Genomic DNA, 93,962 nt, shown 5'->3' on the forward strand with positions numbered 1-93,962 from the left:
TATATTTAATGTTAGGTGATTTAGGATCAGCAGCAAAAGAATTAAATAAAGCCGAAAGCCTTGGTGCCCCAGCGGAAAAATGGTTGCTGTCTTTAATGCAAGTAGACTATCTTCAAAATGAGCATGATAGCGTTTCACGTTTATGGAAAAAATATAACAAAGACCTAAACCCCAAAAGTCGCTATAACGCTAACCTTTTCTATGCCTTATCAATATTATCTCAAAAAGAAAGAGCTGAAGGCTTAATAGAATTAGAAAAACTTACCACTGATACAAACAATAATAATCCCAATCAAATATTAGCATTAAACTTATTAAAATTAATGTCGCCAAATATAAAAACTAATGATATTGCTAAGAGTATTGCAGAACTAAAAATATTTGCTAATGAAAATAAAAAAAATTGGTTAGCCTGGTTACTACTATCAAAAGCTCAATTTTCATTTAAAGATTTCGAAGAGGCCGCTGCAAGCTATCAGCACTTAGCTAAATTATTGCCAAAATATAGCGTTGCCAAAATTTATGAAGCAGAAAGCAATATTGAAGCTAGAAATAATGAAGCAGCAAAGGGGGTATTACAAGAGCTCCTAAAACAATACCCTACACAACCTTATATTAACTTTCTATCCGCTAAAAATAGCATAATGATGAAAGATTATACCAATACTAAAGTAGCGATAGAAAAAACCCTTGCATCTAATTACTCAAACGATACCATAAAGCTTATCGCTGGTATTACCTATTACCAATTAGCAGAATACGAAAATGCTCACTCTTATTTAACCTCTATCGCGAAAAACCTTCCTTCCGATCACCCGGCAAGAAAAATTTTAATAGCCACTCAAATTAGACTAGGCTATATCGATAATGCTTACACAGAACTAAGCGATGGAACAATTGATAATGATGAAACAGTATTAGTAGCTGCTGTAGCACATTCTTTACTAGCAACAAATAAACCCCAACAAGCATCGCAACTATTAAATCAAGTAAATATATCACAAGCCCCTACGCCAGCACTGGCTTTAGAAATAGGTAAATTGAAGTATAGGGTTAATGATCAGGAATCACTTGTTGGTTTAGAAGAAATAATTAAAAATATTACAAATGATATCGCTATATCAGCTACGGATGTCCAGCAAGCCAGAACAATGGAATTAGCTTCTCTAGTTCAAAAAAATCAGCTAGATAGAGCAAAGGAAATGACTCAAGATTGGATAGCACAAGAACCTAACAACATAGGGAATTACCTTCTATTAGTCGAAATAACAAAGAGAATGAAAAATACAAGTGAAATAGCTGGCTTGTATCAACAAATGCTAAAAATTGACCCTAACTTCATTACAGCAAAACTATATTTTGCTGCAAAAAGTTTAAGTGAAAATAAAAATACACAAGCAATAAAGGCCTATAATGACATCCTCAATACAGAGCCAAAAAACGTCAAAGCAATAATTGGAAAGTATCATGCCTTAGTGGGACTGAAAAAAGATATAGAAGCTAATACCTTTATACAAGAATCGTTAAGTAAAGAAGAAGACCCTACACTTAGCTTAGCTTTAGCAAAAAGTTACTATCAAATGGGAAATATAGATCAAGCATTAAACGTGCTATCTAATAGAACTTACCTATCCAACAGGAACAACATTGAAAAATACAATATTCTTGCTCTTTCTTACTTGAAACAAGAAAACAAACCTAAAGCCATTGCAGCTTATAATTCAATTTTAGAAATAGCCCCTAACAATATCCTCGCTTTTACTAAAAAAATATTAACGATGGAAAGTATCGGGCTATATAAAGAAATATTGATTGATATTGAAAATTTTAAAAGTAATCTACCGACTGAGGATCCCCGTATTAATTTGATGCATGCAGAGTATTTAGTTAATGCAGGTAAAGCCAAGGAAAGTATGGATATTTTAAATAGTTATAAACAAACGAATATTGCTGAAAGCCCAATATACAAAGGTATTTTGGGCAAAACTTTATTTTTGTTAGAAGACTATACTACAGCAAAGCCACTACTTGAAAAAGAATACAAACGGCTAAATAGCTCACGCACAGCAACAATGTTATATAACACGTACATGCTTACTAATGAGCCTGAGCGAGCAATTACACTTGTTCAAAATCATTTACATAAAGACCCTGATAATTTGTTATTTCTTAACCTCTATGCAGAATATTTATTTAAAACCGATAGAAATAAGTCTATCAACGAATATATCAAGTTACTTGCTCTTGATAAGACAAATGGTATTGCTTTAAATAATTTAGCTTGGATTTATTATGAGAAACAAGAGTACAACAAGGCTAAATCTTATATTGATAAAGCGCTAGAATATTATCCAAATAATAAGAGCATACTAGACACTGCAGCTAAAATTTCAGCCGCAACCAACTAAGAAATAACGAGATAAGAAGATCACACTCCCCTATAATTTCTGGTAATATCATTTAAAATTATAGGGGATATAATGCAATTTTTACTAATACAAAAAGCACTATACAGTTATCATCATGCCATTGTAATAATAAGTGCAAGTGTTGATACTATTAATCTACAGTAGGAGGTTTTTTCTTATCGTGTATTTCTCCATATATGCTTTAACCATCTGTTTAACAGCATATTTTTCATAAACTAATGTATATGCTTCATTCGCTTTTAATCGTCGCTTTTCACTGCTATTTTTTACTTCATTTAACTTATTTGTCAAAGCCTCGCAATTGCTAGGCTCTACAAACCAAGCTTGTTCTTCTGTAATAAATTGAGAGATACCGCCAACGTTTGTGCATATAACAGGAGTTTTATTGGCCATAGCCTCTAAAATAGTCATAGGCATAGCTTCATACAGCGACGACAACACAAATATGTCAGACTCATCAAGAATGGTTGTTATATCATCTCTAAAGCCCAATAAATGTATATGGTTTTGCATATTTAATGATTCTATTTGTAATTGTAATTCCGTAAACAAAGGGCCATCACCAACAATGTTTAAAGTACATTGTTCAAAGCTCGGAATAGATTTAACAGATTGAGCAAAGGCGTCAATTAAAAGCTTCTGATTTTTAACTTTATCTAAACGCCCTATCGTTACAAATGTTTTTGGATCATCAATACTACATTTCTTTTCTTGCGGAACTACCACACCATTAAATAATAATGTTAGTTTAGATGGTTTAACCTTAATATCATTTAAGATCCATTGAAACAAATCATATGAAACAACAACATACTCAGTAATAAATCGAGCAATAAACTTTCTAAATGTATTATGAAGTTTATTCTTACCTAGTGGGTCATCACCACCTCTTCCGTGGTCACTATGAACACGTACAGGAACACCTGCAACTGCCGCTACAAAATGGTACTCTATTGTGCCAAAATTATAAGTATTGATTGCTCGAGGCTTTAGCTTTTTCAATAACGAAAATAATTTAATATGTGTTCTGATATCATTGCCAGACTTTTTATCCAGTACGAATACTTTGATTTTTTTATCAACTTGATCCAACATACTTACATCATCTGTTAATGACACAAGTACATGTTCAACATCATACTCTTCAGAGTTATTTATTAAATTAGCGATTACTTTTTCAAGACCTCCACAGCCAAAACTGTAAACGAGATGCACAACTTTATTTGTCATTTTCAAATATCAGCCCTTTACTTTCCATTGAACTAACAACACAATAAAAAGATAAGATTCATAAGTGTCGTTATATTATCGTAATAGGTATCTAAATTGAATTTAAAAAAAGCACAATTTGAGTTAGATAACATTCATATTACTATCCTACCGCTTATTCCCGAAAAAATTGAGCAACTTAAAAAGAGCTGGCTTCGATTAGAAAGTATTGCTTCACCTTCATTTTTTTTAACATGGCGCTGGATAGGCTCTTGGTTAGAACAAATAAAAAACACATCAAAGTTGATATTAGTAGAAGCTACACAAAATGATCGAACAGTTGCCTTGGGTATTTTTATTGAAAAAGACACAACCAAATATGGTTTATTTAAAAGAAAACAGTGGTATCTGCATAGAACGGGGAACGATTGTAAAGACCAAATTTGGATTGAAAATAATACATTTCTAACAACGAATGAAAATAAAGATGTTATTATTCAAACGATATGGAAGACACTACTTTCTCACTACAACCACGTTGATGAATTTATAATTGCAATCAATAATGATCAACCGTCAAAAGAGCAATTATCCTGTACAAACAAATACTCAATAATTAAAAATAATACGGAAAATGGCTACTTCATCACGCTAGATAAAATAAATACTATTGATGATTATTTTTCTTCATTATCTAAAAGTACCCGAAAACAACTCAAACGAAGCCACACGTTACTAACGCAACAAAACGAATTTAAATTTTCAGTCACTATCGCCCCAGAACAACAGACTCAAATCTTGAGCAAATGCCAACAATGGCACATTGATAAATGGAAAGACACCGAGACCCCTAGTGGCTTCACTAATCCTCAATTCACAGGTTTTCATAAAAACTTAATCCATTCTGACCATACTACTTCTAATACCGTTGTCGCCAGCTTAATGATAAACAATGAACTGTACGGTTGTTTATACTGCTTTTTAAACCATAATTGCGCTTATTTCTATCTAAGTGCTTTAAAACCAATAGCAGACAACCGTATAAAATTAGGATTGAGTTTACATGCATTATTTATTCAATGGTTAATTGAAAACAAACCTAATATAAAAAAATATGACTTTTTAGCAGGAGAAGCAAGATATAAACAATCACTATCAAATCAAAAAAATGAACACTGTTATTTAGTAATACAAAAAGAATCAATCAAATTCAAATTGGAAAATTTATTAATTAACCTAAAAAACAAATTGCAAAACGGTGATGATGTTAAGGTAAATTTTTAACTAATAATGGACCTATTGTATTAGCAATAGGCAGTGGCAATTTTTTCCACACTTTAATCGCCAAATCAAATTTAGCATTACTAGGAGATAGGTTCGGTAATTCACCACCTTCAGGAACCCAATGATACCAATAACATTGCTGTGGTTCAGACTTCCATTGCTTTTTAAATCGATACGTTCCCTCGTCGACAGTAGAACGACCAAAATCGAACTCAGAAAGGCCTTGTTCAATGGCATATGATAGTATTTGCCAATATAAATACATATTCACTGAAATTCGGTTTGCATAACTTAAAGTGCTCGCCCAAGGTATTTCCATACGATCTTTATAACTAATCAAGAAACCAGCTGATACAGGTTTTCCTTGCCAATACACAATACAAATAGAGCAATGCTCTTTAAATGTCTCTAAAATGTTTATAAAAAAAGATTTTCCATAAACAGGTGTACCTAAATCTCTCATATTCTCACAAAACACCTGATAAAAATCATCAAGTAATTCGACCTTACCTATTTTGTGACTAACCCCTTCTTTGATTGGCCGCTTAATTTGTGATCTTCTTTTAGAGCCAATTAACTTACCTAACGCTTCAGCTGTTTCAGGTAACTGTAAAACCATATTTACTTTGCCGGTAGAAACAGGTAATACATTATCAATACGTTCAACTGATTCACGGTATTGAATATGGCTTACTTTGTTTATTTCTGCTTGGTTTTGTAAGTGTTGATTTAATTGGCTAGCAATCTCACTTGTATCAGCAATAACGCCACCGTAATTAAAAAAAGGCATGCTTACAATAAAATTACCAAACAACTTACTTTTCAAGTTAACACTTGGTAATACACCACAAATATTACCGTTTTCATTTAGCGCATAATAATATAAACATTCATGTCCAAACGTTTTTTCAATAAGTAACTTCCACGCAGATAAATGATATACCGATGCAGATTCATGCTGATTAACATAATCATCCCAACGTGATAAATCATTTGCTGAAATGGAATGAATGGTAATAGTCAATTTTACAACCCTCTAAATTTATTAATACTTTTAAAACACATCATAGTAAACCACCATGCGACATAACTTAAATTATTTTCTATTTCCAACAACGCTTATAGAGTTAATAAGTTGCTTTAACTCTGAAATTTCTGGTAGATAGGGATATGCCTTAAGCCTTGCATCTTCACGACTAATATACCAAGGATTTTTCTTACTAAATTCATTAGGATATAAAAAGTCACCGACAATAGTATTATCATATATTTCAACAGTGTTTGCTTGTTTATGCATAATAATCACATTGGCTTTTTCTCTATCTAATAATAGAAGATTATTTCTAATTACTATTCTATTAACCTCAAAATTATTTTTTACTTTTTCTAACCCATAAGAAATCAATTGGCTATTCGAGCTATTATTCCCTTGTTGTAAAATACTATCTTGTATGATTAATTCCCCGTAATTTGCAACATCAATTAATCTACTATCTTTAGCATCGAGTGATGCTAGAATACTATTTTTTACAACTGTTTTTCTAGAACGCGACTTTAAGCCACTTCCTTCTTTACCTGTTGACAATACTTGAGAATAACTAAAATAAAACTCTCCTACATTGGCATAAATAGCATGAGCATACCCTCTACCGGTTGCTTTTCCACCTAATCGCTCGAATTTAGAAAATTCAACATGTAAAAAACCTTCGTAATTATGAGAGGTCATAATGCCTGATTGGCTATCATGAGCATACAAGTTACGAACGGTTAAATTTTTCCCTTCAAAACGAATACAAGCTCCATTATGATCACGCACACTTATATTTTGGCACTCAATACTCTCAACAAGAACATTATCACCAGAAAGAACTAGCGCTGCTTTACCATCAACAGCAGCATCATCAAAAATGACATTATCCTCACCTATTATACTGATATTATCCTCTTTTATATAAACCCCTTGAGTATAGATACCTGCTTTTAAGTAAATTTGGCTACCATCAACAATTGCTGATTTAGCTTCCTCTAAAGAAAAAAATTCTTTGCCATCAACAAATACATGCTCTGCATTACAATAATGAACAGTCATAAATAAAAGCATTGCAAAAATATTCTTCATAATTACCTACAATATTTACACTCAAAGAATGGATATTAACTTAATTTTATTTAACCAAGTTAATAAAATTAGCTACTCCTTTAATCGCTTGTTCAATTTCATCTTTCGTATTATACAGCCAAAAGGATAACCTTATAGAAGCACCTACATTGTAAAAATCATGCAGAGGCTGAGCACAATGAAAGCCTGAACGTAAACAAATACCATATCTATCACTCAAACCTCGCGCAACAATATGAGGAGAAATACCAGGTAATGTTAAGCTAAATGGACCTTGCAGCTTGTCTATTCCTCCAATAACATTCACTAATGGTAAATTCTCGCGTAGGCATATGCTTGTATATTCAGATAAAGACTTAAAATGAGATTCGACATTATCCATGCCTAAGTCTAACAGAAATAAAATAGCTGCCTGTAAACCCACAACACTTTCTATTGCTGGCGTACCTGCCTCAAACTTCCACGGCGAATTCTTAGCTTCAATACTATGTTGAGTGACACTTTCAACAGTAGAGCCACCATGCAGCCAATAGTCCATTTCTTCTAATAGCTCGGCTTTCCCAAAGAGTACTCCAACTCCCGAAGGAGCACCCAATTTATGACCACTAAACACTAAAAAATCACATTGTATTTTAGCAACATCGATTTGGGTATGAGGAATAGATTGAGCACCATCGATCATTACTTTTGCGCCTGACGAATGACACATATTAACGAGTTTTTCTAAATCAAGCATATAGCCTGTTACATTTGAACTATGCGCTAAACTAACTAGAGCTACATCTCCTTGTGACAATTCTTGCTCTAATTCAAACCAGTTAATATCGCCATTGTCATCAAGACTTAACCGATGCACATCATGCTCCTGCCAAGGTAAATAATTTGAATGATGCTCACCAACGCTAGAAATGATCCGTCCTTTACCCGAAAAAGCTTTAGCAACTAGGTTTAGTCCTTCCGTCGTGTTCCTTAAAAACACAATTTCATTTGCTTCTGATCCAATAAAAGCGGCAACTATATCTCTTGTACTTTCATATAGTTCAGTGGCCTCATCACCTAAAAAATGCACAGAACGGTGTATATTAGCTGTTCTATTGGTTAACACATCTGTAACTGCATCAATGACACATTGTGGTTTTAAAGCAGTGGCTGCGCTATCTAAGTAGATAAGTGGCTTTCCGGTAGGCGTTACTCTTTCCAAAATAGGAAATTGTGCTCTTATTCCTTTAATATTTTTCAAAATCATCCTTAATTATCTTTTATTTCTAGTTTTAACCGATAAGAATTTGCCACTTTGCTCTGGCAGAATAAATTCACTAATTTTTATAACAGGAGGCTTAGGTAATTCAAGTAAAACTTGAAGTTGTTCTGATAGCTTTTTTGTATCGAAATCATTTAAACATACAATAACAACTTTAAAAATTTTAGGGGTAATGATTTCTAACTGAAAGTTAATAATATCGGAAAATTGAAAAAAAACATTCTGAATCTCAATAGTCGTTAGATATTTTCCTGATGGTAAATTAAAGCACTCCTGTTTTCGTCCTAAAATTTCTATTTTTCGAGGCAAGCTATTTTTATTGTCATATTCAATAACCTTAGCGATATCACCAATTTCATATCGAATAATTGGCATAGCATAATTATTAAGATCGGTAACAACAACTCTACCAGGTGTATTTAATTCAGCATATTCACCTGTGCTATCGAGCACTTCCAAGCATACCATAGCAGAATAAATATCAATTACATGAGAATCAGACATTGTACAGCCAATAGATCCTACTTCACCCGTGCCATATACATTAATATATTTAGCTTGAAAAACACGCGTAATACTTTCAACTAGCGCTTCTCCTGCCAAGCCACCATAAGGTAGAAGAGTTTTAACATCAGGAAATATAAGTTGTCGTTGTTCTGCACGTTTAGCTAGCCACAAAAGAAAATGAGGTAGCGCTCTAATAATTCGTACTTTATTTGCAATTATACTATCTAAATACGGATCTAATTGTTGGCACATTTTCTCCCAAGGAGCGGAATCTATAGGCATTAACACTTGACGATTTAACATAATTTGCCGTTCAAACCGACCGCGTAAATCTGACAAGGTAGAAGGTGTAAATAATTTATTATTTTTGAAAGCCCACCAAAAAAAACCACCTATAGGCTCTGGTCCTTGATCAGAGAAACCACAGACAACATTACAAGCACTAGGGGGAATATCAACAGATTTATAACCCAGCGCAGACCCTGTTGCGAGTTTAAGGTTCAAATGCTCTGCTGCCCTTAGATAATCCCTTTTTACAAAGTCGACAACTACAGTCATTCTACCGGTAGTACCTGCTGAAGATAAGTATTGCCAATCCTCAGTACGATTTTTTGCAGTAACTTGATCTGGAAACCCTTGAGCATAAGTACTTTTTTGTGTGATAGGAATAATTCTGAGTAATTGGTAAGTCGTTAAACCTGGTTTTGCTTTGATTTTGTTAGCCCAAAATTCAGTATTATCAACGGCATGGTTTAAGATGTTTTCTAACTTTAACTCTTCTGCAGTATATGTGGATTTTGAACGAGTAAGGAAATTAAGCATCTCTTTATAAAGAGACCAAAAATGAGTTTTTGAGCACTTTTCAAAAAGAGGTATGAAAATATTAGAGAGAAAAAAAGTCATCATGAAACCTATATCCCTTTATTTATATAATATTTACATCTAGCCAATTGTAAATATTACTCGATAGATTAAACTGAATACTATTAAAAACAAAAAACTGTTATTAAAAGGATATAACTTCCTTCATGTTAAACCTACTATTATCGATAATTTATTGCCGCTCACGAACAAAGCTAAAAGAAAATCCCTTAGCAATTTTATATTATCATCATGTTTTTGAAACAAAAAACCAATATCATCCAGATGATATTATTGCAGTTGAATTTGATAAGAAAATAAAGTTTCTTAGTAAGTATTTTACTATATTATCATTACCAGATGCCATGAGGTTGCTAAAAACCAAGCGCCTTCCCCCTAAAGCTTTAGTTATTACCTTTGATGATGGTTATCAAGATAACTTTACCATAGCGGCCCCCATATTAAAAAACCATGCATGCCCCGCCACATTTTTTATATCAACCCGTGGTGTAGAAGAAGGTTACTTATGGAACGATGAAGTTGAACAGTTAATAAAAAACACGACAAAAAAAGTAATATCAAAAGATATTATTGGTGAAAAAATAACAATTAACAACAATGATGAAAAAAAACAGGCATTTGAGCTATTACTTAGCAAATTAAAATTCTTAAGCGATAATAAAAGAACATTACAATTAAAAAAACTTGCGGATGAACTAGGAAACATTGAATTTAAGCGTACTATGATGACAGAGCAACAAATTAACACATTGCATAATGACGGATTCACGATAGGTGCTCATACCCATAGCCATACCATTGTATCAACTGAAACAAACGAAAATTGCCGAGCTGAATTATTAACCAATAAACAAAAACTTGAAAGCATAATAAAAAGCCCTGTGGACTATTTGGCTTTTCCCAATGGTCTGTATGGTCGAGACTTTCAAAAAAGTCATTGTGACACAGCAAAAGAATTAGGCTTTAAAGCTGCTTTTTCAACCAATGATGGTGGCGCTATAAGCACCAATACAATATGGGAAATCCCTCGATTTATGCCTTATAGAAAACAACATTCTTTATTTTCTCTTTCCATAGCCAAAATAGCAGGCGAACATGTCTAAAACAATATTAATGATTGCATTTGAATTCCCACCAAGTAATGGCGCATCTGTACCGAGAATAGAAAGCTTTTATCGATACTTAAAAGCATGGGGATGGAAAGTTATCGTACTAACTGCTAAACCTCATGCCTATGTAAATAAAGATAATACTTATACAGACAGCACTGATGATTTGATTTTCAGAACTACTGCTTTAGATGTTCAACGTCAATTGTCGTTCAAAGGTAAGTACCTTGAAGTAATGGCAACACCTGATCGTTGGGGGTTAACATGGATCCCTTCAGCAATAGCAAAAGGACGTACATTAATAAAAAAATATCAACCTGATGTTATTTGGTCGTCCTCACCAATACCTAGTACTCACTTCATTGCTAATAAGCTATCAAAAGGATCACACATTCCTTGGGTAGCCGATTACAGAGACCCTTTTCATTACATGAATGGTACCGCTGGCAAGTGGTTAGACAAATTCCATAAACGAATAGACCAAACAACCTTAAACAACGCCTCTCATATAACGTTTGCGACATCAGCGGTTAGAGATCTATACGAACAAAAGTACCAAGAAATAATTACAAAGAAAAATACGGTAATTGAAAATGGTTACGATGAAGCGAATTTTGAAAAACTAGCGACATTAAAAAATAAAGCGACACCTTTTGCAGAGCAAAAGTTCACTTTATATTATAGTGGTGTTTTATACGCCAATGGCCGAGACCCTGTACCTGTTTTCAACGCAATATCAAGATTAAAAGCATTAGGTCACATTTCAAATAATGATTTTGAACTGATTTTTCAAGGTGCAGGCAACGGTGAGGACTTTAACGACCTCATATCAGAACTTAACATACAAAATATGGTTAAGTTTATTAGTCCGGTGCCCTTTTTAAACGCCTTAAATAATATGATTAACGCAGATGCATTATTACTTATTCAAGATAAGCGCTTTAACAAGCAAATACCTGGTAAAATATATGAATACTTAAGAACCAACAAACCGCTACTAGTAAAAGCAGACACTAATGGAGAAACCTATAAGCTAGCTACTCAGTTTAAAAATGTTCATATAGGGAATACTACTGAAGAAATACAATCATCAGTATTAACCTTAATACTAAAAGACAAAATTATAAGCGAAAGAAGCCTTGATAATTATAATAGAAAGGGAAAAGCTAAAATTTTAGAAAGTCTTTTGATCAAACAGATTACTTAGTAGGTTATCGTAAATAATAATCAATAATTTTTATGTTATCGGTAGGGGCGTCATGACCGTCCCCTTTATTATATGGCCAACGAGTGCCTATGTGTTTACCTAATTTTGATACATCCTTAACAGCAAAAAATACTTTTTTATAATTATTTTCAACTTCATCTGGTAACTCAAACCGAGTCCAAACATTAGATGTCCAACCATTAGATCGTCTTAATAAATACTCACTATTCTCTCCCGCAACCTCTATGCCACTATAGAACATAGGTTTAATAAGTGTTGCTGCATAGAAATTATCATTGGTAATAGGCGCTGTAGACCAACGAACTTCAAAAGTAGAATTCATGTCATCATTATATTGTTGATAAGACTCATCATGAAAACCTATTTCCCATACGTCTTTACTTTTCCAGTAACCTATCCACAATGAAGTGATAGATTCATCATTTTGCTCGGTTTCAACCATATCATTAGAGCTAAAGTAATTTAACTCATCAATATTAAAACTAGTTTTAACGCTTTGCTGCTCTCTGATCTCAAAATAAAAACGGCTAATCTGCTCAAAATAATTTTTTTGATATGACTCCTGAGGAGGATTATTCTGAAGTGTACCTTTACCTCCTCTTATATGTTGAGGATGTTGGTCTAATAAAACATGTATCCAAGCACCAGGATTTATAGCTAAATAATGGTAGTAATGCTGATTACCTTTACCTTCATACGGACAACCATCACCAGTGCCATAAGCAGGCTCATTTGTTTCCCAACACAAGTAAGTGCCTATATGGAAATTATTACCAATACTTTCTTTACCGCCATCATCATTTAACTCCTTCATACCTTCGGTTTTCAGATAAAAACTCATTCGATCTGTTTTAGCATTGGTTATACCACGATCCGATAAAGGCTTTCCATCATACCAAACCCACCAAGTACTACGATGATCGGTGCTATTAGCTGTTTCTGTTACTTGTAAGCTACCACCTATACTAGTTGACGGACTAATATCTATAGTATCAATTAAAGCAGTATTATCTTTACCGTAATCCCCTTTATTAAAAGAACGCCCCCCCCAACCCCATTGATATTGTTCTCCGCCACCAATAGGTCCATCATCGTTTAGTAACCACCCTGGGTTGCCGTAAGCAATATCATTATGCCAAGTCCAGCCATCGAATAATTTCTGTGAGCCCTCATTCCAATTAAGCAAAGTATTATACTGACTTACAATAGGTATATCATTTTCATAATTAGGAAGAACATCCACTACAAATTTTTTACTGCTTGCTGTGCCATCGGTACTATTCGCTTCTATTTCAATTTCATGGGCTAATGCCTGCTGTGCATTAATTATACTGCCGTTTGCAACCGTTACTACACCTGAACCATTATCAACCTTAAATCTTCCAGCGCCATCTTCCAATAGCTTATAAGCCACACTATCTTTAACGTCTATTGCATTCGCTGTTATTCCTACCTCTACTCCATTTTCAACACGTTCTGCAATCTCATTTGGTAGAAGGTTTATATCAATTATCCCGCTGATAGATAATTTCTCAGTGCTTACATCGATAGTAAATTCTTGTGTATTCTTTTGACCATCTTGATCAGTTGCCTGTACATTGATAGTGTGATTAGCTAACAGAGACCCATTAAACAAAAGATAATCAGCTACATACACTACACCACTATTTTCATCAATTGAAAATCGTCCTTCTGCAGAATCAAGCATTTGATACGTAACTGTCCCAGTACCTTCAGCATATACAGTAATTCCAACATTAACATTATTCACTAATATGGAGTCATTTACTTGATTAGGAGACAAATCTTGATCAACAAGTTGGCTTAGCGAATTATTATCGTAACTTACTTTATTGGCCAGCTGAGGTGTATCTTCACTGCCGCATGCCTGTAAAAACAAGCAGAGCATTGTGAATAATGCAGTTAAGATAATTTTCAAATTTAGCATCAGGTAATATTTCGTGTGAGTTAAATAGCTTTGCTTTGTTTAGTTTAGTACATCCATAACTTCTTTCGCACACCAATCCCAAGTATACTTTTTAAATACTAATGCCTGTTTATTACGATCATGCTCACTAGATAATAAATCAATAAGGCGATTAGTTATTTCATTTTGATTTTCATTCTCTACATAATACCCCAGATTATCTTCACTTGTCATAATTTCAGGCACACTACCTACATTCGTTGCCACAGCTGGCGTACCACAAGCTAATGCTTCGGTTAATACATTAGGACTTCCCTCTCCTCTACTTGACAAACAAAACACATCCGCAGCATTGTACCAAGTAATCAATTCGCTATTAGCAACAGCACCAACAAAGACCACCTGTTCTTGTAAGTTATGTTGTTCAATAAACTGATTAAGCTCTGTACGGTAATCACCTTCTGGCCCTTGAGACCCTAAAATATAAAACTTAGTGTTTTCTAAACCTTTCGTGGCAATTATTTTCTCTAAGCCTTTAATAACCAAGTCAAAACCTTTACGATAAATAAGTGCACCAACACCTAGAATAATTTTTTCATTTAATGGCAAATTTAATTTTTCACGACATTCTTTTTTATCTAAATAATAAAACTTATTGGTATCAACACCGTTTCTTATGACCGTGGTTTTATTAGCCGTTTCAGCCAACTCATTAGCCGTTTGTGCCATTTCCTCGCTAAGAGAGATAACTTTATCTACTTTTTTAAGATAATAACTAACAATGTGCTTACGTAAGCCGGAATCTTGAAGATGAAATGCCTCCATACCACGTAAAGTAACATTAAAAGGAATATCAAATTTTTTCGATAGCCATGCCCCGGTAGGTAAATCAGGAAAGGTCCAATGTAAATCAATTAAATCAAAATCGGCCGGTAACGTTTTAACTATTGACCATACTGCCCGTCGATAACTAATAACCTCTAATGATTTTAAATGTCCTGGAATTGAAAAAAAACGCGGGTGATAAACATGTACTCCAAGAAGCTCTTCTTGCAACGGAATTTTTTGCAAACCTTTGAATTTATCAATATGCTTATGGACAGGAGAATCAGCAATCGGGTTAATTACCGTAATATCAGCATATTTACTCATCGCTTTTAAACGGTTTAATACAAAAATACCGTGATTCGGTTGTTCACTATTAGGAAATAAATAGCTAATCGCTAATATTTTTTTTCTTTTTATATTAGCCATTAGTCCGTATTCTTCCTTAGCCACTCTTCTAACACCACTAATTGCCATAATGTTTTATGGTGGTCAAACTTATCATTATTATGCTCTTGAATAAGTTGTTCAATACGCGATTTTTTAAAAAACTGATGTAACTTAGTTTCAGCTGATAACAATAAATTTTCAGCGTAATCTCTCAATTCATTTTGAAACATTAATTTAAGTGGTGTAGGGAAACCCATTTTTTTACGATAAATAATGTCGTTGGGTAAAATACCTTCCATCATTTTCTTTAATGGATATTTGCCTTCGCCTTTTTTAATTTTATGCTTACTTGGAATAGTCGCCGCAAATTCAACTAAACGATAATCTAAAAATGGAACTCGTAATTCAAGCGATGCGGCCATACTCATGCGATCAGCTTTAATTAATAAATCGTCTACCAACCAAGTTTTCGTATCAAAATAAAGCATTTTACTTAATGCATCGGCTTTTTTTGTTTTTTCAAAAAGGCTTTTGGTGTAATCACGGCTTGATACTTGTGAGTCTTGTTCAATTTCAGCTTTAAATTCGGGTTTATAAAGCGCTTCTTTTTCATGGTCAGGGTAAGTAGACATACCTTTATAACGTTGTTCTATGGGTAACGTAGCCATGGTTAAGTACTTAGATATTTTATGGCTCTTACCTAACACCTTATTCGACACACCAGCAAAAAAATTACTGCCAGTTTGCCCGACTACGGCACGATATTTATCTAAGACATTCATGTATTGATATAAGTCATAACCTGCAAATATTTCATCTGAACCTTCACCTGACAAGGCAACGGTTACTTTTTCTTTTGCTAACTTAGCAACAAAGAATAATGAAATAGCTGCCGCTTCAGTAACAGGCTCATCCATTAAAGAAATGTATTCAGGAATAAATTCTTTAAATTGTGCCGGTGTTATTTTTATCTCGTGATGATCTGTGTTAAATTTATCGGCAATAATTTGTGCATACGGTGTTTCATCAAAACCTTTACCAAAGTCATAACCTATAGAAAAAGTTTTTAATGGCTCTGTAACTCTATCAGCAAGTAAACCAACAACTGCACTAGAGTCGATACCACCACTGAGGAAAATACCTAAGGGCACGTCACTGCGTAAACGTAAATCTATAGCGCTGTCTAATAATTTTTTACTACCATCAACATAATAATCAAAACCTTTATCATCACTATTATTAGCAAACGATAAGTCCCAGTATTGTTTGATAGAAAAACTACCGTCTTTAAAAATACCATAATGTCCTGGCATTAAACGCTTAATACCTTGGTGTAAGGTGTTTTCACCTGGGATATAACCAAAGCTCATGTAACTATCGATTAATTGCACATTGAGTGCAGGCTTTTTATCTAGACCTTTTAAAATAGCTTTGGTTTCAGACGCAAAAATAAATTCTTCATCACTTTGAAAATAATAAACAGGTTTTATTCCTAAACGATCACGCGCTAGAAATAGCTCTTTTTTATTACCATCCCAAATAGCAATGGCAAACATGCCATTAAAATGTTTTAAGCAATCAACCCCATATTCTAAATACGCTTTAAGAACAACTTCAGTGTCGGCACCGGTTTCAAAGGTGTAACCTTTAGTTTCTAGTTCCGCACGTATTTCAAGGTAGTTATAAACTTCACCATTGTAAGAAATAACACAGTTATGTGCCGCTTCAACGCGTGGTTGATGACCAGCGGGTGTAGGATCAAGAATACTTAAGCGTAAATGTGCTAAACCTATTTTTTCTTCATCATCAAACCAAAGACCGTTACTGTCAGGACCACGATATGGCATAGTATCGCGCATAGCCTTGAAACGATCTTTGTCGATTGTTCCATTAAAATTAATTTTTCCTAAAATACCGCACATTTTAATAAATTACCTTTATCACTTATGATTTTTCATTACTTAAATGAAAATGAAAACCTTAATGCTGTTAAAATATAAGGTTTAATATAAACACTTTTATTAAAGTCGATTGTGTTTAAAAATCAACTACATCTTATTTTATTGAGATTTAAAGGTTTCAGCTAATAACTTCAGATCAAATTCTTTTGCTTTTTTTTCCAATAATAACAGCTGAGTATTATAATTATGAGCATTCATTATAGATTTTTTAATCATAAAATCATTTAAAAATATTGAATTAAACTCCGCACTATAATGGGTTAGATCTTTGTAATTCGAAATATCTTCAACAAAATCATGATCGTTAAACCAATATAAATCTATATTCTCATAATTATCCGAATTTAAAGCCACTTTTTTCACAAACGCTTTATAGTCATCAAATTCATCTCTATTTGTCTGGTAATCAATAGCGTATTTAGCGAGAGAATACGCAGGAAAAAATAATATAAACTTTGTATTCGGATGGTTCCTGACTAATGGAAGAATATACCGACTAAATTGCTCATAGTCATATAAACCATCTACATTAGTCATTCTATTTAATTTTTTATCTAAAATTAATTCTGCTTCAATAATACTATCGATAGAGACTTTAACTTGAGCATTATTTTTATATCTTTCCCATTTATCTATACCTCCAAACCGGCTATTATGGCTTTTAAGAGATTGCCACTCGGTTAACTCACCTATGCTTTTACGTGTTTTTTCTTCAGGGCATTCTCCTAAAACAACTGCTGACACTTTATTATTAAAGAAAGAATGACAGCTAACATAAGGCAGGTATTTCGAATTTGTATAGAGTGTTAAATCATCAAGATAGCTATCATTATATAAATATGACCACGCATCGAGAGGCACTCCCTTATTTCTTTGTAAATCGGTTGCACCATCTAAACTTATAATTATGGTTTTCATGTCATGTTCAGCTAAGAGGTATTTTAAAATAATTTCTCGTTCTTTTAATAGCCCTCCAGGAAGAGACAAATTTACAAAACCACCACCAAGAAGCTCGCTAGCTTCACCCACATTAAAGTTTTCAGCCATGCTGGTACCAACAATTGCAGAATCAAATGATGTATTATTTATAATACCTGCGGCTTGAAACCGCATTTCCTTGATATAAAACTCTTTATCAACAAGCTCAACTTTACTAATTGATATTGGATCTATAATAATCAAGATCAACATATGTGAAATGACTAAAAGAAAAAAAGTGGTTACTGAACTCAAGAATAGTTTCTTATACATAGTCAACATCAAAAATTAAAGTAAAGAAATTCCGCATCGGAACTTAATTGGGTAAAAATATAATAAAGACAAAAACCTGTCATCACTCCCGCCATCTTCATTTGTAAACTTGAGAATATAATTTTTTGTTTATTATGATAATCAATAAATTGCTGGCAGTTAGGAAAATATAAAGCAAAAATAAATAATAATAATATCCATTTAATACCTTCACCTAAATCGGCTTGTGACCCTTCAAACATTCCAGTAAACCGTACATTAAAATAATCAAAAGAATTGCCCAACATTGGTCCGAGACTTTCAGGTAGTGAAATACCGTGTCCGCCAAACATTGCATACATCATATGATTAGCGCTATTTACGCTATCTGCTCTAAAATACACCCAACCAACAATTACCGCTAATAATGTTAATACTTTAGCGAAAGATGCTTCTAAACGGCCTACCTTATTAGGTAAATTAAACATACCAAAACGAAGCTTTCTCCATGCATGATTTATTATCAAATATGTACCATGTAACATACCCCAAATAACAAATGTCCATCCTGCTCCGTGCCATATACCACCCAATAACATTGTCAAAAATAGATTAACGTAACGTCGGATATTTCCTTTCCTACTGCCACCTAAAGTAATATATAAATAGTCACGTAAAAAGCGAGAAAGTGTAATATGCCAACGCCGCCAAAATTCAATAATATTTTGTGATTTATACGGCGAGTTGAAATTGATCGGTAATTGAATACCAAACATCAGCGCAACACCAATAGCCATATCTGAATATCCAGAAAAGTCAAAATAAAGTTGTAATGTGTATGCTAATGCCCCACCCCATGCTGAAAATAAAGTTAATGCAACTCCTGCCTCTGCTTCTGAAAAAACTGGCGATGCATATACCGCAATACCATCAGCTAAGATGACTTTTTTAAACAAGCCTACGGTAAAAATAATTAAACCAAATGCTAGCGATTGATAATTAATTGTATATATTTTACTGTTGGCAAATTGAGGCATCATTTCTTTATGATGAACAATTGGGCCAGCTATAAGTTGAGGAAAAAAGGTAACGAATAAACAATACTGTAAGAAATTAAATTCTTTAGTTTCATGACGATAAGAGTCAACTAAAAATGCTATTTGTTGAAATGTAAAAAATGAAATGGCAAGTGGTAACAATATTTTTTCTAAATGATAAGTTGAACCTATTGACCAATTTAACTGTTCAACAAAGAAGTTAGCATACTTAAAATACCCTAAAAAGGCTAAATTAGTTATTACGCCAACCCACAATAATAGCTTCCTATAGGCTGGTTTTTCTCCGTTACTTAACATAGTCCCAAACGCATAGTTAAACAGCATTGAAAATAAAATTAAACCTAGGTATGCGGGGTTCCACCAACCATAAAAAAATAGAGACGTTAACACCAACCAAGACATCGCCACTTGATGTTGGTTACGTTTACCTATATAAAAAAATACAAATAGTGTAATAGGTAGAAAAAGGAAGATAAATTCAAAAGAATTAAAAAGCATGTAATTCCTTGCCAGAGTAATGGTTTTATAGTAGGAGTGGTGCAGATTATTTACCGCTACTTTTCCAGAAAATAAGCCACTAGGTATTCATTAATTAAATGATAATATTAAACTCATTTTATTAATTTTCATTTATCTAGTTATAAAGTGCAAATTGAAACAAGCCTGCTATTTCTCTTTGCTTAGATTTAATAATAGAATAACCTTTAATATCAAAGCTTTTTCAGCCTCATCAAACCAAAGGCCGTTACTGTCAGGACCACGATATGGCATAGTATCGCGCATAGCCTTGAAACGATCTTTGTCGATTGTCCCATTAAAATTAATCTTTCCTAAAATGCCGCACATAATACTTTCAATTTCCTTTAAAAGAAGCTAACTTCATTAATTGTTCTTTACAAATTTTATTCGTCGTTTCGATAGACTAATCAATATACAGGCTACACTTCTTGAAAAAGTTTTATATAAGAAGATGATACTGTCTTACTACTATAACGATTATCTATTGTGGTCGAGAAGTTTTCAACTAATGAATTAGTATCATATTTATTTGTTAAAAATTTTATTAGTTCTTGATACCAAACCTGAGCAGTATTCTCGGTTATTAATATACCATCGTTAACAGAGGACAGAATTTCCTTCACTCCTCCTACTGCATGAGCCATTATTGGAATATTTAACCAACCTGCTTCAAGTAAGACTAGACCAAAGGGTTCATCCCTAGATGGTAATAAAAACAACTCGGCCTTACTTAAAATTTGCATTACATACTTATGATTAAGATTGGTATAAAAAACGATTTTATCAGATAGCCCTAGCTGATTGACTAGACTCTGAAGTTCAATTAAATAGTTGGTTTTCCTACCAATAAGTATAAGCTGATGATTATGATCTGGATAATTTTCATTTAATAATTGAAAAGCATGAATCAATAGATCCTGTCCTTTTTTAGGCTCAAATGTCGCTATATTAACAAAATAAGGATTCATTAATGATTTATTTTCATTAATAGGGAATGAATAGTTTTTTATTTTCTCGCTATCAATCCCATTAGGTATCACTACTATTTTTTCACTATATAAATTAGATTTTTTAATTAATCTTTCTTTCATTGATAAAGAACAAACAACTATTCGGTAAACAAGTCTAGAAAAAGATTTTAGTACCTTTTCTGTTGTCATTATATGTAATTGGTCGATATCAGCCCCATGAAAACTAAAAACCAACCTAATTTTAAATAACTTACAAATGTTTAATAAACTCAATACATTCGCAGTGGGAAAGTGAACATTAATTACCTGAACATTATGCTTCTTAATTACCCTATACCATTGAAAATACATTCTAGGCTTTTGAATTAAGATATACTTTATTTTTTTTATATATGAATTACAGCAACTTATATCTATCGTGGGTATTCTGATAACTTTATATTCTTTGTTATCATCATCGTTAGTCTTCTTTTGCCAATTATTAATATGTAATATAACATTATAAGGAGAGTCTAATAATACAAATTCGCTAATGAGACCTTTAACAACAGTATTTACACCACCTTTGATATAAAGCTCCCAAGGAATAGATATAATCACTGTTGGCTTGGTGTATTTTGTCATGTAATTAACTCCTTAACCCCTATTATTCGAATAGTCTGTAGCGAAAAAAGTCATTAATTGCAAAAATATTACCTAAACTGTACCTAATTTATATTAATGTCTTTACCTTATTAACTAAAAAGTGCCTAGTAGACAATACATAACGTTTAAAACCATAGAAACGTGATAGTGATAAAAGGTGATAACGCCAAGCTTTTGACCATTTTCCTTCTTCCATACACAAAACAGCCAATTGATGCTCCATATCAATTTTTTTAGCTTCTATAATATTATGAATTTTGCTTGGTAAATTCATCTCTAATAATTTAAACAAATAATGATACTGACCTTCATAATACTCAAAACTATGCGACAACGACCCACCAGTTTCATTGATAATGAAACAAGGTGAATTTACTAATCTTAGATTCTTATCACAAGCAATTTTAACTGCTAAATAGCTCCATTCGGCATATTTTGCGTAATCATCAAAATATTCTTGCCCTATAGAAGATGAACGGAAAACTCCAGAACAACTAGCAAGCCAATTTCCCCTTTTTTCAAAAAGTGAGATTAATGGATCCTTATTAAACATTTTTACTTGAACATCATTTAACATTAAACTTTTTTCATTACTTGTATTTTTTCTATACCCATTTCCAATAACTACATCTATAGCTTTAGACTCTTTTATAGCGCCTATTCTTTTTTTAATAGAGTCATCGATGAGTTCATCATCATCATCTAAAAAAGAAAAATAATCCGTATCTACAATTTTCCTTGCATACCTAAGCGCTTCAGGAAAATTACCTAGTGATAAATAGTGACACTCGATATTAGGGTGGCTTTCAAGTTCAGTTCTTAAAGAAGCATCAAACTTATTTCCATTAATAATAATGACTAGTTTCACACCTACTTGGGAGAGCACACTTTTAATTGCATCTCTTATAGAGTTTTTGCGTTTTTTTTCTGCAGTGGTCGCAATAAATACGGTTAATTCAATATTATCTTCTGAAATCATAAAAGTTTCTTATTTTAGAGGGACACCATTCATATACAAAAAAAAGCTTCTTATACGCCAGCTATTTTTGATGAATGCAGGTAAAATTGCATCTAGCATTCCTTTTTTCGCCAAAGAGATTGCTTCATTAGGCTCTAACCATTGAACTCCCATATTGTCTAAAACTTCTTTGTGTATACTCTTGTTTTTATGATATCTACCTTCAAATAAGTACGTTTTCTTCTTCAATATTGCACCTATAATACTAGAGTGTGTTCTATTAGTAATAATTTTATTTGCATACAAATGAACTCTCATCCAATGTTCAAAGCTTTGACATCTCTTTGCAGGATCAAACATCACATTATTATAATTAACCTCATGAGATTGAGCACAACCTTCATTATCCTCCCTAAAAGCATAAAAATCGTATGCTCTTTTCCCCCTTCCAACCCTGGCTTCGATTATTTCTTTAGTCAAATGAAATGCAGTATCAATATCTTGATTAATATTTATAAATTCATGTTTAAGTGAAGGTAGTGAAATAAGAGTATTATAAGTGTACTCTTCTCTTGCAAAAATAATGACAGATTCTGATTTATTATTATTAATACACTTTTTAAATTTATGATTTAAAAAGTCTGGGTTCTCACCTACAGAACAAGGTCCATAAATAACAGGGCAGTTAAAACTACAAGCTTTTTCTAAAGCACTCCACCCACCTTCAGAGCACCATTCATTGAATGCTCCACCACCATGAATATAAATAACCTTATTTTTTAATTCTGTTACATCTTTGAATTCTGAAATAGAATATGTTTTGAATATTAATCCAAGTTCTTTGGCAAGCGACTCAGCACCAAAATAAATCAGATCATCACCAAAATTACCCCCTGGTTTAACAAATACGAACTCTTTTCTTGCATAATTTCTAAATATATCTTTTAATTTACTTTTCATTTATACCTACTTTAAAAACTTATTTAATTAAATCTTAATTATCTCGACATTTAGCATATAATAATTAACGCAGTGTTAATATTATTTAAGACAACTTTAATTTGCTGAGTATTTGCATTTCTATCCCTTTCGGTTTCCCTACAGCCCACCAAAAGAATAATATACAGCTAACGTAAGTGATAACACCAATAGCAATCAATAACATCAAATTTAAAAAATCTACATCAATGATATAGAATGATTTCATTACCCATATCATAATACTCATTATTAATGATGAGAGGGCAGGCCTATATAAAATCGCTATCATACTTCTGAAAGAAATATGTATTTCAAATTTTAACCAAGAAAATGAAATAAAGAAGTTAATAATTGCACTGCAAAGCAATGCCAGCGCCGGACTTGATATGTTATCAAAGGATATGATGCCAAATAACATAATTAATAAAATAATGATCCTAATACCTGAAATCATAGTGGTTATTTTAGGCTTACCTATAGCCATATATATATAACCATTATTTGATGACAGTGAAGTAACAAAAGCAGCTAACGATAATAACTGAATAACTTCGATAGCCCCTATCCACTTTTCACCTAAAACTACTGGAACAAAGAAATCGGAGACACTAAACAGACCTAAAGCAGCAGGAAGCGCTAATATTGTGATCATCGAACACGTACTATAAAATAATAAAGTTAATTCTTTTAAGTTATCTTTTGCTTTAGAATATGCTGGATATGACGCCTTATTAATTGGTGCGCCTATCTCTGAAACAGGTAAAGTCGCCATTTCCTGGCTTATAGAATAGAGCCCTGCAGCTTTTGTAGAGATCATTTTCCCTACAATTAAATCAATACTTTTATTGTTTATATAATAGAAAATATTATTTAGCATTAACCATTTAGAGAATCTAAATAGTTCCTTTCCCCCTTTCATAGATAATGATGGAGAATAAGGTTTCATGATATAACTTTGGATTACGTTAAAAAGTGAAAGCGCCAACATTCCATAAACTAATGCCAAGTAATTTCGCAAATGCCACGCTAAAAATAAAGTAACGAAAAAACTAAATAATTTAGGGACCAACTGTAAGATCAGCTCTTTCTTAAAGTTCATATCTCTCTGAAAGTCTACAACCTTGATATTGATTAATGCATTAAATAAGAACATTAGCGCTACCCACCTAAACACTTCGATGAGTCGTTGATCATCGAAGAAAGAAGCTAAGTGTGATGCCATAAAAAACATTAAACTTGATGCTATTATGCCAAAGCATAAATTAATCGTAAAAGTAGTATCATAATCAGATTTTTGAGGGGCAGTTTTTTGAATAATCGCGGCATTGAAGCCGAATAAACCAAATAGCTCTATAAATGAATATATTGACATTACAATTGCAATAACTCCAAAATCCTCAGGAGTTAAAAGCCTCACTAAAATAAGAGAACTAATTATCCCTAAACTTTTTACTAGCAATCTAGTAATAAGCATCCAGATAGCACTAGAGCCTAACTTTCCCGCTAAAGTAGACATTTAGGTTTAACCTTATTTATTTTCCTAAAATGAAAGATTATATAAGTTAATATTGGTGTTTTTTTTATGAATTTAAGTATTATCTGCATTTTATTTCTGATTGTTTTCTACTAGGGGTCTATTCAAAATATTACTAGTAATTATTATAAGCGCAATCATCCAAACAGTTATTTCTAAAACTTTACTATTAGAAAACTGACTGGCTGCCATAACCCCAATCATTCCGCCAGTTAAACCCAACATTATAAGCCTGAGATCACGATCGTATTCTTTATTCTTTGACATTGATAAACCTCTTTTAACCACACCAAAAATAACCAGAAAAAAGAGTCCCGCTCCTATAATTCCATGATCAGCTAACATTGTCATTGTTAAGTTATGCGAGCCACGTAATGCTCCTGCGGTAGTATTTGTTAAGTATTTTTGATCAATATATATCGGACTTAGTAGTAGTGTTGTACGGTGACCATTTCCTATTAAAATATCCTCTTTAAACATTTCTATTTGCGCATTAATAATAATCATTCTTGATTGAGCGCTAACATCTATTTCTTCAGAGCTTTCTGCTGATATAATAGATTCTATTCTATTAACAATTAAATCGATCGACACAAACGATAAGGCAATTAATGCAACAGCTCCCCACTTTATTAATGTACCTTTAAATTCTTTTGCCGAGAATAAAACTAAAAACAAGCCGGTTGCAACTAAAGCCCCTATTGCTCCACGACTACCCGACATAATAATGAGATTACCTGCAAAAGCTAACGGGATAAGTAACCAGTATTTCTTTTTTACTGCATTACTCAGAAATAAGAAAGCTGCTGTTACTACTATAGGAATAACATGTATTGCGAGTAGATTGGAGTCATCTATACTTGGTAAGCCCGCTCGTTCAAACCTACCTCCACTGTGCGTTTGCAAAGCAGTAAAGCCAATATAAGCACAACCGATTAAGTTCGCTAAAATTACAACAATGAGCTTTTGTTTTGTATTAACTATTGTTATTAATAAAAAGTATAGAATGAGCAACTTCACTAATAAAACAAAATATATTTGATGCCATTCAGTACTTAAAACAAAAGGAAATTGAAGGCCAACAAATACTACAAACGCAATCAATAATTTTGTTTCTTTAAACTTAAGCCAGTCGCTTTTGTTTTTTTCATGTATAAATACGCTAATTAACGTTAATACAGCAACAATCAACGTCCATCTCATTTCCGGCAAAAAAGCCCCCCAATATTTACCAGGAGGATGCATATAAAAACAAAAGAAATATAGCAAAATACCTGCCATAGGTTTTTTTAATGTATATAAAGCTCCGACCATAAAAACAAGAACAAAACCAATTGCTGTAATAGGCATAACTTATCTCTTTTGGGTACTATGTTCAGTTTCAAATAGCTTAACAATACGCTTAGCATTTTCTTGCCAAATAAATTGTTTTTCTATCACACTCGATTTAACTGCAGTTCGAAGAACTTCTAGCTCATTAATATGCTCAATAGCATACTCCAATTTTTCAATAAATGATGTTTGATTACCTTTTTCAAAAAATAACGCTGTTTCGTCACTTAGTATCTCTCGAATATTTGGGTACTCTGGCGCAATAATTACACTACCTACAGCCATGTATTCAAACATTTTAAGGGGCGATGCATAAGCGGTAACGTCTGGCTGTAAAGCAATGTCGAATTGCTCAACATAATCAAGTACTTTATCGCGAGTGACCAAACCTGCGAATTCAATTTTATCACTAATACCAAGCGCTTCTGCTTGGGCTTTTAATTCAGGTAAAATATTACCATCACCCACACAAATTAGTTTTAGCGGTAATGCTTTGTATTTTGCTATGGCGTCAATAGCTTTGTCCATACCATGCCAAGGGTGAATAAAACCCGTAAAACCAATAACAATGTCTTTTTTATCTTGTTGTATTGGTTTAGCAAGCATTTCATCAATAAATGGCTGATTTACACCATTATGTATAACCGTGATATTGCTTTCTTTCACCCCTACATTACGTAAGTGGTCGGCCAGTACGTCAGTAACAGGTAGAGTATGCGTTGCATTTTTCCAAGTATAATTTTCTATCCATTTGGCAAATTTAACTAATGATAAACCACTATAGCGACTACGCTCCTCAACCAAAGGAGCATTAACCTCTAAAATTAAAGGTATCTTAAATAACTTACTCGCCCATATTCCTGCTGGTTGATAAAGATTATATCGCTCATAAATAAATTTAGGTTTGAATTGTTTTATGGCTATCACTAACTTAACGAATATCCAAAAACTGTATGAGAGCTCTAATAACTCGTATAACGCTCTAGGTAATTGTTTTTTTAGTTTTGTTACAAAGCCACCATCATGACCAAAATCACTGTTATCATTAAGCGAAGGCGCTATAAACTTAAGTTCATGCCCCTGTTCAAGAAACGCATTAGTTAGTTCTTCCACATGCACAAACTGACCATCTTTTGAAGCAATACGGTGATGATATAAAATTTTCATAATTTATTATTATTTTTCCTAAAAAAAGCTTCCAAAATAAGAATTGCCCAAATTAACACGCCATTGTTGGATTTTCGTTTGTGGTGATCGTTTAGTAATTGCCTAAGGTGTAGCGCATTAAAAATATTTTCTGATAGTAAGTGCTCTGACAAAATACGTTTTTCCAATGTATCTAAAGGGATTTGTCTTATCCATTCATCAAGCGGGGCTGTAAATCCCATTTTCTCACGATTAAGAACAAATTTTGGAACAATACATTTGAGCGACTCAGCCAAGGCAGCTTTAACTTTTCTTCCCTTTAAGTTTACGCTAGGTGCTAAACTTAAACCATATTCTACTAGATTATGATCTAAAAATGGCACTCGAGCTTCTAATGAACCGGCCATACTTGCCCTGTCAACCTTAGTTAATATATCGCTTGGTAAGTAGGTTTTAAAATCAATATACTGAACTTGCTTTAAAATACCTAGCCCTTTCACTTCACTCGCTAATTTTTGAAAAAATGATAACGAAGTATAACCATTTAACTTGGATATAAAGTCTAATGAATACAAAGATGTAATTGTTTTATTATCCGCTAATGACATTGAATTATGGTGACTAGTTATCCCATCACTACTTAAGGAGTTGAACGTTGATTTTGCTCTCATGAATCTAGGTAGACTATTGAAGTGTGGGTATATTTTACCTAAAAGTGAAAATATTGGTTTATTGATACCACCAGGGAAGAACCTTCTAATCTTTTCTTCCATATTAAGCATTTTATAGTTTCTATAACCAAAAAACAGTTCATCGCTACCGTCTCCTGACAGAACGACTTTAACATTTTCTTTAGCTACTTTACTTAGTATTAAGGTCGGTATAGCTGAGTTGTCAGCAAAAGGTTCATCAAATATATCGACAAGTAAATCAACTAGTGATAAATCGTTTACGGACACATTAGTTGTTGAATGTTGAGTTTTAAATTCTTGTGCTACTCTTTCTGCAAAACTTGATTCATCATATTGAGAAAGATCAAAACCTATTGAGCATGTATTAAGGTTTGTCGTTATTTGTTCGCTCATTAATGCAACAATAGCAGTTGAATCTAGCCCTCCGGATAAGAATGCCCCCAAGGGCACATCAGCTATCAGACGTTTTTTCACCGACTCATTAAGTAGTTTTTGCAAATGTTCATTGTTACATTCTTTATTATCTTCAGAAATGAAGGTCTTAACATCCCAATAACATGTAGTTTCTACATTCTTATCTTGTTCATTAATTAATATATAATGGCCTGCAGGAATTTTGTGAATACTTTTATAAATCGACTTGGGTTCAATAACATAACCCAGTGTTAGAAAGTCCTCTAAAGCTGCCTCATTAATACTTGAATCTATATCGCAATGTCGTTTTATTGCTTTTAATTCTGATGAAATAACTAGCTGATTTTTGTTTGTTATCGCCCAATGCAGAGGTTTAATGCCTAGCCGATCTCTAACTGCGAATAAAACTCGAGTTGCTTTATCCCACAACACAAATGCAAACATTCCATTAAATTTATCAACACATTTTGTATTCCAAGCCAGCCATGCATTAACAATAACTTCAGTATCACTATTAGTATTAAATACAAAACCAAGTGCTATTAACTCACACTTTAGTTCTTTGAAATTATATATTTCACCATTAAAGGTAACCGCTATAGTATTAGTTGCATCAACAAGAGGCTGTTGTCCTGTTGCTAGATCAATAATGGACAGCCGATTATGCCCTAGCCCGACATATTCATTAATATATATGCCATTACCATCGGGACCACGATGATGTTGACTGGAATTCATGCGCTCTAAAGTATCTTTACCTTTAAAACTATCCCTGTCTAACTCATAAATTGCTGCAACACCACACATAAAAACTAACCAAACCTATTTAGTCGTTTATATAGTTTATTTAATCCCCAAAAATAATGGTGCTTATTCATTAAATAAAATAATCCTTTTAAATGAGAGAAATGAAATTTAGAAAGCTTAAAACCACGAGATAACTCTTGTGCATCATGAATAACTTCTGCGTGCGGAAGATAGGTGATTTTATATCCTTGCTCCCATACTCGTAAGCAGTAATCTACATCTTCTGGTGAATAAAATATTTTTTCATCAAATAAACCTGTCTTTTTAAACGCTTCGCTCGAAAGCATCCAACAGGCTGAAATAGCATAATCAACAGTCATTGGCTCAGTAGCTAATTGAAGTGCATGTGGCTTTGCTTCAATATTTTTTAGAAATAAAAAGCGCTTTAACTTATGAATAAGTGTAGGGAAAACATCGCAAGACAATTGAAAATTACCACTATTGTATGAGAGCCTCGGTACAGCCATGCCTACATCTTCATTATTTTCCAGATATGATAGTAAACCTTGAATGGCACTATGATTAATATAGGCATCTGAATCAAGCACTAAAATAAACTTACCCTTCGCTTTTTTTAACGCTGCATTTCTAGAATAAGTTGTACCTGTGTTTTCAGTAAAGAAAATAGGCTTTATTAATTCTGGGTGTGAGCTTTGGTATTTATTTTCATATTCTTTAATTAATTCCACGCTTCCGTCTTTGGAACCGTTATCAACAATGAATATTTCACTTTGTTCGTCAAATTCTAACAACGAACTTATTAAGTCATCTAAACAACGCTTTATTGGATCAACAGAGTTGTAAGAAAGAATAACGGTAGAAACTAACATAAATTACTGCATTCCTATTCTATCAAAATGGTATGTTGTTTAACTTTAAAAAAACCTTCATACATAAATTTGTCTAAATCATTATCAGCGTTAGATGGATCTAACGAGGACAACACAATAACCTCTCCACCAAAATCAGTCATCATTATTTTATTAGTTAGTTGCAATAACTTAAACTCAATTTTATTAGCTGACAGCATGTTATTAACTTTATACGTAACCCTAATTGTGCGCTCTTTACCTTGTATATTAACTATAGAAAGTGATGTGTATGGTATATTGTTATCGCTGATATCAGTTATTTCATGAGAAGAAATACTTTTAAGTGACCAAAGATCTTCGTCAAAAAATCTGTTTTGATAACTGATTATTTCTTTATCATCTGTTTCAGCATAATACTTAGCTATAAAAATCTCTACGTTGTCAGAAGTTGATTTCGATATGTATATTTCATCTGCTCGAGGGAAACTTGGTATCCAATTATTATCAAACTTAGGAATGTCTTTAAAGTCAGTGTCTGTCAATGAGCTTTTGTCTATTTGTTCTGTTAACAAATTTACATTTTTTTCATATTGGTATTTTAACAGCGGACCTAAAAATAAAACTAATAACGTAAAAGTAGTAAATATTAAAGATGGAAATTTTTGTGCTACCGATTTGTCCTTCTTCACTTGAGTTTTTTCTAATTCAGCAATGGGGTCACTCATATAATGGCCAATAACAAATATTAAGCCCATTATAAAAGCAAAAAATACCCAACCATAAACTAAGTGATCAAATCCTACAGCAGCCTTCATATCAGATAAGTGACCAATAAGAATGATTAAAAATGCCCTCAAACCATTACCAATAATAGCAACAGCACAACAAATCAAAACAAAAAGAATTTGCTTATAAAGCTTAGTGAAATTCAAATACGAATATAGAACACCAATAGTAATAGTTGAAATTAAAAATCTTATACCACTACATGCTTCAGCAACAACAAAATTACCGTTTGGTATTTGTATATACATTCCATCCCTATAAACAGGAATACCTAAAATTTTAATCATATATACAGAGATATCAGCTGTAACAAACTGTAGATAAGGAATTAAAAAATCACCGATGGGAATTGAAAGATACAAAAAGGCTAAGGGAAATCTTAAGAAAAAAACCACTTTCCAACCAAAAAAAGCCCAAGTTAAGACTATAAATAAACTAAATAATGCAAACTGCTCTAAGACATTGATATAGGAAACAACACTAACAAACCAGAATAGCGAGGTTAGACCCACCAAAACCAAGCCTAAAAAAGATGGTTGTGCCTCAATTAATGCAAGTTCATTCTTTTTACGATGTATTAACCATAACGTAGTAGGTAAGATTAAAAAACCATGTCCGTATGTATTTGAGTATTCCCAAATTAGTGCGAGCTTATTAAAAGAACCATTAAAAGCTAAAAGTAATGAAAAGATTAAGCTACTAATTAATATTATATTTTTTGTATACGTGCTCTGTATGATGGTCATATAACTCCCTTTTTATTTACATCATCTTCATTCAAATAAACATTCTTCATTGTTGACCATTTAAAATCCATTAATAAATGTTCTATTTTATTCTCCATTCTAGACAAATTAATATAGTGTCTAAATTTCGATTTAAGTGAAGCTTCTTTAACCCTAGGTTGTTTAGGATCAATTTCCCATGGATGAAAATAAAAATTATAAGGCTGCTGCTCTTGCTGATGGAACTTATCAATACGATTTTTAGAGAGCCAATAAGGATATAAGCGGAAATAACCTCCACCACCTATCCCTGTATTTTCATCATTTTTTCTAAGTGTAGGAATAGGAATTTCAATTATCCCTTCCTTACGCAGATGTTTGAATCGAGGCCACTTAGGTGTACCATATAGGTCGTGCTCTATTGGGTATGTACTGGAGCTATATAAAATACCTAATTCATGTAACAACTCAAATACCCATTCATTATTTTCACCTATAGAAAAGCTAGGAGCTCTATACCCTAAAACTTTTTGCCCTGACAACTGCTCTAATAAATCAATACTTTTAACAATATCGATTTTGAGTTCTTCCCTTGATTGCGTTGAGGCTCTTCGGTGATTATAACCATGACTAGCAATTTCATGACCTGCATCTGCAATATCCTGCATTAGTTTAGGAAAAGCATTAGCAACCCACCCTAAAATAAAGAAGGTACCTTTTATTTCATGCTTTGCAAATATATCGAGTATTCTTCTCGTATTATAATCAACCGTAGGTTTACAGTTTGACCAGTCTTGTGGCTGAATAACTTTTTCAAAAGCAGAAACATGAAAATAATCTTCTACATCAACTGTCATCGCATTTATAATGTTGCTCATGAATAAAAACCTTTATGGACTATAAACCAAGTAGCACTGATAAAAAATAAGCAAGATAGCATTAGCGCCCCTTACCAAACAACACAATCTCAACTGTTCTGATCAAAATTAACAGGTCCAACAAAAAACTGCGATGCTTAATGTAATACAAATCATATTTAAGCTTTTCTAATGAATCCGCTTCCGTAGCACCATAAGGATACTTCAGTTGCGCCCAACCTGTTAATCCAGGTTTAACATTATGACGTTCATTATAATAAGGAATATTTTTAATCAAACTTTGCACAAATTCTGGTCTTTCAGGTCTAGGGCCAACAAACCCCATATCACCACGAATAACGTTATAAATTTGTGGTAACTCATCAATTCGATATTTACGTAAAATATTACCTATTTTGGTGATACGAGGGTCATCTTCCGAAGCCATTTGAGCACCAAATTTTTCGGCGTCTAAACGCATACTTCTAAATTTAATAATATTAAAAGGTTCACCGTCTAAACCGACACGTTCTTGGAAGTAAAAAACAGGCGCTTTTAACCCTTCATCTAATTTAATTAACACAGCAGTTAACAGCATTATTGGCCAAGTAACAAATAATAGTATAGAAGCCATTGCCGCATTAAATATCCAATCTAACGTATTACGCAAATGATTTGCTGAAGCAAAACCGTTCGAATAAATAACCCAACTCGGATAAATAAGATTTACTGCTATTTGTCCTGTTTCTCGTTCAATAAAGTCTAAAATTTCAGTAATTTCAATACCACGAATTTTACAAGCAAAAAGCTCATCAATAGGAATATTATTGCGGCGTTCATCACTCGCCACAACGATTTCATCAATTTGATGGTTTAACGCATAATTCACTAATGAACCCTTAAGTTCGATTCTTGTTTCTTGTTTTATGCCTTCTTCGGCGTCGCCATTCATAACAACATAACCATGCACTGAAAAACTTTGTCTATCGACATCTCTGCGCATTCGTCTTTCTATTATCGATGCCCTTTCACCGGCACCAAGTACTAAAACAATACGTTTATTAAAACCAAAAAAGTCTATTTGAACCGTTAAGTATCTAAAGAAGCTAATCAATATAAAGCTAACTAATGACGCTATCGCTAATACTTCTATTGGCAGCGCATAAGTACCATAAAGAGGATTAATGATAGTAAGAATAAAAAAGGCAACTGCAACACACATTAATACTCGGCGAATAACGCCTCGAAAGTTAACTCGTAATTTAGAGTTATATAAACCTAACGCGAGTGAAGTTAATTGATTAAGAAGAGCAAAAACTACCGAATAAATCAGTAAGTAATTATCAGGAATAGCAGAAAAATGACTTTCCATAACAAAGCTACTACCATATATAACAAAAGGCAATGCACTTAAAAACAATAAGAACTCTATTGATATCAATGACTTGCTTGCAATTGATAAATCTCGAAATTTGGGGCTAGACATAATAGACTAGATTCCTTGATGAATTATATATTTGTCGGAATGAATTCCACCCAAAAATAGGGGGCGTAAATAGATGTAATTTAGAATTTATTTTAGCTATTAGGATAAGGTTAATTTTTGATAGATATATTAAATTTCTATGAAAGACATCACCCAAATAACACAAAAAACTCACACTACAAATCTAAAAGAAATGATTCTATCAAAAATGTAGCTAAAGTTAAGGTTTTATTTACCGTTGTTAAAATGTGGCATCTATGAAAAAAATACCATACAATCAATAATCGAATTACAAATAATTTTTGATGTTGAAGGTATATACCATGGATAAAAAATTTACCAAGTCACTTAAAGTAATCGTTGTTTTACTTTTAGCTCAAATCATTTCAGCCTGTTCTACTAATCAATTACCAACAGCTACACTCCACTCTTCAAATACCGACGATATTAACTCTTATAAATACCTTATTGGTGCTGGAGATGTGCTTAATATATTTGTTTGGCGTAATCCTGAGGTTTCAGGATCATTCGTTGTTCGTCCTGACGGCATGATTACCACTTCACTGGTAGAAGATATAAAAGTATCGGGTAAAACGCCTACTGAGCTAGCCCGTTCAATTGAAGAGATATTAGGAACTTATTTAAGAGACCCTATCGTAACTGTTACGGTGAATAGTTTTGTTGGCCCATTTAGCGAGCAAATTCGTGTTATTGGTGAGGCAGCGCAACCACAAGCGATCAATTATACTCAACACATGACATTATTAGATGTAATGATACAAGTAGGTGGTTTAACGGAATTTGCTAATGGTAATGGTGCTGTATTAGTTAGAATTGAAGATGGTAAGCAACAACAATACGACATCATGATTGACGAATTATTAAAAGATGGGGATATTAGCGCCAACGTTGATATGTTACCTGGTGATATTATCATTATTCCTGAAGCTTGGTTTTAATCAAGTAGCCTTTTAGTCTGATTAGAGAATACTAACTTATCTTCTAAGCATGATTAAACTTAATGTAGGTTGGACTTCTGTCTGACAGCGGAAAAAATATAATTAATGAAGGTTAGTAATTAGAATGCAAGAAATATTTAATGATCTACTCGATTATTTAAAAGGTATTTGGATTAAACGTCGGTATATTATTATATCGACTTGGCTTATCTGCCCGATCGGATGGGGTGTTGTTTCAATGATGCCCAATGTATATGAATCTGAAGCACGTGTATTTGCTGATACTCAATCAATATTAGCACCATTACTGAAAGGGTTAACGGTACAAACCAATCCAGACATTCAAATCAATTTAATGATTAAAACATTACTTAGTCGCCCTAATTTAGAACGTATTTCACGAATGACTGATTTAGACATTCAAGCTGAAACACCGCAACAATATGAAGCTATTATAAATCGCTTACGAGAAAATATAAAAATAGTAAAAACCCGAGGAAGAGATAATATATTTACTATTTCCTTTGAAGATAAAAGCCCAGAAATGGCTAAAAATGTTGTACAATCAGCATTAACCGTCTTTATAGAAAATACTCTTGGCCAAAATCGAACAGATTCAGATTCTGCACAGAAATTCTTAAAAAGCCAGATAGCCGATTATGAGAATAGGTTGACAAGTGCAGAGGGTCGCTTAACAGACTTCAAACAAAAATATAGCACCATGCTACCCGACCAAAATGGTGGTTATTATACTAGGCTTAATCTTGCCAAAGAAAACTTAGAAAAAATTGAACTTGAATTAAAAGAGGCTGAAACACAATTAGCATCTGCTAGAGCTCAATTAGGCACTGTACCTAGTGAGTCAAGCTCAAGCCAAAATAAAATACAAACAGCCAACTCTATTAAAACTAATTTTGATGATCGTATTACTGAATTAGAATTATCATTAGACGCTTTGCTCTTAAGATATACTGATAATCATCCTGATGTAGTCGAAGCCAAAAGACGTCTAGAGCACTTAGAGAAAGAACGCAGCAACGAAATTGAAGAATACTTAAATGAAGCAAGTAATAATGATAGCAACTCATTAATCACGAGCCAAAACCCTGTTATTCAAGAATTACAAATTCAAGTTAATCAATTTGAAAATCAAGTAGCCTCAATGAAAGTTAGAGCTAATGATTATCGAAATAAAGTGAGTGAGCTTGAAAGTAAAATTCATGTATTACCTGAAATTGAAGCTGAATTGGTTGCACTAAACCGTGGTTATGAAATTACTAAAAATAAATATGAACAATTATTGAATCGACAAGAAACTGCTCAACTAGCACAACAAGCAGATGAAACAACCAATAAAATACAATTTAAAGTGATAGATCCCCCTAGAGCTGCAGATAAACCTTCAGGGCCTAAGCGAATACTATTCTTTATATTCGTAACTTTTTTGGGTTTTGGTGCAGGGATTGGTTTATCATTATTATTCAGTCAATTATCACCTGTAGCAACGTCTACTGCTCAGTTATCAAAAGCGACTGGCGTACCTATATTTGGTGTGGTATCCGCTAATGAAAATTTGGGCCTACAAAAATGGCATAAAAAGAAGACAATTCTTTTTATTATATCCAATCTTTGCCTACTAATTATTCTGATGATGTTTATAAGTTATTTTTTATTTCCTGATGCCATTCAAGCCCCATTGAAAAGGATATTATAAGCCATGAGCACTATAGAAAAGGCATTGGCCAAACAAAAAAAAGCGGCGCAAGACAATAAGAGTAATATTGAAGCGCAAGATATAAGCTTGAAAGAAAGTAATGATGCAACAAGTGCTGAAATACCGCACCAAATAAAAGATACCCAAACTGCTTTGAAAAGCTCTACGTCTACTAAAACATCAAGAGCAAATAAAGAAGCAATCATTTTAAATGGTGAGCACCTAACTGAGCGTGGATTTATTTTTAGTGCTAACAGTGCTCATCATATACAAGAAGAATTCCGCCATATTAAACGTAAGTTAATCAACAATGCTTTTGGGGCTGCCGCGAAAACATTAAAGCACAGTAACTTAATTATGGTGAGCAGCTCTAACCCTAATGAAGGTAAAACTTTTATCTCAATTAACCTTGCTTTAAGTATTGCACTTGAACAAGATAAAACTGTTTTATTAGTTGATGCTGATGTATTAAGACCAAGCATACACAGAGAGTTAGAATTTGAAAGTAAGCAGGGTTTACTTGAATATCTACTTGACGAAGTACCATCATTATCTGATGTTATTTATAATACCAGCATTGATAATTTAAAATTAATCCCTGCCGGTAAGCCACATCATTTAACCAATGAGTTACTAGCTAGTGCTAAAATGGCTTCATTAGCAGAAGAGCTTGCTCAACGCTATCCAGACCGTATTGTTATATTTGATTGTCCACCTATACTAGGTGTTACTGAGACCCCTGTATTATCAAGCTTAGTGGGACAAGCAGTTGTTGTGGTTGAAGAGTCCAAAACAAAATTAGATAGTGTAAAAAAAGCGGTTGCTCAACTTAACGAAGATATCGCTGTCGGCTTCGTAATGAATAAAACAATCAGATCTAAAAAGGATGAGTATGGCTATTATGGCTATGGCTACGGTAAGAAAAGCTAATAATTTTCACTTAGCCAATGTTTTAACATTATTAACATGCTCAATTTTCGTAACTCCGACCATGGCCGGAGAGTGGCAGTTTGTGCCCACTTTTGGGATAGAAGAAACCTATACCGATAATGTAGAATTAACGATTACTGACCCCACTTCTAGCCTAGTATCTCAAGCGATTTTAGGAGTGGGGGTAGATTACCAATCTCGCTTTGCTAACTTTTCTTTTACTGGCGAGAACAATAACCTCTTCTTTAGTCATGATAGTAGTATTGATGACAATTATTTAACGCTGAATAGTCAGGGAAGTTTATACCTCTGGTCTGATGGACCAGAGATTTTTGCGACAGCTGTCGTCGATAATACCAGTAGAAACTCAGCTAGCAATAGCCTTGCTGATTTAGTCTCTGGCGATACAGTCCAGTCTGAAAGTTATGCTACAGGTCTACGTTATAACGTCAATAACAGCAGTTTCGCTCTACAATCTGCAGTTACATATAGTACCAGTAGGTTTGAAGATGATATTGGTGATTATGATAGTGAATCTATTTATATAAATACCAACAATAATAACAATGCACGTCTCGTTTTTTGGCAGCTAAATAGTAGTTATTCAAAAAGAGAACAGAACTCTTTAGGTATTACTAGAGATGGAAAGCAATATAGTGTCGATGCAAAATTAGGCTTAATAACTCCGATAGATCTCAATCCTTTTATTCGTTTCTATGATGAGGATTTCTCAGGTACTTTTGGCAATCAAAGCCAACCGACGACGTCTTCATGGGGCCCTGGTTTCCGCTGGTTAGTTTCACAACACTTACAATTAGATTTGTCTTATAACTATGTTACCGATGATGAAGTTAGTGATGATTATGTCGCCGCATCAATTCAATGGGATCCTTCAGCAAGAACTTCATTAACAGCAGGCTACAGCCAACGCTTTTTTGGCGATTCATATGACCTCAGTTTTCAACATAGAACAAAACGTTTAACCAACACTATTTCTTATGATGAAACTCTAGAAGTGTTTGATCGAAATAGTTTCCAACAAATAGATCTAGGTGCATTCTGGTGTCCAACAGGCTCTACCATCGCAAATATTGCTAACTGTTTTGCCCAATCAGAGCAACCAGACGATAGTCAATTTCAATTAACAAACTTTTTTTACTTAGAGCCAGTTGAGAGTAACGAATTTTCGTTAAATAAACGCTTTTCTTGGAATTCAACATTACAACTTGCTAGAACCTCTTTTACTTTTAGCGCCTCAGGTACTAGACGTGAGAGTATTGAATCTGAAATAGTAGACGATACCTTGTCAGCCTCGTTCACAATAAATCGTAGAATTAGTGGTAAAAGTAAGTTAACGCTATTAGCTAAGTACGACAACAATATTTATGACAAAAATAATCCCGCAGGGAGTAGACAAGAAGATGATTACAGAACATTATCTGCCACTTACACTAAAAATTTAGCATCATCTTTATCAACTCATTTTACGCTTCAACAAGTCAATAGAGACTCAACGGTTGAGCAGTATACCTACGATGAATTACGCGCAATAATTAACGTAACCAAAGAATTTTAATATGTATGAAAGTTACTATGGTTTTAAAGAAAAACCTTTCCAGTTAAGTCCTGATCCTCGTTTCTTCTTTGCAACCAGCCATCATCAACGTGCATTATCTTATTTACAGTATGGCTTAGACCAAGGTGAAGGCTTTATTGTTATTACAGGTCCTATTGGCACAGGAAAAACGACCATTGCTCGAAATTTATTGGCTTCTATAGGCGATGAAAATATTGTTGCTGCACAACTTGTGACAACAAAGCTATCACCGGATGAATTACTTGAACTAGTCGCTGCCGAGTTTAAAATTCCTTTAAAAAGCAACAGTAGCAAGGCAGAAGTATTGCGCAATATAGAAGCTTTTTTAATTCAACTTAATAAGCAAGGAAAGCGCGCCTTACTGTTAGTGGATGAAGCACAAAACCTACCTTCTGAAACGGTTGAAGAATTGAGAATGCTTTCAAATTTTCAACTTGATGATAAACCGCTTATTCAAAGTTTTTTACTCGGTCAAGAAGAGCTTAAAGATATTATTCAAGCGCCTAATATGGAGCAATTTAGACAGCGTATTATTGCCTCTGCACACTTAAAACCATTAAGCATTGAAGAAGTAAAAAGTTATATTAATCACCGATTACAACAAGCGGGTTGTAAAAAAGAAGCACTTTTTTCTGATGATGCGTTTGAATTAATTCACCAAAAAACATTAGGTGTACCACGTAAAATTAATATTTTTGTCGACCGTTTGTTATTGTTTGGTTTTTTAGAAGAAGCATCTCATTTTACAGTTGATAATATTAATGAAGTTGCGCAGGAAATGTCGGTTGAACTAACCGGTTCATTAAGCTCAAAGACTCTTGAGAATACTCAATCACCAAACCAATCCGCCACTCAACAATTTGTCGTTAACTCGAGTGAAAATGTTGAAAATATAAAAGAAGTTTTAAGAGAAGTAGAAGAGATCTTAGAAGCTAACATTAAACAAAAGATAAAAATGGCGCGTTATGTTGATAAACTACTTAAGCAGAAAAATCGCCAATACGCTCAAGAGCAAATAGAAAAAGATATATAGCCAGTACTTACAATGCTTTTATGTTGTGACTGTAAAAGCTATTGCGGGTTAAAGTGTTATTGATAACCCGCAATTATTAGTAAATTAACTGTTAATGCTCAGCTCATATTTTTCAATTAATGAATACAGTGTAGGCCTAGTAACCCCCAAAAGTTCTGATGTTTTAGACATATTCCCCTCCGACAGCGCATATGCCTTTTGAATAGCCAAAGATTCTGCTTGCTCTCTTACCGTACGTAAATTCAATGAAAGCTCATAATTGGTATCACTGTGGTCGAAGAAGCCTAAATCAAAAGCAGTGACCTGCACGCCGGTACTCATGACCACGGCGGATTTAACTTTATTTTGTAATTCTCGAATATTTCCCGGCCATTTATGTGTGTTAATAGCACCGATAGCGTCTTCAGAGAAAGATTTGGCATTACGTTTATACTCAGTAGCATAAAGCTGTAGAAAATATTTAGCGAGAATTAAAACGTCTTCATCGCGATCACGTAATGGCGGAATATTTAACGTTATTTCACTCACTCGATAAAATAAATCTTCTCTAAATTCTTTATTGGCAACCATCTCTTCTAAGTTTTGGTTCGTTGCACAAACCACCCTAACATTAACCGGAATCTCTTCTCTACCGCCTAAACGTTCAATAATTTTTTCTTGTAAAAAACGCAATAATTTAGCTTGTAAATTAAATGGCATATCGCCAATTTCATCTAGAAATAAGGTGCCGCCTTCTGCACATTCTATTTTACCTTTCGTGGTTTTATGGGCGCCAGTAAATGCCCCTTTCTCAAAACCAAATAATTCACTTTCTAATAATGTTTCAGGAATAGAAGCACAGTTAATAGCAATAAAAGGCTTATCTGCACGATCACTAGCCAAGTGTACTGCTTTTGCCGTGACTTCTTTACCAGTACCGCTTTCACCTAATAATAAGGCGGTGATATTCGTTGGTGCAATCCGTTTGACCATAGTACATAAGCGATCAATCGCCTCACTATTACCAATAATACCAATATTACTATCGGTAACCGCCCGCATAGAGCGGTTTTCACTTTCAATATTAGCTAACGTGAAAGCTCGAGAAATAATGACATTAATAACTTCAGCATCAATGGGTTTTTGATAAAAATCATAAGCGCCTGCAGCAATCGCTTCTAGGGCATTGACTCTATCTTCATTGCCTGTAATAACAATAACTTTGGTATGAGGAGCAATAGCAAGAATTTCTTCTAACGCCTTCAAGCCTTCGCTTGCATTGGTTTCATCTGGTGGTAAGCCTAAATCTAAAGTAACTACTTTAGGCTCATGGCGTCTTACGGCAGCAATTGCAGATTCTCTATCTCCGGCTAAAATAGGGCTATAATCAGACAAACTCCATTTCAGCTGTTTTTGAATGCCTTTATCGTCATCAACAATTAATACTTTTTCCATTAGTTCCTTTCCCAATTATTTTTACTAATATACTAATCAAATCACATATTTGTGTTTCATCATAGAATGCAATTACCCTAACGCATACAGCACTAAAGTAAAGCCTGTAGTGTAAATATGCTTTATTTATATAGGTAAAGAAATCATCATTTTGGTTCCTTGCCCTTCAATACTTTCAACCGTTAAGCTACCTGCTACACTTTCAAAAAATTGTTTTGCATCAAAAACACCTATCCCCATACCAGCATTCCCTTTGGTGGTATCGAAAGGTTTAAACAATCGAGTTTTAATGAAAGTTGCAGACATACCACAGCCATTATCGCTCACGGCTATATTTATTCTCTCTCCCTGCTTCTCTAGAGTAACGTCTACCCTGCCATCTGCAGCACTTGCTTCTTGTGCATTTTGAATTAAATGATTCATCACTGAAAAGAACCGCTCGTCATCAAGTGTTGCTAAACAGTTGTCATTTTTTTGCAAGTAAACTCGCGGTTGTATTACATTTCGCTGCTCTATAACACGCTCGATAATATCACCCAGATCAACTTTTCTACTTGTTGATTGTGCGACTTGCTTATTTCTCAGTTGTGTTAATACCTTCGCTAACCTCTCTGTTGCTGACTCTACTGTTTCAAAGACATCATCCACAAATTCAGGGTTATCCCGATGCTGTATCGCATTAGAGGTAATTAACGCTAATTGGGCTTGAATGTTTTTGAGATCATGCACGAGAAAAGCTGACATTTGATTAAATGCATCAAATTGTTTAGCTTCGGCTAGTTTATCATTGGCCTCATTTAAAGAAATAAAATTACCTAATTGTTTCGAAATAGCAAAAAGTAAATCTCGGTCTTCCCAATTAAGTTTATTTTCTTCATTGCTATTTGATAACACAAAAAAACCATAAAAAGTTTTTCCGATAAGGATAGGTACTAGGATATTTACCCCCACAGCATGCCAAATTTTAGGCTGAATAAATAACCCAGGATATGACAATGGATTTTCGCTGTATTCATTAATATCGATAATCCATCCTTGACGTTTAGTAAAATTTTCAAGTAGCTCTAGATCTTTATCGAACGATTCATCTAATTCAATCCCATCACTATGAGGGACAACAAAACGATTATTCTCCATCGCTTTTAAGATAACCCCACCCGTCGCATCTACTTTAGACATCATAATTTGTAATGACATTTGATAGTAGTTTTCAGCCGTAGCCGTTTCAATTTTCCCAATTAACTCTAACCATTCTTCTCGATATTCATATTTATTCGCAAAAAAATGTTTTGAAATAAAAACCTTCACTCGACGACGTACACTTTCTGTAATAAGTAATACTGCAAGCACAATACTGCCGAGGATGAAGAAACCGAAACTAACCAATTCCCCCCACTTTCCACCAAAATAGTTTATCAAATAACCTGCGACAGCCATTGCTAATAAGTACAATCCGGCAATCATTAACATTGAGCTATAAAAAACAACATTACGTGATACAAATACTCGTACAGTACCCGCTTTAAAATGCCTAACACTGATTAATAATAATGGTACGGCTAAGGCTGATAAATACCCTCTTATATACCAAAATTGGAACTCAATGCCACCAACCATGGTTGCTTGAGCAAAAAGTACAAAATCAAATACGGCAATACACCCTATCGCAATAACTAGCGGTGTAACAGATTCTTTGGCTTCATCATTCGCCCCTCGATAGATTTGTTCAAGTAATACCAAACTCAATAAATTTAGAATGACAAACAACAAAAATAAGTATTCATAAGAATAATCTAAGGTGTAACTCAAGCCCCAACAAACGATAGATGAGCCAAACCAAAACAGCAAATATTTACGTACAGTTTCATTATGTAAAACGTCTTTAACATTTCCTTTTTCAATATTAAAGCTAAGGATAAAAACAGAAAAAGCGGCAATCTTAATAGCATCAGCTAGCATTGCCCATTGTAATGAAAAACCCAAACTAACCTGCAATGCACCAATAACATTAGCTGTTGCGGCCATTAAGGCGCTGAATAATAACCACTTAGCAATGCTTGATTTATTATGTGCTGCGAGAATAAGCAAAGAAAAAAGCACATAAGCAATACTCGCAAAGCTATACCCCCATATACCTACCGTATACATTTCCATAAGTTAGTGTTTTATTTCCTGATCGATAAATGATGATTTTGAGCGAGTAAATAGCTCTGTTAATACGGGTACTAATATAAAACTGGAAATAGCAGAGACACAAAGACCAGAAATAAGGACAACACCCAATGGTTGCCATAAGCCACCGCCATATAACGTTAATGGAATTAACCCTCCAATAGTTGTTAATGTGGTGAGTAAAATGGGGGTAAAACGGGTAGCACTCGCCTTTAACACGGCTTGTTGCTTGTTTAACCCTTCTGCTAGGTTTCTATTCGCACTATCAATTAAGATAATGGCATTATTGACCACAATACCAAATAAACTAATAAGACCAATAAAAGCCATCATAGAAAAAGATAACCCGGTTAGGTACAAGCCAATAACAGAGCCTGCCATCGCAAACGGAATTGAACTAAAAATAATTAATGGTTGTAAAAAAGATTTAAATTGCAGCACTAACACTGCAAAAATACCAATAGCAGTGATTAACATGATTTGTGTTAATCCCGAAAAAGATTCTTGTCTAGACTCTTCTTCTCCGCCTAAGATGTAATACATACCTAAGGGTAAATCATATTGCTCGATGTATTGCACAAACTCTTCGGTAAGGGCGTTAACTGAGTAACCAGGCGCAGCATCAGCAGATACTTTTGCCATACGTAATTTTTGATAATGAAAATAATCTGTTTGCCCCTTTTGTAACTTGGCATCAACCACCTGCATTAATGGTATCTGTTGTCCTGTTAAGCTAGTGACATAGACATCTGACAAAGTGTTGATATCAGGGTTTTTATTACGCACTAAAATAGGGTAATTTTCACCATTATCATCATTAAAACGACCAACATAAGTACCTGACAATACAGATTGCAGGGTATTATCTAGCGTATTAACATCGATATTTGATAATCCAGCTTTTTCATAATCAATTTGTAAATTAAGCTCGGTATTTGCTACACCAATTGGATTATCAATATTAATAGTACCTTCGGTTTTCGCCATTTTACTTTCTAAATCTTTGGCGACACGCTCTAAGTCGGCTAGAGATTCAGAAATCAAACGAATAGCAATAGGTTGATCTGTCACCGGCCCTTGAGTAAATTCTTTTATGGTGATTTTTGCCTGTTGCCAGCGATCAAACTCAGTACGTAATGTGCTAACAAGGTCTTCAACTGCATCAGGATCAAATTCAGTTAATACAACCAATATTTGCCCATATTTAACCACACCTCGTTTAGGAATTTCATTATAATAAATACGTGGATTCGAGCTACCGACATTCAATGCTACTTTTTCAACTAACTCTTGATCTTCAATAAAGTGCGTCATTTTTTGCATCACGTTATTGGTATGTTCTAATGATGAGTTAGGCGGTGTTTCCACATCGATTAAAATCATCGGCTTTTCTGCTTTTGGAAATAAACTTAAACCGACCTCAGAAAAAAGTGACAACATAGCGATTAAGCTTGCGATAGCAACTGCAATAACGACTACCTTCAAGCGGAAAAGTTTTTGCAACCAAGTCACATAAAAGTTTTCAGCAAAATTATTTATATAATGTTGTAGTGTTTTAATTTTTCTTTTTGTATTTTCACTAGCAGCTTCATCCTCATGAGGTAATAAAAACTTACTTGCTAGGAGCGGGGTAAACGTGAGTGCAATTAACAATGAAGCCAATAAAACTAGCACAACTGTTACAGGCATAGAACGAATAAAATCACCGGTATCACTTGCGAGCATTAACATAGGTAAAAACGCTAACATAGTAGTAATAGTACCGCTTGAAACTGCCCATCCTACCTTACTTGCGCCCGCGGCGGCCGCTTCGATAAGTGATGTATGTTTTTTTCTTTCTCGATGAATACTCTCGGTCACAACAATAGCGTTATCAACCAAAAGTCCTAACGCAATAATAAGCCCAACAATCGACATTTGCTGCAATCCAAAACCAGCAAAATCCAACCAGCCAATAGCAATAACAAACGAAAGCGGGATAGCAATCATCACCACGAGTGCCTCTCTTAATCCCAGAAACAACAATGATAAAATACCGACCAGCACAAGCCCTTGCCACAAATTTTCAAAAAAGCCGTTAACTCTATTTTCAACACTATGGGCTTGCTCAAATAACACTTCCATTTTCAATTCTGGCGGAACTGTTTCTTTAAATAATGCAATTTCTTGTTGTATGGCTTGTGTTAACGAAAAAATATTCGTGTTCATACGTTGTTCAACGGTAACAAAAATTACCGGTTTATTATCATAATACGCTAAGTAACTTGGATCTTGACTACCAAAGCTAATCTTAGCAATATCTTTAAGACGTAACACAAAATCATCATTAGAAAGAATAATAGTGTCTTCTAGTTGAGATATTTTTTCAAAATTACCACTGGTTTTCACATTAAATCGACGCGTATTAGCATCAACAAAGCCAGGGGTAATATTAATTGCTCGCCCTTGCAATACTTGCATGACTTGCGTGGTAGAGATTTTATGATGTAAAAGAAGATCTAAATTAAGATCAACAGCCATAATTTGCTGGGGATATCCCCATATATCGGCTTTTTTCACACTACTTATTGTTTCTAAGCGCTTTTCTAATAATTTTGCATAAAACTCCATTTGCTTATAATCAGCTGGCTCTGTCCACAAAGCAAGCTGCACAACAGCAACTGCAGTGGGCGTTGCTTTTAATACCAGTAAATCTTGTACTCCCGCAGGCAACGACGGTTTAACCGAAGAAACCGCAAGTTGTATTTTATTGAAGGCCAATTCAGGATCGGCTCCATACTGAAATTTAACTTCAATACGAGCCCCATCATTTTTTATTTGTGCTTCAACTTGTTTGATATTCTCAATATCGGCAAATTCTTCTTCGAGTGGATCTACCACTAAAGTTTCAATATCCGTTGGCGATGCACCGGGATAAATCACTTCAATTAGGGTAATCGGAATATCAAATTGTGGATCTTCACTGCGAGGCATATTCAAATATGACACAATGCCAACAAGTACCAGTAATACCACTATAGTTAAGGTAAACTGTGCATTTTTAATTGCTAGATTAGGTAACTTCATTATGCTTACTTTTTAGTAGAAATCAGGGGGAAATTATTCCACCCTTGAGTAATAACATCTAATGCTGGTGAATTTTCTTGCGCTGTTAAGTAAATAAAATCATTGTCTAATTTATAAATAACAAAAGCCTGCTGCACAGGAGCGTTATCCTTTTCAATAGTAATCAACGCTTGTCCTTGCTCATTAACTGAATTTAGAGCTTCTATAGGTAAACGATAAATATAATTTTCACTTTGTGCATAAATAAGTATTTTAGCTATTTGCCCTACAATCAAAGGCTTCGTTAGATTTGTCTCTTCTAAAGATACTTCGATAGTAAATAAATGATTTCGACTATCGGCTATGGCAGGGATTTTACTTATCCTACCATTCACTAACCCTGCATAAGCTAAATTAACTTTGACCTCTTGATTTAAATGTACTAAAGATATTTCCTCACCCGTTAAAGATACACTCGCAATAAGATTTTTAGATAAGGTTGCCACTTGTAATGCGCCTGCGCCAGGAGCTTGTAACTCACCTAAATCGGTACTACGTTGAATTACAACCCCATCGAAGGGGGCTAATATTTGTGCTTTATTTAAGTTATAAGAAGCGACTTTGTAGGCTGCTCTGGTGGTTTCCACGGCAGTTAAAGCATCATCTAAATCGCGTTGGGAACTAAGGTTTTTTTCTAGTAAAACTTTTACACGATCGATATTACGTTTAGCTTGCAACAAACGTGAATACGTTGCGTTTTTTTCTGCTAATAATTCTGAGGTATCTAAGGCAGCAAGCAATTGATTTTTTTTAAAAACTTCGCCTTCATCAACATTTAATTCAGTTAAAAAACCCGCTGTTTTAAAAGAAAGATTCACCACTCGGGCAAAATCAACCTTACCTGTTCGTTGTATTACTTGGGTGTAAGGCTCCGCTTCAATTGTTGCTACTTGATAACCTTCTGAGGGTGAAGCATACGCAGCAGTAATACAGCAAGAAAATAAAAAAAGACCAAAGACCTTGTTATTCAACGCTTTTAATAACCTACGTTGGAAGAAATAAGATATGTACATTTTCATCATCATAAAATAGTAACTATTCAATAGTGTATTGTAAATATAGTGACTACTTTAGGCATTTTTACCATTAAAGTACATCAATATCGTTGCCTTATACTCGCTAGATAAAACAGTATTGCGTGTAATACAGAAATATTCATGTTCATCTCTAGACAAACTCCCTTATTAGCTATAGTATTTCCGCGCTTATCGTATGCTATCAAAAGCCTAGCGCGATAACCTTTCCTTTAGTGTTTGCAACTATATTAAGATGTGAAACTTAGAAGAAATAGTCAAAACTAACAATATGCGCCATTAGCTCAGCTGGATAGAGCGTTGCCCTCCGGAGGCAAAGGTCGCAGGTTCGACTCCTGCATGGCGCGCCATTACCTATCTTATGTAATAATCTAACTCTGAAGTCCACCTTTCATATCCAAAAGCATATCAAATACAAAACTCGAAATCTTAGCTGACTTCCTTTATACCTATTCCAATTCTTCCTGTTTATAAAACATAAGTAGCATGGCAGGCAATACTGTTAAACTCACTAAGGTTGATACGGTAATACCACCTAATACTACAATCCCCACTCCACGATAAAGCTCAGAGCCCTCCCCTGGTAAAAAGACTAAAGGCGCTAAACCACATAAGGTAGTCATAGTAGACATCACAATAGGTTTTAATCGTGTTTCTAGTGCATTAATAACAGCTTTATATGGCTTAAGTCCTGAAGCTAAATTGCGACGACTTTGATCAACGATCAAGATTGGATTATTGACTACAGTGCCTAATAAAATTAAGAAACCTAACATGGTAATCATATCGAATGGTTGATGGAAACCACCAACAACAGAGCCAACACTATTAGTAATTACTAAACCAAGCAACCCGCCTGCCATGCCCAAAGGTACTGTTGCCATAATGAATAGCGGCTGTCCCCAATGTTTAAAAATAGCAACCAATAGTAAATAGCATAATGCTAAAGCGACAATAAAGTTGCCACTTAGTGCATCACGGGTTTTTTCGAGCTGATCGGCTGCACCACCAATAGTAATATTAACATCTGGAAGTAAATCGCCTTGTTTTTGTAGCTGAGGTAATAGCTCCTCTCGAACAATTTGCTGTGCTCGCTCTAATGCCACATCACGCGGTGGAATAATATATACGGTAACTGTTCTACGTCCATCAACACGTCGCAAGCTATCACTATCTGCTTTTTCATTTAAGTTTGCTAACGCATTTAATGGTAATAATCCTTGTTTAGTAACAACAGGTGCTTGTTCTAAGCCTGACAAAGATTGTTTATTACCTGCTTCTGAGAAAATAAAAATATCGACTTTATCATCATTAATAATTAGCTCATCAACATAGGCTCCATCACTCAGTGCGGCAATGGTATAACCTAGCTCATCAGCCGACATACCAACTTCAGCAAGACGTTGCCAGCGAGGTTGAATTTCAATTAACGGTTGATCTAGTGTTAGTGAAGAAGGCTCAGAGTCCACTTGAGGATTATCAAATACATCACTTGCAAGCCTGTAAATAGCATCGGCCGCACGATATAAGTTAACCTGCTCAGGGCCACTTATATCAATAGCAACGGCTCGTGTTCCCCCATCATTACTTGAGATAATAGAGCCACGAGAAGAGAAAGCGCGCATCCCTGGATAACTCTTAAATTTTTGAGTGATAGCCTTCATCATGGCATCGATGTGTTCAGTATTACTAGGCTCACTTAAAAACCAAATACTTCCTACCCCAATTGACATAGAGTAATACTTTAAGGAAGGTAGATCGGTTTTTCCTTGTTCAAAATCACTACTAGGCGCATTTAAATGCTTATTAAAATAAGGTAATAATTCATCTCCAATTTTTTCCATATAAGTTAAATTATACCCTGGTGGTGCAATCATCATCGAAAAGGCTTTAGGTTCCTCACCTTCAGGTAAATACTCTGCCTCAGGCATAAATAACCAAGCGCCACCAATTAAACCAACAATAGCAAAAACCACACAAACAAATCGTTGACGTGTAGAAGCTAAGAATTTTTTAATAAATGCAGGCAAGTGCATTTGTGTAGTCATTGCTGATGTTTGCGAGTCTTTAGTTGAAAATGTAGCGAAGGCTGCTGGCACAACTAACAACGCGACTAACATTGAGGCAATAATTGCTGCAGAAATAGCAATAGCAACATCTGAGTATAGCTGCCCTGCTTCTTGAACAATAAATAAGATGGGAGCAAATACCAATACTGTCGTCAATGTAGAGGCTAATACTGCCGGCCAAACTTCTTGTACTCCGGTAATAGCAGCTTTAAATTTCGATAATCCTCGTCGCTTAGCTTGTTCAATATTTTCCAGTACAACAATTGTGTTATCAACTGTCATACCAATAGCAAAAGCCACCCCTGCCAATGAGATAACATTAATGGTTCGATTAAACAGAAGTAAGCCTAGAAAAGCGGCAATGGTGCAAATAGGTACCCCCATAACTCCTATAATAGTAGAGCGAGGGCTTTTCAAAAACCAAAACATTACCAAGGTTGCTAATAAGGCACCTAATGCTAAGTTAGTCCAAACATTTTCAATCGATCCTTTTACATACCTAACATCGTCACTAAGTAAAGTTAGTTGTAAGCCATTTTTTTCTAATAAATCATGATTTAGTCTTTCAACGACCTGTAACATTTCATCTTTGATCGCGATAACATTTGAGCCACTTTCTCGACGAACCATAAGCATCAAGTTACGTTCACCATCATTGTACGCTACGTCACGTAATTCATAATGATCTAAGGTAACTTTCGCTATATCTTTAAGTTTAACTGTACTATCTTGATCTTGTGCAATAACTAATTCTTCAAGTGCCTGTGCTGATTGAAAACGACCAACCATACGTAATAAATAACGTCTTTTCCCGCTATCGATATCACCAGCAGAAGCATCTAAATTACGACTTTTAATGGCATCTCTTACGCCGGTTAAGCTGATATTTCTGCTAGCTAGTTTTTGTTGATCAACCAATATTTGCACTTGATATAACGCACCACCTCGAATACTCACTTGTGATACACCTGTAACACGCTCCATTTCTGGTCTAACATTGTCTTGCGTAAAATCACGCAACATATCAATATCTAGGTTTAATGGATTACCTGCTAAAGGTTTTAACGTGAAAAACATAAAAGCATTAGATGAAAAAGAGCTACTATACAGTACAGGTTGATCAACGTTATCAGGATAGTTAGGTACTTGCGCTAGAGCGTTACTAACATTGATCAGCGCTTCATTCACATCTGCACCAAAGGGAAATTCAAGTTCAACTTCTGCTTCGCCAGTATTGGCATAACTCGACATTCGTTTTAAATTAGGTAACGAACGTAAATAACGCTCTTGTTCTATCAGTATTTCCTTTTCGACATCTTGTGGTGTTGCACCTGGCCATTCTGTTACTACCGTAATAGTTCGTACGTCAAGATCTGGAATCATTTGTACTGGTATTTTAAAGGCCGCCACAATACCTAAAATACAGGAAATCATAACAACTACGGCAACTAAAATACCTTGCTTAACAGCACCTTGTAACATTATTTAATACCTATTTGAGAAACTACATTAACGACTTGTTTGTCTTGAAGTAATTCGTTTCCTTGGGTGACTACCCACTGGCCTGCTTGCAAGCCTTGAGTGATTTCAATCTTACTATTAATTCGTGTACCAAGAGTTACACTTTGTCTATAGGCAATACCGTCTCGAATTATAAACACGCTAAAGCCACCGTCCGGGTGGCGTAATAAAGCATCCCGATCAATCACAACACTTTCCTTAGTTGTTGCTTTTAAAGCAATATCGGCATTAGCTGATAAACCAACTTGCAAATCAGTAGTACTCTCTAATGCTAAACGCACTAAAAAGCTGCGATTACTGGTGTTAATCACGGGAACTTTAGTAATTACTGTCGCATTAAATATTTTTTCCGGTTGGGAAGCTAAGTACACATTAACGCTATTGTTTATATCAATCGCATTGAAATGCTCTTGAGGCATATACAAATCAAGCCATAATTGCTTATTATTAACTAGTTCAAAAACACTTTGTCCTCGAGTAACCCATTCACCCACATCTACCATTCGCTGCGCAATAACCCCGCTAAAAGGTGCTATTAGTTGATGACGATTTAATAATTGCTGTTGATAATATTGATTTGCTTGCTCTTCAAGCAACGTTGCTTCTGCGCTTTTTAAAGTGGCTTCTCGATCAGCAAGCTCAGTTTGGGCAAATAGGTTTTGTTCCGATAAAGATCTTGCTTCAGTGTAGCGGCGTAATGCGTCGTCAACAGCAACTTGTGCTCGTGCTAATGTAGCTTTATTAGCTTGTAGTTGTGCTTTTACTAACGCTGAATCTAAAGCTAATAATGGCGCACCTTGTTCAATTTGATCACCTGTTTCTCGATGAATTTGGGTCACAACACCATCAGTTAGCACGGAAAGATTAGCATGACGCTGCGCTTTTAATGAGCCAGTTAATGTAACGGTAGGAGCAAGCTGCTGTTGCTTCACTTGATCTATAACGACATTTACTTTTTGGTTTGCATTTGCAGAAAAAACACCTAATAAAAGTATAGGGTAACACCAAAACAACTTGTAAAAGCTCAAAATAACTCCCTAATTAACGAGTAAATAACTACAATGAAAGTGACCACTAATATAAATCAGAAAAAGTACTGAGATCAACCTTAATTGATAATAATTCTCATTTATAATCAATTAGAAGGTCGACTGTTTGTTGATAAACAAGCATCACTATCGATAATCCCTCGATAATTAAAATACAGCACCTGTTTAAACTTTGTCATAAGCCATGCTAATTTATCCAACCTTTTCAACAGCTCTCTCCCAGCAAATATAGTAAAGCAATGTAATCATGAAACTAAACTGGCATAAATTTTATAATTTTTATAGAATAATTACTTTTGCAAATAAAAATCATTATCAGTCAATTTAAATTGATAATGATAGTTTTAAGCTTTATTATGCGCGTTTATTGTCCTTTATAAGCTTAATATTTTATGGCTAAAATAAGTAATCGTTTTTGGTTTCAGCTTCACGGCTGGTTTTCATTACCCGTTTGGATCATCTTCTGCTTTGTATGCCTTACTGGTACTATTTCTGTGCTTAGTCATGAAATAACATGGCTTACAAATAATAATGCTCGTGCTACTAACCCTGAAAATCTTGTCGAGAAACCTACTGCTGAGCTTATTTCAATAGTACAAAAAGCCTACCCCAGCGCGAAAATTACAACGGTGATGACTTTTGAACCCTATTTAGTAAATGCTGTAATTTTTACCGATAAAGATAAACCTTATGCTATTGCCTATGTAAATCAATATACTGGCGACATTCAATCAATCAATGAAGGCTTAATCTTTACAGACTTTATGCGTTCATTACATGGCTGGTTACTCTTTCCATGGCATGGCAGCTATAGTGTTGGATATTATTTGGTCTGTGCTATGGCGATAGTTATGTTAGGTGCATTAGTAACAGGGCTAATTATTTATAAAAACTTTTGGCGTGCATTCACTCAGCCTAAACTTCGATTTACTCAAGGAAAAAAAACACTACTCGCTGATTTACATCGTTTAGCTGGAGTTTGGTCAATATGGTTTTTAATGCTAATGAGCCTCACCGGCTTATGGTATTTGGTACAAGCTATTTTATGGCATGCCGATTATGATATTGAACCACATGCTCCTATTGCACAGGTGTCACAGTTACCGTTAAATACAGTAGAGTCTGCTGCTAAGCTTGCCATTAACGGTATTCCTCGTCCAAATTACACTTTAGATAATGCGGTAGAAATAGCCAAGCAACAATTTCCTGATTTTCATACTACTTATGTAATGTTACCCGAGCATAATCGAGATACTTTTAAAGTTTATGGTAGCGGAGACTTTATTTTCTATGATCAATATTCTTATGGGCTTGTGATCAATCCATGGACAGGTGCCATTGAAAGTGAAAGAGCACCCGATAAAATGACGTTATTACAAACCTTATCTCATATTGCTGATCCTCTTCATTACGGTACTATTGGTGGAATATGGACAAAAATAATCTGGTTTATTTTTGGCATGATATTAACAGGCATGTCAATTACAGGATTTTTAATGTGGGGAAGCCGTACCATTAAAGCCAGTAAAACGGAGCAAGTAACCATACACCATAAGAAAATAACAGCTCAGGAAATACAATAATGGCAAGAGTTAACAATACTATTTGGAATCGCTATAAATATAAATTGAATGGCTTAGTCTTAATTTTGCCTTTTATTTTTCTTTATCAATCATTAACACCTGAATTTCCACCAACTTGGCAACCTAAAGACGTAGGCAGCTTTTCGGTTACTCCAATGCCTTACAACCTTGATGCTCCCTATTTGCATCATGACACCTATACTAAAGATTTCTTTCTGATATTTACTAAAGGAGATATCAATAATATTCGCCAAGCTTATTTTACCTTAGGAAAGGAGCCTCTTTCGTTAGCAAAGCTTGAAATGGGTGACGAAGGAATATTACACGGTAGTATACATGGACAAGAAGTACATGCTATTAGCCCTAAAAAATTAACCGCTGAGGATAAAGCTTGGTTAACCATTGAAGATTGGCAAGGTGAGGTCATTATCGCTAGCTGGGACTTACCTAAGTCATTACTACAGTATAAATAGCTTACTTATTCAACTAAACTACAGAATTTCAGTGGTAATTAGGCTGGTGAAGCAAAGTATTCGAGGATAATAGATTAGTTCGCTATCAGTTAATAACGTATGCTGAATAGTTATCCCCTCACCAAAAAATGATATTAGCAGTGATTCAACAATATCACTGCTATAGCGATATATTATGTTATTAAAATTAAATGAACCACCTAGGTTCATTTAATTTATCAGTACACTTGCTCTGTTGAGCTGTTGAGCTTAACGTTTAAACTCTGATGTTTTGCTCCACTGAGGCCAAACATTTTCTTTCGATAATTCATAACCAACTTCAAAGAATGCTTGCATGTCTTCTACCGCGCCAGACAGATCCCAAGCGTCGCTATATTCATCACATAAATTATGATAGCACTTACTTAAGCTCTCGCTCAGTTCAGCACGCAAGGCTTTAGTTGCTTCATCTACTGGTGTTTTACCTGTTTTTGCATAAAGAGCAGGAATACCTATATTAGCAAAAGCAAAGTGGTCTGAACGATAGTAAATCCCCGCGGCTGGGCGTGGATCGCCTGCAATGGTGCGCCCTTGTTTCTTGGCTGCAACCGTAAGGAAGTTGTCTAATTCTGATTGCCCTAAACCATAAACAGACACATCACTACTTCGTCCATCAACACCCAAAGCGTCCATATTAATATTAGCTACTGTTTTAGCTGCTGGAATAACTGGATTTGCCGCATAGTATTTAGAACCTAATAAGCCTTGTTCTTCTGCTGTTACAGCCATAATAGTAATTGAACGTTCGGGTGCAACAGGAAGTTTAGCAAAAGCTTCAGCTACTTCAATAAGCGCCCCTGTTCCTGAGGCATTATCAACGGCACCATTATAAACTTGGTCACCGACTAAACTTTCATCTTTACCTAAATGATCCCAGTGTGCTGTATAAATAATGTGTTCATCTGGGGTACTACTCCCCGGTAAAGTCGCGATAAAGTTATATGAAACCGACTGTTTCACTGTATTCTTTACGCTAACTGATGCCGATAGATCGCCCATATCAACATGGTAACTACCCTTTGCAGCTTCTATTTTAGCTTGCTCAAAATTTAAACCGGCACGTTCAAATAACTCGGTAGCAACTTCACTGTTAATCCAACCTTCAACGGCTACACGTCCTTTATTTAGGTCTTCACGCACAAAACCAAATTGTGGCCCACTCCATGAATGCTCCACTACTGACCAACCATATGATGCCGGTGCAGTTTCATGAATAATAATTGCTCCTTCAGCACCTTGACGGCTAGCTTCCTCGTATTTATAAGTCCAACGACCATAATAAGTCATGGCATTGCCATTAAATAAATCAGGGTCTTGAGTCGCAAACCCAGGGTCATTCACTAAAATAACAACTGTTTTACCTTTTACATCTAAACCTTTGTAATCATTCCAGTTATATTCAGGAGCATTAACACCATAACCAACAAAAACTAATTCTGAATTTTTAAGCTGCTCAAAGTCACTAATACGGCTAGTACCCATTACCATTTCTTCACCATACTGATAATCTTTACCATTGATTGATAAAGTCATATCTGGTGAAGCTTCAATAGATACCATAGGCACTTCTTGTAAGAAGCTATCGCCATTACCCGGTTGAAAGCCAATGGCCGTCAATTGCTTTGTTAAATAATCAAGCGTTAACGCTTCACCTTTAGTAGAAGGAGCTCTGCCCTCAAACTCATCAGAAGAAAGCACTTTAATGTGCTCAATTAATTGCTCTTTATTAATACTATTATAACTAGCAGTGACATCCGCCGCCGTATTAGTTGTTGCAATATTATTAGTAACACAACCACTTATTACAGCAGAAACAAGTAAAGTTAAACCGATTGTTTTTTTCATTAAATTGATTCTTTTATTTAAAATGACATAATTGATTATAAACAAATATTTTCATTATTAGGTATATTTACTAACAAATAATATGTTGTTTAAATAGTTAATTGTAAAGACACTCAGACAACAACAATTAATCGTAATCTTCACTACCTGAAACAACAATTTGATTTCGCCCGCGATCCTTAGCCAAATAAAGTGCATTATCTGCATCACTCATTTGTTTTGAAAAACTATCTTGGCTATCAAAAACGACACCAAAACTAACACTAATCGATATTTCAGCATCGCCTGCAGGTATACTAGATACTGCTACTTCACGACGAAAGTCATCTAACTTATTGTACAGTTGATCAGAGTCTAAACCATGCAATAAAATACCAAACGTACCTCCACCTAAACGGGTAGTTAAACCGCCACCAAAATATTTACGCATATATAAAGCTAATACTTTTAACACTTGATCACCCGTGTCATGGCCGTAAGTGTCGTTAACTTTTTTGAAGTGATCGATGTCAAATACCGCTAAGCAATAAGGAACGTTTCGCTTAGCGTATTCAACGATACGCTGCTCTGAATTTTTAATGAATGTTCTGCGGTTCGATAATTCAGTTAAATAGTCTGTATTTGCTGTATGTTGAATTTTTGCAATATTGTTCAAACTCTCAATATTTTGAGTTATCCGACAATAAAACTCTTCTGGACAAAAAGGCTTTCGTAAAAAGTCATCGGCACCATTTTTAATAAATCGTGCTGAATGACTCCCGTTTTCTGCTCCTGAAATACCAACAATTGCTAGTTGCTCTCTCGTATACTTTTTGCGTATTTCATTGGTTAAGGTAATACCATTCATAACTGGCATTTCTAAATCGGTCACCACCAATTTAATATGTTTATGCTCGGCTAACTTTTCTAAGGCTTCTACGCCATTATTTGCAGTGTACACGGTAAAATTACGACGTTTTAATAACTCTACAATGTGAGTGCGGGCAGAGGAGGAATCATCCACCACTAGAATTTCATTATCACTATTAGTCTGTTGCCAATGCAGTATGCGCTTTAAGTATAAAAATGCTTGGCTATTTTCTTTAGTAATATAATCAATAACAGGTTGAGCTAAGATTTTTTGTCTTGTAGCATCATCCATTTTACCAGTCATGACAACGCTAGGAATCTTGTGAGATAGCACATAGGCGATAGCTTCACCGTCTAGCGCATCAGGTAAAGAAAAGTCAATTGTCGCTGCAAAAAAATCGGTATCACCCGATAGAATCTCTTCAACTTGGGCTAACGTCGTAGCCATAACAACTTCATAGTTTAACGATTGCGCTATTTGTTTAATAACGGTTGCAATAGGTTTACTGTCTTCTACTACCAATAATCTTTGTGACATTCTAACGCCCTTCCTAGTTATTTTTAGCTCTTGATACACCCTACTAAACTGCTTGTAAATTAGCATACTCAACGACTAGCCACTTACTCCCAACATCAGTAAAGTTAACCTGAATTCGAGATTGCGCTCCACTTCCTTCATAATTTAGCACAACACCTTCACCAAACTTCGCATGTTTAACTTGTTGCCCTAATTTAAACCCAGTATTCGCAAATGTTTCTAAGGTAAAAGTATTAGAAAATTTACCAACGGCTTTGGGTTTAACCACTTGGTTTTGTAAACGAATTTCGTCAATACAATCTTCAGGTAGTTCACGTAAAAAACGACTGGCTTTATGAAATTTTTCTTGTCCGTAAATCCGACGACTTTCTGCATGACATAAGTATAGCTTACTCATGGCCCTTGTCATGCCAACATAGCATAAACGTCGCTCTTCTTCTAAGCGCCCAATTTCTTCCACTGATTGCTGTGATGGAAACATGCCTTCTTCAAGACCGGCGATAAATACCAACGGAAATTCTAATCCTTTCGCAGAATGCATTGTCATTAATTGTACAGCGGCTTCAAATTCATCAGCCTGAGATTCACCAGACTCTAACGCTGCATGCGTTAAGAAGGCGGTTAATGGCGTTAGCTCTTCAGTTAATTCTGGATCACTATTAAATGTTTGGCAAGCCGTAACTAATTCATTCAAGTTTTCAATACGTTGTTCTGCACGCTCGCCTTTTTCAGCTTGGTACATTGCTTTCAACCCTGAGTGCTGAACAACAAAATTAGCCTGCTGATCTAAGTCTAAATCGGTCGAATCATCTTCAAGTTGATTGATTAACTGAATAAAATGAGTGATAGTTTTAGCACTACGACCTTTCAGCTGCTCAGCTTGCAGCATTTGTTGACACGCTTGCCACAAGGTCACTGCTTGGCTTCTTGCCGCATCACGAATTAACGCCACTGTTTGATTACCAATCCCTCGAGTAGGGGTGTTAATAATACGTTCAAAGGCCGCATCATCATCTCTATTATTAATTAATCGCAGATAAGCTAAAGCATCTTTGATTTCTTGACGTTCGAAAAAGCGTTGTCCGCCATAAATACGATACGGTAACTGTCTTTGTAATAACGCTTCTTCCATCAAACGTGATTGCGCATTAGAACGGTATAAAATGGCAACCTCGTCAAGCTTACCGCCATCATCATGCCATTTTTTGATACAGCCAACAATAAAGCGTGCTTCATCTATTTCATTAAAAGCGGTATAAACAGAGATCTTTTCTCCAGCTTTATCATCAGTCCATAACTCTTTGCCTAGGCGATTATTATTGTTACTAATTAACTGATTCGCCGCATTAAGAATATTCGCCGTAGAACGATAGTTTTGCTCCAAACGAATGGTTTGAACATCATCAAACTCATTCGTAAAGCGCTCAATATTTTCAATACGTGCACCGCGCCAGCCATAGATAGATTGATCATCATCACCAACAATCATTACTTTAGATGTCGCACGACCTAACATAGTTAACCATGCATATTGAATAGCATTGGTATCTTGAAATTCATCAACTAATACATGGCTAAAACGTTGTTGATAGTGAGATAATAGTTCTGGATTATTAAGCCAAAGTTCATGGGCGCGTAGTAATAATTCAGCAAAATCAACAAGGCCCGCACGATCACAAGTCTCTTGATAAGCTTTATATACTTTAACAAAAAGCTCTTCACTAGGGTCAAATTGTGCATCAATATGTTGTGGTCTTAACCCTTCGTCTTTTTTTCCATTGATATACCAAACAAATTGTTTAGCTGGCCATTTTTTTTCATCCAATTCTAAAGAGCGAATAATACGTTTAATCAATCGCAGTTGGTCGTCACTATCTAATACTTGAAAGCTTTGTGGTAACTTTGCTTCTTGAAAATGCATACGCAATAATCGATGGGCTAAACCATGAAAAGTGCCTATCCACATACCGTGGGTATTACCACCAGTGACCTCTTCTACCCTAGCACGCATTTCTGCTGCAGCTTTATTGGTGAAAGTTACTGCTAAAATAGAATGTGGGGCTGCTTGCTCAACTTGCATCAACCAAGCTATACGCTGTACTAATACCCGTGTTTTACCCGAACCAGCTCCCGCTAACACCAACATATTTTGTTTTGGCGCTGCAACTACTTCACGCTGTTTATCGTTTAAAGAGTCGAGTAATTCTGAAACATCCATCGAGGAAACCTTTCACTTTTGAAGAGTAATAATAAAAATAACAACAGTATAGCACTGGACTTATATACAGTCAGTTAAATATTTACGTGACTAGCAACGTCTATATTTGGTTAAGTTGAGTAATTTTACTCAATTCAATATGGGGTAATACGGTAATAGGCTTACCAACATCATAACAAGATAACCAAGCTGCTTGACAACCGGCCTGAAGTGCTCCTTGAATATCAGCACGACCACAATCACCTACATGCAGCAACTGAGATGATTTAATAGCGAGTTTATGACAAGCTAGCTCAAACATATCACTCATCGGTTTTTGTCTTAATAAAGTGCCGTCAGCTTGCCAGCCCGCATGATAAATATGTTGAAAATAGTCAGCTATACCTAATGCCTTGGTATCGACATTACCATTACTAATAGCAACAAGAGGATATTGTTCACTTAAACTCGCCAAGAGTGCCTTACTTGCTTCCGGTACAATAAAATCGCTACGCAACGCCACAAAGTAATCTAACGCCGTTTGTGCCTCTTGCTCAGCAGCGTTTTCAGTTAAACCAAGTGCCATAAAACCAAGGCGATAAGTCACCAACCTAATTCGAACTACGTCATGGACTAAATTAGGCTGCGCTAACACCGCTTGCTGACGAAATGTGTTCCAAAACCGGTGATCTAACACTAGATGCTGACTTACTACTGCTTTACTAAGGACAGCTAAATTAGCAAAATAGGCAATCATTTTCTTTTCAATCGCCACCATCACTGGCTTATTACTGTAGAGAGTATCGTCTAAATCAAAACTGATCGCTTTTATGTTAGTTAAACGTCGATAAAACTTCATGCTTTTCCATAGGCAGTATATCTAATATAAGATCTGCGCGTAAATCTCTTAAATTGCTAAATGCTGTGTTAATAACTTAGCGACTAATCGCTTGAATTGACTTAATAATAAAGTATCCATACGTGGATCAAAATGATGGGCATCATTACTACTAATAGCTAAGAATCCTAACTCTTTTTCTTCATAAGCCAGCTTGACTAACACAACTGAACCCGCACAGTTTTGCGAGAAAATTAACGCTTGCTCACTTTGCTGTAAACGACCAAAATAATAATCGCTATTACTTAAACGATTTTGCATTACACCTGTACAATCATTTTTAGACAAGGTTTCATGTTTAATTGTTGTCGCATCAAGTAAATATAATTTAAAGGCTGATAAAGATAACAATTCCGTTGTTGTTTGTGCTAAACAGTCTAGCAATTCACTCGCAGATTGGCAGTCAATCAAGCGCAGATACAAGTCACTATAAAGCATAAATAAACCTTCATTATGATTTGCTACTGATAGTAACTGAGTAATTTCGTCTTCTAAATTATGTACTTTCTGTCTTAACTGCTGCTGTTGCCTTTCCACTAATGAAACAGTACCTCTATGTGAATCATTTAGTCTTAACCCGGTCATCAAATCATTATTACGATTGAAAAAATCAGGATTATCTTGCAGGTAAGCACTAACTAACTCATCAGTAAGCGGCAGGTCATCGACATTGGTCATTGTTGGTTCATTTTTCATATTAATATCTTATTCATATTATTCATTATTCAGCTTACTCACGTTTTATTCTCTTCATTGAAAGTACACAGCGTATAAATGAACCTGCGATCCTTCAATAACGAAAGTGAAAAAACGTAAAAGATAGATGATTATATCGACAGTTGCCCGTCAAACACGTGTACTGCTGGTCCAGACATTTTTACGGGATGTCCTGGCCCCTTCCAGTAAATTCTTAATTTGCCACCCGGTAATTCAACAGTCACTTGTTTACTTAATTTATTTTGCATTTGCCCGATCACAACAGCTGCACAAGCGCCGCTACCACAAGCCAGTGTTTCTGCTGCGCCTCGCTCATAGACACGCAATTTGATTTGATTAGCCGCAACTACTTCCATAAAGCCAACATTAGCTTGCTCAGGAAAACGTTCATGTAATGACAACTCTTTACCTAAACGCTCCACCGGAGCTGAAAGCACATCATCTACCGTAACAACACAATGAGGATTGCCTAACGAAACCGCCCCGCAAAGTACTGTTTCAGATGCACTACGTAGAATGTAGGTGCCCTCAGCTTTTTGTGCCGTAAATGGAATTTTGGCAGGTTCAAATTGTGGTACTGGCATAGTCACAGAGATATTGCCATCACGCTCTACAAACAATGTGAGTTTACCCGACGCCGTTGAAACTCGAATTTTATTTTTATTACATAAGCCTTTCATACGGACAAATCGCGCAAAACAACGGGCGCCATTTCCACATTGGTTCACCTCACTACCATCCGCATTAAAAATTCGATAATGAAAGTCTAAATCGGGATCATAAGGTGGTTCAACTATCAATAATTGGTCAAAACCTACACCAAAATTTCTGTCCGCTAATTTTGCTATTTGCTCATTAGACAAATAAGCATTTTGCGTAACATTGTCTAACACCAAAAAGTCGTTGCCTAGACCATGCATTTTAGAAAAATTCACTAACATTATGGCTGTTTCTCTAGTTTTTCAGTTACCGGCGTAGGTGATTCTTCTACAACTGATTTTACTTCTACATCGGCTGCTTCAACTTGATATAAAGCACCTTTTGAACCACACGCAGCTAGGGTTATGCTTAGTAAAAAACCGAGAAAGAAAAAAGAAAAATGTTTAATTAGATGCATGAGTACCAGTATTTGCCATGAAAGTCGTTTAAATCAAGCTTTTCGACTTAACTTAATGGGTATTTATTTTATCGTATTGCTATTATACTCATATGCTGATTCACCAAACAACAAAAGAAAGCTAATGAACGATAGCCAATATAATTTAATCGCAGAAGATTTGTTACTTGCTGTTGAAGAAGCCATTGAAGAAAGTGGCGTTGATATAGACTATGAAGGTGTTGGTGGTTTGTTAACACTGACCTTTAAAAATAGTACCAAAATCATTATTAATAAACAGGCTCCTTTGCATGAGATCTGGATCGCCACAAAATTTAATGGCCATCATTTCACCTATTCTGACAGCGAAGAAATATGGGTAGATAAACGTGGTGGTGATGAGTTTTGGCAATTTTTGTCAAACGCGGTCAGTATACAAGCCGAAACTGAAGTAACCCTTTCCTCAGAATAATTTAGCCCTTGGGAACAAGAAAAAATGACAACAGTAAGAATAGCAACACGAAATAGCGCCCTAGCTTTATGGCAAGCCGAATATGTAAAAGCACAATTAGAACATTTTCATCAAGACATTAATGTTGAACTTGTCCCTATGACAACTAAGGGCGATATTCTGCTAGATACTCCATTGGCAAAAGTTGGCGGCAAAGGGCTTTTCGTTAAAGAATTAGAAGTTGCTATACTAGAAAACAGAGCAGACATTGCTGTACATTCAATGAAAGACGTTCCAGTCGACTTCCCAGAAGGCTTAGGGTTAGAAGTAATTTGCCCACGAGAAGATCCACGAGATGCTTTTGTTTCTAATACCTTTTCTACGCTAAGTGAATTACCACAAGGTGCAGTTGTTGGCACATCAAGTTTACGCCGTCAATGTCAACTAAAAGCCAAACGTCCTGATTTAGAAATTCACGATTTACGCGGTAATGTTAATACACGCCTTAAAAAGCTTGATGAAGGACAGTACGACGCAATTATTTTAGCGGCTGCTGGATTAATTCGTTTAAAAATGAGTGACCGCATTGCTCAATATATAGAACCTGAAGAAATGTTACCCGCCAATGGTCAAGGTGCTGTAGGTATTGAATGTCGCATTAATGACGACACCATTAAAACGTTATTAGCACCGCTTGAATGTTCTACTACTCGTACACGAGTATTAACCGAACGTGCAATGAATAAAGCATTAGAGGGTGGTTGTCAGGTACCCATTGCTAGTTACAGCGTAATTTCTGAAGACGGTAAAGAAGTCTACTTACGTGGTTTAGTTGGCGCTATAGATGGCAGTGAAATAATTGAAAGTGAGATTACAGGGCCTGTAGCACAAGGCGAAACACTAGGAAATACCTTAGCGCAAGAGTTATTAAGCCGTGGTGCAGATAGAATCCTAAAAGAAGTTTATGCAACAAATAGCAATAACTAACCTGTACTTAAACCTGTAACTCATAAAACACTGCTCAATAAAAGCCATGTTTAATAACGCTATACCCAATAAAAATAATACGCTGAACGTTTTAATAACGCGGCCAACACAGAAAGCGCAAGCACTTGCTAAGTCGCTTGCTAATATTAATATTGCCTGCGTAAACCAACCCTTGTTTGATTATCAGCCCTTAGCTGATCATCAAACAAGTAAACGCTTATTAACAAATAATAATATTATTATTTTTGTTAGTGTTTCTGCTGTTGAATTTGCGACAAAAATGATTTCAGTAAATCAATGGAAATATAAAAAAATTATTGCGGTTGGTCGAGCAACAAAAGAAGCTTTACAGCAGCTTGGCATCAACAATATTCTGTGCCCAGAACAAGAAAACAGCGAAGGTTTATTGACGCTGCCAGTGTTAAGTAAGAAATTTCATCACGAACCTATAACCATAGTACGAGGCGCCAGCGGTAGAGAGCATTTGGCAGAGCAATTAACTAAACAAGGTGCAATAGTCACCTATTTAGAAAGCTATCAATGTGTATGGCGAACATTTACCGAAGACATAAGTAAACAGTGGTTTAAACAGCAAATAAATTGTATTGTCGTTACCAGTAACGCTATATTAGAAAAACTTATTCAGTTAACTATTGTTCAACAAGAGCATCTTGAAGCACAACAGTTAGCAGCATATTGGCGTAGTCAATGTGTGTGGGTTGTCGCTAGCCAACGTATTGCTAACACAGCAAGGCAATTTGGTTTAACTCACGTTATAATAAGCAATGGTGCGAATAAAGACGCAATCATCAACACGTTAAAGCAAGTCGAAAATGCTAAATAACGCTGTAATTATTAAGTAATGGATTAGATTAGGCCTATATTAGGCTTATTTTAGCAAGTGGGATAAATAATGACTGAATCAAAAACGCCGTTAACTTCAGATAAAGTAAACGAAACCACCACTAAAGTCAGTTTAGACAAAGATACTACGAAGCAAAACAAAGTAAACAAAAGTGATACAAAGAAATCACCACCAAATAACAATGCATCTAAAGTATCTAAATTAGCAATATTTGCTCTGCTTATCGCCATTACAGCGCCAGCAGCGCATTATTATTGGCAACAATTACAAACAGAAGAATTAACTCAAACACTTACCAATAAAGTCGTTCAAGAAAATAGTGCCGCGTTAACACGTTATCAGAATAAAACGCAGCAAGCATTAACCAGTCAAGAGCGAAGCTTCACCAAGCAATTACAGCAGGTTGCGGCAAACATTAATAGCGCCAATCAAGCCACAATCGCAGAGCTCAGTACAAAAATACAACAACTTGAAGCAGGCATTAAAGAACGTCAACCTAGTGATTGGTTATTACATGAAGCCGAGTATTTAATTCGTATTTCTTCACGTACCTTATGGTTAGAACATGATACTCGAGCCGCTATTGGTTTATTAAAAGATGCTGACGCTCGTTTAACCGAGTTAAATGATCCGGCTTTTTTACCTGTACGTGAAGTAATTCGTCAAGATATTAATGCTTTAGAGTTAATGCCGACTCTAGACACCGATGAAGTAATATTAACCTTAATGGCAATGAACAAAGAAGTATCTCAGCTGCCATTAGCTATCGTAGATTTAGGTAAAGAAGAAAAAGCAACAGATATTGACCTGTCGGATAATATCAATGACTGGCAAACTAATTTAGCCAAAACGTGGCAAAAATTTTTAAATGACTTTATCAGAGTTCGTCAAAGAACAGGCACTGTAGAAGCATTAATATCACCTAACCAACAAGAAAACCTACAGCAAAATTTAAGTTTAAAAATTCAATTCGCATTATGGGCAGCCAGTGAACGTAAAGGTGATGTTTATCAACAAGCATTAGTTGATATTCAACAATGGCTTAATGAGTTTTTCGATATGGAAAATACTATTAACCAACATTTTTTAGCTTCGTTGAAAAATTTAAAAAACAAACAAGTGTCTTATGATTATCCAAGTGAATTAGGCTCATTAACAGCGATTAGAGCCACACTAAGAAGTCAGCAAAATAAACCATCAATGCCTGCAAAAGCACAACAAGACGATACGGAAACTGAGCCTCAAGCAGAAATAGAAACCGCGCCGGCAAAAGCACCAACACCTGCTAAGCAACAGCAAGAACCACAAAGCGAGGGCAGCATATGATCCGTTTTATCATCATCATTGTACTTTTCTTTGCAATGTTGGCCTTAAGCCCTCTTTTAATTGATGAAAAAGGTTACATTCTAATTGCTATGGGTGAAACCATCATTGAGTTAACCGTACTTTCAGCTTCTATCTTGTTTATGCTGTTCGCTATTAGCGCTTTTGTTATTTTCAAAATGCTACGCGGTGGATTTAACATCAGTTTTAAAGCATGGCGTACCGTTGCTTTCGCTGGCCGTAAACGTGGTATTGCTAACTTCAATAAAGGTTTAACCGCCTACATGCTGGAAGATTATCAAAATGCGGAACAGCTGTTTGCCAAAAGTGCAGAGCCTGCCAAACGCCAACAAAGTGCTTATTTACTTGCCGCGGCCGCCTCGGCAAAACAACAATTAGATGCTAATACTAATCATTATTTAGCTCTGCTCGAAACGGTATCGGCTAAAAATAGTGATTCAGATCTTGCCAGTGTTATTGTAAAAATCAAACTACTCATGAACCAAGATCGTAGCGAAGCTTATGCGAAAGCACGCGCTTTAATTGATGAAAACCATAAACAAATTGGCCACGATGTACGACTACTCGCCTTAGAAATTGATTTATGCTTAATTGAGAAACGTTTTGAAGCCGCCGTAAATTGGTTAACATCAGCCCGTAAGCAGAAAAGTATCGCCAATGATGTACTTCAAGCTTGGGAAGAACAAGCATATTACGGTGCCTTTAACGATATTATTACCAAGCAAAACCAGACAAGTTTACAAACATATTGGCAAGCGCTTGATCGGAAAACCAAACAACGTGAAGCGGTGTTATTTTCCTATTGTCAGGTTTTAGCTGAGCAAAACATTACTGACCCGTTAATTAATATAGTAACACCAATACTCAATAAAAAGCCCAGTATCCGCTTTTTAAAATATTTACGTACTCTACCTATAAAGCAAAGCGAATCACTTCTTGCTATCGCGCAGAAGCATCTACATAGTGATAAGCATAATGCACAGTGGTTAAGTTGTTTAGGCCATCTCGCAGTAATGTGTGAACAATGGTCAATGGCAGAAAAAGCATTTAGGAGCTTACTAAAACTTGAAGCTAATCATCAAGTAAAACAATACGACAAACAAGACTTGCAAGCATTTGCTAAAGCATTGATGGAAGAAGGACAACATAAAGCAGCAAATGAAGTGTGGGTTAAGGTTAACGATTGGCAGAATGATAATAATTAATAAACGTCTCTGATATAGCGCTGTTGCAATTGCAGTGTTTCAAGCATTGATTGACCGAGAATTTCAATCAATGCTTGGTGAACCCCTTCTCCCATTCCTGATAAACATCCGCAAACATAAATCACAGCACCCTCTTCAACCCATTCTTTTAAAGTATGCTGCTCATGTAATAATATATCTTGTACATACTTAGGGTATTTTCTATGGGTTAACCCCCTCTGATGAGCATCCTCTGAGCTCACCTGAGAGTAAGCACAATCAAGTTTAGTTAATTGTGATTCTTGTAAGGTGAATAATTGCTGATTAATCGGTAATACAGGATTACTGTTTCGCTCCCCAAAAATCAACCAACTGTCACCTGTTTTCTTATGTTTAGAAAAAGTACGCGCTGCTAATTGTGCTTTTAATCCAGCTAAACCACTACCAGCACCAATTAGTATAATTGGCTGGCTTTGGTCAATATTATGATGTGAACTAACATCTCTAATTTGGCCTTCAATAATATGACCAATTTCACAATCATGACTTAAAAATCCAGAGGCTAAGCCAAATGTATTTGCTGGCTCATCTTTTTCTACAAGACGCACAATAAGCTGCAATTCACCTTCTTGTGAGACAGAAGCTATGGAATAACTCCGCTTGTGTAAATAAGGTAATTTAATAAGTAATTGATCAAGTGTATATGAACAATTTTTTGGTAATTCCCTGGTAAGCAGCCAAGATCTCAGAGGTTGCTGATGCCCTTGATGTGTTAACCAGGTATTACCATTAAACTTATTTTTAAGTAGCCAACGCTCTACAATATCTGCTGATTGATGTGGTTGTATATCAATCAGATCACCTGCTTGCCACGTAGGAAACGGGCCAATACTTTTAAAGCTTAATTGAAATAACTTTTCATCATTACAATCTGGGTTAAGTAATATACGTTGGGTTAATTGCCAATATTGCAGTGACTTTATTGCTGGATTTAAGGTTAACTCATGATCTATTTTTATCCAGCTAGGTGTGATATCAGCAAGTTTTGTGGTTTGTTCGTTATAATTATCAACAGTGATAACATCACCCAATGATTGGGCGCCTGCACTTAACATGGTTTGATTTATTTGATAACCAAAAGCACAGAATTCAGGGTATGCCCTATCACCTAAAGCGATAACAGAATACTCTAAATGGTTTAATGGATTATTTGCTAAAGCCTTGGCTAGTTTAGTAAATAAACTGCCGTTATCAGGTGCTTCACCATCCCCATAAGTACTGACCACAAACAGTATTTTTTCAATATTACATAAATGTTCAAGTGTTAATGCATTTAGGGCAATAACACTTGAATTTTCAGATAAATTTAACGCCGTTGCACATCGCTTTGCAATTGCTTGCGCATTACCTGTTTGACTTGCATAAGTAATTAATATTGATGCGTCGGGCTCTAGCTTGCGATAAAGCCGTGCACGATGTAAACGCCACATGGCAAAACACAATGCTAGCCATGTAACACTTAAAACAACAATTAAATACAAACTCTGCATAGATAAACTTCGATCGCGCTTTGGTTATAATTTAAAAAAACGTTAAATCAACAAAGACTTAATTACAAAGGTAACACAGCAAATGTTGCACCGTAGCTACCCGTACGCATAGTCGCAGGAGCTTTTGCTTTATCGTCTTCATATTCAGCTTCAAGTAAATACATTCCTGCTTCTGGCCATGTAATGCTGACATAACCTTTAGCATCAGTAACAACATCTATTTGATTCTGGTCATTACGGTAACGGGTATCACCCTTAACAATAGCGAGTTTAACGCCAGCTGCTGGTTCACCATGAAATAAGAACTTAAACTTAGCCGCTTCGCCCACAAATAAGTCATTTGGGTGAGTAACAGGTATTAGCTCTAGGCCTGAATTAGTCGGTTCGAATACTTTATCCGTTGGCTCACCTGAAGTAACAAATGTTTCCAAACGACGGTAGCTATCAGATACTTTTAATGAATCAGCACTTTTAGGTACTTCCGTGGCAAAATCAGCTGCATTAGCCTCTTTACCACGAGCTGGCCATCTTTTACGTTTACCTTCTTTATCTTTCCATGAAGCACGTAATCCGCCCGAAGCATAACCAATTTTATAAGTACCTTCGGTTACTAAGTTCAAATCAAACGTTGAGCGGTATTTTCCTGTATGTGCATTAACAGCCTCAATTAATTTACCTGTAGGATCTTGAACCATTAACCCTTTCATACGTAGCGGTACATGCTCAGGTACAAATAAAGAATTTGAAACTGCCGCGTCAAATGTTACCCAAGGTGCGTCACCTGATAAATTAGTTGTGCTTGGTACGATCCACGCTCGGTGAGCATTGGCGCTAAAACTTAACCCTACTATCATACCAATCGACAATAGCGCTTTTAATGGTGTATATATTTTCATTGTTTTCTTCCTTTAATAATTACGGTGTATTACTGTGGATTATATAAACTGACGTTAATTTACTTGAATAAGAACATCGCCTAACTCTGAATTACCAGAGGCTTTCAATGGATAATCACTGGCCTTTATTGGCCAAGTTAGTGGAATATTTACCACTTCTTTACCGCCAACTTCCCTAGAGGCTTCAATACGTAATTGATAATCACCAGCCGCTAACGCTTTTAGCTCTTTCGCATTCAAATCAACCGAAATAGTGTGTTTACCCGCACCTTTAGTTGCAGAGGTTAAACCATCAAATGGTTGTTCTGCTTTTCTGCCAATACGTCTCCACCACTGACGAATATCTTTTAACCACTTTGCGCCTTCATTATCTTTCATGTCTAGGTCATACCATAAGGCGATCTGAGTCGCTTTACGGTTGCTATCTTCTAACCATATAGCAACATAAGGTCTGTGGTATTCAGCAACATTCATACGTGGTATTTCAACTTCTATTAGCAATTGATTACTTGCTGCATTTGAAACACCGCTAAAAACAGTACTTACAGCAAGCGTTAACAAAAGCGCTATGCTAAATAAAATATTACGATTCATTGATTTTCCTTTTAAATACGATGATTAGTGTAAACTCATTAAAATAATAATGAGTGGTAAAAGTACGCCTAACGACACCATGGGCCAAGTAGACAAACGAAAACCTGATTGTTTATAAAGCAACCACAAGCCACTTAAACAAAAAACAATAGAGATAACGGCGAATATATCAATAAACCAACGCCAAGCTTCATTGGTATAACGTCCTTTATGTAAATCATTAAAGAAAGAAATCCAGCCTCGATCAGTACGTTCATAAATTAATTCACCACTTTCAATATCAACTGAAAGCCAGGCATCTACCCCTGGATTTGGCATAGCTAAATAGAACTCTCCATCACTAAGTTCACCTTGTAAGCCGCCTTTAATCGTTAAATTATGCATATCAGCTAAATACTTACGAACATCATTTGGTAATATATTTTGGTGTTTATCAAGAGAGCGCCAAGCTTGTAATATAGACTCTGGTAGCTCAGTCTCTATGGTGGTAATATCTGAATTCGCAGGAATATCCCCTGCGTGATTCAACGTGATTCCCGTCCATGAAAAAAACAGCATACCAATACTACAAATAGCTGCACTTATCCAATGCCACTGACGTGCGTTACCTAATGCTATTTTCATATGCTGTACTTCACTATTTTAACTAACCTTAAAATCATATTAGCTTGGCATTATACGTATGTATTTAGAAAGATGCGTTAACGCTAACCCAAAAACTACGTGCTTTATCCTTAATGTTATAATCATCTGTAAAGATAACTTCATCATCGTCATACGAATATAAGCCGTCGTTATCTAAATCAACATAACTTGTCGTATACGACGTAAAATCTTCATCAAGTAGATTATTTACACGTAAATTAACGGTTAAGTTATCCGATATTTTATAACGAGCGCCAAGATTTATTGCGCTATAGTTTTTATAATAAAGTGGTTTATCTAAAATACTATTCCAATCTCTGTAACGATCTGAACGTATTTCAATTTGAAGGTACGTGTTCAGTTTTTCAGTAATTGACCAGTCGGTACTAATATTAGCCATATGTTCAGCAGTATTCGTTAAAGGCTGACCAGCATTTGAACCACTTTTTTGTTCACTATCTGTCCATGTGTAGTTGGCACTAACATTCCAGTCATCAGTAATTGAAACTCGACCCGCAACTTCAACACCTTGGATATCCACTTTGTCGATATTAATTTTTTGACTGTAAGTAGTGTAACCTAATGAATCATAAGCACCTAAATTTACACAAGGACGAACATCGTTAGTTGCTTCACAACTTTGGATTGTGTCACCTTGGGCAATTTTATCTTCAAATTTAGTATTGAAATAAGTAATATTGAAATTATGGCCTTTATCGCTATCACTCCAATATAACGCTATTTCACTATTTACACTCGTTTCAGGTGTTAACTCTGGATTTCCGGCAAATGGCGATGTTCCTTGACCACCGAAGCCAGTTATACCGTCATAAAGATCGGTTGTTTGTGGTGTTTTAAAACCAGTACTCACACCACCTTTAATTGTCCAATTATCTGATAATGTATAAACAGAATATAAACGTGGTGACACATTACTACCAAATACATCATGATTATCGTAACGAATACCTGCTGTGATGGTTAACGGCTCAATAATAGTCCAGTTATCTTCAATAAATAATGCATACATATCTTGTTCTTGTACACCATTAACTTGGTCATCTTCCAGACCAAATACACCATCAAGTAGCTCGCCTTGTGTAACTTGAGTACCAATAACAAAAGTGTGGTAGCCTGCCAGGTTTTCTACAGGAATATCTAAACGTGCATCTAAGGTATATTGACTACTTTCTAAAGGGCGTTGATTTCTTGGTAAAAATGTTTCTGCGGCTAATGCTTTTCGATCCTCTTCGGCCATACCAGCGTAATCACCAGTGGCATAAAACATTTCGCCTAACAATTCACGTTCAGATACACTTAACGGCATAGTACGGCCATTATTCTGAGTATCTACATACGCTAAAGAAACAAATGCACGACCAAAGTCAAAATCACCATTATATGTTAATGACCACCACTGGCGATCAAATTCTTGTTCAGCTGCATAGCCCGCACGTGGGTTTACTTGGCCATTTCTCTCTGCCCAAATTGATTCGATATTATCTTTAGTACCTAATGGGTAGCTAATTTCGCCACTGTCAATATCGTAAGTTGGGGTGTTGTCATATTCTTGGTGAGAGTTGTCATAATCAAAACGCACTCGATGATTTTCACCTGGTGTCAACGAGAGTGAAAATCCATATTGTTGATTCGTATTATCAACGGTTTTACCACCACTACCAAAACCTAATGAACGGTAATGTACGTCACCATTTGAATCAGTTGCCGGTTCAAATTCTGGTGAAGAAGCTAAACGTTCATAAATACTACCGCGTAAGCTTAAGTCCAATAGGTCTTTAATTAATGGACCCATTACTGAAAAATCAGTTGTAATATCATCACCAAATTGATCGTCACTTTGCATGCTACGCCCAAAACTTAGCGAGCCTGACCATTTTCCTTGTGATTTTTTAGTAATGATATTAATTGCGCCACCTAAAGCATCGGCACCGTAAAGGGTTGATGCTGGACCACGAATCACTTCAACACGTTCAATAGAATCTAATGGAGGAATATGTCCAAACGCATTACCGCCAAAGTTATTAGGATAAATATCACCATGGTTATTTTGACGTTTGCCATCAACCAATATTAAGGTGTACTCACTAGTTAAACCACGCATACTAATTGAGCCTTGACCACTTTTGTCACGGCTTGTACCAATATCAACACCTTCTTGGTACTTAACTGCATCAAGTAATGTTGTAAATGGACGAGATTGAATATCTTCTGCAGTAATAATTGAAATACTTGCTGGTGCCGCGGTAAGTTTCTGCTCAAAACCTGTTGCAGTAACAACCATGCGTTCCACTGGCTCCGCTGCTTTAGTATTTTTCGTATTATCTTCTTGTCCGTAAGCATTTGCACCACAAACCATAGCGATACATGCTGCCAAGGTTTGATACTTGAATTTATTATTCATTTGAGACCCTTGTTTTATAAGTTGTGTTTTATGTTGGTATTTTTTTATATGTTTTTATTGCGGGGCACTGTACAAAACAACAAGAGCAATGTCAATGATAACTATTACCATTTACATTCACTAAATAACATTTATAACACAGCTACAGAAAGCAAAGACTAAAATGACACGGTTATTTAATAATCGCATGAAATTAAAGAGTTAGAACATTTGATGAAGTATTTTGGGTAGTTTTAGGAAGGAATAAATTGAATCAAATTGTTGATACGCAGTACATCTTAGTACTGCGCTTACAGCTAACAGGTAGTTGCGTTATTTAAATAAAAGCAAATGCATCAGCATGCATATGCGCTAATAATGCACCGCGTTTAACAAAATCATCACGAATAACACCGACCATTTCAAAGCGCCCAGCAAGATAAATATCATAAGACTCTAGATTAATAATATCGTCCATAACTACTTGATGTACTAGGCCTTTTTTACCTTACCAGCTATCATTTTCACCAACATTTTCTATCGATATTAGCGCTGACACTGATCAACATGGCTCAACACGATTCATGTTAGATGCAGGTGGCAAACTTACTGAAGAATTAGGTTATCGTGCGGTACTGGTAAAGCAAGATGTTAAATTTGAACGTGAATACCAAAATGGTGAAGAACGTGAACGTGACCGTTTTCTTGGGTCATTAGTACTTGATTACGCTGTCACTGATAACTTATCAGTAAATGTATATTACGACCAAACTGATGACAAAGCTGGTTTAGACAGTAATGGCGATTTAATTGGTGCTGAAAAAACTATTTATGATTTTTCATGGGCATTTACGGATATTACTGTAAACAATATTGGGGGAAAGGTTACTTACTTCGTCACTCCTCAATGGTCGATAAAAGCTGGCTATAATGAGCAAACCTTTGAACGTCAACGTTTTGAGTCAACACCAATAAAACCGGATGATTATGTTGTAGGCGATAATTATGAATCAAGACCTTATGATAGATTTGATGATTGGCAGTTTAAAACCGCTTTTGTTGATCTAACGGGTGAGTTTTCTATTGGCTCTACTGATCATCAAATATTAGTTGGTATGAATAAGCTTGATTATTATTATGATCAACTTCGTGTAGCGGTAGATTCTCCTTACGTTGGTTATGCTGATTATATTATAGGCCAAGCAGAGCCTATGATACCCGACGTAAGCTATAAGACAGATGATACCTTATCTGTTACCGAATATGATTATTACGGTTTTTACTTCCAAGATTTAGTAACACTTAATGAACATTGGCAAGTGACTTTTGGTGGTCGTTTTGATCAACAGAGAAGTGAAGGCGCTGACAGTGACTCATTTGTTCCTAAGTTTGGTGTTTTATATCATCCAATTGCCGATGCAACTGTATATGTGAATTATTCTGAAGGTTTTGAGCCAGCGTCTAGTGAGACTCTTGATAATGAAGACGATTTAAACCACGGCATGAAACTTGATGCTGTGACATCAGAGCAAATCGAATTAGGAGGTAAGTGGCAAATATCTGAGCGCCTACTTGTTGAAAGCGCTATCTTTGATATTAAAAAACGTGGAGCTTCAATTACTGAAACAATTACTGGTAACCCTGATTATAACTCGATAACCACTCAAGCTGGCTTACAACGTCACAAAGGTATTGAGTTATCAGCACAAGGTGCGGTTACAGACACATTATTCGTAATGGCCTCAACCATGTACCTTGATGCTGAATATGAAAAAGACGATAACTACGAAGGTAAAGCTCCTGTTGACGCGCCTAAGTGGTCTGCAAGTTTATGGTCTCGTTATGAGTTGACTGAGTCATTAGCACTAAATGGTGGTATTTTCTTCCAAGGTAAGCGCTTTGCTGACAGCGATAATGAAGTAGAAAAAGATGCTTATACGCGTCTTGATGTAGGTGCAACTTACAGTACTAAGGTATCAGATGTTGGTTTAGACTTCCGTTTTAACATTGAAAACTTACTGGATACTGACTACCTTGCTGGTGGTGGCGTAAGCTCTGTTACCGTGGGCGATGGCAGAACCGCACGCTTTGAAGTTAAAGCCTCTTTTTAAACCTTTTTAACTTTGTTTAAATAACCTGAAAGCTTGATCTATAAGTAACACAATAACACTTATTTTCTAGCTTTCAGGTTACCATTCAAATGATGGCACGCTACAGATTTCACTATTCAATTATCTTATTATAATGCTCTGTAACCCAATTAAATACATTGATGTATTGAAACCATAAAAATTAGTAACGACTACATCTAAGCGTAACAGTACACATAGTACTATCTACATTACACGATGTAGCTTGGTAGCAAGACATTCCATTATCTCTTTCATAGACAGTTTCTAAAAAATTTCGTAAATTCTTATTAAATGCAGCACCGTTATTATGATGTAAATCAAAATTTGCCATGCTATTGCTTGTTGTTGCTGAACCGGCTATTTGGTTGCAAGTTGTTCCCGAGACTGCGCAAACCAGAGTGGCTCCACTAACGGTATTGATAATCTGAAATTGTAATGGCTGAGCCGTGGCGGTTTCCATATCTTGCTTAACTTGCTGGCCATTATCGCTATAACCCAATATATTGGCTATTATGTTTGTAATACCCTCAATTCGATTGATCCCTTTATCAATAATGTCTCCATCTTTATGCTTACCGCCTTTATTTAGAATGAACTGATTGTCAGTGCCGGTATTAACATCTTCAATTAAAACGTTATCGTTTAATGGCTCCACAGCCAATATTTGATTACATCCGGTATTATCACAACAACGTTCTTCTGTAGGATCACATTGATAAATAATTTTTTCATAAAATTTGTTTTCAATGTAAGCATTACGGAATGCCCAGAGAATATCATTGGCTTGTTCATCTAATGAAAGACAATTATTTGTGCAGTTTGACACAAAATCATAATCTGCATGCACTAAAGTCCCTGTTAATTTTTCACGCACTCGTTTTACATGAACCTTATGCTCTTTGTTACTAGCATCCTTAAAATACATAGCCAAAACATCATAAGCGTAACTTTGCTGACAAATTCGATTATTACTTTGCAAGCTATCTAAACAATTATTGGCTTGTGCAAAATGAGGTGTAAATAAAAAAGAGATACTGATAATAAAAAGTAGTTTTTTCAACATATTCATTCCTTAAAATGTCGCTATTTTTAGTTTAACTTTGAATTCAGATACCCCATTTTAAATAGAGCATCAAAGAAGCTTACTACAAAGGCGACACAAAGACAATCCAACAAAAAAAGTGAAATTCAATGTAAATCAATAGTAGACCATTACATCTGGTTGACTAGGGCGATTATTAGTCTTCAGAACGCTTTATTAATAAAACAACATAAAGCAAAGGTTAAAGTAACATAGCTATTGAATGATTGTGTAAAATTGAAAATTTAGAACATATGATGAAGTATTTTGGGTAGTTTTAGGAAGGAATAAATTGAATCAAATTGTTGATACGCAGTACATCTTAGTACTGCGCTTACAGCTAACAGGTAGTTGCGTTATTTAAATAAAAGCAAATGCATCAGCATGCATATGCGCTAATAAAGCACCACGTTTAACAAAATCATCACGAATAATACCAACCATTTCAAAGCGCCCTGCCAGGTAAATATCATAATCTTCTAAGTTAGCAATATCGTCCATCGCTGCATTATGCACTAACCCCGTTTTACCTTGCCAGATTTCACTTTCACCAACATTTTCAATAACAGGAATAAACTGCGCTTGTGGTAATTTAGCAATTATTGCCGCTGTTTCATCTAATTCGTATGCCGCTGCTAGTTCACGCAATCCCCAGTAAACAATAACCGGGCGTTGTGATTTTTCTTCCGCTAAATATTCAAACATTGATTTAATATAAGAAAAGCCCGTACCACCTGCTAACAATAATAAAGGTCGCTCACTATCAAGACGTAATTCAGCATTACCTAGTGGAATTTCGATACTTACTGGCTCATTAGCAGCTTGCGCAGCTTGAAGGCGTTCGATCACTTGCATTGGGTAGCTATCGGCAATAAATGCCCCTATTTGTAATTCTATCAATTCATTGTTAGGTGAGCTCGCAATAGAAAAAGGACGTTTATCCTCATGACTCATAACAAAATTTAAATACTGGCCCGCAATAAAATTCACTTTTTCGTTCGGTTTTAATAACACTTTAAATACATGTGGCGTTAACGATGTTAACGATACGATTTGACAATCAACAGTCTTCATTTTAAACCTTCTTCCTAATTAATATCTTCTGATAAAATATTGAGTTCTTCCCAGATTTCATCAACTTGCTGTTTAATATTTTCATCCATAACTATGGGTTCACCCCATTCTCTATTAGTTTCGCCTGGCCACTTATTGGTAGCATCTAAGCCCATTTTTGAGCCTAAGCCCGATACTGGCGAAGCAAAATCTAAATAATCAATAGGGGTATTTTCAATTAAGACAGTGTCTCGACTTGGATCCATGCGTGTAGTCATCGCCCAAATCACATCTTCCCAATTTCTAGCATCCACATCATCATCACATACAATAACAAATTTTGTGTACATAAACTGGCGTAAAAACGACCAAACACCCATCATTACACGCTTTGCATGTCCTGCATATTGCTTTTTGATTGTTACAACGGCTAAACGGTATGAACAACCTTCAGGCGGTAAATAGAAGTCTTGAATCTCGGGGAACTGTTTTTGTAAAATAGGCACGAATACTTCATTTAACGCCACACCTAAAATGGCTGGTTCGTCAGGCGGTCTACCTGTGTAGGTACTATGATAAATAGGATCTTTACGCATAGTGATGTGTGTGACGGTAAAAACAGGGAAATCATCTACTTCATTATAGTAACCGGTGTGATCGCCATAAGGCCCTTCAGGTGCCGTTTCATCAGGATCTAAGTACCCCTCTAAAATAATTTCTGCTGTTGCTGGTACCTCTAAGTCATTACTAATCGACTTAGTTACTTCAGTTTTAGCGCCACGCAACAAACCTGCAAAAGCATATTCAGATAGCGTATCTGGTACTGGTGTAACTGCGCCTAAAATAGTGGCAGGATCAGCACCTAAAGCAACAGAAACAGGATATTTCTCGCCAGGATTAGTTTTTTTAAACTCTTGAAAATCTAACGCACCACCACGATGAGATAACCAGCGCATAATCACTTTGTTTTTAGATAAAACTTGTTGCCGGTAAATACCTAAATTTTGTCGTTCTTTATGCGGCCCTTTAGTGACGGTTAATCCCCATGTTATTAATGGTGCAACATCACCTGGCCAACAGCTTTGAATAGGTAATTTGGATAAATCAACCTCATCACCGGTTAAAACCACTTGCTGGCATAGTGCTTTTTTTATGAGCTTGGTTGGCATATTAAGCACCTGTTTATATACAGGTATTTTTCCTAAAGCATCACGAAAACCAGTTGGCGGCTCAGGCTCTTTAAGCATGGCTAGCAGTTTACCAACATCACGCAAGGCGTTTACATCGGTTTGCCCCATAGCTAATGCTACACGCTCTGGGGTGCCAAATAAATTAGTTAATACTGGTACATTGAAAGACTGGCCATGCTCATCAATGGCGTTTTCAAATAATAGTGCGGGCCCTTTAGCACGTAAAGTACGGTCGCTAATTTCAGTCATTGTTAAATGAGTAGAAACAGGCTGAGTAATACGTTTAAGTTGACCAATTTTTTCTAATTGAGCAATAAAATCTCGTAAGTCACTATATTTCATAATTATATAATCGGAAATTTTCAATGGTATTAATAGAATTGAATTAATTATACCTTGCTACAAAGGTAAGGCATAATTTATCGAGGTAACGGATCACTCATAGCTTGACTTTTAATTTTGTCAAATGCAACTTGAATACGCTTTATTATTTCAATATCCGTTTTTTTACTTGCTGCTAAATATAATGTTACTTCAAGATCTTTTAATGGGAAGATGGGCTTAATTTGACTGCAATCTAAATTTTGTTTTTGGCAAGCCTCATAGAAATATAAATCGCTACCTGTTACTAAATCAACGCGATTGGCCAATAACATTCTTACAGATTGTTCACTGTTATTGATAAGATGAATATTGGTTAGATTTTTATTAGCTAAATAATGGTGAAATGCTGAATTTCGCCCTACCGCCAAACTAAAATTATTAATGGTTTCAAAGGAGTCCGTTGCTGTTAATTTTATGCCCTCAAACCCATACAAAGCATAATTCACTTTTTGTATTGGACCTAACCATGAAAATAAATCTTCACGCTCTTTCGTTCTTGCTAATGAATAAATAAGTACATTGGGCTGTAAAAGAGCTGTATTATAAACTCTTGCCCATGGCTGTATTATTATTTCATAATTAATATTTGCTTCTTTTAATACTTTTTCAATTAACGCAGTAGCAGGCCCAACAATTTTACCATCTTCTTCATATTGTAAGGGATAAGCATCTTCCGTATATACTTCAAGAATGGCTTCTTGTGCCGATAACGAAAAAATACAAAAATATAAAACTAATGAAAAATACAACTTCATAGTATCTATCCCAAAGCATTAATAATGCTAAACATAATAAAAACCAGTCATGATGACTGGTTTTATAATATGGCTTGTACCGTGTTTATTTACGTTTCATAGAATCAAAGAATTCGTTATTGGTTTTACTCATCGCCAACTTATCGATGAGGAATTCAATAGCGCCAACTTCATCCATTTCATGCACTATTTTACGTAAAATCCACATTTTTTGTAGCTCGTCAGGTTTAGTTATTAACTCTTCACGACGTGTACCACTACGATTAATATGAATAGCAGGGAAAACACGTTTCTCTGACACTTTACGCGATAAATGTAATTCCATATTACCCGTGCCTTTGAATTCTTCATAGATAACTTCATCCATTTTAGAACCCGTATCAACAAGCGCTGTAGCGATAATAGTCAAACTACCACCTTCTTCAATATTACGTGCTGCACCAAAAAAGCGTTTTGGACGATGTAATGCGTTAGCATCAACACCACCGGTTAGTATTTTACCTGACGATGGGATTACCGTGTTATAAGCACGTGCTAAACGGGTAATTGAATCAAGTAAAATAACAACGTCTTTTTTATGCTCAACCAAGCGCTTTGCTTTTTCAATAACCATTTCGGCTACTTGTACATGGCGACTTGCTGGCTCATCAAACGTTGAAGCAATAACTTCGCCTTTTACTAGACGTTGCATCTCAGTTACTTCTTCTGGACGTTCATCAATTAATAGAACCATTAACTCAGCATCAGGATGATTATGCGCAATACTTTGGGCAATATTCTGTAATAGTAATGTTTTACCGGCCTTTGGTGGCGCAACAATTAAGCCACGTTGACCTTTACCAATTGGCGAGGCTAAATCTAATATACGAGCCGTTATATCTTCCGTTGAACCATTACCACGTTCCATGGTAAATCGTTCATTTGGATGAATAGGAGTTAAATTTTCAAATAAAATTTTATTACGAGAGTTTTCTGGGCGGTCAAAGTTTACTTCAGTAACCTTTAATAAGGCAAAATAACGTTCGCCTTTTTTAGGTGAGCGAATCTTTCCTTGAATAGTATCACCCGTACGCATACTAAATCGACGGATTTGACTAGGTGATACATAAATATCATCTGGTCCAGCTAAATAAGAAGAGTCTGCGGAGCGTAAAAAACCAAAGCCATCTTGTAGGATCTCTAAAACACCACCACCGAAAATATCGTTGTCGTTTTCAGCATGTTTTTTTAATATAGCAAAAATTATATCTTGCTTGCGTGTTCTAGCCAGGTTTTCCAGCTTCATCGTTTCAGCTAGTTCAACCAAGTCATTAATGGATTTTTCTTTTAATTCGGTAAGGTTCATAGGGGGTTTCTTAAATTATTTTAAGTGTTTATGTCTGGGGCGATTGCCGACAACAGTATATGTTCAATGTATTTTTATAATCTTCTTATCTAATAATAGCACTTATAATGTAGCAAATTTAGATAATAGAATTGGGATAGTGGGGCGTTAATCTTTACTCAGAATCTAAATTTAGCATTAAAAACCATCTAGGTAAAGGCACTAGTTAAAATGTAAGCAAAATATAGCGACATAACTATATTTTTCTGCATAAAAAGACGATTTAACATTACTCATTATCATTCTTTTGCTGCTTCATTTCTCTTAAACGCTCACGGTATTTATTTCTAGCAAATTCTTGCATATCAGTTACCGTATCACTTTCATCAATAATTTCTCGTCCAAGCAAGGTCTCAATTGCATCCTCCAAAGTTACCACCCCAGAAGTTTGTCCATATATATCTTCAACCAAGTATAAATGTATATGATTTTTAATAAACATATCCAATAACTGCTGAACAGGTAACTTCTCAGACACCGAACTTAATGGCAGCACAAAATCAATAAGCGGCCTGTCACCATAGCCATTGCGCTCTGCTTGATATAAATCCCCTTTCATCACTTTGCCTTTTATATCATCAATTGTTGTTCCGTAAATAGGAATACGGGTAAATTGAGGGGTTAATTCATGATTTAGCGCCTCAGTTACCGTCACATCTTGATGTAACATATGTACTACTGTACGCGGCGTTGATATCTGCCCGGTACGTAATTCACGTAATGATAAAATATTAGATAAATATTCATTTTCCTGGGCAAACAAACTACCATCTTTATGGCCTAACGAGGCAAGCGCAATAATTTCTTCGCGGGTAATTTCATTTTCTTTATTTTGTTTGAATAAGCGCGTTAAACGCGTTGCAATCCACACCAATGGATAAACAATTCTAACTAACCAAACAATCATATATGCCGAAGGAATTGATAAGCTACGCCAAAAGGTAGCCCCTAAGGTTTTTGGTATAATTTCTGACAAATATAAAATGGCCAATGTCAGTAATAGCGCAATTAAGGTTTCCCAGCGCTCACCAAAAATACTAATAGCTTGGGCTCCAACACCTGCAGCTCCCATGGTATGGGCGAAAGTATTTAAAATTAATATACTAGAAAGTGACTCATCTAAATTACTTTTAGCACGCGCTAATACTGCACCGGCCTCTGGCTTTTCAGTTTGGGTTTGCTCCACAAAACTAGGAGTCACAGACAGTAAAACTGCCTCGAGTACAGAACAGAAAAATGACACACCAATAGCAATGGCGAGATAGATGAAAAGCAGGGTCAAATGTTATTTATTCCTAATGATTCCATTATAAAATAGCATAGCACAACCAAACAAATAATTAAGAAGCCTTAATAGAGTCTTAATATTGTTAATAAGGCCAATTTAATTTCAGCACCCTATTCAACTGAATTAGCTCGCTACACTAGGCAAAAAAATACCGCTTACATACGAGCGGCATTAGATAAATTTAAACGATACTAACTCAGAAACTTAAAGATTTTTATCTAAAAATTCTTTTAATTGAGTTTTTGATAGGGCACCTACTTTAGTATCCGCAATTTCACCATCTTTAAATAATAATAGCGTTGGAATACCTCTTACACCATACTTTGGTGGTGTTCCAGAGTTTTGGTCTATGTTTAGTTTACCTATCGTGACCTTGCCGTCATATTCATTAGCAATATCATCAAGCACTGGGGCTATCATCTTACAAGGGCCACACCATTCAGCCCAGAAATCAACCAATACTAAACCAGGTGCTTTTAAAACATCGGCTTCGAAACTATCATCAGTTAGCTGAATAATTTTCTCGTTCATCTTGTTCTCCGTTAGTTATGGCGCTTACGCCAATCTATTAATTACAATATTAAATGTGTCTATAAAACCTTTATGGGGCTTTATTGTTTAAATATCAAGTTCGTTTTCTTTAATCTTCACTTATCAGCGCTAAAATTAGTCATTAACTAAGTTAGGTGTTAAGCTAGCGCCATGAAAAAAACACACTTAACAGAAACAAAATTCGCTGACTTAAATCTTGCTCCGCAAGTCGTCACTGGATTAGAAGCTATGGGCTTCGAATATTGTACGTCTATTCAGGCGAAATCTTTACCCGTGCTACTTCAAAGTACTGATATTGCTGGTCAAGCGCAAACAGGAGAAGGTAAAACTATCGCCTTCTTAGCTGCAACTTTCCATCATTTATTACAAAAAGAAGCACCAACACATAATCAGCCTAGAGCATTGATTATGGCACCAACACGTGAATTAGCAATTCAAATTCACCGTGACGCCATTGAACTCTCTAAAAGTACAGGGTTACGCCTTGGTATTGTATATGGTGGTGAAGGTTATGAAAGTCAACGTTTGGCACTAGAACAAGGTGTCGATATTTTAATTGGTACCTGTGGCCGATTAATTGATTACATGAAGCAAGGCGTATACAACTTAACAAATATTGAAGTAATCGTTTTAGATGAAGCCGACAGAATGTTCGATTTAGGCTTTATTAAAGATATTCGCTATATGTTCAATAAAATGCCTCCCGCTAAACAACGTCTAAGCATGTTATTTTCGGCGACGTTATCATTTAGAGTCAAAGAGCTTGCTTTTGATCACATGAATGACCCAACAAGTGTTGAGGTTGAACCTGAACAAAAAACTAACGTGCGCATTAGTGAAGAGTTATTTTACCCTTCAAATGAAGATAAAATGTCTCTTTTACAAACGCTGATTGAAGAAGATTGGCCTGAAAAAGCGATTATTTTTGCGAACACTAAACACGTTTGTGAAAAAGTTTATGATCACTTGGTTGCCGATGGTCTTCGCGTTGGTTTATTAACAGGTGATGTTCCACAGAAAAAACGCCTAAAAATATTAGAGCAATTTAGTGAAGGTAGTGTAGATTTCTTAGTAGCAACTGATGTTGCCGCGCGAGGCTTACACATTCCAGAAGTAACACACGTATTTAATTTCGATTTACCTGATGATTGTGAAGATTATGTACATCGTATTGGCCGAACTGGTCGTGCTGGCGCAACTGGCCATGCTATCAGTTTAGCTTGTGAACAATATGTATTTAATTTACCTGATATTGAAAACTATATCGAACATGAACTTCCGGTAACAAAATACGATTCAGATGCATTAATTGATGATTTACCTCAACCAAAACCTCGTCAACGTCGCCCTCGACCAAATTCAGGTCGCCCTGGTGGCAACAGGCAAGGTGGTAATAGTAATTATCGTGGCCGTCGTTAGTCAAATATAGTAAGAACATGGAAACTTCCAACACAATACCACAGTACGATGCCAGCCATTACGCTGTGGTTGACTTAGGCTCTAACAGCTTTCATTTATTAATTATCCGTATGCATAATAACCAACGGATAGAGGTAAACAAGGTTAAACGTAAAGTACGTTTAGCTGCCGGCCTTAATCAACAATTAGCGCTTAACCCAGAAACGATCGCTTCTGGTCTTGATTGCTTAAAATTATTCGCTAAACATCTCTCGACTATACCTGTAAGTAATATCAGCATTGTTGCTACCGCAACCTTGAGGATAGCGACTAATAAAGATAAATTTATAAGTCAAGCCAACAAAATTTTGCCTTTAAATATTAAGTTATTAAGTGGTGTTCAAGAAGCAGAAACTATCTATAAAGGCGCAGCTTACTCTTGTACTAATGAGCTTGAGAAAAAACGATTAGTAATTGATATCGGCGGCGCCAGCACAGAATTAATTATAGGCAAAGACTTTAGCACAAGTAAGGTCGTTAGTTTAAATTTAGGTTGTGTTAGTTTTAGAGAGCAATTTTTTACCAATGGACAGTTAACTGAGCAAAATATTACTGCTGCCATTCATGCTGCCAGTGATATTATCACTCCCATCAGTACTGGGTTTATTCAACTAGGCTGGCAATCTGTTTCCGGTAATTCAGGCACGATACAGGCATTAGCTGAAATATTATCTTATCGTCAACAAGCAATAATCATCACCCCTACTTTCTTACAAGAGATCAAACAAAAACTGATTGAACTTAAATCTATTGATAATATTAGCTTCGACGGTTTACGCGCGGATAGAGCTGCGGTATTAGCGAGCGGATTATGTATATTAATAGCGCTCTTTAATTGTTTACAAATTAAAGAGCTAACATTATCCACTGGTGCCCTGCGAGAAGGTTTATTATTTGAACTATTATCTGATAAAGCCTAATAAATAAGGCTGAGTTTCCCCAAGCTTAAATTAGCTCTCTTCTTTCAACCATCCTGCTACTTGCTTAGCGAAGTAAGTCAAAATTCCATCAGCACCGGCACGTTTAAAGCATAATAAACCTTCCATAATACAAGGCTTTTCTGCCAACCAGCCATTTTGAATTGCAGCCTTCAGCATGGCATATTCCCCGCTGACTTGATAGGCATAAGTTGGGACTTGAAAGGTATCTTTAACACGACGTACTACATCTAAATATGGCATACCTGGCTTCACCATTACCATATCTGCGCCTTCGGCTATATCTTGTGCGACTTCATGCAAAGCTTCATTACTATTAGCAGGATCCATCTGATAAGTGTGCTTATTGCCTCCTTTGATATTACTGGATGAACCAACCGCATCACGAAATGGACCATAATAATTAGATGCATACTTAGCAGAATAAGCGAGAATCTTAGTATTAACAAAGCCATGCTCTTCAAGCGCCATTCTAATAGCACCGACACGTCCATCCATCATATCTGATGGTGCAACAATATCAGCCCCAGCTTCGGCATGAGATAATGCTTGTTTCACTAAAGTATCTTTAGTAACTTCATTTAATACATAACCCTCTGGTCCTGCTTTATTCTCATCACTTTCACTTAAAATACCATCTTGGCCATGTGTAGTGAACGGGTCAAGTGCTACATCAGTAATTACTGCTAACTGAGGAAATTTAGCTTTTAAAGCACGAACAGTACGCTGCGTTAACCCCTCAGGGTTGTATGATTCTTCAGCCATCAAAGATTTGATATCATCTGGCGTAACAGGAAAAATTGCAATCGCAGGAATACCTAAATCTACTAACTCTTGAGCTTCTTCTAATAACAGGTCAATACTCTTACGTTCAACACCTGGCATAGATAGAATAGCTTCTCGTCTATTATCACCTTCTAAAACAAATACAGGGTAGATTAAATCATTTACAGTGACTTGATTCTCTGCCATTAACCGTCGAGTATACTCATCTTTACGCATACGACGCATACGACGAGCTGGATATTGACCAAACATATTACTATTGTTATTCATTACCATTCTCCTAAATTTTTATCTTCTGCAAACACGTTTATTGCGTTGTATATTCTTGCGTTTGGTTTCGACCATGATTTTTTGCCTGATAAAGCGCTTTATCTGCAAAAGAAAATATCTGCTCCGGTGTGATATTTTCTTGTTGAACATAGGTAAAAAGACCATTACTCACCGTTAGTGAAATACTTTTTTCGTCATATATAAAAGGCCGTTCAGCAATATTTTCTCTTAATGTTTCAGCAAGAGCTAAGGCACCCTTAGCATCCGTATCTGGTAGAATTAAGCAAAACTCCTCTCCACCATAGCGAAAAGCCATATCACTACTTCTTTTTAAACTCTTGTTAATATGCTTACTCACCCACGCAAGACACTGATCTCCTGCTAAATGTCCATAAGTATCATTAACACCTTTAAAATGATCTATATCTATTAAAATAATACTTAATGGGGTTAAATTACGCTTACTTCGACGATATTCAGCAAGGATTCTTTGATCATAAAAACGTCGGTTATATAAGCCAGTTAATTCATCAAGTGTATTCTTTTTTTCTAATTCTCGATTAACTTCTTCTAATTCCTGTAAGGCAATATTAAGCTCTAAAGTTCGCTCTTGCACACGGTTTTCTAAATCTTCTTGGGTTTGTGATTGTAAAGTAAGTAGCTCTTCTTGCGCACGTTCCGAATTAAGCTCACTAGTTAATGCTTGCCGTTGCGCTAAGTGTTTATCAACTAATTGATATCGGTACTGATAGCTCAATATAAAAGTAATCATTAAAGCATTAAGCCAGAAGAGCATGCCATAAAATGAACTACGGTAAGAAACAAAGCCCATATCAAACCAGTTTACGGAAACAATAACAATGACTACAAAAATCAATTGAATGAGCATCACAAAGGTAAATAATAAGGCTAAACGAGATGCTGATTTATATAAATAAATACCAAGAATAACTAAAGAAAGCTCTAACAATATATAAATTGCCATACTAATATTAACGTTATCAGCAATAGATAGCTGAATACTCACTGGCATATAAATTAATAATGCCCAACAGACTGCTCGAATACTCCGGTGAATATTGTAAAACTTATTTTTTAAGTGAAAAAATTGTGTACTGAAAGCCAATAAACATATTGCTGATGACGCTGATAATAAAGGAAGTTCAACCCCTACCAACCAAGTAAAAGCAGGAAAAAGATAAGACAAGTTAAAACCCAGCATTGCTGCGAGCATTAGGCTATTACTCAAGAGATAGCCAAATAAAGCAATGATAGCTTTACTACCTGTACTAAAAAATAGCAGCATACATGCAATAGATAAGCAAAGTAAGCCACCTATAACAATCCCTTGCTGAAACTGTAAATCACTATTAGCCGCAATATAAGATTCTGTAGAATATACCTTCAATGAAGAACGGAGTTGAGCAGAGCTTTTAATCGCTAAATAAATTGTCATTTGTGAGTGAGGATCCGCATTCACTTTAACGCTGCGATTATTACTTCGTTGCAACATCATCTTTTTCTTATCAATATTTTTATATTGATCTTGAATAAATAATTCAACCTCGTTTATTCGTACTTGGTTGGCCATATCGAGATAAACTTGCTTTACTTTGTTAGTATTATTTACTAACTCAAAAGCAATCCAGTTTTCCCCTGGCATTATTAGTAAATCACCGTTATTAAGGTGGATTTTTTGCCATTCGCTATTCTCTAATGTAATTACTTCATGCAACTGATGTTGTTCCGATTGCTGAATAAGTCGATATAAATAGTCGACAACAAGATGTTTATCTTGATCAAGGCTATATCGAGGAATCTCAGCTTTTACTTGTACGGATAACATCATCAAAAAGACAGAAATTACCATCAGTAAAATCTTCATAATTTTAAATATTGGATGAGAAAGTATTGGCATAATTGACGTTTATTTCAAAGTTCAACAGCTAAGAAGGTAAATCGAACACTTGTTGTGCATTTATACTTGTTTGACTAACTAATTCTTCAGGGTCAAGCGCTAGAATATGAGCAATTTTATCAATTATAAAAGGTAAGTAACTTGGTTCATTACGATTACTTTTCGGTTTTGGGCGAATCGTTCTTGGAATTAAGTAAGGAGCATCGGTTTCAACAAGCAGTTTATCTAACGGAATTAAATTAATAATTTCCTGTAAAGAGCTACCTCTTCTTTCATCACAAAGCCAGCCCGTTATACCAATATACATACCAGCATCAACACACTTTACCAATTCTTCTTTATTGCCAGTAAAACAATGAGCAACCATAGCGGGTACTTGATCAATAAAAGGACTTAATGCATTGAACCAAGCTTGAAAAGCATCTCTTTGATGCAAAAACAACGGCTTATTAAGCTGCTTAGCTAACTGAATTTGTTCTTTGAATACTACTAACTGTTTTTCAGGAGTAGAAAAATTTCGATTAAAGTCTAAACCACATTCACCTATCGCTTTAACACAGGGTTGCTCTGCCAACTTTGATAAATCATTTAAATAACCTTCATTTACTGCATCAGCATCGTGTGGATGTACACCAACAGTAGTATATAAAGTATTCGGAAATTGCTGTTGATAATGTTGACATAGTGCTACTCCTTTTTTACTCTCATCAACATTAGTTCCTGTAATAATTAACTGATGTACGCCTTTATTCTTAGCACGAACAATGACTTCAGTTAAATCTTTATCGAAACATTTGTTGGTTAAGTTAACACCAATATCAATCATTATTTAAGTCGCTTAACTCGTATATTTCGATTAAGACCTTCTTTAAATAAATACACAGAGCCAAAGCTACCTTTTTCCAAATTGATACGATCACCCACAGCTAATTTTAAAATAGTTGTGTCTGTTTGTTGCCATCTTTGACCGTTTTCTAAATCAATAACCCACTGACCACGAATCAACTTTTTCAAACCACTGACAGTTGCAGTAATACCTTCAATTTCTTCTTTAGGTTTTTTCAACGTTTCTTTAGCAAAATCATCTATTCTCTTTGCTTCTGCTAGTTCTGTGTTTTCAACTGCCGCTACTACTTCTTTAACTTCTTTAACTTCTGGTACGGAAGTAGTGCTTAAGGGGGCTAAATTTTTCTCTGATAGCTTATCAAAGCATGCTAATCGCTCTTGATCATTAGAGACGTGCATACAGTGTGATAACCCCTCAACTAAAATACTATTATTATTAGCCAATACACCTGTTGATATTATGGTACATAATAAACCAAATAGTGCTGTAATATTTACTTTCATGAATCATCCTTATCGAGATCTTCATCTTCTTTGTGATACAACGAAGCTATAATAATACCAACTTCAAATAACAGTAGCATAGGTATAGCCAACATCGACTGAGAAATAATATCTGGTGGTGTTAATAACATACCTATAACAAATGCACCTACAACAACATAGGGGCGCTTTTTCCGTAAACTATTAGGAGAGGTAACACCTGTCCAACACATTAGTATAATAGCAACAGGTATTTCAAATGCCGCACCAAACGCAAAAAATAGCTTCAAGACAAAGTCTAAGTAACTACTAATATCAGTTGCAATAACAACACCGTCTGGAGCAACTGACGTAAAAAAAGCGAATATCACCGGAAAAACAGCAAAATACGCAAAAGCTATACCGCTATAAAAAAGCAATGTAGAGCCAAGCATCAACGGGGCTATTAATCTCTTTTCATTTCGATAAAGCCCAGGGGCTATAAAAGACCACATTTGATAGAGAATATATGGCATAGCAAGAAATATAGATAAAACAATTGTTAACTTAAATGGTGCTAAAAAAGGTGATGCAACATCAGTGGCAATCATCTGTGATCCAGATGGCATAGTTTGAAGTAATGGTTGAGCTAAATATTGGTATATATCTTGAGCAAAATATACCAAACAACAAAATACGACGATAACCCCTAAAACAGCATGAAGTAATCGAGTTCTTAATTCGAGTAAATGATCGAAAATTGTGACACTCTTTTCTGATTCTAATGGTGTTGATTGTTCTTGATCAGTAGCTGTATTCATTATTCTTTTTTATCTGTATCAATAGGAGAAGTATTATTTTCTTTATGAGGTGACAATTCATTATTAATAGATAAATTCCCCTCATTGTCTTCTGCTAAAGTAGATTGAGTAGAAGTTGGATTTAAAGGCGATGAAGCTATATTTTTTTCATCTATACTCTTCGTATCCATGTTTTTAAATGGTTCTCTAACCATTTCTGCTGCTTCTTGCAGCGACTTAACAGATTCAGCAATTTCAGGGGACAAATTTTTCATGCCGCCCTGTTCTGCTTTCTTTAAGTTCGCATGTAATTCATGAATTCTTAATTCTTCAGTGAGCTCTGATTTCACACTATCGCTAAAATTACGAACCCCCGCTATCCAACCTTTCACGGTTCGAATAGCCACAGGTAAACGTTCCGGACCAAGTACAATAAGTCCGATAATACCAATAAGCATTAATTCCCAAAAGCCAATATCGAACATGCGTTACGCCTGACTGTTTTCTTTTTTACTATCTTTTTGGCCAGCTTCACTTTTAGCTGCAGTATTGTCAGCTAAAGAATCTGCCTCTTTGTCCGATTTAGCCGTTGAATCCTTTTCATCTGTTACTGCATTTTTAAATCCTTTTATAGCAGAGCCTAAATCTCCACCCAAATTACGTAATTTTTTAGTACCAAATAATAAAACAACGATCACAGCAATAATTAATAATTGCCAAATACTAATGCCACCCATAAGAAACTCCTATAATCTATTTAACAGCAGTATACACCGAAACTCATTAACTAAACGAGTAAAAGACTATAAAGATTTAATAAAATATTCAAGAAAATACGATCAAAGTTAAATGCAGTCGTTTTTCAGATAAGATAGGAATTTATGCGCAGTTTTTATCTTGACTTTTAAGAGAGGTAATTTGGATCTTTTCAGGTTTATTAATATGATATCCTTGCCCAAAGTCGCAACCTGCAGCATGAAGTTTTAACATTACCGATTCAGTCTCTATACCTTCCGCCACTAATCGATAACCATATTTTTCACCTAAGTCATGTAAAGCCTTAACCAAAGGTAAATTTCTATTACTATTTGTTAAAGTGCTGATAAAGCCTCTATCTAATTTAATGAATTCAAAAGGATAGTTATGTAAAAAACTAAACGAAGACACACCTGAGGCATAATCATCTAGTGCTAGCTTAACACCAATATTTTTTAATTTACCTAAACCCTTCAAGGCTAGCTCTTCATGGTGAATAAATGCTTTTTCATTAAATTCTAAAATCAATCTCTGTGGATCAAACGACTGATTCTTAATTAGAGTTATCAGCTTATGCAATTGGTTAGTTTGAGTTAAATGTCGACCAGATAAATTGATTGCGATAAACGCATGTTGGTACTCAAGATCACCCTGTAATAAACTCAGTTGTCTTGCCACTTCTTCAACAACCCAAGTTTCAATTGCTAATATAATGCCCGTTTCTTCGGCTAAGTATAAAAATTCACTTGGTGTTTGTAGACCTTTTTTAGGATGGTTCCAACGTAATAAGCCTTCAAAACCTATCACTTGACCAGTATTTAAATCTGATATTTTTTGATAATGAAGCTCAAATTGTTGCTCAACAATGGCTACACGCAACTCTTGCTCTAACGTCATAGTAGCAATAAGTTTTTCACGCATACTTTCATCATAAAAAACATAGCGACCTCGCCCTAAGCTTTTAGCTTGGTACATTGCCGCATCAGCATCACGTAAAACTTCTACCGCACTGTCATAATGTCTATTGCATAAAGCAATACCTATACTTGCACTAGAATACACAGTATTACTATCAATAATATAAGGCTGTTCAATACTGTTTATAATTCTAGTGGAAACCTCTTCTGCATCATCTGCTGTTAAGGAATCTAGTAAAATAACAAACTCGTCTCCACCGAGACGTGCCAAAACATCATTTTCGCGCACACATACACTAAGACGTTTAGCTATTTCAACAAGGAATATATCACCCGCATGATGACCCAGGGTATCATTGATAATTTTGAATCTATCTAAATCAATAAATAATACAGCATATTGTTGATCGGGATGTCGTTTCAAATGACGAAGTGCATAACTAAGTCGGTCAGAAAACATCGCACGATTAGGCAATTTAGTTAATACATCATGATGGGCATCAAAGTATAGTTGCTGATCAGCCTTATTCTTTTCAGAGAGTTTTTCATGTAAGCTTAAATTTTCACTAATTAATGCTTGTGTTTTTTCTGCTACAAGATTATCCAGTTCTAGGTGATAGTGCTGTTTTAAAGCAATATTTTCTTCTTGAGCTTTTTTAAGGCTTTCGTTTGCTAAGTTTAAAGCTTCTAATAAATAGTGAACATCAGAGCTATCTAGCTCAGTAGGTTCTTTATTTTTAATCCTCGTAGGCATCAATGTTCCTATGCGTGATATACATTAAACTTAGTTAAAATTTCAGCACACTTTTCAGTATGATTTTTGAACGGTTAGTGTATCAAATTATCGCCACTAGGCTAGTAATAAATTACCTTTTGATATAAAGATTTTATGACAAGGAAGTTTTAATATCGCCATAAAGTACTTAAAATAATTCAAACACGCAATATTAGTGTAAAGATGAGGTAACATAGTATTCAAATTTAGATCGCTCTACGAATTTACTGGGCGATAGATACAAAAATACCAGCAGTTAGCTGGTATTTAGTTCTTATATAAATAAGATGGTGGAGGGAGGTGGATTCGAACCACCGAAGGCGGAGCCGTCAGATTTACAGTCTGATCCCTTTGGCCACTCGGG

The 93,962-nt window shown here is 35.3% G+C and carries 74 protein-coding genes, 1 tRNA gene and 1 pseudogene (1 of these 76 only partly in view); 20 read left to right on the top strand and 56 right to left on the bottom strand.

The window, feature by feature from the left end; translation table 11 throughout:
• On the top strand, nucleotides 1-2,408 hold the 3' portion of the coding sequence (gene prsT / locus Q4503_RS08285; RefSeq protein ID WP_303601962.1) for an XrtA/PEP-CTERM system TPR-repeat protein PrsT. Its footprint begins 214 nt before the window's first position; 2,408 of the gene's 2,622 nt are visible here — the last part of the coding sequence; its start codon lies off the left edge, out of view; its stop codon occupies nucleotides 2,406-2,408.
• Nucleotides 2,409-2,564: 156 nt separating this feature from the next.
• On the opposite strand, the gene Q4503_RS08290 is transcribed toward prsT, so the two are convergent.
• Entirely contained in the window at nucleotides 2,565-3,659 is a 1,095-nt protein-coding gene (locus tag Q4503_RS08290) for a glycosyltransferase (protein ID WP_303601963.1), read from the bottom strand.
• Between the two features lie 96 nt (nucleotides 3,660-3,755).
• Here Q4503_RS08290 and Q4503_RS08295 point away from each other — a divergent pair, with 96 nt between their 5' ends.
• Nucleotides 3,756-4,922 carry a GNAT family N-acetyltransferase gene (locus Q4503_RS08295; protein WP_303601964.1) on the top strand — a complete coding sequence of 389 codons (1,167 nt, stop codon included), beginning with the start codon at nucleotides 3,756-3,758 and terminating at the stop codon, nucleotides 4,920-4,922.
• Here the strand turns inward: Q4503_RS08295 and Q4503_RS08300 are convergent.
• The 4 genes from Q4503_RS08300 to Q4503_RS08315 form a co-directional block, all read right to left on the bottom strand.
• On the bottom strand, nucleotides 4,906-5,946 hold the full coding sequence (locus Q4503_RS08300; protein WP_303601965.1) for a FemAB family XrtA/PEP-CTERM system-associated protein: 1,041 nt from the start codon (nucleotides 5,944-5,946) through the stop codon (nucleotides 4,906-4,908). The genes Q4503_RS08295 and Q4503_RS08300 overlap by 17 nt on opposite strands.
• Nucleotides 5,947-6,018: 72 nt before the next feature.
• Entirely contained in the window at nucleotides 6,019-7,041 is a 1,023-nt protein-coding gene (locus Q4503_RS08305; protein WP_303601966.1) for a hypothetical protein, read from the bottom strand.
• A gap of 46 nt (nucleotides 7,042-7,087) precedes the next feature.
• Entirely contained in the window at nucleotides 7,088-8,281 is a 1,194-nt protein-coding gene (locus Q4503_RS08310; protein WP_303601967.1) for an aminotransferase class V-fold PLP-dependent enzyme, read from the bottom strand.
• A 12-nt stretch (nucleotides 8,282-8,293) separates the two neighbouring features.
• The gene (locus Q4503_RS08315) at nucleotides 8,294-9,715 is read right to left on the bottom strand and encodes a hypothetical protein (RefSeq protein WP_303601968.1); all 1,422 of its coding nucleotides are present in this window, start codon (nucleotides 9,713-9,715) and stop codon (nucleotides 8,294-8,296) included.
• A gap of 122 nt (nucleotides 9,716-9,837) precedes the next feature.
• Between Q4503_RS08315 and Q4503_RS08320 the strand changes: the two genes are divergently transcribed.
• Together Q4503_RS08320 and Q4503_RS08325 are read left to right on the top strand one after the other, a co-directional pair.
• Nucleotides 9,838-10,794: a polysaccharide deacetylase family protein gene (locus Q4503_RS08320; RefSeq protein WP_303601969.1), complete on the top strand. Its 957-nt coding sequence runs from the start codon at nucleotides 9,838-9,840 to the stop codon at nucleotides 10,792-10,794.
• Complete coding sequence (locus tag Q4503_RS08325; protein WP_303601970.1) at nucleotides 10,787-12,007, top strand: glycosyltransferase; 1,221 nt, start codon at nucleotides 10,787-10,789, stop codon at nucleotides 12,005-12,007. Before Q4503_RS08320 ends, Q4503_RS08325 begins: the two co-directional genes overlap by 8 nt.
• 4 nt (nucleotides 12,008-12,011) lie before the next feature.
• Here Q4503_RS08325 and Q4503_RS08330 read toward each other — a convergent pair whose 3' ends face one another.
• From Q4503_RS08330 to Q4503_RS08410, 17 genes are all read right to left on the bottom strand, one after another.
• On the bottom strand, nucleotides 12,012-13,967 hold the full coding sequence (locus Q4503_RS08330; RefSeq protein WP_303601971.1) for a hypothetical protein: 1,956 nt from the start codon (nucleotides 13,965-13,967) through the stop codon (nucleotides 12,012-12,014).
• A 48-nt stretch (nucleotides 13,968-14,015) separates the two neighbouring features.
• Nucleotides 14,016-15,209: a glycosyltransferase gene (locus Q4503_RS08335; RefSeq protein ID WP_303601972.1), complete on the bottom strand. Its 1,194-nt coding sequence runs from the start codon at nucleotides 15,207-15,209 to the stop codon at nucleotides 14,016-14,018.
• The gene (asnB, locus tag Q4503_RS08340; RefSeq protein WP_303601973.1) at nucleotides 15,209-17,092 is read right to left on the bottom strand and encodes an asparagine synthase (glutamine-hydrolyzing); all 1,884 of its coding nucleotides are present in this window, start codon (nucleotides 17,090-17,092) and stop codon (nucleotides 15,209-15,211) included. Before asnB (Q4503_RS08340) ends, Q4503_RS08335 begins: the two co-directional genes overlap by 1 nt.
• Nucleotides 17,093-17,230: 138 nt before the next feature.
• On the bottom strand, nucleotides 17,231-18,364 hold the full coding sequence (locus Q4503_RS08345) for a hypothetical protein (protein WP_303601974.1): 1,134 nt from the start codon (nucleotides 18,362-18,364) through the stop codon (nucleotides 17,231-17,233).
• 26 nt (nucleotides 18,365-18,390) lie between these two features.
• Complete coding sequence (locus Q4503_RS08350; RefSeq protein ID WP_303601975.1) at nucleotides 18,391-19,917, bottom strand: MBOAT family protein; 1,527 nt, start codon at nucleotides 19,915-19,917, stop codon at nucleotides 18,391-18,393.
• A gap of 168 nt (nucleotides 19,918-20,085) precedes the next feature.
• The gene (locus tag Q4503_RS08355) at nucleotides 20,086-20,265 is read right to left on the bottom strand and encodes a hypothetical protein (RefSeq protein ID WP_303601976.1); all 180 of its coding nucleotides are present in this window, start codon (nucleotides 20,263-20,265) and stop codon (nucleotides 20,086-20,088) included.
• A gap of 92 nt (nucleotides 20,266-20,357) precedes the next feature.
• Complete coding sequence (locus Q4503_RS08360) at nucleotides 20,358-21,533, bottom strand: glycosyltransferase family 4 protein (protein WP_303601977.1); 1,176 nt, start codon at nucleotides 21,531-21,533, stop codon at nucleotides 20,358-20,360.
• Nucleotides 21,534-21,621: 88 nt separating this feature from the next.
• Entirely contained in the window at nucleotides 21,622-22,533 is a 912-nt protein-coding gene (locus tag Q4503_RS08365) for a glycosyltransferase (RefSeq protein ID WP_303601978.1), read from the bottom strand.
• A 9-nt stretch (nucleotides 22,534-22,542) separates the two neighbouring features.
• Entirely contained in the window at nucleotides 22,543-23,472 is a 930-nt protein-coding gene (locus Q4503_RS08370) for a polysaccharide pyruvyl transferase family protein (RefSeq protein ID WP_303601979.1), read from the bottom strand.
• 85 nt (nucleotides 23,473-23,557) lie between these two features.
• Entirely contained in the window at nucleotides 23,558-25,009 is a 1,452-nt protein-coding gene (locus Q4503_RS08375; RefSeq protein ID WP_303601980.1) for a lipopolysaccharide biosynthesis protein, read from the bottom strand.
• A 90-nt stretch (nucleotides 25,010-25,099) separates the two neighbouring features.
• Nucleotides 25,100-26,377 carry an O-antigen ligase gene (locus Q4503_RS08380; protein WP_303601981.1) on the bottom strand — a complete coding sequence of 426 codons (1,278 nt, stop codon included), beginning with the start codon at nucleotides 26,375-26,377 and terminating at the stop codon, nucleotides 25,100-25,102.
• Nucleotides 26,378-26,380: 3 nt separating this feature from the next.
• Nucleotides 26,381-27,526 carry a glycosyltransferase family 4 protein gene (locus tag Q4503_RS08385; RefSeq protein ID WP_303601982.1) on the bottom strand — a complete coding sequence of 382 codons (1,146 nt, stop codon included), beginning with the start codon at nucleotides 27,524-27,526 and terminating at the stop codon, nucleotides 26,381-26,383.
• Nucleotides 27,523-29,418 (bottom strand): asparagine synthase (glutamine-hydrolyzing), encoded by a 1,896-nt coding sequence (asnB, locus tag Q4503_RS08390; RefSeq protein WP_303601983.1) that lies wholly within the window; start codon nucleotides 29,416-29,418, stop codon nucleotides 27,523-27,525. Before asnB (Q4503_RS08390) ends, Q4503_RS08385 begins: the two co-directional genes overlap by 4 nt.
• A gap of 5 nt (nucleotides 29,419-29,423) precedes the next feature.
• Complete coding sequence (locus Q4503_RS08395; RefSeq protein ID WP_303601984.1) at nucleotides 29,424-30,248, bottom strand: glycosyltransferase family 2 protein; 825 nt, start codon at nucleotides 30,246-30,248, stop codon at nucleotides 29,424-29,426.
• Nucleotides 30,249-30,262: 14 nt separating this feature from the next.
• On the bottom strand, nucleotides 30,263-31,762 hold the full coding sequence (gene xrtA / locus Q4503_RS08400) for an exosortase A (protein WP_303601985.1): 1,500 nt from the start codon (nucleotides 31,760-31,762) through the stop codon (nucleotides 30,263-30,265).
• Nucleotides 31,759-32,619 (bottom strand): XrtA system polysaccharide deacetylase, encoded by an 861-nt coding sequence (locus Q4503_RS08405; protein WP_303601986.1) that lies wholly within the window; start codon nucleotides 32,617-32,619, stop codon nucleotides 31,759-31,761. Before Q4503_RS08405 ends, xrtA begins: the two co-directional genes overlap by 4 nt.
• 61 nt (nucleotides 32,620-32,680) lie before the next feature.
• Nucleotides 32,681-34,084: a TIGR03013 family XrtA/PEP-CTERM system glycosyltransferase gene (locus Q4503_RS08410; RefSeq protein WP_303601987.1), complete on the bottom strand. Its 1,404-nt coding sequence runs from the start codon at nucleotides 34,082-34,084 to the stop codon at nucleotides 32,681-32,683.
• Between the two features lie 323 nt (nucleotides 34,085-34,407).
• Between Q4503_RS08410 and Q4503_RS08415 the strand changes: the two genes are divergently transcribed.
• The 5 genes from Q4503_RS08415 (at nucleotide 34,408) to Q4503_RS08435 (ending at nucleotide 40,317) form a co-directional block, all read left to right on the top strand.
• A complete protein-coding gene (locus Q4503_RS08415) occupies nucleotides 34,408-35,043 on the top strand; it encodes an XrtA/PEP-CTERM system exopolysaccharide export protein (protein WP_215973025.1) in 636 nt (211 codons plus the stop codon).
• A 124-nt stretch (nucleotides 35,044-35,167) separates the two neighbouring features.
• On the top strand, nucleotides 35,168-36,757 hold the full coding sequence (locus tag Q4503_RS08420; protein WP_303601988.1) for an XrtA system polysaccharide chain length determinant: 1,590 nt from the start codon (nucleotides 35,168-35,170) through the stop codon (nucleotides 36,755-36,757).
• Between the two features lie 3 nt (nucleotides 36,758-36,760).
• Nucleotides 36,761-37,687: an XrtA-associated tyrosine autokinase gene (locus tag Q4503_RS08425; RefSeq protein ID WP_303601989.1), complete on the top strand. Its 927-nt coding sequence runs from the start codon at nucleotides 36,761-36,763 to the stop codon at nucleotides 37,685-37,687.
• Nucleotides 37,650-39,263, top strand: coding sequence for a TIGR03016 family PEP-CTERM system-associated outer membrane protein (locus Q4503_RS08430; RefSeq protein ID WP_303601990.1), 1,614 nt, complete (start codon nucleotides 37,650-37,652; stop codon nucleotides 39,261-39,263). The genes Q4503_RS08425 and Q4503_RS08430 overlap by 38 nt, the downstream gene beginning before the upstream one ends.
• A 1-nt stretch (nucleotide 39,264) precedes the next feature.
• A complete protein-coding gene (locus Q4503_RS08435; RefSeq protein WP_303601991.1) occupies nucleotides 39,265-40,317 on the top strand; it encodes an XrtA/PEP-CTERM system-associated ATPase in 1,053 nt (350 codons plus the stop codon).
• Nucleotides 40,318-40,401: 84 nt separating this feature from the next.
• On the opposite strand, the gene prsR is transcribed toward Q4503_RS08435, so the two are convergent.
• The 4 genes from prsR to Q4503_RS08455 form a co-directional block, all read right to left on the bottom strand.
• Nucleotides 40,402-41,751, bottom strand: a complete 1,350-nt coding sequence (prsR, locus tag Q4503_RS08440; RefSeq protein ID WP_215973030.1) for a PEP-CTERM-box response regulator transcription factor — start codon at nucleotides 41,749-41,751, stop codon at nucleotides 40,402-40,404.
• Between the two features lie 126 nt (nucleotides 41,752-41,877).
• Nucleotides 41,878-43,905: an XrtA/PEP-CTERM system histidine kinase PrsK gene (gene prsK / locus Q4503_RS08445; protein ID WP_303601992.1), complete on the bottom strand. Its 2,028-nt coding sequence runs from the start codon at nucleotides 43,903-43,905 to the stop codon at nucleotides 41,878-41,880.
• Nucleotides 43,906-43,908: 3 nt separating this feature from the next.
• Complete coding sequence (locus Q4503_RS08450) at nucleotides 43,909-46,989, bottom strand: efflux RND transporter permease subunit (protein ID WP_303601993.1); 3,081 nt, start codon at nucleotides 46,987-46,989, stop codon at nucleotides 43,909-43,911.
• Nucleotides 46,990-46,994: 5 nt separating this feature from the next.
• Entirely contained in the window at nucleotides 46,995-48,041 is a 1,047-nt protein-coding gene (locus Q4503_RS08455; protein ID WP_215973032.1) for an efflux RND transporter periplasmic adaptor subunit, read from the bottom strand.
• 294 nt (nucleotides 48,042-48,335) lie between these two features.
• Here Q4503_RS08455 and Q4503_RS08460 point away from each other — a divergent pair.
• Nucleotides 48,336-48,412 (top strand) — tRNA-Arg (locus Q4503_RS08460).
• Nucleotides 48,413-48,511: 99 nt separating this feature from the next.
• Here Q4503_RS08460 and Q4503_RS08465 read toward each other — a convergent pair.
• Complete coding sequence (locus tag Q4503_RS08465) at nucleotides 48,512-51,613, bottom strand: efflux RND transporter permease subunit (protein ID WP_303601994.1); 3,102 nt, start codon at nucleotides 51,611-51,613, stop codon at nucleotides 48,512-48,514.
• The gene (locus tag Q4503_RS08470) at nucleotides 51,613-52,680 is read right to left on the bottom strand and encodes an efflux RND transporter periplasmic adaptor subunit (RefSeq protein WP_252727476.1); all 1,068 of its coding nucleotides are present in this window, start codon (nucleotides 52,678-52,680) and stop codon (nucleotides 51,613-51,615) included. The genes Q4503_RS08465 and Q4503_RS08470 overlap by 1 nt, the downstream gene beginning before the upstream one ends.
• 413 nt (nucleotides 52,681-53,093) lie before the next feature.
• Between Q4503_RS08470 and Q4503_RS08475 the strand changes: the two genes are divergently transcribed.
• Complete coding sequence (locus Q4503_RS08475; RefSeq protein ID WP_303601995.1) at nucleotides 53,094-54,284, top strand: PepSY domain-containing protein; 1,191 nt, start codon at nucleotides 53,094-53,096, stop codon at nucleotides 54,282-54,284.
• Entirely contained in the window at nucleotides 54,284-54,757 is a 474-nt protein-coding gene (locus tag Q4503_RS08480; RefSeq protein ID WP_303601996.1) for a hypothetical protein, read from the top strand. Before Q4503_RS08475 ends, Q4503_RS08480 begins: the two co-directional genes overlap by 1 nt.
• A 249-nt stretch (nucleotides 54,758-55,006) precedes the next feature.
• Here Q4503_RS08480 and Q4503_RS08485 read toward each other — a convergent pair whose 3' ends face one another.
• The 7 genes from Q4503_RS08485 to Q4503_RS08515 form a co-directional block, all read right to left on the bottom strand.
• Nucleotides 55,007-56,641 carry a M28 family metallopeptidase gene (locus Q4503_RS08485; protein WP_215973036.1) on the bottom strand — a complete coding sequence of 545 codons (1,635 nt, stop codon included), beginning with the start codon at nucleotides 56,639-56,641 and terminating at the stop codon, nucleotides 55,007-55,009.
• Between the two features lie 127 nt (nucleotides 56,642-56,768).
• Nucleotides 56,769-58,028 (bottom strand): response regulator, encoded by a 1,260-nt coding sequence (locus tag Q4503_RS08490; protein ID WP_215973037.1) that lies wholly within the window; start codon nucleotides 58,026-58,028, stop codon nucleotides 56,769-56,771.
• Between the two features lie 43 nt (nucleotides 58,029-58,071).
• Nucleotides 58,072-60,246, bottom strand: a complete 2,175-nt coding sequence (uvrD, locus tag Q4503_RS08495; RefSeq protein WP_303601997.1) for a DNA helicase II — start codon at nucleotides 60,244-60,246, stop codon at nucleotides 58,072-58,074.
• A gap of 100 nt (nucleotides 60,247-60,346) precedes the next feature.
• A complete protein-coding gene (locus tag Q4503_RS08500; RefSeq protein ID WP_303601998.1) occupies nucleotides 60,347-61,084 on the bottom strand; it encodes an HAD-IA family hydrolase in 738 nt (245 codons plus the stop codon).
• Nucleotides 61,085-61,132: 48 nt separating this feature from the next.
• On the bottom strand, nucleotides 61,133-61,819 hold the full coding sequence (locus Q4503_RS08505) for a DUF484 family protein (RefSeq protein ID WP_215973040.1): 687 nt from the start codon (nucleotides 61,817-61,819) through the stop codon (nucleotides 61,133-61,135).
• Nucleotides 61,820-61,950: 131 nt separating this feature from the next.
• Nucleotides 61,951-62,781, bottom strand: coding sequence for a diaminopimelate epimerase (gene dapF / locus Q4503_RS08510; protein ID WP_215973041.1), 831 nt, complete (start codon nucleotides 62,779-62,781; stop codon nucleotides 61,951-61,953).
• Nucleotides 62,781-62,957, bottom strand: coding sequence for a lipoprotein (locus tag Q4503_RS08515; RefSeq protein ID WP_303601999.1), 177 nt, complete (start codon nucleotides 62,955-62,957; stop codon nucleotides 62,781-62,783). Before Q4503_RS08515 ends, dapF begins: the two co-directional genes overlap by 1 nt.
• A 124-nt stretch (nucleotides 62,958-63,081) precedes the next feature.
• Here Q4503_RS08515 and cyaY point away from each other — a divergent pair, with 124 nt between their 5' ends.
• The 5 genes from cyaY to Q4503_RS08540 all read left to right on the top strand — a co-directional run bounded on the left by cyaY (nucleotide 63,082) and on the right by Q4503_RS08540 (nucleotide 67,788).
• The gene (cyaY, locus tag Q4503_RS08520; RefSeq protein WP_215973043.1) at nucleotides 63,082-63,408 is read left to right on the top strand and encodes an iron donor protein CyaY; all 327 of its coding nucleotides are present in this window, start codon (nucleotides 63,082-63,084) and stop codon (nucleotides 63,406-63,408) included.
• Nucleotides 63,409-63,432: 24 nt separating this feature from the next.
• Nucleotides 63,433-64,374 carry a hydroxymethylbilane synthase gene (gene hemC, locus Q4503_RS08525; protein ID WP_215973044.1) on the top strand — a complete coding sequence of 314 codons (942 nt, stop codon included), beginning with the start codon at nucleotides 63,433-63,435 and terminating at the stop codon, nucleotides 64,372-64,374.
• Nucleotides 64,375-64,420: 46 nt separating this feature from the next.
• Entirely contained in the window at nucleotides 64,421-65,218 is a 798-nt protein-coding gene (locus tag Q4503_RS08530) for a uroporphyrinogen-III synthase (protein WP_215973045.1), read from the top strand.
• A gap of 69 nt (nucleotides 65,219-65,287) precedes the next feature.
• The gene (locus Q4503_RS08535) at nucleotides 65,288-66,565 is read left to right on the top strand and encodes a uroporphyrinogen-III C-methyltransferase (protein WP_303602000.1); all 1,278 of its coding nucleotides are present in this window, start codon (nucleotides 65,288-65,290) and stop codon (nucleotides 66,563-66,565) included.
• Nucleotides 66,562-67,788, top strand: a complete 1,227-nt coding sequence (locus Q4503_RS08540) for a heme biosynthesis HemY N-terminal domain-containing protein (RefSeq protein ID WP_215973047.1) — start codon at nucleotides 66,562-66,564, stop codon at nucleotides 67,786-67,788. Before Q4503_RS08535 ends, Q4503_RS08540 begins: the two co-directional genes overlap by 4 nt.
• On the opposite strand, the gene Q4503_RS08545 is transcribed toward Q4503_RS08540, so the two are convergent.
• The 6 genes and pseudogenes from Q4503_RS08545 to fre (Q4503_RS08570) all read right to left on the bottom strand — a co-directional run.
• Complete coding sequence (locus tag Q4503_RS08545; protein WP_215973048.1) at nucleotides 67,785-69,317, bottom strand: flavodoxin domain-containing protein; 1,533 nt, start codon at nucleotides 69,315-69,317, stop codon at nucleotides 67,785-67,787. The two genes, Q4503_RS08540 and Q4503_RS08545, sit on opposite strands and share 4 nt — an antisense overlap.
• Before the next feature lie 62 nt (nucleotides 69,318-69,379).
• On the bottom strand, nucleotides 69,380-70,213 hold the full coding sequence (locus Q4503_RS08550; RefSeq protein WP_303602001.1) for a DUF4198 domain-containing protein: 834 nt from the start codon (nucleotides 70,211-70,213) through the stop codon (nucleotides 69,380-69,382).
• A gap of 54 nt (nucleotides 70,214-70,267) precedes the next feature.
• Nucleotides 70,268-70,807, bottom strand: coding sequence for a DUF2271 domain-containing protein (locus tag Q4503_RS08555; protein ID WP_303602002.1), 540 nt, complete (start codon nucleotides 70,805-70,807; stop codon nucleotides 70,268-70,270).
• Between the two features lie 24 nt (nucleotides 70,808-70,831).
• A complete protein-coding gene (locus tag Q4503_RS08560) occupies nucleotides 70,832-71,431 on the bottom strand; it encodes a PepSY-associated TM helix domain-containing protein (RefSeq protein ID WP_303602003.1) in 600 nt (199 codons plus the stop codon).
• Between the two features lie 64 nt (nucleotides 71,432-71,495).
• Nucleotides 71,496-73,874, bottom strand: a complete 2,379-nt coding sequence (locus Q4503_RS08565) for a TonB-dependent receptor (RefSeq protein ID WP_303602004.1) — start codon at nucleotides 73,872-73,874, stop codon at nucleotides 71,496-71,498.
• Nucleotides 73,875-74,190: 316 nt separating this feature from the next.
• A pseudogene (fre, locus tag Q4503_RS08570) lies at nucleotides 74,191-74,373 on the bottom strand (NAD(P)H-flavin reductase); the annotation flags it as partial.
• Between the two features lie 64 nt (nucleotides 74,374-74,437).
• On the opposite strand from fre (Q4503_RS08570), the gene Q4503_RS08575 reads away from it, so the two are divergent.
• Nucleotides 74,438-75,964: a TonB-dependent siderophore receptor gene (locus Q4503_RS08575; RefSeq protein ID WP_303602005.1), complete on the top strand. Its 1,527-nt coding sequence runs from the start codon at nucleotides 74,438-74,440 to the stop codon at nucleotides 75,962-75,964.
• A gap of 181 nt (nucleotides 75,965-76,145) precedes the next feature.
• On the opposite strand, the gene Q4503_RS08580 is transcribed toward Q4503_RS08575, so the two are convergent.
• The 7 genes from Q4503_RS08580 to trxA all read right to left on the bottom strand — a co-directional run bounded on the left by Q4503_RS08580 (nucleotide 76,146) and on the right by trxA (nucleotide 83,651).
• The gene (locus Q4503_RS08580; protein WP_303602006.1) at nucleotides 76,146-77,048 is read right to left on the bottom strand and encodes a hypothetical protein; all 903 of its coding nucleotides are present in this window, start codon (nucleotides 77,046-77,048) and stop codon (nucleotides 76,146-76,148) included.
• Nucleotides 77,049-77,426: 378 nt separating this feature from the next.
• The gene (fre, locus tag Q4503_RS08585) at nucleotides 77,427-78,140 is read right to left on the bottom strand and encodes an NAD(P)H-flavin reductase (protein ID WP_215973055.1); all 714 of its coding nucleotides are present in this window, start codon (nucleotides 78,138-78,140) and stop codon (nucleotides 77,427-77,429) included.
• A gap of 14 nt (nucleotides 78,141-78,154) precedes the next feature.
• The gene (gene ubiD, locus Q4503_RS08590; protein WP_215973056.1) at nucleotides 78,155-79,651 is read right to left on the bottom strand and encodes a 4-hydroxy-3-polyprenylbenzoate decarboxylase; all 1,497 of its coding nucleotides are present in this window, start codon (nucleotides 79,649-79,651) and stop codon (nucleotides 78,155-78,157) included.
• A gap of 77 nt (nucleotides 79,652-79,728) precedes the next feature.
• The gene (locus tag Q4503_RS08595; RefSeq protein ID WP_303602007.1) at nucleotides 79,729-80,448 is read right to left on the bottom strand and encodes an ABC transporter substrate-binding protein; all 720 of its coding nucleotides are present in this window, start codon (nucleotides 80,446-80,448) and stop codon (nucleotides 79,729-79,731) included.
• 85 nt (nucleotides 80,449-80,533) lie between these two features.
• On the bottom strand, nucleotides 80,534-81,793 hold the full coding sequence (rho, locus tag Q4503_RS08600; protein WP_159816824.1) for a transcription termination factor Rho: 1,260 nt from the start codon (nucleotides 81,791-81,793) through the stop codon (nucleotides 80,534-80,536).
• A gap of 268 nt (nucleotides 81,794-82,061) precedes the next feature.
• Nucleotides 82,062-83,114, bottom strand: coding sequence for a CNNM domain-containing protein (locus Q4503_RS08605; RefSeq protein WP_303602008.1), 1,053 nt, complete (start codon nucleotides 83,112-83,114; stop codon nucleotides 82,062-82,064).
• 210 nt (nucleotides 83,115-83,324) lie between these two features.
• Nucleotides 83,325-83,651 (bottom strand): thioredoxin TrxA, encoded by a 327-nt coding sequence (gene trxA / locus Q4503_RS08610; RefSeq protein ID WP_215973059.1) that lies wholly within the window; start codon nucleotides 83,649-83,651, stop codon nucleotides 83,325-83,327.
• Nucleotides 83,652-83,822: 171 nt separating this feature from the next.
• Here trxA and rhlB point away from each other — a divergent pair, with 171 nt between their 5' ends.
• Both rhlB and Q4503_RS08620 read left to right on the top strand, forming a co-directional pair.
• On the top strand, nucleotides 83,823-85,091 hold the full coding sequence (gene rhlB / locus Q4503_RS08615; RefSeq protein ID WP_215973060.1) for an ATP-dependent RNA helicase RhlB: 1,269 nt from the start codon (nucleotides 83,823-83,825) through the stop codon (nucleotides 85,089-85,091).
• A gap of 17 nt (nucleotides 85,092-85,108) precedes the next feature.
• Nucleotides 85,109-86,050: a phosphatase gene (locus Q4503_RS08620; RefSeq protein WP_303602009.1), complete on the top strand. Its 942-nt coding sequence runs from the start codon at nucleotides 85,109-85,111 to the stop codon at nucleotides 86,048-86,050.
• Nucleotides 86,051-86,080: 30 nt separating this feature from the next.
• Here Q4503_RS08620 and hemB read toward each other — a convergent pair whose 3' ends face one another.
• The 8 genes from hemB to Q4503_RS08660 form a co-directional block, all read right to left on the bottom strand.
• Entirely contained in the window at nucleotides 86,081-87,124 is a 1,044-nt protein-coding gene (gene hemB / locus Q4503_RS08625) for a porphobilinogen synthase (RefSeq protein WP_303602010.1), read from the bottom strand.
• 37 nt (nucleotides 87,125-87,161) lie between these two features.
• A complete protein-coding gene (locus tag Q4503_RS08630) occupies nucleotides 87,162-88,994 on the bottom strand; it encodes a diguanylate cyclase (RefSeq protein ID WP_215973653.1) in 1,833 nt (610 codons plus the stop codon).
• Between the two features lie 76 nt (nucleotides 88,995-89,070).
• Nucleotides 89,071-89,868: a TatD family hydrolase gene (locus Q4503_RS08635; RefSeq protein WP_303602011.1), complete on the bottom strand. Its 798-nt coding sequence runs from the start codon at nucleotides 89,866-89,868 to the stop codon at nucleotides 89,071-89,073.
• Nucleotides 89,868-90,392, bottom strand: a complete 525-nt coding sequence (locus Q4503_RS08640; protein WP_215973655.1) for a hypothetical protein — start codon at nucleotides 90,390-90,392, stop codon at nucleotides 89,868-89,870. The genes Q4503_RS08635 and Q4503_RS08640 overlap by 1 nt, the downstream gene beginning before the upstream one ends.
• On the bottom strand, nucleotides 90,389-91,171 hold the full coding sequence (gene tatC / locus Q4503_RS08645) for a twin-arginine translocase subunit TatC (protein ID WP_215973656.1): 783 nt from the start codon (nucleotides 91,169-91,171) through the stop codon (nucleotides 90,389-90,391). The genes Q4503_RS08640 and tatC overlap by 4 nt, the downstream gene beginning before the upstream one ends.
• Nucleotides 91,171-91,635 (bottom strand): Sec-independent protein translocase protein TatB, encoded by a 465-nt coding sequence (gene tatB, locus Q4503_RS08650; protein ID WP_215973657.1) that lies wholly within the window; start codon nucleotides 91,633-91,635, stop codon nucleotides 91,171-91,173. Before tatB ends, tatC begins: the two co-directional genes overlap by 1 nt.
• Nucleotides 91,636-91,638: 3 nt before the next feature.
• Nucleotides 91,639-91,887 (bottom strand): Sec-independent protein translocase subunit TatA, encoded by a 249-nt coding sequence (gene tatA / locus Q4503_RS08655; protein ID WP_215973658.1) that lies wholly within the window; start codon nucleotides 91,885-91,887, stop codon nucleotides 91,639-91,641.
• Between the two features lie 142 nt (nucleotides 91,888-92,029).
• On the bottom strand, nucleotides 92,030-93,577 hold the full coding sequence (locus tag Q4503_RS08660; RefSeq protein ID WP_303602012.1) for a bifunctional diguanylate cyclase/phosphodiesterase: 1,548 nt from the start codon (nucleotides 93,575-93,577) through the stop codon (nucleotides 92,030-92,032).
• Nucleotides 93,578-93,962 lie beyond the last annotated feature (385 nt).

This window comes from Colwellia sp. 6_MG-2023 (assembly GCF_030547765.1).
Classification (GTDB): domain Bacteria; phylum Pseudomonadota; class Gammaproteobacteria; order Enterobacterales; family Alteromonadaceae; genus Colwellia.

Coding starts and splice junctions, on each gene's coding strand:
- hemC (WP_215973044.1), top strand. CDS start 63,433: ATGACAACAGTAAGAATAGCAACACGAAATAGCGCCCTAGCTTTATGG.
- Q4503_RS08360 (WP_303601977.1), bottom strand. CDS start 21,533: ATGACAAAATACACCAAGCCAACAGTGATTATATCTATTCCTTGGGAG.
- Q4503_RS08515 (WP_303601999.1), bottom strand. CDS start 62,957: ATGCATCTAATTAAACATTTTTCTTTTTTCTTTCTCGGTTTTTTACTA.
- prsK (WP_303601992.1), bottom strand. CDS start 43,905: ATGGAAATGTATACGGTAGGTATATGGGGGTATAGCTTTGCGAGTATT.
- Q4503_RS08320 (WP_303601969.1), top strand. CDS start 9,838: ATGTTAAACCTACTATTATCGATAATTTATTGCCGCTCACGAACAAAG.
- Q4503_RS08350 (WP_303601975.1), bottom strand. CDS start 19,917: ATGCTTTTTAATTCTTTTGAATTTATCTTCCTTTTTCTACCTATTACA.
- Q4503_RS08620 (WP_303602009.1), top strand. CDS start 85,109: ATGGAAACTTCCAACACAATACCACAGTACGATGCCAGCCATTACGCT.
- asnB (WP_303601973.1), bottom strand. CDS start 17,092: ATGTGCGGTATTTTAGGAAAAATTAATTTTAATGGAACAATCGACAAA.
- prsR (WP_215973030.1), bottom strand. CDS start 41,751: ATGGAAAAAGTATTAATTGTTGATGACGATAAAGGCATTCAAAAACAG.
- xrtA (WP_303601985.1), bottom strand. CDS start 31,762: ATGACCATCATACAGAGCACGTATACAAAAAATATAATATTAATTAGT.
- Q4503_RS08385 (WP_303601982.1), bottom strand. CDS start 27,526: ATGAAAATTTTATATCATCACCGTATTGCTTCAAAAGATGGTCAGTTT.
- Q4503_RS08575 (WP_303602005.1), top strand. CDS start 74,438: ATGTTAGATGCAGGTGGCAAACTTACTGAAGAATTAGGTTATCGTGCG.
- Q4503_RS08325 (WP_303601970.1), top strand. CDS start 10,787: ATGTCTAAAACAATATTAATGATTGCATTTGAATTCCCACCAAGTAAT.
- Q4503_RS08580 (WP_303602006.1), bottom strand. CDS start 77,048: ATGTTGAAAAAACTACTTTTTATTATCAGTATCTCTTTTTTATTTACA.
- Q4503_RS08490 (WP_215973037.1), bottom strand. CDS start 58,028: ATGTCACAAAGATTATTGGTAGTAGAAGACAGTAAACCTATTGCAACC.
- Q4503_RS08305 (WP_303601966.1), bottom strand. CDS start 7,041: ATGAAGAATATTTTTGCAATGCTTTTATTTATGACTGTTCATTATTGT.
- Q4503_RS08595 (WP_303602007.1), bottom strand. CDS start 80,448: ATGAAGTTGTATTTTTCATTAGTTTTATATTTTTGTATTTTTTCGTTA.
- Q4503_RS08505 (WP_215973040.1), bottom strand. CDS start 61,819: ATGAAAAATGAACCAACAATGACCAATGTCGATGACCTGCCGCTTACT.
- Q4503_RS08335 (WP_303601972.1), bottom strand. CDS start 15,209: ATGGCTAATATAAAAAGAAAAAAAATATTAGCGATTAGCTATTTATTT.
- cyaY (WP_215973043.1), top strand. CDS start 63,082: ATGAACGATAGCCAATATAATTTAATCGCAGAAGATTTGTTACTTGCT.
- tatC (WP_215973656.1), bottom strand. CDS start 91,171: ATGAATACAGCTACTGATCAAGAACAATCAACACCATTAGAATCAGAA.
- Q4503_RS08405 (WP_303601986.1), bottom strand. CDS start 32,619: ATGAGCAACATTATAAATGCGATGACAGTTGATGTAGAAGATTATTTT.
- Q4503_RS08485 (WP_215973036.1), bottom strand. CDS start 56,641: ATGAAAAAAACAATCGGTTTAACTTTACTTGTTTCTGCTGTAATAAGT.
- tatA (WP_215973658.1), bottom strand. CDS start 91,887: ATGGGTGGCATTAGTATTTGGCAATTATTAATTATTGCTGTGATCGTT.
- Q4503_RS08635 (WP_303602011.1), bottom strand. CDS start 89,868: ATGATTGATATTGGTGTTAACTTAACCAACAAATGTTTCGATAAAGAT.
- Q4503_RS08660 (WP_303602012.1), bottom strand. CDS start 93,577: ATGCCTACGAGGATTAAAAATAAAGAACCTACTGAGCTAGATAGCTCT.
- Q4503_RS08500 (WP_303601998.1), bottom strand. CDS start 61,084: ATGAAGTTTTATCGACGTTTAACTAACATAAAAGCGATCAGTTTTGAT.
- Q4503_RS08435 (WP_303601991.1), top strand. CDS start 39,265: ATGTATGAAAGTTACTATGGTTTTAAAGAAAAACCTTTCCAGTTAAGT.
- Q4503_RS08380 (WP_303601981.1), bottom strand. CDS start 26,377: ATGCCTATTACAGCAATTGGTTTTGTTCTTGTTTTTATGGTCGGAGCT.
- ubiD (WP_215973056.1), bottom strand. CDS start 79,651: ATGAAATATAGTGACTTACGAGATTTTATTGCTCAATTAGAAAAAATT.
- fre (WP_215973055.1), bottom strand. CDS start 78,140: ATGAAGACTGTTGATTGTCAAATCGTATCGTTAACATCGTTAACGCCA.
- Q4503_RS08480 (WP_303601996.1), top strand. CDS start 54,284: ATGGCAAGAGTTAACAATACTATTTGGAATCGCTATAAATATAAATTG.
- asnB (WP_303601983.1), bottom strand. CDS start 29,418: ATGTGTGGTGTTGCAGCAATTTATGAGTTAGACAGGGATAGTTTTAAA.
- trxA (WP_215973059.1), bottom strand. CDS start 83,651: ATGAACGAGAAAATTATTCAGCTAACTGATGATAGTTTCGAAGCCGAT.
- Q4503_RS08375 (WP_303601980.1), bottom strand. CDS start 25,009: ATGTCTACTTTAGCGGGAAAGTTAGGCTCTAGTGCTATCTGGATGCTT.
- Q4503_RS08535 (WP_303602000.1), top strand. CDS start 65,288: ATGACTGAATCAAAAACGCCGTTAACTTCAGATAAAGTAAACGAAACC.
- hemB (WP_303602010.1), bottom strand. CDS start 87,124: ATGAATAACAATAGTAATATGTTTGGTCAATATCCAGCTCGTCGTATG.
- Q4503_RS08420 (WP_303601988.1), top strand. CDS start 35,168: ATGCAAGAAATATTTAATGATCTACTCGATTATTTAAAAGGTATTTGG.
- Q4503_RS08530 (WP_215973045.1), top strand. CDS start 64,421: ATGTTTAATAACGCTATACCCAATAAAAATAATACGCTGAACGTTTTA.
- Q4503_RS08410 (WP_303601987.1), bottom strand. CDS start 34,084: ATGTCTAGCCCCAAATTTCGAGATTTATCAATTGCAAGCAAGTCATTG.
- Q4503_RS08355 (WP_303601976.1), bottom strand. CDS start 20,265: ATGTGCGGCATTTTAGGAAAGATTAATTTTAATGGGACAATCGACAAA.
- Q4503_RS08565 (WP_303602004.1), bottom strand. CDS start 73,874: ATGAATAATAAATTCAAGTATCAAACCTTGGCAGCATGTATCGCTATG.
- Q4503_RS08290 (WP_303601963.1), bottom strand. CDS start 3,659: ATGACAAATAAAGTTGTGCATCTCGTTTACAGTTTTGGCTGTGGAGGT.
- Q4503_RS08425 (WP_303601989.1), top strand. CDS start 36,761: ATGAGCACTATAGAAAAGGCATTGGCCAAACAAAAAAAAGCGGCGCAA.
- Q4503_RS08475 (WP_303601995.1), top strand. CDS start 53,094: ATGGCTAAAATAAGTAATCGTTTTTGGTTTCAGCTTCACGGCTGGTTT.
- Q4503_RS08430 (WP_303601990.1), top strand. CDS start 37,650: ATGGCTATTATGGCTATGGCTACGGTAAGAAAAGCTAATAATTTTCAC.
- Q4503_RS08560 (WP_303602003.1), bottom strand. CDS start 71,431: ATGAAAATAGCATTAGGTAACGCACGTCAGTGGCATTGGATAAGTGCA.
- tatB (WP_215973657.1), bottom strand. CDS start 91,635: ATGTTCGATATTGGCTTTTGGGAATTAATGCTTATTGGTATTATCGGA.
- rhlB (WP_215973060.1), top strand. CDS start 83,823: ATGAAAAAAACACACTTAACAGAAACAAAATTCGCTGACTTAAATCTT.
- Q4503_RS08370 (WP_303601979.1), bottom strand. CDS start 23,472: ATGAAAAGTAAATTAAAAGATATATTTAGAAATTATGCAAGAAAAGAG.
- Q4503_RS08550 (WP_303602001.1), bottom strand. CDS start 70,213: ATGAAAATATATACACCATTAAAAGCGCTATTGTCGATTGGTATGATA.
- Q4503_RS08545 (WP_215973048.1), bottom strand. CDS start 69,317: ATGCAGAGTTTGTATTTAATTGTTGTTTTAAGTGTTACATGGCTAGCA.
- Q4503_RS08365 (WP_303601978.1), bottom strand. CDS start 22,533: ATGATTTCAGAAGATAATATTGAATTAACCGTATTTATTGCGACCACT.
- rho (WP_159816824.1), bottom strand. CDS start 81,793: ATGAACCTTACCGAATTAAAAGAAAAATCCATTAATGACTTGGTTGAA.
- Q4503_RS08640 (WP_215973655.1), bottom strand. CDS start 90,392: ATGAAAGTAAATATTACAGCACTATTTGGTTTATTATGTACCATAATA.
- Q4503_RS08555 (WP_303602002.1), bottom strand. CDS start 70,807: ATGAATCGTAATATTTTATTTAGCATAGCGCTTTTGTTAACGCTTGCT.
- uvrD (WP_303601997.1), bottom strand. CDS start 60,246: ATGGATGTTTCAGAATTACTCGACTCTTTAAACGATAAACAGCGTGAA.
- Q4503_RS08395 (WP_303601984.1), bottom strand. CDS start 30,248: ATGTTAGTTTCTACCGTTATTCTTTCTTACAACTCTGTTGATCCAATA.
- Q4503_RS08455 (WP_215973032.1), bottom strand. CDS start 48,041: ATGTACATATCTTATTTCTTCCAACGTAGGTTATTAAAAGCGTTGAAT.
- Q4503_RS08540 (WP_215973047.1), top strand. CDS start 66,562: ATGATCCGTTTTATCATCATCATTGTACTTTTCTTTGCAATGTTGGCC.
- Q4503_RS08315 (WP_303601968.1), bottom strand. CDS start 9,715: ATGATGACTTTTTTTCTCTCTAATATTTTCATACCTCTTTTTGAAAAG.
- dapF (WP_215973041.1), bottom strand. CDS start 62,781: ATGTTAGTGAATTTTTCTAAAATGCATGGTCTAGGCAACGACTTTTTG.
- Q4503_RS08465 (WP_303601994.1), bottom strand. CDS start 51,613: ATGTTACAAGGTGCTGTTAAGCAAGGTATTTTAGTTGCCGTAGTTGTT.
- Q4503_RS08630 (WP_215973653.1), bottom strand. CDS start 88,994: ATGGTAATTTCTGTCTTTTTGATGATGTTATCCGTACAAGTAAAAGCT.
- Q4503_RS08415 (WP_215973025.1), top strand. CDS start 34,408: ATGGATAAAAAATTTACCAAGTCACTTAAAGTAATCGTTGTTTTACTT.
- Q4503_RS08450 (WP_303601993.1), bottom strand. CDS start 46,989: ATGAAGTTACCTAATCTAGCAATTAAAAATGCACAGTTTACCTTAACT.